Origin of the sequence: Nocardioides kribbensis (assembly GCF_015070375.1) — a bacterium.
GTDB lineage: Bacteria > Actinomycetota > Actinomycetes > Propionibacteriales > Nocardioidaceae > Nocardioides > Nocardioides kribbensis.
Genome location: NZ_JADCLL010000001.1, coordinates 2,501 through 116,370, shown reverse-complemented (window position 1 = coordinate 116,370; position 113,870 = coordinate 2,501). Strand labels below are relative to the sequence as shown.

The window sequence follows — 113,870 nt, the reverse complement described above, 5'->3', positions numbered from 1 at the left end:
GCGGGCCTACGTCGCCGGCGAGCTCGACCTGCTCTACCTCGCCCCCGAGCGGCTCGCCGTGGCCGAGACGCTGCGGCTGCTCGACGCCGGCCGGATCGCGCTCTTCGCCATCGACGAGGCCCACTGTGTCTCGGCCTGGGGCCACGACTTCCGTCCCGACTACCTCAACCTCACCGTGCTGGGCCAGCGCTGGCCCGGGGTGCCCCGGGTGGCGCTCACCGCGACGGCCACGCGGGAGACGGCCGAGGAGATCGTGCACCGCCTCGGACTCGCCGAGGCCCGGCAGTTCGTGGCGAGCTTCGACCGCCCCAACATCGAGTACCGCATCGTGGCCAAGGACAACCCCCGCCAGCAGCTGCTCGACCTGCTGCGCAGCGAGCACGCCGGCGACGCCGGCATCGTCTACTGCCTCTCGCGCAAGTCGGTCGAGGAGACCGCGGCCCACCTGAGCAAGCACGGCATACCCGCCCTGCCCTACCACGCGGGCCTGCCCGCGCAGCAGCGCGCGGAGCACCAGTCGCGCTTCCTGCGCGAGCCCTCGCTGGTGATGGTCGCGACCATCGCCTTCGGCATGGGCATCGACAAGCCCGACGTGCGCTTCGTGGCCCACCTCGACCTGCCGAAGTCGGTGGAGGGCTACTACCAGGAGACCGGCCGCGCCGGGCGCGACGGGCTGCCCGCCACCGCCTGGCTGGCCTACGGCCTGGCCGACGTCGTGCAGCAGCGCCGGATGATCAACACCTCCGACGGCGACGCCGCCCACCGCCGTCGGCTCGGCGCCCACCTCGACGCGATGCTGGCGCTCTGCGAGACCGTGCAGTGCCGCCGCGTGCAGCTGCTGGCCTACTTCGGCCAGCAGGGCGAGCCCTGCGGCAACTGCGACACCTGCACTGCTCCCCCGCAGACGTGGGACGGCACCATCGCCGCCCAGAAGCTGCTCTCCGCGGTGGTGCGGCTGGCGCAGCGTCGACAGCGCTACGGCGCCGGCCACGTCGTCGACATCCTGCTGGGCAACGCCACCGCCCGCGTCGTGGAGCTCGACCACACCAGCCTCACCGTCTTCGGCGTCGGCACGGAGCTCAGCGCCGGCGAGTGGCGCGGTGTCGTGCGCCAGCTGCTGGCCCAGGGCCTGCTCGCCGTCGGCGCCGACGGCTACGGCACCCTCGAGCTCACCGAGGCCTCCACCGACGTCCTGCGCGGCGAGCGCGAGGTGCACCTGCGCACCGAGCCGAAGCGCACCACCCGCAGCCGCAACGAGCGCCGCGCCAAGACCGCCGACGTCGTCGACCTCGACGCCGAGGGCGCTGCGCTCTTCGAGCGGCTGCGCGCCTGGCGGGCCGCAACCGCGAAGGAGGCCGGCGTGCCGGCGTACGTCGTCTTCCACGACGCCACGCTGCGCCACGTCGCCGCCGAGGCACCCACCACCCTCGACGCGCTCGGCTCGATCTCGGGGGTCGGCGCCAGCAAGCTCGAGCGCTGGGGCGAGGGTCTGCTCGCGGTGGTCACCGGGGGTGACGGAGCCTGAGCCGTCCGGTGCCCCACACGGGTCGCACCCACGGCGTGGTGGTCTCGAGCCACGGCCGTCCCTTACCGTGTGCGCCGTGACCGCGCCTCGTGACCCCCGCGCGTCCGGGTCGCGGACCGCCGCCTACCTCATGGCGTGGGCGACGGGGACGATCCCGGCCCTGTTCGTCCTCGCGCCCTTCGTGGGGGTCGGCGGAGCGGTCGCGGCGCTCGTGATCGCCTGGTGCACCGGGATCGTGTGGCTGCTCAAGCGCCGCCAGGAGGACCCGGGTTGGGACCGCCGACCCACCACCGGCCACCGCACCCGCCGCTGACGCCGGTCAGCAGGCGGGGTCGGTCCGGACCCGGCCGAGCGAGGGCCCCGACCGGACCTGCTTCCCGTGGTCGAGGGTCCACGCGCGCTGCCAGTCCGTGGTGAGGACGGTCGGGCTCATCGTCGACCGACGCTTGCCGACGAGGCTGATGCGCGGCGTCAGCGGCGCTCCGAGGTCGGCCACGTCGACCGAGCCGATCACGGTGCCGTCGTAGAACCAGGTCACGTGTCGCCGACCCACCTCGACCGCGACGTTGCGGGGCTGGTCGGTGAGGCTGACCGCCTTGCGTCCCACCCGGGCCGTGCCGCCCTCGCGGGAGCGCACGCCGAAGCGCATCCCCCGCTCGCGCATGGTGAAGTCGGCGACCGTCACCACCGGGCCGGTGCACGCGTCGACCGACGAGCCCTCGGGCACCAGCTCGACGCGCACGTCGTAGTCGGCGGCGCGGCCGCGGTCGGCCGAGGCCCGGAGCCGGAACTCCCACCGCCCCGTGCGCTGGGCGTTGCCGTCGAGGGTGGCGGTGGTGGTGCCGCGGTGGCGGGCCGTGGCGCCGGAGCCGCTCTGCAGGAAGAGCCCGCCGTTGACGTGGGCGGCCCGACCGGTGCCGTTGGAGGTGTCGCGCCACCCGCCCTCGAGCCGGCTGCCGCGGTAGGGACGGGAGGTGAGGGACTCCCCGAACTCCCAGGCGAAGTCGAAGAGTGACGGCCCCCAGCCCCAGCGGGAGCTGGCGTTGGTCGAGCCCGACGCGCGCCCGGCGGTGGGGAGGACGGCGGCGCCCGATCCCGCACGTGCGGGCTGCGCGCCGCTCTCCTGCGCCCGGGTCACGGTGAGCCGGGCGGGCGCCGCTGCCGGTGTCGCCGTGGTCGTGTCAGCGCGCGAGCCGGTGCCGCCGGAGGTGCCGGTGGGAGTGGTGCTGGAGGTGGGTGACGGAGCGGGGCTGGGCGCCGGGGGCGGCTCCGCGACGACCGTGAACGTGGTCGGGAACGACGCGAACCAGCCGATCCGGTCGCCGCCCTGCGTCCAGTCGTCCTGGCGGGCGCGGTAGACGTGGTTGCCGGCCTCGGCCTCGGTGCGGGTGAAGAAGGCCCGCCCGCGCGCGTCGGTGGTGTCGGTGTCGACGGTGCGCCAGCGGTGTCCGTCGACGCGCTCCTGCAGCTCCACGCGACGACCGGGGAAGGCCGGTGGGCGACGTCCGCGGACCACCGGCGTCGTGTCCGCCTTCAGCACGAAGGGGCGGTCGACGTACGCCGCCGGGTGGCGTCGCCCGAGGGTCAGCACGACCTCCTGGGCGCGGGCCCGCAGCAGCCGCCCCGGGGTGACGCCGGAGGAGGAGGCCACGCGGTAGCTGATGTTCTCCATGGCCGGTGCGGGGAAGGTGAACCGGAAGGCCCCGGACCGGTCGGTCGTGCCGCGGGAGCCCTGGACGTCGGTCCAGACGTCGCCCGGACGGTTCATGTGGAACTGCAGACGGATCGCCTGCTTGCGTCGTGGACCCACCCGCCCGCTGAAGAGGAGCGCCTGCCCTCCGACGAACGCGTCGGGGCCCGTGCGCAGGTCGCCGGCCGGGCGAGGCGCCGTGGTGGCCCGCTCCGGCGGCGCCGCCGACCGGCCGGGGGCGCTGAGCACGACCGAGCCGACGCAGAGGGCGAGGAAGCAGGCCACGGCCGCGCCGGTGGCTCGTCGCCGGGATGGTCTGGACGCGAGCGGACCCGAGTCGCGCATGCAGGTCTCCTGAGGGGGGTCGACGGAGAGGGGCAGGTGGGACGGCGCCGGGACGACCCGAGGGCACGGGGCGCGGGGGCACCCCCGCGGGGGTCGGCCGACGACCGGAGCCACGGTACGTCGATCCGCGCCGGGAGGTGACCTTTCCCGGTGCTCACACCAGGCGCGGGTCGCCCTCGACCACGTCGACCACGTCGATGTCGACGTCGACCGCGCCCCGGGGATCGGGCCCGACGAGCGACACCAAGAGCTCCTGGACCTCCCCGCGCACCTCGGCGGCCTCCGAGCGGACGTCGGTGCCGTAGGAGCAGACGAGACCCAGTCGCACCCGGGTCACGTGCTCCTCGTCGACGTCCACCTGCACCGACGCCGGGGCGCTCGCGACGCGCCGCTGCGCCAGACGCCTCACGGCCGAGCGCACCACCCGGCTGGAGACCCAGGTGCGCGAGCCGTCGGGGTCGTGGTCCACGCCGCCGTCGGCGCGTCGCACCAGGACCGGGTCGGCCGGCACGACGGTGCGCCGCACCCGCTCGAGCACGGAGCTGCGCACACCCTCGAAGCCACCCGGGTCGTCCTCGCGCACGGCGCGCAGGGCGCGGTCGAGCAGCTCCCCTCCCGCGACGTCGGGCCGGTCGGCGCCGACGAGGTCGTCACCGTCGTCTCGCTGCGGCTCTACCGCCATCGCGCCATCCTCTCCGCCAGGGTCCGCCGTCCGCGGTGCAGGTGACCACGGACGCTTCCGACCGGGAGGGCCAGCGCCTCGCCGATCTCGTCGTACGACATGCCCTCGACCTCGCGCAGCAGCCACACCGCGCGCTGGTGCCACGGTAGTTCGTCCAGCGCCTGCTGCAAGGCCGCCAGCAGCTCGGCGTCGAGCACGTCCTGGAGAGGGTTGTCACTGGCCTCGGGCACGAAGCGCGACAGCAGGTCGTCGTTGATGGGCGTGGGACGCCGGTGGCGCTGCAGGTCCACCGCGCGGCGGTGGACCAGCCGGAAGAGCCAGGTCTTGAGGCTGGAGCGGCCCTGGAAGGTGCCGAGGTCCTTCCACGCCGAGATCAGCGCCTCCTGGGTGACCTCGGCCGCGTCGGTGTCGTTGCCGCCGACGAGCCGCAGCGCGTAGCGGTACATCCGCGGACCGTAGCGGTCCACGATCTCGCGGAAGGCCTCGGCGTCACCCGCGCCGACGGCGCGCACCAGCGCTGCGTCGGAGGCTTCCTCCTCGGGAGGCTCGGCGGTCACCACGGCTCCATCCTGTCCAGGCAGGCCCACCGACCTCCCCACCCCAGTGGTCCCCACTCCTCGCGGCGACCGCGTGCTCCACATCACACCACCAGATCCGTGACGATCGGGGAGGACGGCACGACTACCTGGTGTCAGACGCACGACGTGCGTGCACCGTCAGCGCGGGGACACCACCCGCGCAGCACGACGACCAGGGAACAGAGAGGTTCACCCATGACCGAGAAGAAGCCCGAGACCACCGCCACCACGACCACCGACGTCGCCACCCGCGGCACCGGCGCGCTCGCCAGCGAGCAGGGCCGCACCTCGATCGCCGACGCCGTCGTCTCCAAGATCGCCGGCATCGCCGCACGCGACATCAGCGGCGTGCACGCCCTCGGCGGCGGCACCGCCCGCGCCGTCGGCGCCCTGCGCGACCGCATCCCCGGCTCGCGCACCAACCTCAGCCAGGGCGTCGCCGTGGAGGTGGGCGAGCGGCAGGCCGCCGTCGACCTCGACCTCGTCGCCGAGTACGGCGTCTCCATCGCCGACCTCGCCCAGGCCGTGCGCCGCAACGTCATCGGCTCGGTCGAGCGCATGACCGGGCTGGAGGTGACGGAGGTCAACATCACCGTGCACGACATCTTCCTCGACGACGGGTCGGACGACGCCGACACCTCGGCCTCCAGCGCCCCGCGGGTCGAGTGAGCGCGTGACCGAGCAGCCCGAGGACCTCGGCGTCACCGACCGGGACCCGGCCGGGTCGTCCGACGACGCCCCGGAGCAGGTCGACCTCGTCGCCGCGGCCGTCTTGGCCGTGCCCGGGGTGGCCGACCTGCACGGCGGCGTGCTCGGCGAGGTCGCGACCTACCTGCCCGGGCGCCGGGTCTCCGGCGTGAAGCTGCTGGAGCCCGGGGCCTCGGTCCACGTCGTGCTGACGTGGGGCGCCGCCGTGGCGACGACCACGGCCGCCGTGCGCGAGGTGGTCCGTCCCCTCGTGCCCGGACCGGTCCACGTCGTCGTCGAGGACGTCGAGCCCCCGGGCGGCGCGCCCCGATGAGCGACCCCGACCTGCGCTCCCTGCGCCGCGAGGCCGCCCGCCGTCACCACCCCGACGTGGGTGGGGACGCGGCGACCTTCGTCGCGGTCATGCGATCGCTCGACGCCCTCGAGGCGGCGCGGGCGGCAGGGACCACAGGGGGCACAGCGGGTCGCACCGCAGGAGGCACCCCGACCGCCGGGGTCGGGCCGTGGGGGGACGGCCCGGCCGCCGGCCCGGCGTCCGCCCCCACCATCACCGTCACCTCGACCGCGGCGTCGCGGGCCAGACGAGCAGTGCGCACCACGAGCCGCCGGCTCGTGGGCGACGTCAGACGCCGCATCCCACGGTCGTTGCCCGGCTCTCGCCGCTACGGCCAACTCTGAAGGAGACACCACCATGACCACCTCCACCATCGGCCTCATCGCCGGACTGCTGCTGGCGATCGCCATCGTCGTCGGTGGCCTGCTCGGCCTGCTGCTCGGCGTCGTGCTGGGCGGAGCCGGCTACCTCATCGGCGGCCACGTCGACGGCGAGCTCGACCTGGGCGCGCTGGTGCGGGGCCGTCGTGGCTGAGCCCGCCCTCGCGCCCCCGGAGGACCGGGGTCGCCTCGACGTGCGCACGCGCGCCCTCCAGCACGTCGTGGAGCGCGCGGCGCTCGAGGCGCCCGGCACCGTGTCGCGCCGCCCGGCGATGGGCTCCGCCCTGGGGTCGTCGGTGGGATCGGCCCTGGGTCGCCTCACCGGATCCGGCTCGCCGCAGGCCACCGTCACCGTCCACGGGGCACGGGCCCGCGTCGAGGTGGACGTCGCTGCCGTGTGGCCCTGCGCCGTCTCGGACATCGCCGAGGGCGTGCGGGCCACGGTGCAGCGCGAGACCGCCCGCATCAGCGGGATCGACATCACGACGGTGGACGTCACCGTGCACCTCGTCGACCCCGAGCCCGCCGACGACCACGGGCACGGGCGAGGGGGGCGGGTCCAGTGAGCCGACGCAACCCGCCCCGGGGCCGCCCGGCCGTCGTGCCCGTGGCCCTGCTGCTCGCGCTGGCGCTCGTCGCGCTGGCTGTCGTCACCGTGCGCGACCTCGCCGTCGCCCAGGGCTGGACCGGCGGCAGCCCCTGGCTGCGCGACGCCGTGGACGGCCTCGACGGACTCGGCGCCACGACCGCGGTCGTGGTGGCCGCCGCGGTGACCGGTCTCGTCGGGCTGGTGCTGCTCGTGCTGGCCCTCAAGCCCGCCCCGGTCACACACCTGCCGGCCACCGCCGACGGCGACCTCTGGGTCTCGGCACACGCCGTGGCCGCCCTGGCACGCCGGCGAGCCGACCGCAGCAGCGGTGTCGTCGGCGCCAGCGCCACGGTCTCCCGCCGTCACCGCGTGCGCGTCGAGGTGGTCGCGCCGCGCGACACCGACCAGACCGTCGCCGGTGTGCGCGAGAGCATCGCCGCCGATCTCGACGGCTTCTCCCCCGCCCGCATCTCCGTCCACGCCCAGGAGGCACCGCGATGACCGCGCCCACGAAGACCGACCGCCTCATGGTCGCCCTCGTCGGGCTGGTGCTCGTCGCCGTGTCGCTGGCCCTCCTCGACTGGCGCTTCGGGTGGGTGCTGTCGTGGGGCGACACCCTCGACACCGCCCCCGTCGACGACGTCCTGGCCACCAGCTGGTGGCCGTGGGCCTCGGCCGTCGTGGGGGTCCTGCTCGGCCTGCTCGGCCTGGCCTGGGTCCTGGCCCACCTCAGGCCGGCGTCGGTCCCGGTTCTCCGGCTCCCGGCGAGCGGCCCCGAGGGTCGCCTCGAGGTCGACCTCCGCTCGCTGGCCCACGCGACCGCCGCGCGCCTGGAGTCCCTCGCGCCGGTCACGGGCCTGTCGGGCACCGCTCGCACCCACCGGGGCTCGACCGTGGTCGAGCTGAGGGGCCGCGTCGAGCAGACCGCCGAGGTGCACGAGCTGCGCGACGCCGTCACCACCGTGACCCGCGAGGTGGAGCAGGCCTTCCCGGCGGGCGACGTGGCGGTGCGGGTCGTGCTCGACAGCCCCAAGGCCACCCGACGTGAGCGCACCGACCGGGTGCGGGTGCAGTAGCGGAACAGGTCCGCGCGACCCGGATCAGCGTGACATCGACCCCCGACCCCTCGACCTGAGGGATCGGGGGTCGTTCGTCGTGCAGGTCACACCGTCGGCCCCCGGGGGTCTGGACCACTGCCCCCCTGCCGGGGTGAGCGGCACCCGGACCGGGGCGAGGGGTGCGATCCTGGTGGGGCGACCCGTCCCCCACGGAACGCGCCCCGCCGGCTCTCCCCCGCACGACACCGGCCCGCACGGCACCGGCTTCCCCGAGCCGGCGTACGGCACCGCCGGCACCCCACCCCACCCGCGCGCGACCACCCATCGCCCGCGACCACGACCGCCCCCGAGGTCTGCCATGTCGCACCTGCACCCCCTCCCGCCCCGCCGCGGGCTGCGTCGCGCCCTCGTGGCGACCGCACTCGCCGCCGTCACCACCCTGGGCGTCGGCGCGCTGCCGGCCGTCGCCGACGCGGCACCGGCCCCGGCCGCCGCGGCGAGCGCAGCCGGTCCGCTGGCGGCGGACACCGTCGACAAGCCCGTGACCACCGCCCTCGACCGTGTGTCGCGCACGACCCGCAAGGCCCGGGCGAAGACCCTGCCGGCCCGTGTCTTCGGCCTCGCCGTCCCCGGCGCCCCCACGGAGCTGTCGGAGGCCGACGCCCTCGCCTCCAGCCTCGGCCGGCGCGCCACCCAGCTCACCTTCTACTCCTCGTGGCACTACGCCGCCGACTTCCCCACCGCCGACGCCCGCCGGGTCGCCTCGACCGGTGCGGTGCCGGAGGTCACCTGGGAGCCCTGGGACCCCGCTGTCGGCACGCCCGACCAGCCCGCCTACTCCCTCGACCGCATCGCCGGCGGCGCCTTCGACGCCTACGTCACGCGCTGGGCTCAGCAGGTCAAGGCGTACGGCGCTCCGGTCGCCTTCCGCTTCGCCCACGAGATGAACGGCAGCTGGTACCCCTGGTCGGAGGGCGTCAACGGCAACACCTCCGGCGACTACGTCGCGGCCTGGCGCCGGGTGGTCGGCATCTTCCGCTCGGTCGGGGCGACCAACGCGATCTGGACCTGGACCCCCAACGTGCCCTTCCCCGGGTCGGTGGCGCTCCCCGGGCTCTACCCCGGCGACCGGTGGGTCGACCGGGTCGGCCTCGACGGCTACAACTGGGCCGGCCTCATCCCCTCCACCTCCTGGCAGTCCTTCGGGGAGGTCTTCGGGCCCGGCCTCGCCCAGCTCACCTCGCTGACGGCCAAGCCCGTCTTCATCGGCGAGGTCGGCTGCCCCGAGGGCGTGGGCGACAAGGCCGGCTGGATCCGTGACATGTGGGCCTACCTCGACCAGCACCGTGAGGTGCGCGGGCTGACCTGGTTCCACTTCCAGAAGGAGGCCGACTGGCGCATCACCAGCAGCCAGGCCTCCCACGACGCCTTCCGGGCCGGCGTGGGCGCCTTCGCCTCCTGAGGAGACCGCCCGGCACCGACCCCCGTAGGGGTGGGGCCGCCGCCGCTGCTCGGCGCCTAGTTTCGACCCATGACCGAGAGCAACGAGAAGACCGAGGCCGTCCAGGCCGTCGTCGACCGCGTGACCTCCTACCAGGAGTCGGCCCCCGAGGGCACCGTCGAGGCCGAGCTGCGCAAGGGCCTCGGCGAGGCGGGCCTCGACCTGCCCGACGCCGACGTCACGGCCCTGGCCGAGGCGATCGAGTCCGCGGAGGAGGGCGACGGGCCGGTGCAGGCCGCGTCGGTGCTGTCCTGACCGGCGCTGCGCCCGAGGTGGGGTCCGGCGACGGCCCCGTCGCCGAGCACCGGCGTCCCGACGGCGTCAGTGACGCCACCGTCGAGGCCCTCGGCAAGATCTCCGAGGCCCTGGAGGCCGTCGAGGTGGCGCGCGGTCACCTCTACACCTTCCACCGGCTCTCCGGCACCGCCGACCTGACCCTCGGCGAGGGTGTCGAGCAGCTGCGCGAGGCCGGGCACGCCGAGCTGGCCGACCGGATCGAGCGTGAGCTCGTGGGCCGCAACGTGATCGAGGGCCGCTGGACCTTCCAGATCATGGAGGAGTACGACGACACCTACTGGTCGGTCTTCCGCGACCTCGAGCGCACCGCCCGCGAGGAGCTCGTCGGTGGGCGTCGACACCTCTTCGAGGCCGAGATGAAGGAGTCGGAGCGCACCCGCGGACGACGCCACCACGAGGCCGCTCCCGACGACCGCGGACCCCAGGCTCCCTGACCCGCCCCGGGGCCGGGCCTCGGCCCAGGGGCCCGGGTGACGGGCGCCACGAGACTAGGTTGGAGCCCATGGCACCTGCGATCCCGACCCACGACCTGCTCGACGGCACGACCCTCCCGGCCGTCGGCTTCGGCACCTACCCGCTGCGCGACGACGCGTGCGTCGAGGCCGTCGGGTCGGCGATCGCGGCGGGCTACCGCCTGCTCGACACCGCGGTCAACTACGGCAACGAGGCCGCGGTCGGCGAGGCGGTCAGGCGGGCCGAGGTCGATCGTGACGACCTGGTGGTGACCAGCAAGCTGCCCGGTCGCGACCACGGCTACGACGAGGCGGTCGCCAGCGTCAGGGGCTCGCTGCGCGCCCTGGGGCTCGAGCGCATCGACCTGCACCTCATCCACTGGCCCAACCCCAGCGTCGGCCGGTACGCCGAGGCCTGGCGCGCTCTGGTCGACCTCCAGCGCGACGGCCTGGTGCGCTCGATCGGGGTCTCGAACTTCACCGAGGCCCACCTGGCGCGGATCATCGACGAGACCGGCGTGACCCCGGTGGTCAACCAGATCGAGATGCACCCGCACTTCCCGCAGGCCGCGATGCGCGCGGTGCACGAGCGTCTCGGCATCCGCACGGAGTCGTGGAGCCCCCTGGGCAAGCGCAACGCCCCCCTCGACGAGCCGGCCGTCACCGGCCCCGCCGCCCGCCTGGGCGTCACCCCGGGTCAGGTGATCCTGCGCTGGCAGGTGCAGCTGGGCTCCGTGCCGGTGCCGAAGTCGGCCACGCCAGAGCGACAGCGGGCCAACCTCGACCTCTTCGGCTTCGAGCTCACCGACGCGGAGGTCGCCGCCATCTCCGCCCTCGCTCGGGTCGACGGCCGGCTCTTCGGCGGGGATCCCGACACCCACGAGGAGATGTGATGGCGTCGGCCCCGCCGACCCCCCACCTCCGCGTCGACCTCGACCGCCTGCGCCGCAACGTCCGCCGCACCGCCGAGCGCGCCCGCAGCCTGCAGGTCTCGCTGCGCCCGCACGTCAAGACCCACAAGAGCGCCGAGATCGCCCGGCTGCAGCTGGTCTCCGGCGCCGCGGGCATCACCGTCGCCACCGTCGGCGAGGCCGAGGTCTTCGCGCGCCACGGCTGCACCGACGTCTTCATCGCCTATCCCCTCTGGCTCGACGACGACCGCGCCTCCCGCCTGCGCGACCTCTCCGAGATCTGCCGGCTGGCCATCGGCGTGGACTCCGTCGCCGGCGCCGCCAACGCCGGGCGCCGCCTCGGCGGGTCGGGGGTCGAGGTGCTCGTGGAGGTCGACTCCGGCCACCACCGCACCGGGGTGCCGGCGGACCGGGCCGGGGACGTCGCCGTCGCGGCCCGACGGGCCGGTCTCGTCGTGCGCGGGGTGTTCACTTTCCCCGGCCACGGCTACGCCCCGGGCGCCACCGCCGCGGCCGTGCGCGACGAGATCGAGGCCCTCCGCACCGCCCGCGACGCCCTGCTCGACGAGGGCATCGACGTGCGCGTCGTCTCGGGCGGCTCGACGCCGACCCTCGCCGCGAGCCTCGTGCCGGGTGCCGCCGACGTGGTCGACGAGCTGCGCCCCGGCGTCTACGTCTTCGGCGACGCCCAGCAGTGGGAGCTCGGCGTCGTCGAGCCCGCCGACATCGCGCTCACCTGCCGGGCCACGGTCGTCAGCCACGCGCACGGTCGCCTGGTGCTCGACGCCGGGAGCAAGGCGCTGGGTGCCGACCGAGCGGCGTACTCCTCCGGCTTCGGCCGGCTGCTCGACCACCCCGGCGCCCGGATCACCGCCCTCTCCGAGCACCACGCGACCGTCGAGCTCGGCGGCGCCGCCCTGCCCGCACTCGGCTCGGTGCTCGACGTGGTGCCCAACCACGTGTGCTCCGCGGTCAACCTGGCCGACGACCTGTGGGTGGAGGAGGCCGGCGGCCTGCGCGCGTGGTCGGTGACGGCCCGCGGGCAGAACGGCTGAGCGCGCCGGGCCGCTCAGGCTGCTCTCACACCCGGCGCCTACGATCGGCGCCATGCGCACCCGACCCGCCCCCCGTGTCCTCGCCCGCCGCGCCGCGACCCGCCCCCTGGCCGCCGTCGCCGTCGTCGCCTGCCTCACCTCGCTCGCCGCCTGCGGGTCCGACGAGGAGCCGACGGCCGAGGACACCTCCGCCGCGAGCCCCGCCACCTCCGAGAGCGCCTCCGGCTCCCCCTCCGACGACGGGTCCGCCGCCGGGTCGGGCTCCTGCGACTACCCGCAGGACGGCCAGCCCGCCAAGGAGGTCGACCCGCCCGAGACGACCCCCACCGTCAGCGGCGAGGTGAGCGCCGACGTCGCGACCAGCGCCGGCGACATCGGTCTGACCCTCGACGCCGACGCCGCGCCCTGCACCGTCAACTCCTTCGTCAGCCTCGCCGAGCAGGGCTACTTCGACGGCACCACCTGCCACCGCCTCACCACCGAGGGCATCTACGTGCTCCAGTGCGGCGACCCGACGGGCACCGGCACCGGCGGGCCCGGCTACACCATCCCCGACGAGCTGACCGGCGAGGAGACCTACCCGGCCGGCACCCTGGCCATGGCCAAGACGATGTACCCCGACTCCGGTGGCTCGCAGTTCTTCATGGTCTACGAGGAGTCGCCGCTGCCGCCGGACTACACCGTCTTCGGCACCATCGACGACGCCGGCCTCGACCTGCTCACCGAGATCGGCGACGAGGGCACCGACAACGGCACCGGCGACGGCGCGCCCGCCACGCCGGTCGACATCGAGAGCGTCACCGTCGGCTGACCGGCCCGCGGCCCCACCCCCGGGCGCCGGGGGCTCAGTGGCCCAGGTCGCCCGCGGCGTAGGTGACCGGCTCGCCCAGGGTGACCGTGCGCCCCACCGTGCACAGGCGCTCCTGCACCATCTGCAGGGTGCGGGGCACGACCTCGCGCGCCCGGTCGCCCTCGGGGCCCTCGGGGAAGGTCACGTCGAAGGTGACCCGCAGGTCCACCAGGTGGTTGCCCTGCTCGTCGCGCACCTTGTGCCCCTCGGCCCGCGCCGCGAAGGACGCGAAGGGCGACCGCTTGCCGGTGACGTGGTCGAGGTCGACCGCCCCGCAGCCGACGAGGGCGGCGAGCAGCAGCTCGACCGGGGTGAAGTCGGGGTCGTCGCCCGACCCGACCGGCAGCACGCCACCGCGGCCGTTGGTGGCCTTGTAGCGGCGCTCCCCTATGCGCTCGAGGTCGACCGCCCGCCGGGTCGCGGGGTCTCGGCCCGGCTCGCGCACGTGGTCGGGGGTCGGGGCCGGGGGCTGCTGCGTGGTCTCGTCCATGCCAGCAGCCTCCCAGACACGCCCGGGAGGTCGTCCGGTTTGACCTCAGCGCCCAGCCGAGAGACGTTCGAGTGGTCCCCCCGCACCCCATCGGAAGGCGAGCACGTGCTCTTCCTGACCGAGAACGCCCAGTCCATCGTCACCGACCTCGCGGCCCAGCCGGGCCAGCCCGGCGCAGCCGGCCTCCGCATCGTCTCCGAGAGCGAGGTGGAGCCGGCGCTGCTGGTGTCGACCGCCGCGGCGCCCGAGCCGGGCGACGTCACCGTCGAGCAGGACGGAGCCACCGTCTACCTCGACCAGACCGCCGCGCTGCTGCTCGACGACAAGATCCTCGACGCCGCCGTGCACCCCGACGGCAAGGTCGAGTTCGCCCTGGCCGTGCAGCCGTAGGACCCGGCCCCGGCCCCAGGCGGGCCGGGCCACGACGTACGACGGGCCCCCGACACCGGAGTGGTGTCGGGGGCCCGTCGACCGTCCGGGGCGCCGGAGTCCCTCCGGCGGCCCGGGCTCAGTCCTCGGCGGGCTCGAGGCCCAGGCGCACGCGTCGGCGGTGCGCCAGCAGGAGACCCAGGTTCCGCCGCTCGGTCGCCTCACGCTCGGGGCGGAACCTCGTCGAGGAGATCCCGTAGGCGACGTACAGCTGCGAGTTCATGGTGTCTCTCATCCCTTTCGCCCCGTCTCGGGGCCGGCGTCCGGCGTACGGGTACCCGCACACCTGTCATTGGTCATCGTCGTTTTCGACTCTTACATCGTAGCGACTGCTACACACCGCACCTCATCCTCGAGGCTGTGATGTCGCGCACCCGTCGACCCCCTGTCAGCACCACCTCCGTGGCCCCTCGGGAGCCGGTGGCACCATCGAGGACATGACCACCGAGACCCGCGAGATCCACCTGGCCCGACGACCCTCCGGCGCGCCCGTGCCCGACGACTTCCGCCTCGTCACCACGACGCTCCCCGACCTCGGCGAGGGCGAGGTGCTCGTGCGCACCGACGTCATGTCGGTCGACCCCTACATGCGCGGACGCATGAACGACGCGAAGTCCTACGTGCCCCCCTTCGCCCTCGACGCCCCCCTCGAGGGGGCCGCGGTCGGTGAGGTCCTGGAGTCGCGCGCCGAGGGCATCGAGGTCGGCGACACCGTGCTGCACGGGCTGGGCTGGCGCGAGCACGCCGTGGTGTCGGGCAAGGCCGTGCGCAGGCTCGACGTCTCCACGCTGCCCGCCTCGACCTACCTCGGCGTGCTCGGCAGCACGGGGCTGACCGCCTACGTCGGCCTCACCCGCATCGCCGAGATGAAGCAGGGCGAGACCGTCTTCGTGTCCGGTGCGGCCGGCGCCGTCGGCTCCTCCGTGGGCCAGATGGCGCGTCTGCTGGGCGCCGGCAAGGTCATCGGCTCCGCCGGCTCGGCCGACAAGGTCTCGTGGCTGACCGACGACCTCGGCTTCGACGCCGCCTTCGACTACCACGACGGCCGGGTGAGCGACCGGCTGGGCGAGCACGGCCCGGTCGACGTCTACTTCGACAACGTCGGCGGGGAGCACCTCGAGGCCGCCATCACGCACCTCAACGACTTCGGCCGGGTGGCCGTCTGCGGCATGATCGCGGGCTACAACGACCCGAGCCAGGCGGCGGGCCCCCGCAACATGATGATGGTGGTGCAGAAGCGGCTGCGGCTGCAGGGCTTCATCGTGACCGACCACTACGACCTGGCCTCGGCGTTCTACGAGAAGGCCGGCGCCTGGGTGGCCGACGGCTCGCTGAAGCACCGGGAGACCTTCGCCGACGGGCTCGACCACGCCGTCGAGGCGTTCCTCGGCGTGCTGAGCGGCGCCAACACCGGCAAGATGCTCGTGCGGCTCTGAGCGAGCCCCCCACACGCCGACGGCGGGCCCGGACCAGGTGGTCCGGGCCCGCCGTCGTCTGTGCGGGTCGCGCTGTGCTGCGAGGGTGGTGCTGTGAGGGTGGTGCTGTGAGGGTGGTGCGGTCGCGTCAGCGACGCACGCGGATGTCGACGTAGCGCTGGCCGCGGACGACCTCGTCGTAGGGACCGCTCTGGGTGACGAAGGAGCGTCGCAGGCCCTTGCCGTTGGCGTAGAGCTCCGCGGAGACCTCGTCGTTGCGGACCGGGTCGGCGTAGGCCTTGACGGCCTGGGCCACCGACTTGATGCGGTAGTTGTTGGTGTAGTCCGAGGCACCGCCCTGGACGACGAGGAAGGCCGAGCGCTTGGCACGCGACGGGATCTTCACCGAGACCGGCGCGTAGGTGACGGTGTCGTCGACCGCGGTGAGCACGGCGCGCAGGTCGAGGGTGCTCCCGGCCTTGGCCACCAGGTTGGTGCGGCGCCCGATCGTCGTCCACTCGCCGCCCTTGCGCTGCTGCAGACCGGTCACCTTGAGGGTGTCGGTGGAGGTGTCGACGTCGCTGTCGACGGTGATGTCGTCGACCTGGACGCCGTCGATGCGGCTCAGGGCGTAGGCGAGGTCCGCCAGCTCGAAGACCGACTCGAAGGAGATGTCGTAGTCCGAGACGTAGGTGTCGGCCGAGGAGATCTCGAAGGGCGCACCCAGTTCGTCGGTGCCGGTGATGGTCCAGCTCTGCGCCTCGGTGCCGGGGATGTAGGAGTCGAGCACGCGGTCGTGGTTGACCAGCAGCTGGCCGAAGACCGTGTCGGCGAGGAAGCGCTTGACGTAGGCGTCGCTGCTGCCGGTGCGCTCGCGGCCGTCGAAGCTGACCGTCGAGGCCACCGTGGTGGTGTCGGGCAGCGTGGCGAAGGTGCCGGTGATCCCGGTGGTGCGGTCGTCGGTGATGGTGCCGACGGCGGGGGCGATGTTGGCGACCTTGAAGGGCGCGCCCAGGCTGTCGGGCTGGACGTAGATCGCGTCGGCCGGGTTGAGACCCAGCGTGGTCTCGCCGAAGAAGGCGAACGGGTGGCCGAAGCCGACCACCTCTCCGCCGCAGACCGAGGTGGCGGTGCCGACGGCGCCCGCGGTCACGTCGCCGTAGGACAGCGTGGTGGCGAGGTTGCCGCCGGCGACGATGGTCTCCTCGGTGGCGTCGGCCGCGGCCGCGCGACCCACGGCGCCGACCGCGTAGGTCTGCTCGGAGAAGTACTTCTTGTCGCTCTCGCGCACCATGTCGATGCGCTTCTGCGTCATCCCGCTGATGCCGACCGGCATGCGGAGCTGGCGGAAGCCCTGCTCGGCCTGGTTCGCGGTGACGTCGGAGCTCGCGGCGATCTGGCGGGCCGTCCGGGCGTCGACGTCGACGCGGCGGGTGCCGGAGGTGAGGTAGTCGTCCATCTCGGCGAAGGGGGTGATGCCCGCGATCGGCGAGGACCCCCACGACAGGCCGTAGGCGACGGCGCCGACCAGCTGGCCGTCGATGTAGACCGGCGAACCGGACATGCCCGACCAGATGCCGCCGGCCGCGTCGATGGCCGGCGAGGTGAGGTCGGCCATGATCATGTCGACGCCGGGGGCGATCCCGTCGTCGAGCACGCCGATGATCGAGCCCTCGAAGGCCTCGGGCGTGGTGCCCTCGGAGACGGTCAGGCCGGTCACCGCGGCGTCCGCGGTGATCTGCTCCTGGGGGTAGGTGGGGATGCAGTCCTCGGCGGGCTCGGCGGACTGTGCCGGCCCAGAGGCGACGGCTGCGGCCCCGAGAAACAGTCCGGCTGCGGCGGTGCTGGCGACCAGGGCCCGGCCCCGGCGCGTGGTGCTGGGTCGCGTCATCGCGTCCTCATTCCTCCTGTGTGGCGAGGGCGCGGTCTGCGTCCCTCGTGAAGGGTGACGTGCTTCTCACCCTTTTGGTTGCACGCCGGGCCGGGCAGGTTGGTGACCGTGGCCCGATCGTGACCGTGGGAGGCACGTCCTAGGGTGAGGGAGTGAGCTCCGCCGACACCCCGACCGCCCCGCCGTCCGACCCCACCGCCTCCGCCGAGGCCGCCGCCCCCGGTGGGCTCAAGCGCGCGGAGGCGGTCGCCCGCGCCGCGCTGCTCGACGTCGAGTCCTACGACCTGCGCCTCGACCTCGCCTCCGACACCGAGACCTTCGGCTCGGTCACCACCGTGAGGTTCACCTCTCGCGGCGGGACGACCTTCGTCGACCTGAAGCCGGCCTCGCTGCGCTCCGTGCACCTCGACGGGCACCCTGTCGACGTCGACCTCCTGCGACGCGGGCGGCTGCCCCTCGAGACCACCGAGGGTCCCCACGAGCTCGTCGTCGACGCGGTGATGGCCTTCCGCAACGACGGCGAGGGGCTGCACCGCTCGGTGGACCCCGCCGACGGGCGCCACTACGTCTACGGCATGTCCTTCATGGACGCCGCCCCGAGCGTCTTCGCCTGCTTCGACCAGCCCGACCTGAAGGCCCCCTACACGCTGCACGTCACCGCGCCCGAGGACTGGGTCGTGATCGGCAACGCCCCGGCCACCAACCCCGAGCCCGGCGTGTGGGAGCTGGAGGCGAGCCAGCCGCTGTCCACCTACTTCGTCACCCTGGTCGCCGGGCCCTACCACCTCGTGCGCGACCAGCACGACGGCATCCCCCTGGGCCTCAGCGCACGGGCCAGCCTGGCCGCCGACCTCGACGCCGACGCCGAGGAGCTGCTGACCATGACCAAGCAGTGCTTCGACGAGTTCCACCGTCTCTTCGGCATCCGCTACCCCTTCGGCGACTACCACCAGGCCTTCGTGCCGGAGTTCAACGCCGGTGCCATGGAGAACCCCGGCTGCGTCACCTTCCGCGACCAGCTCGTCTTCTCCAGCAAGGTGACCCGCGGCCAGCGCATCCAGCGTGCGACGACCGTGGCCCACGAGATGGCCCACCAGTGGTTCGGCAACATCACCACCCCGCTGTGGTGGGACGACCTGTGGCTCAACGAGTCCTTCGCCGAGTACATGGGCAACCGGGTCACCGCCGACGTCACCGAGTACACCGACGCCTGGGTCTACAACTCCTTCTCGCGCCGGCAGTGGGGCCTGCTGGCCGACCAGCGGCCCAGCACCCACCCGGTCGCCGGCAACGGCGAGGAGGACGCCACGGCGGCCCTGCAGAACTTCGACGGGATCTCCTACGCCAAGGGCTCCAGCATCCTCAAGCAGCTCAACGCCACGATGGGCGACGAGGTCTTCCTCGCCGGCGCGGTCGACCACTTCCGCAGCCACTTCTTCGGCAACGCGACCATGCACGACCTCTTCGCGAGCTGGGAGCGCGCCGGCGCCGGCGACCTCTCGGACTTCACCCGCGGCTGGCTGGTCACCGCGGGGCCCGACCGCATCGTGCTCGACCGCGCCGCCGGCGCGCTGGTGCGCACGCCGCCGCCGGGCAGCCCGGCCGACCGGTCGCACACCTTCCGCGTCGCGACCGCCCGCGCGACGGATCCGGCCGGCGGCACCGCCGGCACCGGCCCGTGGGCGCTGACCCGGGTCACCACCCGGGGCGGGCGCACGGCGTACGAGCCGGAGACGGGGGCCGCGGTGGTGCTCGACCCCTACGACGACACGTGGGCCGTCGTCGAGCCCGACGCCGCGACGCTGGCCCAGCTGCCCGCGCTGCTCCCCCGCACCGACGACGCGCTGCTGCGGGCCGGGGTCTGGAACGGCGTGCGCAGCGGCTACCACCACGCCGCGGTGGCGCCGGCCGCGGTGGTCGACCTCGTCGAGGCCTGGCTGCCGACCGAGGACAGCGACGCGGCCATCGCCTTCACCGTGCCGTGGCTGCTGCGCGACGTACTGCCGCTGACCACCGACGGCGACGACGCCGCGGCGCGGGTGCACGAGGCGGGGCTGGCCGGGGCGCTCGCCGCTCCCGCCGGCTCGACCCTCCAGCTCGCCGCCTTCCAGGCCGCCGCCGCCACGGCGCCCGCCGACCGCCTCGAGCACTGGATCGCCGGCGAGGGACTTCCCGACGGCGTCGAGGTCGACGACGAGCTGCGCTGGCGCCTGCTCGTGCGGCTCGCCGCGCTGGGCGCCACCGACCGGTCCGCCCTCGACCGCTGGCTGGCCCAGGAGCCCACCACCCGCACCCGCGTCGAGCACGCGAGGGCCGTCGCGTCGCTGCCCGAGGCCGCCGCCAAGGAGTTCGCCTGGGAGCGCTTCACCGGTGCCGTCCCCGCCACCAACTACGAGCTCGAGGCCGCCGGCCTCGGGCTGTGGCGCCCCGGTCAGGAGCACCTGACCGAGCCCTACGTCGACCGCTACCTCCAGGCGCTCCCCACCATCGCCGAGGTCCACCAGGGCTGGGTGCTCGGCCAGGTCGTCACCGCCTTCTTCCCCCTCACCTCGCTGCGCGACGAGACCGTCGCGGCGCTGCACGCCGCGGCCGACGCCCCGGGCCTCGACGCCACCGTGCGGCGCCGCGTCGTCGACGCCACCGACGACCTCGAGCACCGCCTGGCCGTCGCCCGGGCCTTCGGCGCATGAGCGGCGCAGCGCGCGGCCTTCCCGGTGCCCGCGCCCGGCGTCCCGGGCCCACCGTCCGCACGCGGGTCGAGGAGCACCGAGCCGGCCCTGACGGCGACGCGCCCGACGAGGTCCGCCGCCACGAGGACCGGCTGGTCACCGAGGAGCCGCTCGAGATCCGGCTCGCCTGGCCCGGCGCCGAGGCCCACCGGGCCTGGGTGACGATGCGGACCCCCGGTCACGACTTCGAGCTCGCGGCGGGGTGGGCCGTGCACGAGGGACTGCCCGGGCCCGCCGGCATCGCGGGCATCGCCTACTGCACCGACGTCGACCTCGCGCCGGAGCAGGAGTTCAACGTCGTGACCCTCACCCTGGCCGAGCCCCCGGCCCGGCCGCCGGGCCACCGCCACGACGCCCTCTCGGCCGGGTCCTCGGCCTGCGGCGTCTGCGGCGCCGACAGCGTCTCGGCGGTGCTGGACATCGCGCGCGGCGCACGCTGGGAGGGCGCCACGCCGACCGCCGACGTCGTGCGCCGTCTGCCCGACCTGCTGCGCGAGCGGCAGCCGGTCTTCGCCCGCACCGGCGGCATCCACGCCGCCGGGCTCTTCACCGCCGACGGTGAGGCGGTCCTGGTGCGCGAGGACGTCGGTCGCCACAACGCCGTCGACAAGGTCAGCGGCGCCCGGGCGATGGCCGGGGAGCGACCCGGTGGCGCCTGCCTGGTGGTGAGCGGACGTGCCGGCTTCGAGCTGGTGCAGAAGGCGGTCACCGCCGGCTTCGGCTCCCTGGTCTCGGTCGGTGCCCCGACCAGCCTGTCGGCGCAGCTGGCCGCGCAGAGCGGCCTGGAGCTGTGGGGCTTCACCTCGCCGCGGCGTACCGTGCGCTACGTCTGAGCGCGGTCACCGGCGGCCCTCGGCGCATTGTGACGTTGCCCGCTCCGACGGTGTCTGACCCAAGGGGGTGGGCGGATCTCGGCCCGCGCCTGCCTAGCGTGGAGTCGTCCCTCATCCGCGACACCAGAGGAGCACGACCCCATGAGCACCACCGCCACCCTGTCCGTGCCGACCCCGAGCGCTGCGTTCGAGACCAGCACCGTGGAGCGCCGCGCCGTCGGTGAGCACGACGTGCTGATCGACATCGCCTACAGCGGCATCTGCCACTCCGACATCCACCAGGCCCGCAACGAGTGGGCCGAGGGCATCTTCCCGATGGTCCCGGGCCACGAGATCGCCGGCACCGTGGCCGAGGTCGGCCCGGGCGTCACCAAGTACGCCGTGGGCGACCGCGTCGGCGTCGGCTGCTTCGTCGACTCCTGCCGCGAGTGCGAGAACTGCCGCGCCGGTGAGGAGCAGTACTGCCTCAAGGGCGAGGTGCCGACCTACAACGGCAAGGACTACGACGGCGTCGAGACCTACGGCGGCTACAGCAAGCAGATCGTGGTCCACGAGGACTACACCCTCGGCATCCCCGAGGGCATCGAGCTCGACGTGGCCGCTCCCCTGCTGTGCGCCGGCATCACCACCTACTCCCCCCTGCACCACTGGGGCGCCGGGCCGGGCAAGAAGGTCGCCATCGTCGGCATGGGCGGCCTGGGCCACCTCGGTGTGAAGATCGCCGCGGCCATGGGCGCCGAGGTCACCGTGCTCAGCCAGTCGCTGAAGAAGGAGGAGGACGGCCGCCGTCTCGGCGCCGACCACTACGCCGCGACCTCCGACCCCGAGACCTTCGAGTCCCTCGCCGGCACCTTCGACCTGATCGTCAACACCGTGGCCGCGACGCTGCCGGTCGACAAGTACCTCTCGCTGCTGCGCCTCGACGGCGCGATGGTCAACGTCGGCATCCCCGCCGACGCCGACACCTACCACGCCTTCTCGCTGGCCGGCATGCGCCGCAGCCTGGCCGGCTCCAAGATCGGCGGCATCCGCGAGACCCAGGAGATGCTCGACTTCTGCGCCGAGCACGGCATCGGCGCCGAGGTCGAGGTGCTGGCCCCCGAGCCGGCCGTGATCGACGAGGCCTACGAGCGCGTCGTGGGCAGCGACGTCCGCTACCGCTTCGTCATCGACATGGCGGCCCTCAAGGGCTGACGGGCGACCTCCCCGCGCCGCCTCCGTGGCGGCGACCGCGCGGCCCCGGGACCCCGTCCCGGGGCCGCGCGGCGTGGGTCCCCCGCAGTGTCGGCGGCCCCTCGTAGGTTCTTCCCATGCGCATCCTGCACACCTCCGACTGGCACCTGGGCCGGTCGTTCCACCGCGAGGGGATGCTGACCCACCAGGCGGCCTACGTCGACCACCTGCTGGAGGTCGTCGAGGCCGAGCGGGTCGACCTCGTGGTGCTGGCCGGAGACGTCTACGACCGTGCGCTGCCCCAGGTCGACGCTGTCCGCCTCGCCGACGAGGCGCTCTCCCGGCTGGCCGCGTCGCGGGCCCGGGTGGTCGTCACCAGCGGCAACCACGACTCCGCGCAGCGGCTCGGCTTCAGCGCGCGGCTCATCGACGCCGCCGGCGTGCACCTGCGCACCGACCCCGCCACCGTCGGGCGCCCCGTGGTGCTGGAGGACGAGCACGGCCCGGTGGCCGTCCACGGCCTCCCCTACCTCGACCCCGACGCCGTGCGCGAGCCGTGGGGCCTGACCTCCCGCTCCCACCAGGCGGCCCTCACCGAGGCCGTGCGCCGCGTGCGCGCCGACCTGGCCGGTCGTCCCGGCACCCGCTCGGTCGTGCTCGCCCACGCCTTCGTCGCCGGCGCCGAGCCCAGCGACTCCGAGCGCGACATCAGCGTCGGCGGCGTCTCGCTGGTGCCCACCTCGGTCTTCGACGGGGTCGACTACACCGCGCTCGGGCACCTGCACGGCCGTCACACCCTCACCGACGCGGTCCGCTACAGCGGATCGCCCTTGGCGTACTCCTTCTCCGAGGCCACCCACCGCAAGGGGTCCTGGCTGGTCGACCTCGGCGCACCCGCGGCGCCCGGCGAGGGCACGGCGAGGCTGTCGGCGCAGTTCGTCGACGCCCCGGTCCCCCGCCCGCTCGCCCGACTGCGGGGCGAGCTGGAGACCCTGCTGGGCGACCCGCGACTCGCCGAGCACGAGCAGTCCTGGGTGCAGGTCACCCTCACCGACGCGGGCCGGCCCGCGCAGGCCATGGAGCGGCTGCGGCGCCGCTTCCCCCACACCCTCGTCCTGGGCTTCGACAGCACCCCCGTCACGGTCGGAGCGGTGCCGTCCAGCCGCACCCAGGGGCGCAGCGACCACGACATCGCGCTGGAGTTCATGACCGCGATGAGGGGCGAGGAGGCCTCCCCGGCCGAGCGGGCGCTGCTGCGGCGCGCCGTCGACGCCTGCTGCGACGACCCCGACCTCGATCCGGTGCGGCGCCCCGGCGACCACGGCTCCGACCAGGAGTCCGACCACCGGCCCGACCCGGAGATGCTGCTGGCCGCCTCCGCCGCCGCCGCCGACGGGCGGCTCTTCTGATGCGGCTGCACCACCTCGAGGTCACCGCCTTCGGCCCCTTCGCCGACACCGTCTCCGTCGACTTCGACGAGCTCTCGGCCGCGGGCCTCTTCCTGCTGACCGGCCCGACCGGCGCCGGCAAGACGAGCGTGCTCGACGCCGTGTGCTTCGCGCTCTACGGCGACGTGCCCGGCGACCGCAACGCCGCGCGCCGGCTGCGCTCCGACCACGCCGCCGAGGGCGTGGCGCCCCGCGTCGAGCTGGAGGCCACGCTCTCCGGACGCCGCTTCCGGATCAGCCGCTCCCCGCAGTGGGAGCGGCCCAAGCGGCGCGGCACCGGCATGACCACGCAGCAGGCCAGTGTCGTCATCGCCGAGCGGGTCGGCGGGCAGTGGACGACGCTGTCGACCCGGCTCGACGAGACCGGCCAGCTGGTGACCGGCCTGGTCGGCATGAACGTCGCCCAGTTCACCCAGGTCGCCATGCTCCCGCAGGGCCGCTTCCAGGCCTTCCTCCGCGCCCGCTCCGAGGAGCGCCACCGACTCCTGCAGCAGCTCTTCCGCACCGGACGCTTCGAGGACGTCGAGCGCTGGCTGCGCGAGCACCGCACCGCGCTGCGCCGCGACTCCGAGTCGCGCCGCGAGGGCGTCGCCGACCTGGTCAGTCGGGTCAGCGAGGCCGCCGACGCCGCGCTTCCGGGCCTCGCCCCTGGAGCCGCCGATGCAGACGCCACGCCTGACGCCCCGCCTGACGCCGCGCCCGACGCCCCGCCCGACGCCCCGCCCGGCGCAGCCGCGGGCGCCGTCACCGGGGCCGGCGCCGCCAGGACCGTCGACACGACCGTCGACACGGTGCCGGGCCTCGACCTGCTGGCGGCCGACGGCACCCTGCTGGCGTGGGGTCGCGACCTGCGCGCGCTGGCGACCTCGTCGCTGGCGGCGACCACCGAGGCCGTGGCCGCGGCCGCGCTCGACGAGCGTGAGACCCGCGAGGCGCTCGAGCGTGCCCGGCTCGCGGCCGAGCGGGACCGTCGCCGCCGCGCCGCCGAGTCCGAGCACCGCCGACTGGTCGCCGAGGAGCCGGCGCAGCAGCGACGCAGGGTGCGGCTCGCCGAGGCCCGGCGGGCCGCGGTCGTCGCGCCCCTCCACCGCTGGGCGGAGGAGAGCGCCCTGGCGGCGGACGCCGCCGAGCGGCGGGCAGCGGCGGCCCTCGGTGCCCTGTCCGGCGGCGACCGGCGCGGGCTGTCCGACGGCCCGTCCACCGGTCCGTCCGCCGACGACCTGGCGCAGCGCGAGGCCGCGGCGGTCGCCGCTGCGGCACGGGTCACCGCGCTGGTGCCGCGCGAGGAGCGCCTCGTCGCGGCGCTCCGCCTCGAGCAGCGGACCGGTGCCGCGCTGGAGCGTCTGCGAGCCGACCTCGCCCGTGACGCCGAGGAGGCCGCAGCGCTCCCGGCCCTCCTGGGCGCGGCACGCGAGCGTCTCGACGCGGCACGCACCGCCGCTGCCCTTCTCGGCGTCGTCCGGGCCGACCTCGACCAGACCAGCGCACGGCTCGAGGCCGCCCTCGAGGCCACCCGCCTGGAGACGTCGGTCGCGCAGGCCCACGAGGTGTGGCTGGAGGCCCGCGAGACCACCGGCCAGGCCCACGAGCACCTCCTCTCCGTGCGCGAGGCCCGCATCGAGGCCATGGCCGCCGAGCTCGCCGGCGCCCTGGCCGTCGGCGGCTGCTGCCCCGTCTGCGGCTCCGCCGAGCACCCGGCCAAGGCCGTCGCCGCCCCCGGCTCGGCCGATGCGGCGGCGGAGAAGGAGGCACAGCGCGCGCTCGACGACGCCAAGGCCGACGAGCACGTGCGCGAGTCGCACCTGCGCGACCTGAGGACGCGCCACGCCCTCGCCCTCGAGCGGTCGGGCGGGGAGACCCTCGAGGCGCTCGAGACCCGCGTCGCCGCGTTGCGCGAGCAGGCCACGACTGCCTCGGCGGCCGCAGCGGAAGTCGAGTCCCTCCAGACCGAGGAGCGTCGACTCGAGCAGCGGCGTGGCGACCTCGCCGACCGCCTCCAGACGGCGCACGCCGCGGTGGCCGACCACGAGGCCACGGCCCGCGCAGTGACCGCCGAGATCGCCGAGATCCGCTCCGAGATCGCCGCCGTGCTCGAGCGCGTCGGTCGCCGCGACCAGGGCGACGGCAGCGACGACGACGACGGCGAGCCCCGCGACCTGGGCTCGTTGCTTGCCTCGTTGCGCGGCGAGGCCGAGCGCCTCCGCGAGGCTCGGACGGCGCTGGAGGACCTCGGACGGGCGCGCGTCGCCGCCGCCGACGCCCGGACGCGTCTGGCCGAGACCGCGGCCGAGGCCGGTTTCGCCGACCCGGGCGCCGCCCTGGCGGCGGTGCTGGAGGAGCCCGAGGTGCAGCGGCTGGCCGAGGACGTCGACGCCCACGACCGGGCGCTGACCCGGGTCGAGGACGAGCTGCGCGACGTGGGTCCCCGCGACGGCGCCGACACCAACCCCGCCGCCGCGCAGCGCGCCTGGGAGGCCGCGGAGGCCGGGCTCCAGTCGGCGCGCGCGGTGGCCGCCACCTGGACCACGCGCTGCGGTCGGCTCACCGATCTGGTGCGAGAGCTGGAGCGTGCCCTCGAGCAGTGGGCCCCGGTGCGCGAGCGGCTGGAGCTGGCGACAGGCCTGTCCACGTTCGTCGAGGGCAAGGCCGCCGACAACGCCCTGCAGATGCGGCTCTCCGCCTACGTCCTCGCCTACCGGCTCTCCCAGGTGGTGGCCGCGGCCAACGAGCGGCTGGCCCGGATGTCCGACGCCCGCTACGCCCTGGAGCACTCCGGGCGCCGCGGCGCCGGTGAGACCCGCGGCGGGCTCAGCCTGCTCGTGCGCGACGACTGGTCCGGGGAGTCGCGCGACCCCGCGACACTGTCGGGCGGGGAGACCTTCGTGGTCTCCCTGGCCCTGGCCCTGGGCCTGGCCGACGTGATCACACAGGAGACCGGCGGCGCCGACCTCGACACCCTCTTCGTCGACGAGGGCTTCGGGTCGCTCGACGCCGACACCCTCGACGACGTCATGGACGTGCTCGACTCGCTGCGCGACGGAGGACGCGTCGTGGGCGTCGTGAGCCACGTCGGCGAGATGCGCGACCGCATCACGGCCCGCCTCCAGGTCAGCAAGGGGCGGTCGGGGTCGACGCTGGCCGTCAGCCGCTGACCGATCCGTCGCGGCCGTGGCGACGGTCGCGACCGACCTGACCGGGGCGGCCGCCCCGGTCGCCGGCGGCCCGGCGCGACCCCGGGACGGCGCGTCCCCGGCTCAGAGCATCTGGGTCCACGCGCTGAGGTCGAGGCCCCAGTCGTCACGCAGCCGAGGCAGCTGCGGGCCGTACATCACCCGCAGCGAGTCGCTCAGCCCCTCGGGCCAGTCCCACTCGACCCGGCTCGAGGAGGTCGACTCGCGCTCGACCTGCGCCAGCGGCACGGGCTCCACGCCGAGCGCCCGCCACACCGCGTCGACGGCGGGCTGGGGGTCGCGTCGCACCTGCTCGTAGACCATCACCGTGAGTCGCTCGCGCCCGATCGCGGCGGCCCAGGTGTCGAGCTGGTCGGCGTAGAAGCCGCTGAAGGTCTGCATCGTGATCTGCAGCGGGTAGGGCCACGACTTGCCGCGCGTGCCGGCCCACCGCATGGCGCTGCGGAAGCGCTCGATGGGGTCGCGCAGCAGCACCAGCACCGGCACCTCCGGGGCGAGGTGGGCCGCGGCGTAGGCCGGCAGCGAGGCGTGGCGCAGGTACTGCGGGGTGAACTCACCACGGCGCAGGCCGTCGGCGGGGAAGAGGTCGGCGTACTCCTGGGCCGGCACCAGGCCGTCGGCGACGCGGTGGAAGAGCTGCTGCTCCTTCTTGCCGTTGGTGCCGAGACCCACCTCGGGATGCTGGGTCAGCAGCTCGGTGAACCAGGTGGTGCCCGAGCGCTGGGCACCCAGCCCGAGCCAGGCGGGGCCGGTCGGCGGCGCGGGGCGGCGACGACCGGGCAGCCAGCGGGAGACGGGGCGCGGTTCCATGGCGCTCACCCTACTGACGGGCGGCGCCCACGGGCCGCGTCGGCTAGGTTCGGCGCCATGAGTGCCGCGCGACCCGACCAGGCCAGGCTCGACCCGACGTTCCTGGCGCTGCCCTTCCGGTCGCTGGGCGAGACCGCCCTCGCGCGGGCCGCCGAGCTGGGGGCCACGCACGCCGACTTCCGCTTCGAGCGGGTGCGCTACCAGTCGCTCGCGGTGCGCGACGGGGTGCTCCAGGACGCCAGCGACAGCGAGGACCTCGGCTTCGCCGTGCGGGTGGTGCACCGCGGGTCCTGGGGCTTCGCCTCCGGCGTGGTGCTGACCCCCGAGGAGGCCCGCCGCGTGGCGGAGACCGCGGTCGGGGTGGCCGAGGTCGCCGCGAGCATGACCGCGGAGCCGGTGGTGCTGGCGCCCGAGCCGGTGCACGACGACGTCACCTGGGTCTCCTCCTACGTCGTCAACCCGCTCGACGTGCCGGTGGCCGACAAGGCTGCGCTGCTCGTCGGCTGGACCGACCGGCTGCGCCGCTCCCCCGCCGTCGAGCACGCCTCCGCGCACCTGGCCCAGGTGCAGGAGAACAAGTACTACGCCGACCTCGCCGGCACCCGCACCACCCAGCAGCGGGTCAGGATGATGCCCGGCTTCGAGGCCATGGGCTCCTCGGCCGACGCGTTCGACTCGATGGCCAGCATCGCCCCGCCGGTGGGCCGCGGCTGGGAGTACTGCACCGAGGGCCCGTGGGACGGCGGCTGGGACTGGGACTCCGAGCTCGCCGAGGTGCCCGAGCTGCTGGCCGAGAAGCTCGCCGCGCCGGGCGTCGAGCCCGGCGTGCACGACCTGGTCGTCCACCCCTCCAACCTCTGGCTCACCATCCACGAGTCCATCGGCCACGCCACCGAGCTCGACCGTGCGCTGGGCTACGAGGCCAACTACGCCGGCACCTCCTTCGCCACCCCCGACCTGCTGGGCACGCTGCGCTACGGCTCCCCGGTCATGCACGTCACCGGCGACCGCACCGTCGAGCACGGCCTGGCCACCACCGGGTGGGACGACGAGGGGGTGGAGACCCAGGAGTGGGACATCGTGCGCGACGGGGTGCTCGTCGGCTACCAGCTCGACCGGCCGATGGGGCCGATGCTGCCCGAGCTCAACGGTGGACGCTCCAACGGGTGCGCCTACGCCGACTCCCCCGGGCACATCCCCGTCCAGCGCATGGCCAACGTGTCGCTGCAGCCCGACCCCGAGGGGCCGACGACCGAGGAGCTGATCGGTCGCGTCGAGCGCGGCCTCTACGTCGTCGGCGACAAGTCGTGGTCGATCGACATGCAGCGGTTCAACTTCCAGTTCACCGGCCAGCGCTTCTACCGCATCGTCGACGGCGAGCTCGCAGGTCAGGTCCGCGACGCGGCCTACCAGGCCACGACGACCGACTTCTGGGGGTCGATGGAGGCCGTCGGCGGCCCCGACACCTGGGTGCTCGGCGGCGCCTTCAACTGCGGCAAGGCCCAGCCCGGACAGGTCGCGGCCGTGAGCCACGGCTGCCCCACCGCGCTCTTCCGGGGCGTGCGCATCCTCAACACCACCGACGAGGCGGGTCACTGATGTCGAGCACCTCCCCCACTCCCCAGCAGCTCGTCGAGCACGCCCTGGCCCTGTCGGAGGCCGACGACTGCGTCGTGGTCGTCACCGACGCGACCAGCGCCAACCTGCGCTGGGCCACCAACACGCTGACGACCAACGGCGTCATGCACCGCATCTCGGCCACCGTGGTGTCCTTCGCCCGCACCGCCGACGGCGTGGCCGCCGCCCCCGTCTCGGGCAGCGCCGGATCGCTGGAGCAGGTGGCGGCGCTCGTGACCGCCGCCGACGCCGCCGCCCGGCTGGCCTCGCCCGCCGAGGACGCCGCCGACCTGGTCCCCGAGCGGGTGTCCCCCGACTGGGACGAGGCGCCCGTGCCGACCGACATCGGTGTCTACCGGCTCTTCGCCCCGGCGCTCGGGGAGGCCTTCGGGCGAGCGCGTGCCGAGGACCGCCTGCTCTACGGGTTCGTCAACCACGAGATGACCACCACCTACCTCGGCTCGTCGACCGGGCTCCGGCTGCGCCACGTGCAGCCGACCGGGCACTACGGCTGCACCGGCAAGCCGACCGACCTCTCGCAGAGCGCCTGGGTCGGCGGCGCCACCCGCGACTTCACCGAGGTCGACGCCCTGGAGATGGACGCGACCCTCGCGCGCCGTCTGGCCTGGGGCGCACGGCGCGTCGACCTCCCCGCCGGGCGCTACGACACGATCCTGCCCCCCGGCTCGGTGGCCGACCTCATGATCGACGCCTACTGGTCGGCCGGTGCACGCGTCGCCCACGAGGGCCAGTCGGTCTACAGCCGCCGCGGCGGCGGCACCCGGATCGGCGAGCAGGTGGCCGCGCGGGGCGTGCGGCTGTTCTCCGACCCGGCCCACCCCTCGCTGCCGTGCTCCCCCTTCGAGGTGGCGACCTCCTCGGGCAACGAGTCGTCGGTCTTCGACAACGGCCTGCCGCTGGGACGCACCGACTGGATCCGCGACGGGGAGCTGGTATCGCTGCTCCAGACGCGTCACTCCGCGGCCATGACCGGGCAGCCGGTCACCCCGGGCATCGACAACCTGGTGCTGGAGGTCGACGGCGCGACCGGCAGCGTCGAGGACCTCGTCGCCGGCACCGAGCGCGGCCTGCTGCTGACGTGTCTGTGGTACATCCGCGAGGTCGACGCCCAGTCGCTGCTGCTCACCGGGCTGACCCGCGACGGCGTCTACCTCGTCGAGGGCGGCGAGATCACCGGGGTGGTCAACAACTTCCGCTTCAACGAGAGCCCGGTGGACCTGCTCGGCCGCTTCAGCCACGCCTCCGCGACCGTGCCCAGCTTCAGCCGGGAGTGGGGCGACGACTACTTCAGCCGCACCGCCACCCCGGCCCTGCGCGTGCCCGACTTCAACATGTCCAGCGTCTCCCAGGCCCTGTGACCGCTCGCGCTCAGGCCAGCGCGCGCGCCTGCTTGCGCAGCCGTGAGCGCGTGCGCGGCCAGGCGTCGAGGAAGGCCGTCTCGAGCTCCTCGGCCCGCGCCTGCTCGCGGGCGTGCAGCACGCCGTAGGTGAACGCGCTCTCCCCCGCCGCCGTGGCGGCGCGTGCGAGGTCGAGCAGGTGCCGCCGGGTGATCTCGGTGTCCTGACGCTCGCCGAGCCGCTGCGTGATCGCCTTGGCGGTCCTCGTCAGTCGCCTGGCCCGCTTGCCCCACGCCGGCTCGAGCACCTCGGCGGCGTAGCGCAGTCGCTTCGCGGCCTTGCGGGCGTCGTGCCAGGCCTCCTCCACCTCGCGGCGCACCTCGACGCCCGCGGGGTCGTCGTCGGACCGCGCCAGCCGGTCGAGACCGTCCACGACGCGCTCGACCGCCTTCTCCACCCGGGCGACGTCGCGGTCGACCCGCGGCACCGCGACCTTCCGGGCGGGCAGCTCGGCCCCCTCGGCCAGGGGCGGGCGCGCCGCCAGCTCCTGCAGCACCGGCCACAGCGCCCGGCAGCGCGGCGAGTCGAGCACCGCGACGACGTCGGCGCGGCGGCTGGCCCCGTAGGTGGAGCGCAGCCGGCTGCGCACCGGGCCGACGACCTGCTCGGCCGGCAGGTCGACCACCCGCTGGCGCAGCAGGTCGTGGACCACCTCCGCGTCGCGCGCGCCGCCGAGCTCGCCGGCCAGCCACCGCAGCTCCGCGCGCACCGGCTCGGTGACCTCGCGGTCCAGCAGCGGGCGGTAGGTCGCGAGCGCCGACCGGATCCGGCGGCACGCCACCCGCGCCTGGTGCACGCCCCGGGCGCCGCCACGGCGGATCTCGGTCTCGCGGCGCAGCAGCTCCTCGACCTGCTGCTGCAGGCGGAGCTCGACCAGCCGTCCGGCGGGCTTCCCCCGGCCGGGGCGTCCCGGCGCCGTGGCGGCACGGGCGAGGGCCTCGCCGAGCACCACCTCGATCTTGCGCGACACCGCCGCGACCTCGACGCCCAGCTCGGCGAGGTGCTCGTCGGCCGCCTCGAGGAGGTCGGTGCCGGCCGTGACCAGCTCCAGCTCCCACTCCCGCCACACCGTCACCGCCCCGGGTGACGTCTCGCCGGCCAGGCCCGGGCCGGGCGATCCCGTGACCTCGTCGTCGACCAGCTCGGCCAGCACCGCACCGTCGGCGTCGAGCAGCTCCTGGGTCGTACGCCGGGTCAGCACGGTGGCCACGACCACGAGCGGCTCCTCGCCCACGCGCGCCGCCACGAGCGCCCGCAGCTGCTGCGGCGGCGTCGTGCCCGTCGTGAGGGGGCGCCGCAGCTCGTCGCGGCCCTCGCCCACCGGCAGCTTGAGGTGCCAGCCCGCGTCGGTCCCGCCCGTGCGCCGGCGCAGCGAGATGCCCGCCCGCACCAGGCGCAGGTCGGGGGTGTCGACGTAGGCGGCCTCGAGGTCGGTGACGACGGGCGGCCCCACCTGCGCCACCCCGGGCAGCTCGGTCAGGTCGGGCACCGGGGCCTGCGGCGGAGGGCTGTAGGTGCGCTCGATCTCGTGGTGGGCCATGTGCCAGGTCTACCGCACGCGTGGGTGCTCCAGGGCCTACAGTTCCAGCGGCCGCTCATCGGGAGCGGCCGGGAAAGGAACCATGAGGACCACCCAGGGCCGCCGTCGCGCGGCCGTCGTCTCCACCCTCGCCGGCCTGCTCGGCGCCACCCTCCTCGGCCCGGCGGTCGCGCCCGCCCAGGCCCGCGACGTCGCGGCTCCCCTCGCAGCCGACGACACGGCATCGGTGTACTTCGGTCAGACCGTGTCGGTCCCGGTGCTGCGCAACGACGTCGACCCGCAGGGCGAGAGCTTGGCGGTGTGTCGCGCCAGCGAGGCGGTGGGCGCGCTGAACGGGCTCGACGTCGACACCTCCGTCGTCGACGGCCGCCTGGTCGTCTCCGTCTACGGCGGGTTCGACGGCCGCCCCGTCGACGTCACGCTGACCTACCAGGCCTGCAACAGCGAGAGGCTCAGCGCCCCGGCCACGGTCACCCTCACCGTGCAGGACCCTGAGCGCCTGGTGGTCGAGAAGCTGGACCGTCCGGGACGGGTGCGCTTCACCAACCCCAACGACCTGCGCGTCGTGGTCCTCTACGGCGACCCCCGCCGAGCGCGTCCCGAGGGCCGGCTGCGCCTCGGGGCCGGTGAGTCGGGCGTCGTGCGCACCCGCGCGACGCGACTGCACTACGTCGCGCTCTCGCCGCGCCAGTTCCTCCTCGTCGACCAGGGCCTGGTGCGCGGCATCGAGCAGCGCACGACAGCGAGCGGGCCCACCGGCCCCGACGGCGAGATGGTCCCCCAGCGTGCGCAGCGGCTGTGGAGCGCCACCCGCTGAGCCGAACCACTGGTCCACGGCACGAGGCCCGGACCCCCGCGGGGGTCCGGGCCTCGTGCCGTCCTCGGAGCGTCCTCACGGCCCGCACGCGCGGGCGGGGCTCACTCGGCGAAGGCCTCCAGCGGCGGGCAGGAGCACTGCAGGTTGCGGTCGCCGTAGGCCTGGTCGATCCGGCCCACCGGCGGCCAGTACTTGTCGGCGGCGGTGTGCGCCCCGGCCGGGAAGACCGCCAGCTCGCGGGAGTAGGGACGGTCCCACTCCCCACCCAGCACCCGGGCGGTGTGGGGCGCCCCGCGCAGCGGCGACTCCTCGGGCGTCCACTCCCCCGCGGCGACGCGGTCGATCTCGCCGCGGATGGCGATCATCGCGTCGCAGAAGCGGTCGATCTCGGCGAGGTCCTCGGACTCGGTGGGCTCGACCATGAGGGTGCCGGCGACCGGGAACGACATGGTCGGGGCGTGGAAGCCATAGTCGACCAGCCGCTTGGCCACGTCGTCGACGGTGACGCCGGTGTCCTTGGTGAGCCCGCGCACGTCGAGGATGCACTCGTGGGCGACCAGGTCGCCGTGACCGCGGTAGAGCACCGGGAAGTGCTCGCCGAGCCGCGCGGCGACGTAGTTGGCCGACAGCACCGCCGAGGCGGTGGCCCGGGTCAGGCCCTCGGGACCCATCATCCGCACGTAGGCCCACGAGATCGGCAGGATCCCCGCCGAGCCGTACGGCGCGGCGCTGATGGGTCCGATCCCCTCGCGCTTGGCCGCCTCGGGGTGCATCGCGTGGGAGGGCAGGTACGGCGCGAGGTGCGCGCGCACGCCCACCGGACCGACGCCGGGCCCGCCGCCGCCGTGGGGGATGCAGAAGGTCTTGTGCAGGTTGAGGTGCGAGACGTCGCCGCCGAACTCGCCCGGCTTGGCGTAGCCCAGGAGCGCGTTGAGGTTGGCGCCGTCGACGTAGACCTGTCCGCCGTGGGCGTGCACGATCTCGCAGAGCTCGCCGATGGTGTCCTCGTAGGCGCCGTGGGTCGAGGGGTAGGTGACCATGATCGCCGCGAGGTCCTCGGCGTGCTCCGCGCAGGCCGCGCGCAGGTCGTCGAGGTCGACACCGCCGTCGTCGGCGGCCTTGACCACGACCACCTTCATGCCGGCCATCACCGCGGAGGCGGCGTTGGTGCCGTGGGCCGAGCTCGGGATCAGGCACACGTCGCGCACCGGCGCGCCCTCGGCGGCGCGGGCGCGGTGGTAGCCGCGGATGGCCAGCAGCCCGGCCAGCTCGCCCTGCGAGCCGGCGTTGGGCTGGATGGAGACGCGGTCGTAGCCGGTGACCTCGGCCAGCCAGCCCTCGAGCTGCTCGACCATGCGGCGGTAGCCCTCGGCGTCCTCGGCGGGCGCGAACGGGTGCAGGTCGGCGAAGCCGGGCAGCGAGACCGGCTCCATCTCGGTGGTCGCGTTCAGCTTCATGGTGCACGAGCCGAGCGGGATCATGCCGCGGTCGAGCGCGTAGTCGCGCGCGGAGAGCCGGCGCAGGTAGCGCAGCATCTGGGTCTCGCTGCGGTGGGTGCGGAACACCTCGTGGGTGAGGTAGTCGCTCGTGCGGCGCAGCGCCTCGGGCAGGGCGTCGCCCGTGGTGGCGTCGAGCGCGTCGAGGTCGGCGCTGACGCCGAAGGCGTCGAGCACGCGGTCGATCGTGGCGCGGGTGGTGCACTCGGAGGTCGACACGCCCACGGTGTCCTCGTCGACCAGGCGCAGCTGCAGGCCGAGCTCGCGGGCGGCGTGCACCACCTGGGCGGCGCGGCCGGGCGCCGCCACGGTGAGGGTGTCGAAGAAGTCGGCGGTGAGCACGTCGACGCCGCCCTCGGCCAGCGCGCGGGCGAGGACCGCGGCGTAGCGGTGGGTGCGGGTCGCGATCGCCCGCAGGCCGTCGGGGCCGTGGTAGACGGCGTACATCGAGGCCACCACGGCCAGCAGCACCTGGGCGGTGCAGATGTTGGAGGTGGCCTTGTCGCGACGGATGTGCTGCTCACGGGTCTGCAGCGCCAGGCGGTAGGCCGGGCGGCCCTCCGCGTCGACCGACACCCCGACGAGGCGACCGGGCAGGTGGCGCTCGAGTCCGGGTGCCACCGACATGTAGCCGGCGTGGGGGCCGCCGTAGAACAGCGGCACACCGAAGCGCTGGGAGGACCCGACGACCACGTCGGCGCCCATCGAGCCCGGCGACTCCAGCACGGTGAGCGCCAGCAGGTCGGCGGCGACGACGGCCAGGCCGCCACGGGCGTGCACGGCCTCGACGAGCGGGCGCGGGTCGCGCACGCGCCCCGACGCGCCGGGGTACTGCACCAGGACGCCGGAGACCGGCTCCTCGCCACCGGGCAGGCCGTGGTCGAGGTCGGCGACGACCACCTCGATGCCCATCGCCTCGGCGCGGGTGCGCACCACGTCGACGGTCTGCGGCAGCGCGTCGGCGTCGACCACGAACGGCCCCGAGGCCTTGCGGTTGCCCCGGCGCACCAGGGTCATCGCCTCGGCCGCCGCGGTGCCCTCGTCGAGGAGGCTGGCGTTGGCGGTGGGCAGGCCGGTCAGGTCGCCGATGACGGTCTGGAAGTTGAGCAGCGCCTCGAGGCGGCCCTGGGAGATCTCGGGCTGGTAGGGCGTGTAGGCGGTGTACCAGCTGGGGTCCTCCAGCACGTTGCGCCGGATGACGGCCGGGGTCAGCGTGGCGTGGTAGCCCAGGCCGATCATCGACTCCCCCGGGCGGTTGGCACCGGCCAGCTCGCGCAGCTCGCGCGCGGCGACGTCCTCACTCACCGCGGTCGGCAGGTCGAGCGACTCCGGGGTGCGGATGCCCCCCGGCACGGCGGCGTCCATGAGGGCGCCGAGCGAGTCGAAGCCGAGCCGCTCGAGCATCGTGGTGACGTCGGCGGGGCTCAGGCCGATGTGACGGTCGACGAACGGCAGGGCCGCGTCGAGCTCGGCGAGGGTGGGGTGGTCTGACACGTGGCGGCTCCTCGGGGCGTGGTCGTCCGGGTGCCTCCCCCTCTGTCGGGGCGTCGTCGCGCCTCCAGAGTTGCCTCGACCGCGCGGTCCGGGTGCCTGAGAGGTTCCGGGGAGGAATTGCCCCTTCGGCGCCCCGGGCCGGCCAGCGACCCGGAGACTCTCCCGCGCGGGATAGTCAGCGTCGCCACTCTAGCCCCGGCCCCCGCCCGAGCACGACATCGGCCCGCCGCCCCGGGTGGGGCGACGGGCCGTCGTACGTCGGGTCCGCGTCAGCCGATCTTGCGCGCGGCGCGGCGCGCGGCGAGCTCGTCGGAGGCCGACGGGGCCTCCGCGGCGTCGTCGCCGGTGCGCTCGCTGGGCAGCTCGGCGAGCGTGCCCTCGATCTCGCGCCACACACCGCCGATGGCGATGCCGAAGACGCCCTGGCCGCCCTGGAGCAGGTCGATGACCTCGTCGTTGCTCGTGCACTCGTAGACCGAGGCGCCGTCGCTCATCAGCGTGACGCGCGTCAGGTCGTCGGTGCCGCGCTCGCGCAGGTGCTGCACCGCGGTGCGGATCTGCTGCAGCGAGATGCCGGCGTCGAGCAGCCGCTTGATGACCTTGAGGATCAGGATGTCGCGGAAGGAGTAGAGCCGCTGGGAGCCCGAGCCCTTCGCGCCGCGCACGGTGGGCTCGACCAGGCCGGTGCGGGCCCAGTAGTCGAGCTGGCGGTAGGTGATGCCGGCGGCGTTGCAGGCCGTGGGGCCGCGGTAGCCGGTGTCGCTGGGCAGGGGCGAGACGTCGTCGGTGAAGAGCAGGCCCTGCTCCTCGGCGGCCTCGACGGCCACCTCGGCGGCCATTGCCGCCTGGGCGTCGACGCCCTTGCTCGTGTCGTGCTCGTTCACACGGTCCTCCGTGGGTCTACTCCGTTAGCGCGTAACACCGGGGAAGGTGGTGAGCTGCGGAGCAACGACACCGGTGGAGTTACAACAGAGACAGTTCAAGGTAGGCCCGCCGCGTGGGCCCGTCAAAGACCTCGGGCCCGCGTGTCCTCAACCCTCATCCTCTGCTTGAGGGTGAGGGTCTGGCCGGTCCTACGTCGGCTCCTGGCCCGCCTCGAAGTCCTCGGGGGTGACGTGGTCGAGGAACTCGCGGAACTTCTCCACCTCGTCCTCCTGCTCGGCCGGCACGGCCAGGCCCGCCTCGTCGAGGACCTCCTCGGCGCAGACGATGCGGGTGCCGGTGCGCAGGGCCAGCGCGATGGAGTCGGAGGGCCGGGCACTGACCTCCGCGCCGCTGCCGAGCACCAGGGTGGCGAAGAAGACGCCGTCCTTGACGTCGGTGATGCGCACCTCGGTCAGCTCGTCGCCGGTGGCCTCCAGCACGTCCTTGAGCAGGTCGTGGGTCAGCGGTCGGGGCGGCACGACCCCCTGCTGGGCGAAGGCGATGGCCGTGGCCTCGACCGCCCCGATCCAGATGGGGAGGTACCGCTCCCCCGTGATCTCGCGCAGCAGCACGATCGGCTGGTTCGAGGGCATCTCGACCCGGACTCCCATGACATCGACTTCGCGCACGTCCTCACCCTACTCCGGGGTGGTGGGCGCCGCCGACGGCCCGGTCAGCGCGACAGGCCGGCCTTGACCAGGGTGGCGTGCAGGCGCACCGAGAGCGCGGCGATCTCGCTGGCGGCGTGCTCGGCCCGGGCCGAGGCCGCGGCGTCGCGACCGCGCTGCAGCGGCGCGACGACCTGCTCGACCAGGCCCACCTCGCGGTCCGCGGCGGTCTTGAAGGCGCGCAGGTGCCGCGGCTCGAAGCCGAAGTCGGCCAGCTCGCGCGCCGTGCGGGCGAGCACGAGGGCGTCGGTGTCGTAGAGGCCCGTGCCCGTGCGCGCCACGATCAGCCCGAACTGCTCGAGCTGGCCCAGCAGCTCCTCGGAGATCTCGGCGACCTTCAGCAGCTCGCGCCGCGACAGCCGCAGGTTGTCCTGGCGGCGGAAGGACTCGGGGCTGGGCAGGCCGTCGGGGGCCAGCGCGACCGTGGGCACCGTCGGCACCACGGTGTCGATCGGCGGCGGCTCCAGGCCGCGGTCGATCGCGTCGAGGTGCTCGCCGATCACCTTCAGCGGGAGGTAGTGGTCGCGCTGCATCCGCAGCACGTAGCGCAGTCGCTCGACGTCGTCGTGGGAGAACTTCCGGTAGCCCGCGGGCGTGCGCTCGGGCTTGATGAGCCCCTTGTCCTCGAGGAATCGGATCTTGGGGATCGTGACGCTCGGGAAGTCGGCGCGCAGCCGCTCGAGGACCTCCCCGATGTTCATCCGCGCCCGGTGCCCCCCGCTGGGTGCCGGGCTGCCGGTGGAGGCCACGCGTCAGCTGCCCTCGTGACCGGAGAAGAACACCAGGCGGTACTTGCCGATCTGCACCTCGTCGCCGTCCTTGAGCAGCACGTGGTCGATGCGGTCGCGGTTGACGTAGGTGCCGTTGAGGCTGCCGACGTCGCTCACGGTGAAGGACGCGCCCTCGCGGTTGAACTCCGCGTGCTTGCGCGACACCGTCACGTCGTCGAGGAAGATCTCGCTCTCGGGGTGGCGCCCGGCGTAGACGACGTCGCTGTCGAGCAGGAAGCGGCTGCCCGAGCCCGGGCCGCGCTGGACCACGAGCAGGGCGTGACCGGTCGGCAGGGCGTCGACGGCGGCGGCGTCGACGGGGTTGAGCTGCCGGTCGGAGGTCTCGACCTTGGCGTCGCCCAGACCGATCTGGATCGTCGCGGTGGACTCCCCGAGCGGCTCGGCGGAGGCCGGGGCGGGCACGTCGGCCGGCGTCACCAGACGCGTGCCGCACTGGGAGCAGAACCGTGCGTCGTCGGGGTTCTGCCGACCGCAGGCTGTGCAGAAAGGCATCTCTTCTCCTCCAGCTGCTGGGCTGTGGTCGAGCGGGTGGGGCGCGGGGTCGGACGGACACCCGAACCCTCAAGGCTGGCCTGAGGGTGAGTGTCGGCCCGAACCTACCAGCAGGCCGAGCCCGGCCGCTCCCGCTCCACGTGCCCGGTGGGGGCCGCTCAGCCCTCGAGGGTGCCGGTGTAGGCGGTGGCGTCCATGAGGGCGTCGAGCTGGGCGGGGTCGCTGGGCACGACCTCGAAGAGCCAGCCACCGGAGTAGGGGTCGTTGTTGACCAGCTCGGGGGTCGCGTCGAGCTGCTCGTTGCGCGCGACCACCTCGCCGGTCACCGGCGCGTAGATGTCGCTGACCGACTTCGTCGACTCCAGCTCGCCGCACGTCGTGCCGGCCTCCAGGGTGTCGCCCACCTCGGGCAGCGAGACGTAGACGATGTCGCCGAGGGCGTCCTGGGCGAAGTGGGTGATGCCGATGCGGACGGAGCCGTCGTGCTCACCGGGCTGGCGCAGCCACTCGTGCTCGGCGGTGTACAGCAGGTCGTCGGGGTACACGGTCTCTCCTCCGGTCGGGGTCACGGAAGGCTACTGCCCGTCCGCGGGGGCGGCGTACTCAGGCTGGGTGCTCTCGGCGACGCTCTCGATGTCGAGGGAGGTCAGCTCGGTGACCTCGACCTCGATCCCCGACTCCTCGAGCTGGAGCCGGGGGCCGGAGAAGAAGTCGACGGCGCCCGACAGCGTGGCCGGCGCGCCGATGACGTCGAGCACGTAGGGCGCCTCCAGGAGCTCCCCGTCGACCACGATGCCCCCGGTCGCGTCGGCGAACGAGCTCTGCGCGACCAGCCGGACCCGTCCGTTGAGCTGCATCGCCTCGGCGTCGGCCGTGCGGAGGTCCTGGACCATCGCGACCAGGGCCTGCGCACCGACCGTCCCGGTGACCTCGCTGAGGGTGATCCGCACGCCCGGCCCGGTCACGGGGACGGTGCCGGCCAGGATGCTCAGGGTGTCGGCCTCGCTGCGCGCCTGCGCCAGCGCCGCGGCCTCCGCGGAGGTGTCGGAGGCGAGGTCGTCGCGGGTCCGCTCGAGCCGGGTGATCTCCGACTGCGCCCGTTGCGAGGCGCCCGCGAGGCCGCTGAGCACGTCGATGAGGTCCTGCTCCCGGTAGCCCGCGAACGAGTCGTCGACCTCGTTGCTGCGCACCTGGGTCACGCCGGCGAAGCCCACGAGGGCCAGCAGCACCGCCACGACGGCCTGGCCGCGCGTGGGCTTGAGCAGCGCGCGCACGAGACGGTCGCGGCCCGGCTCGGCCGGCCGCTGTCGCGCGGGCCGCTGCGCGGTCGGGGGCGCCTGCGGCTCCTCCGGCGGTCGCGGGGCCCGCGGCTGCCCCGGGGCCTGCGGCGTGGGCTCAGGCATGGAAGAGGTGGCGGCGGATCGCCGCGACGTTGGAGAAGATCCGGATGCCGAGGACCACGATCACACCCGTGGACAGCTGTCCCCCGACCCCGAGCTTGTCGCCGAGGTAGACGATCGCGGCGGCGATGACGACGTTGGAGACGAAGGAGACCACGAAGACCTTGTCGTCGAAGATCCCGTCGAGGTAGGCCCGCAGGCCCCCGAAGACGGCGTCGAGCGCGGCGACCACCGCGATGGGCAGGTAGGGCTCCAGCGACAGGGGCACGTCGGGCTGGAAGGCGAGGCCGAGCACGATGCCGACCAGCAGTCCGAGCGCTGCGATCACGACACGTTCTCCTCTCCCCTGGGTGGGCCGGGCGGGGTCACGACGAGCTCCTCGACGCTGCGCAGGGGGCGGGGACGCGCGGCCGGGAGGGTCATCGAGGAGACATTCTGCCTCTCGACGCCGAAGCCGTACTGGGCGGCCACCTGCGCGAAGAGCGCGCCCGACGCGGTCTCGGCCAGATCGGCCTGCAGCGTGCGGCTGTCACCGATGGCGGAGACGACGTAAGGCGGGCGCAGGTCACGTCCCTCGATGGCCACCGTCGTGCCCGACAGCAGGATCGACGACAGCACGGTCAGCCGGTTGCCGTTGATCGACACCGCCTCGGCGCCCGCCTGCCACAGGCCGTTGACCAGCAGGCGCAGGTCGCGGTCCTCCACCAGCACCCCGCCGGTCGCGGGGTCGGACACCGTGATGCGGACGCCCTCGCCCTCGACCGCTCCGTAGCCGGTGCGAGCGGCCAGACGGCGCTCGCGCGCCTCCTCCGTGACCCGGTCGGCGCGCAGCGCGGCCGTGGTCGCCTCGGCGGCCGCGATCCGGTCGCCGAGGCGGCTGATGCGCTCCTGCTGGTCGGCGATGCCGGCCCGCGCCGTGAGCACCTGGTCGATGAGCGTGCTGCGGCCGGCCTGGTCGACGTCGGCGTTGCGCGAGGTCTGCAGGGCCGCGGTGGCCACCATGATCCCGAAGACCGCGACCACCACCGCCGCCGTGCGGTGGCCTCCGCCCCGGCGCGTCGGCGGAGTCTCGGGCTCCGCGCCGAGCGAGGCGGCGCGACGCTGCTCGGCGCGACGCTCCGCGACGTGGAGGTAGTCCTCGTCGAGCGACTGCTGGGTGATGAGCGTCAGCAACGGCATCGTGACCCGGGCCGGGAGCTGCTCGGGGCGCCGCGGCTCCTCCGGGGTCGTCGGGGCCGGGGGACGCTCCCGGCTAGCCACCGCTCACCCGGTCCGACTCGGCAGTGGTCCCGGGCGTCGTCCCGGGCGTCGTCCCGGAGGAGGCCCCGGTCGTGGCTGCCCCGGCCGTGCCCGTGCTCCGCGGACCGGGGGCTCGAGCCGGTCGCGGCCGACGACGCGGACGCGGCTCCGTGGTGGCGAGCAGCCGCCGGACCTGCCAGGCGTAGAGGACGCCGGCCCACCAGTAGAGACCGATGCCCCAGACCGCGAAGGCCCAGCCGAAGACCTCGGCCAGCGTCGCCACGGTGCCGTCCCCGTCGCCGAGCAGCAGCAGCGGGAAGGCGTAGAGCAGGTTGAACGTGGCGGCCTTGCCCAGGAAGTGCACGGGCAGCGCGCTGTAGCCCCGGGTGCGCAGCAGCGGCACCAGGCCCCACATGAGCGCGTCGCGCAGCGGCAGCGAGACCGCCATCCACCACGGGATGACGTCGCGCAGGGCCAGCCCGACCACGACGGCGAGGATGTAGAGCCGGTCGGCCACGGGGTCGAGCACCTGCCCCAGCACCGAGGTCTGGCCCAGGCGGCGGGCGAGCCACCCGTCGAGCCAGTCGGTCACGCCGGAGACCATGAGCAGGGCGAGGGCCCAGCCGTCGGCCTCGGGGCCGAGCACCAGCCACAGGAACACCGGCACCCCTGCCAGGCGCACGGCGCTCAGCAGGTTGGGGACCGTCCACACGCCGTGGTCGGGCGTCGGGGCGTCGGACACTGCGGCCTGCTCTTCTCCGTGACGGACGGGCACCCGGGCGGGGCCCGGAGACCGGCTCGGTGCACGTGAGCCGGCGGCCTCACCATAGCCGTCGCGCGCCGCCCCCCGACCGCGACGCCCCGCGACCGACTCCGCCGGGAGGCGGGTCCGGCCGGCCCCGATCGGCGCAGCGGTCTAGCCCGATGTGACCAGGCCGGTCGGCCCACGCGGGGGCGGCCCGGGCCGGGCGGCCCGCACTAGCCTGGGCGAGCGCCGCCCGGCGCCATGGGGCTCGACCGGGCGGCGCTGTCACGTGCGGGGAGAGGGGCGTACCCCAGGTCGGGTATCTGTGCGTCCGACCGCGGCCGACCCCTCAGGCCCCGCGGCCCCCCTGCCGATGAGGCTGGTCCCCCCGCACCACGGCCCGACTCCCCGGTCGGCCGGCTCGGCCCCTCCCCCCTCGGACCTGGAGTACCCCCGTGCCCGACGCGTCCCCCCGCACCGCACCGTCCACCACGACGGCCACCACGACGGCCACCACGACAGCCACCACGACCGCTGCCACCTCGCGACGCAGCGTGCTGCGCGCCGGCGCCACCGCGGCCGGCGCCGCAGGGCTCGGCGCCACCGTGCTCGCCACGCCCGGACGCGCCGAGGCGGCCCCGGCGTACCGCCCGGCGCGCTTCGCCGGCGACACCCCCCTCCTCGGGGCCCGCGACCGACACCTGGTCACGCGCTTCAGTTACGGCCTGACCCCCGCGCTCGCGCGGCAGGTGCGCAGGGCCGGAGGCGGGCGGGCGTGGTTCGAGCAGCAGCTCGACGCCGGCTCGGTCACCGACGGTGCCGGAGCCTTCGCCTCGTGGTGGCCCGGGCTGGGACGCACGCCCTCGGAGCTGTGGCAGCGCCACGTCGGCGAGGTCGAGGGCGGCTGGGAGGTGATGGACGACTACCAGCGCTGGCTGCTGCTGCGCCGCATGCACACCGGCCGTCAGGTGCACGAGGTGATGACGGAGTTCTGGGAGAACCACCTCAACGTGCCGGTCAACGGCGACGCCGTCTTCACCTGGCGCGCCGACTACGGCGACACCGTCCGGCGGCACGCCCTGGGTCGCTTCGACGAGCTGCTGCAGGACGCCGTGGTGCACCCCGCGATGCTGCTCTACCTCGACGGCGCCATCTCGACCGCCGAGCACCCCAACGAGAACCTCGGCCGCGAGCTCCTCGAGCTCCACACCGTCGGGCGCGGCCAGTACGACGAGGACGACGTCAAGGCCTCCGCGCGCATCCTCACCGGCTGGTGGGTGGACATGTGGCGCACCTGGGCCGCCTCCTACGAGCCGCGCCACCACGCCGTCGGGCCCGTCAGCGTCATGGACTTCAGCCACCCCAACGCCGACCGCGACGGCCGGGCCGTCACCCGTGCCTACCTCACCCACCTCGCCCACCACCCGGCGACCGCGGCCAGGATCGCCCGCAAGCTGGCGGTGAAGTTCGTCAGCGACGACCCGCCGCAGGCGCTGGTCGACGAGCTGGCCCGGGTCTACCTCGCCTCCGACACCGCCATCGTGCCCGTGCTGCGCGCCCTCGTCGCCTCCGAGGCCTTCGCCGGCTCCGCCGGGGCCAAGGTGAGGGACCCCGGTGAGGACGTCGTGGCGACCTACCGCGCCCTGCGGGTGAAGGTGAGCGAGCCGCCGCAGGGTCGCGCCGGTGACTCGTGGGGCGCCAACGCCGTGCTCTGGCAGTGCTCCGATCTCGGCAGCACGCCCATGTCCTGGCCCCGACCCGACGGGGCGCCGCTCGACAACGACTCGTGGTCCTCCTCCTCGCGGGTCGTGGCCTCCTTCGGCCTGCACTACGCGATGAGCGGGGGCTGGTGGCCCCGCGACGGCATGCGCTACCGCACGCCTCGGCAGTGGCTGCCGAAGGCCTCGATCCGCTTCGACCTGCTGGTCGACCACCTCGCCCAGGAGCTGCTCGGCGTGCACTCCACCGCCGAGCTGCTGCAGGCCTGCTGCGAGGCCTGCGACGTCCGCCCGGGCGAGCGGATCACCCGCGAGCACCGCCTGGTGAAGTGGGCCTTCCAGCGCCTGCTCACCACCTTCCTCGACTCCCCGCTGCACATGACCAGGTGACGGTGACCCCATGACGACCTCCCCCCTTCCCGCCGGGCCCCGCGCCGTCGCACCGGCCGGCACCCCCTGCTGCGCCGAGTACCTCGGCCTGAGCCGCCGCGGCCTGTTCCGGGGTCTCGCGCTCGCCGGTGCCACCACCGCGATCGGCTCGGCCGTGGTGACCGCCTCGCCCGCACGGGCCGCGAGCGCCTCCTCGGTGCTGGTGGTGGTGTCGCTGCGCGGCGCCGCCGACGGGCTGTCCCTGGTGGTGCCCCACGGCGACCCGGCCTACTACCGGGCCCGCCCGCGCATCGCCGTGCCCTCCGAGAGCCTGCTGGCCAAGGACGCGATGTTCGGGCTGCACCCCCAGCTCTCGCCGCTGCTGCCGCTGTGGACCTCGGGGCGCCTGGCCGCGATCCAGGCGACGGGGCTGCCGGTGGCCAACCGCTCGCACTTCTCGGCCATGGAGGAGCTCGAGGACGCCGCCCCCGGCTCGACCGCCCGCGTGGGCTGGCTCAACCGGCTCATCGGCGGTGACGCCGACGCCTCCCCGCTCGAGGGCCTCCACGTCGGGCTCGGGGTCGTGCCGACCTCCCTCTACGGCGGCGCGCCCGTCTTCGCGGTCAAGGACGTCGACTCGGTCGAGATCCCCGGCGCCGACCAGTACGACACCACCGGCGGGCGTCCTCGTTCGCTGCGCACGCTGTGGGGCGGCGACACCAGCCCGCTGGGGCGCGGGGTGCGCGCGACCTTCGACTCCGTGCAGGGCTTCGCGCCGGTCCAACGCGCCGTCGACCGCCGCGGGCGCTACCCCTCCACCGACCTCGGTCGCGCCCTCGCCGACGTGGCGCGGGTCGTGCGCGGCGACGTCGGGGTCGAGGTCGTCACCGTCGACCAGGGCGACTGGGACATGCACACCAACCTCGGCACCCTGGAGTGGGGCGACATGCGCCGCAACGCCGCCGACCTCGCCGGGTCCGTCGCCGCCTTCTTCGACGACCTCGGCCCCACGGGCGACAAGGTGACGATGGTCGTGCTCAGCGAGTTCGGCCGCCGGGTCGTGGAGAACAGCAACCAGGGCCTCGACCACGGCTACGGCAACGTCATGCTCGTCGCCGGCGCGGGGGTCAGGGGCGGGCGCTACTACGGCCGCTGGCCCGGCCTCGACACGACCCTCGACGCCGACCTGCTGGTCACCACCGACTACCGCCAGGTGCTCGGCGAGGTGGTCGCGAGCCGGTTCGCCGACGCCTCGGTGGCCCGCGTCTTCCCGGGGCTGTCCTACGACCCCGTGGGGTTCATGCGCACCGCCTGACCCGGCCGGGCCGGCCCGGGCGCGTCGGCTCGGGTCGGGTCGGGTCGGGCGCGTCGGGTCAGTCGACGCGGTAGGACGCCGACATGTCGCGGTCGCCGAGCCCGGCCTCCGCGGCCCGGGCGAGGTGCTCGCGCGCGCCCGGCACCAGGGTGAGGTCCAGCCCGGCGCCGCGTGCGGCGGCGAGGATGAGGTCGGCGTCCTTCAGCGCGCCGCTGAGGGCGAAGGACGGCTCGTCGTCGCCGGCGAGCATGGCGCCGCCCTTGAGCTGCACGTAGGGCGCGTCGAGCGCCCCTCCCTCGACGGCCTCCAGGAAGAGTGCCGGGTCGAGGCCGAGCTCGCGGGTCAGGCGCAGCGACTCCGCCACCCCCTCGAGCACGGTGAGCACCCAGGCGTTGGCCGCCATCTTCAGCCGGGAGCCCGCGCCGGCGGCGCCGAGCCACATCGTGCGGCTGCCCACGGCGTCGAGCACCGGGGCGATCCGGTCACGGGCGTCGTCGGGCCCGGAGGCCAGCACCACCAGGGCGCCCGCCTCGGCCGGGCCGCGGGTGCCGAGCACGGGGGCGTCGACGAGGGTGAGGCCGAGCTCCTCGGCGAGGGCGACGAGCCGGTCGGAGCCCTCGACTCCGACCGTGCTCTGCTGGACCCAGACGGCGTCGTCGCCCATCGCCGGCGCGACCTCGCGCACCACCGACTCCACGCTGTCGAGGTCGTAGAGCATGGTCACGACGACGTCGGCCCCGTCGACGGCCTCGGCGGCCGACGACGCCACCGTGGCGACGTCGGCCAGCGGCTCGGCCCGCTCGCGGGTGCGGTTCCAGACCGTGGTCGCCAGCCCCGCGGCCGCGATGTTGCGCGCCATGCCCGCGCCCATGACGCCGGTGCCGAGCACGGCCACGCGGGGCGCGGAGCCCGGCGACGGGGCGGGGACGTCGCTCGCGACGGGGGCGGGGGTGCTGCTCTGCTCGCTCATGGCGCCACGCTAGGTCGCCCGGGCGCCCGGTCCGCTCACCCCTCCGGACGACCGCCGGGCGCCGGCGGCTCGGGCAGGGGCGTGCCTCCCCCGAAGCCGCTGGCCACCCCCACCGCGTCGAGCACGACGTACGGCGTGGCCGCACTCACCGCCCCGCGCGCCAGCGCCCGGTCTCCTCCGGCGAGGTGCTCCGCGGCCCGGCCCGCCACCACCACGAGGTTGCCGGCGCGGCGGCCCTTCAGGGTCGGCGGCTCGGCGCTCAGCGTGAGGTGCGGCAGGTGCACCCGCAGGCCCGCCAGCACGTCGCGGGTGTGGGCGAAGGGCGTGCGGTCGCTGAGGTTGAGCAGGGCCAGGCCGTCCGGCGCCAGGGCGCGGGCGACCAGGGCGAAGGCGGCCGGCGTGACGAGGTCGGCGGGCACCCGGCCGGCGGCGTACGCGTCGAGGACGACGAGGTCGAAGGAGCCCTCGCGGAGCTCCGCCAGGCCGGTGCGGCCGTCGACGGGGCGCACCCTGATGCCGCTGCGCCGCGGCAGCGGGAGCCGCTCGCGCACCAGCGCGGTGAGCGCGGTGTCGGGCTCGAGCACCACCTGGCTCGACCGGGGCCGGGTGTGGGCGACGTAGCGCGGCAGGGTCAGCCCGGCCCCGCCGACGTGCACGACGCGCAGCGGCGCCCCGGGCCCGCCGTGGGCGTCGACGACATCGCCCATGCGGCGCACGTAGCCGAACTCCAGGCGCGTGGGGTCGTCGAGGTCGACGTGGGACTGGTCCCGGCCGCCGACGCGCACGACGAAGCCCCGCGCGCGCTCGGTGGCCACCACTTCGGCCGGCTCGGTCGCCTCGGCCACTCCGGCCGGCTCGCCCGACGGCGCCTGTGATCCCACACCGGCCAACCTAGGCGGTGCCCGCTTCGGCCCCTCGGTACCCTCCCCGGCATGGGCATGATGAAGAAGATGGGCAAGCTCGGCGTCGCGAAGCTGATCTACGACGAGGCGCGCAAGCCCGAGAACCAGGCACGCATCAAGGCGGCCGCCGCCAAGGTGCAGACGACCGTGCAGGAGCGCCGGGCCAAGCGCCCGCGCTGAGCGCACGCGCCGCACCGCGCGGACCCCGACCGGCAGGACGCCGACACCGGGCCTGCACCAGACCCGCACGAGACCAGCACCAGACCAGCACCGAGGAGAGCCGATGATCTTCATCACCGCGAAGTTCCAGATCAAGCCCGAGCACGCCGAGGACTGGCCCGAGATCTCTCGGCCCTTCACCGAGGCCACCCGCGCCGAGGAGGGCTGCCTGTGGTTCGACTGGTCGCGCAGCCTCGACGACGCCCACGAGTACGTGCTGGTGGAGGCCTTCCGCGACGGTGACGCCGGTGGCGCCCACGTCTCCTCCGACCACTTCAAGCAGGCCCAGCAGGACCTGCCGCCCTACCTCGTCTCCACCCCGAAGATCGTGAGCCTCGAGGCCCCCGGGACCGACTGGTCCGAGCTGGGCGAGATGCAGGTCGGCTGACCGCGACTCCCCGCGTCCACCTCAGGTCCTCCTCAGCGCTCCCGTGCCTCGCGGCCGGGGGCGCTGAGGTCGTAGTGGGCCAGCTTGCGGTACATCGTGGCGCGGCTGAGCCCCAGCTCCCGGGCCGCCGCCGTCACCGTGGCCCCCGGCCGGGCCAGGGCGCGTGCGATCTCGTCGCGTTCCACCGCCTCCAGCCGCGTCAGCCGGTGCGCGCTGGCCCTGCGCAGGTCGGCGGGCAGGTGCCGCACGTCGACGACGTCGGTGAGGCGACCGGCGTCGCGCACCACCCGGGCCAGCTGGTCGACGTTGTCGGGCCACGACGCGTCGCGCAGCACGCGCTCGGCGGCGGGGGTGAAGCCGAGGTCGCGGCCACGGTGGCGCCGGCCCAGGTGGGCGGCCAGCGGCACGACGTCGTCGGGGCGCTCCCGCAGCGGGGGTACGCCGACCACCGCACCCACCAGCGGGGCCAGCGACGCGGGCACGTCGTGGAGGTCCTGCGCGGTGAGCACCAACCGGGTCGCGGTGGCAGCACCGCCACGCGTGCCGGTCGCGGCGAGCAGGTCGCGCAGCCGCTCGGCGGCCCACAGCGGGAGGGTGTCGACGTCGGCGACGACGAACCCCGTGCCGGCCTTGCCCAGCTCGGGGGTCCACAGGTCGAGCCAGGCGTCGACGTCGCGCGGGTCGGGCGGGGTCGCACTGAGGATCCGGTCGCGTGGGCTCACCTGCCGCAGCGCCTGGGCACCGAGCGTCGCCCGGCCCGATCCGGGCTCCCCGAGCACGAGCACGACGTGTCCGGCCGCGAGCCCGGCGGCCGCCTCGGCCACGGGTGCGTTCCAGGCCGCCGAGAGCGCGGCGGCCAGGGTCGCCGAGCCGCTGACCGCGCGGGCCGACTCCACGCGGTAGACCTGACCGCGCGGCTGCGGGCGGGGCGAGCGGCCCTGCGAGCGGGCCAGCATGAGGGCGGCGGTCGTGCCGGCCGCCGACTGGGCGAGCGCGAGCAGCAGGTCGCTGGAGGAGCGCGACCAGGTCGTGAGGTTGACGCTGCCCTCGAGGCGCCCGGTCACGGGGTCGTGCACGGGCACCGCGGCGCAGGTGTAGCCGCACAGGCTGGCGCTGTAGTGCTGCTCGGCGTGCACGAGGGTCGGCACCCGGTCGGCCAGCGCCAGCGCCAGCCCGTTGGTGCCGGCGTCGCGCTCGGAGAAGGCGAACCCCGGCGCGAGGTGCACCCGGTCGAGGGCGCGCAGCAGGGTGCTGTCACCGCAGAGCCGGTCGAGCACCAGACCCTCGTGGTCGGTGAGCATCAGCGAGACCGGCTCCGAGGCCAGGGTGGCGTGCAGGCCGCCGAGCACCTCGCGCCCGCACTCGAAGAAGAGCGACTCGGTGTCGACGGCGCCGGCGAAGGCGGGGTCGACCTCGTCGAGGGGCACGCCGTAGTCCTCGCTGCGCTGCCAGCTGGCCAGCACCCGCTCGGGCACCGGACCGCCCGGTGCGACCTGGCGCGCGCGCAGAGGCACCACCTCGTCGTCCACGTCCCACCTCCCCGTCGTGTGACCCACGTTACGTCGGGGACGCCGCCCACGGCATGCCCCGCTGTCTCAGATTGAGACACGGCACCCCTCGGCGACACCCCCGCCGGCTGCCTACGGTCGAGCCAGACCAGGTGTGACACCCGTCACCCGTCCAGAGGGGATCGAGCATGTACAGCAAGAACGGTGAGGACTTCTACATCGTCGACGCGCACATCGCGCTGTGGGACGCGCGGCCGGAGAACCAGCGCAACATCCACGGCAAGCAGTTCATCGACTGCTTCTACGACTACCACCGCAACCTCAGCCCCGAGTCGGAGCAGTGGGGCTACGAGGAGTACCTCTACCAGGGCGGCGAGCGGCTGATGAAGGACGTCTTCACCGACGGCTACGCCGACCACGCGATCTTCCAGCCGGCCTACCTCAAGGAGTTCTACAACACCGGCTTCGGCCAGTCCGAGGAGGCTTTCGCCCTCGCCCAGGCCCACCCCGACAAGCTCACCTACAACCACAACTTCGACCCGCGCAACGGCGAGCAGGGCCTCGAGCAGCTCCACGCCGACGCCGAGAAGTACGGCCTCAAGGGCGTGAAGCTCTACACCGCCGAGTGGCACGGCGACTCACGCGGCTGGAAGCTCGACGACCCGTGGGCGGTGCGCTACTTCGAGGCGTGCCGGGAGCTGGGCATCCGCAACATCCACGTGCACAAGGGCCCCACGATCCGTCCGCTCGACCGCGACGCCTTCGACGTGGCCGACATCGACCACATCGCCAGCGACTTCACCGACCTCAACTTCATCGTCGAGCACGTGGGCCTGCCCCGCCTGGAGGACTTCTGCTGGATCGCCACCCAGGAGCCCAACGTCTACGGCGGGCTCGCGGTCGCGATGCCGTTCATCCACACCCGGCCGAAGTACTTCGCCCAGATCATGGGCGAGCTCCTCTACTGGATCGGGGAGGACCGGATCCTCTTCTCCAGCGACTACGCCATCTGGACCCCGAAGTGGCTGGTGGAGTCGTTCGTGGACTTCCAGATCCCCGAGGAGCTCGGCGAGTACGCCCCGATCACCCTGGAGCAGAAGAAGAAGATCCTCGGCCTCAACGCCGCCAAGCTCTACGACCTCGAGGTGCCCGCGCGACTGCGGCTGCCCGACGCCGACGAGACCGCGACCGGCCCGCGCCAGCCCGAGCGGGCCGACCTGGCGGCCGTGTGATGGCGCCCGCGACCCTGACCACGCGCGTGCGGCTCGACCCCCCTCCGGGGGCCGGGCTCGACGAGGAGCGCGTCCGCCGGGCCATGGACGTCGTCATCGACCCCGAGCTCGACGAGCCGATCACCGACCTGGGCTTCGTGCGCAGCGTCGAGGTCGGCACGGGCGGGCCCACCGACGTCACCGTCCACCTGCGGCTGCCCACGTCCTTCTGCTCGCCCAACTTCGCCTACCTCATGGCCTCCGACGCCAAGGACGCGGTCAGCGCGCTGCCCGGCGTCGGGCGGGTGGTCGTCGAGCTCGACGACCACCACGACTCGGTGATCATCAACGCCGGCCTCGCCACCGACGCGGGCTACCGCGGCACGTTCCGCCACGAGGCCGAGCAGGACCTCGACGAGCTGCGCGAGACCTTCCGGCGCAAGGCCCACACCGCCGCGATGGAGCGGGCCCTGACCGGTCTGCTGCGCTCGCGGAGCGACCTCGAGGAGGCCCGCGTCGGCGACGTCGTGCTCGGCGACCTCCCCGACGACGAGGTCACCCGCTCGCTGCTGCGCCGCAGGAGCGAGATCGGGCTGGACACCGACCCGGCCTCGCCGGTGCTCGTCGACGCGCACGGCACGCCGTACGCCGAGGGCGAGGTGCCGATGGCGCTGCGCCGGGCCCGCTCGACGCGCATCTCCATCGACGGCAACGCCCACTTCTGCCGCGGCCTGCTCGCCACCCGCTACCCCGGCTCCGAGGCCGACCAGAGCGAGCGACCCGACCCCGACCGGACGTTCGTGCCGCTCACCGAGATCACCACCCGTCCCACCACCAGCACGAAGGAGCTCTCCGCATGAGCACGATGCGCGCCGTCCAGGTGGTCGGCTACCACCAGGACCTGCAGATGACCGAGGTCCCCAAGCCCGAGCCCACCGGCCCCTTCGACGTCGTCGTGCGCATCGGGGGCGCCGGGGTGTGCCGCACCGACCTGCACATCCTCGAGGGCCAGTGGGCCGAGAAGTCCCAGGTGCAGCTGCCCTACACGATCGGCCACGAGAACGCCGGCTGGGTGGAGGCGGTCGGCAGCGCGGTCACCCACGTCGCCGAGGGCGACAAGGTGATCATGCACCCGCTCGTCACCTGCGGGCTGTGCCGGGCCTGCCGCTCGGGCGACGACGTGCACTGCGAGACCAGCCAGTTCCCGGGCATCGACACCCACGGCGGCTACGCGGAGTACCTCAGGACCACGGCGCGCAGCGTCGTGCGCATCGACGACTCGCTCGAGCCCTCCGACGTGGCCGCCCTCGCCGACGCCGGCCTCACCGCCTACCACGCGGCGGCCAAGGCCGCCCGCCGGCTCACCCCGCGCGACCGCTGCGTCGTCATCGGCGCCGGCGGGCTGGGCCACATCGGCATCCAGGTGCTCAAGGCGCTGAGCCCGGCCGAGCTGATCGTCGTCGACCGCAACCCCGACGCGCTCAAGCTGGCCCTCACCATCGGCGCCGACCACGGCGTCGTCGCCGAGGGCCGCCAGGTGGAGGAGGTGCTCGACCTCACCGGCGGGCACGGCGCCGAGGTGGTCGTCGACTTCGTCGGCGAGAACGGGTCGACCGCCGAGGGCCTGGCGATGACCCGCCAGGCCGGCGACTACCACGTGGTGGGCTACGGCGAGAACATCGACGTGCCGACCATCGACCTGATCTCCTCGGAGAAGAACATCATCGGCAACCTGGTCGGGTCCTACAACGACCTGTGCGACCTGATGGCCCTCGCCGCCCGCGGCGACGTCACGCTGCACACCCAGAAGTACGCCCTCGACGACTTCCAGAGCGCCATCGACGACCTCGACGCCGGGCGCGTGCGCGGTCGGGCCATCCTCACGCCCGAGGGGATCTGACGTGAAGAGCCTGTTGGGCATCGGTGTCTCCGTGGGCCTGCTGGCCGGGGCGTGGACCTGGGTCAGCGTCGAGGCCGGACTGATCACCTGGATCGCCTTCGTCGCCTGGGCCTGCTTCTTCGCCGCCGGCGGCGGCACCGAGGGGCTGCGCAAGGGCTTGGCCGCCAACCTGGCCGGCCTGGCCTGGGGCTACGTCATCAGCCTCGTGCTGGAGCTGGACTCCGCCACCTGGGTGCTCGCGCTCTCGGTGACCGTGGTCGGCTTCATCCTCTGCGTCGAGTCCGCCTGGTCGGTGCTGTCGTTCATCCCGGGGGCCTTCGCCGGCACGGCCGTCTTCTTCGGCTCCGCCTTCGACCTCACCGGGAGCCTCGTCGCGATCCTCGCCGGAGCCGCCCTCGGTCTGGTCTCGGCCCTGCTCGGCGCCCGCATCCAGGCAGCCGTCGACCACCACGGCAGCGGGGTGCGTCCCGCTGCCGGCCCCACCCCCGGCGCCCCGGCGCCGGCCTGACCCGTCCCCAGGAGGAGACACATGATCCACAACACGGCGCGCTTCACGGTGCGTCCCGAGCACGCCGACGACTGGCCCGAGATCGCGCGGGCCTTCACCGAGGCGACCCGCGCCGAGCCCGGCTGCCTGTGGTTCCACTGGTCGCGCGACGTCGACGACCCGTGCCAGTACCTGCTGCTGGGCGCGTTCCGCGAGGACGCGGCCGCCGACCACGTCGGCTCGGCGCACTTCCAGGAGGCCCAGCGCACGCTCCCGGCGTACCTGCAGCAGACCCCCACGATCCTCGGCGTCGTCGTCGAGGACCGTGAGTGGGTGGAGCTGGGCGAGATGAGGGTGCCCGCCGAGGCCACCTAGACGTCCCGTGCCCCCCGCAGGGGCGACACTCACCCGGCCGCGGCCGCCAGCTCCTCGGCGGCCGCGGCCGCGGTGTCGGCGAGGGCGGCGAGGTCGGGGGCACCTGCGGCGTCCACCGGCACCGGCCGCGCGCCGGCGACCCGCTGCTGCCACAGCTGGACCGCGACGACCCGGGACGCGGCCTCCTCGACCCGCTCGCGCGACAGGCGACCCTCCTCGATGGCCCGGGTCAGGGTGCGGTGGGTGCGGGCGGTGTCGGCGGGCATCAGCAGCAGGTCGGCGCCCGCCGCGAGCGCGCTCACCGCAGGCTCCTCGCGCCCAGCCACCGCGCCCATGCCCAGGGAGTCGGTGATGGCGACGCCCTCGAAGCCGAGCTCCTCGCGCAGCAGGTCGTAGGTCTCCGGTGCCAGGCTCGCCGGCACCCCGGGGGCGACCGCGTCGACGGCGACGTGGCTGACCATGATCGACGGTGCCTCGTGCAGCACCGCCTTGGCGAAGGGGCGCAGGTCACGGTCGGCCAGCTCGGCCATGCTCACGTCGAGCTCCGGCAGCGCGACGTGGCTGTCGACGCCCACGGCGCCGTGGCCGGGGAAGTGCTTGGGGGTCGAGACGACGCCGGCCCGGTCGTAGCCCGCCACCGCGGCCGCCACCGCGAGGGCGGCCGTGGCGGGGTCGGTCGACGGCGAGCGCGAGCCGATGGTCGGGTCGCCGGCGCCGATCGTGACGTCGGCGACCGGGGCGAAGACCCAGGTGAAGCCGAGACCGCGCAGCTCCATGGCCAGCGCGTCGGCGGCGGCGCGCACCACGGCACGACCCGGCTTCTCCCCCGCGGCCACCGCGTCGCCCGCCGCGGCGAAGGCCGGGAAGTCGGTGGCCACCCCGGAGAGGTGGGAGACCAGCCCGCCCTCCTGGTCGACGCCGACGACCGGCGGGAAGTCTCGGCCGTCGGCGCTCACGGCCGCCTCGACGGCCGCGGTGGTGGCCCGCACCTGCGCGGCGTCGACGACGTTCTCGGCCGTCACCGACACCCCCGCCAGATGGTGCTCGGCCACGAGGTCGGCCGCGACCTCCGGGTCGGTGCCGGCGTAGCGGCCCACGACGACCTGGCCGGCGAGCCGCTCGGCGTCCCACCCCGCGACCAGCGCACGGGCCTGCTCGACCTCGCCGACGGTCGGGCCCCATCCGGTGGGCTCCGCCGAGTCCTCCGAGGAGACGTCGCCGGCCGCGTCGGACGCGGTGGACGCGCTGGAGGGCACCGTGGTGCCCGGTGTCCCGGCGCTGCCGGCCGGCCCCGTCGGGGTGCCGGTGGCACCACAGCCCGCCAGCACGAGGGCGCTCAGCGCCAGCGCGCACAGGCCCGCCGGGCGCGCGGGCGGCCGCGGGTGCCGGGCCGTGGAGGGGCGGGAGGCCCTGGGACGGGAGGTGGAGGGAGGACGCAGCACCCGGCCGAGGCTAACCGCGGGGGCCTCAGAGCCCGCAATGGGTGGCGAAGAAGCCCCGCAGCGCCGCGCGGGTGGCGTCGGGCAGCGGCAGGTAGAACGACGCCGCCGCGGGCAGCCCCGGGCCGCCCACCCGCACGCCGACCAGGGTGCCGACCTTGTCCTCGGCCAGCGCGTGGGGGTCGCAGCGGCTCGGCACGAGCCGCAGCCGCACCTGCTCGGGCGGCCCGGGGGCCAGGCGCACCCGCACCCCCGAGCCGACCGAGGCCGACCCCTCGGCCTGGCGGAAGAGCACCGTGTCCTCGAAGCCGCGGAACACCGTCGCGGGGTGCGCTGCGCCGGTGGGGCGCAGCGTCACGTCGAGCTCCAGCACCGAGCCCCGCCCGCGGCCCACCACCCGCGGCTCGCCCACCTCGAGGTCGGCCGCGTCGGCGAGCCGCTGCGCCGCGCAGTCGCGGTCGAGGAAGAGCCCGACCGCGCCGTACCGGTCCTCGGCGGTGGTCGTCGACTCCACCGGTGGGCCGCCGTCGACGCGGTAGGTGAGCCTCACCGTGGCGTCCGATCCCGTGCCGCAGCGTGCGAGCGGCAGGGCGACGGGCAGGTCGGCCTCGTTGAGGAAGGTCTTCTCCCCGGTCCAGGTCGTGGTGGCGAAGCGCTCGGAGCCCACCTCGGCCCGCAGCGCGGTCAGCTCGTGGTCGGTGGAGTCCACCAGGCGCACGAACACCTCGCGGCCCTGCCGCTCGAGGCGGGACTGGTCGACGTAGGCCGCCAGCCCGTCGGGCCAGGGCGCCGACCCGACCGGCCGGGCCGAGGCCGCGTCACCCGGCGAGGGTGCGCCCGGGCCGGGAGCCCCGTCGGCGCAGCCCGTGGCGGCGCCCAGCACGAGCGACACCACCACCGACGCGAGCCACGGGCGCCCGCGCCCGACCGCGTGCCTCACAGGTGGTCGGGCACGATCAGCGCGTCGGGGTCCTGGCGCACCGGCATGGCCTCCAGCGCGGCCCGCGTCAGGTCGACGGCACCGCTCACCAGGCGCCGCCTGCGCCGCTCGGACAGCCGGTCCCACGCGCCCGGTCGTCGGTGCTCCATGAGCTCGCCGGTGGCGCGCTCGGCCGCCTCGGCGAGCTCGGCGTCGCTGAAGACCGGCCGGCTGCCGACCGTGGGGCGCTCGGGCAGCGCGGTGAGCACCGGGAGCACGACGTCGCCCGCGGCGACCTTGGCGCGGTAGCTCCTCTCCCGCGGCAGCCGGGCCCAGGCGGTCGCGAGGTCGCCACGGCCCCAGGGCGGGCGCGTCGCCGACCACAGCCTGCGCGCGACGGCGTCGACCGCGACGGTCATCTCGTGCTCGGTGAACCTCATGCCCCGATTCTGGACCACCGGCGCCGGCGCCGCGCCGGGCGCGGCCGCCCGGTCGGGGCACCGGGACGGGAAACACCCCCCGGGACGGGTCCCGGGGGGTGCTTGTCGCAACCTGCTCCCCCCGAAAGCGGGAACGCTCAGAGGCAGCAGGCAGCCCTAGGTTCACCCGGAGATGCGGGTGATCCATCACCCGCCAGGTGTGAGCCTGTAGGGCCCTTACAGAAGACCACCCCGTCGCCGGCCGCGCCAGGGGCTCGCGCGGATCCGGTCCTTCGGGGTGAGGGGATCAGGCCTCGCGGTCCCGGTCCTCCTGCGGAGCCTGCGCCGGCACCCGGTCCAGCACCCGGTCGAGCACGGCGCTGGCCACCTGGTCGGGGCACTCGTCGGGCGTCCAGTGCGAGGCACCCTCGAGCGCGACGAAGCGGTAGTCGGCGCGCACGTGGGACCCGCACGCGTGCGCCGCGGTGGGTGAGGTGGCCAGGTCGTCGGCTCCCCACAGGAACGTCGTCGGCACCGTGACCGGCGGGGTGGCGGCGAGGTCGCCGTCCATGGCGCGGTACCACCCCAGCGCCGGGGTGAGGGCGCCCGAGCGCATCAGGTCGACGTAGGCCTCCACGTCGGGCGCGGCGACCGCGCCGCCGTAGAGCGCGCGCAGCCCGCGGGCGTCGTCGTCGAGCAGAGAGGCCTCGCCGCGGCCAGGCTCGCGGAAGACCCGGATGTAGGCCGAGCGGCGCTGCTGCTCGGGGTCCTCGCGCAGGGCCGCCCCGAAGGCCGCGAGGTGGGGCACCGAGAGCGCGGTCAGCGTGCGCAGCCGCTCGGGGTGCCGCGCGGCGAGCGCCCACGCGACCGAGGCGCCCCAGTCGTGGCCGACCAGGTGGAAGGGGCCCGTGTCCAGGGCGTCGGCCACCGCCAGCACGTCGGCGACCAGGCGCGGCACGGCGTACGCCGCCACCGCGGCGGGCCGGGCCCCCGGGGAGTAGCCGCGCTGGTCGGGCGCCACGAGGCGCAGGCCGTGCCCGGCGAGACGCTCGACGACCCGGCCCCAGCTGCGCGCCGACTGCGGGAAGCCGTGCAGCAGGAGCACCGGCACGCCGTCGGCGGGCCCGGCGAGGTGGACGTCGAGCTCGATCGGGCCGTGGTCGGGGTCGTCGACGACCACCGTGGTCGACGCGTCGAAGGCGCTCATGGGCCGAGCATGGCATCCCGACGCGGGGGTCACCACCGACGACCGCGGGGCCGTGGCCGCCCGGCCCGCGACGACGCCCCACCCCCGACCGTGACAGCAGCGCTGTCACGGACAGTGCCATGATGACGCCCATGAGCGACATCGACGTCCTGGAGCGCATCCTCGCCGAGCGGTGGAGCTGCCGCGGCTACCTGCCCGACCCCGTCGACGACGCGGTGGTCGAGCGGCTGCTGCTCGCCGCGCAGCGCACGCCGTCGTGGTGCAACACCCAGCCCTGGCAGGTGCACGTGGTCTCCGGCGACGCCGCACGCGCGCTGAGCGCGCGCATGCTCGCCTCCTTCGACGGCGCCGGCAGCGACTTCCCTTTCCCGGAGACCTACACCGAGGAGCGGCAGGCGCGACGACGCGAGAGCGGCTGGCAGCTCTACGACGCCGTCGGGATCGCCAAGGGCGACCGGGAGCGCTCCTTCGCCGAGGGGCTGCGCAACTTCGAGCTCTTCGGCGCGCCCCACGTCGCCGTCGTGACGACCGCCGCCGAGCTCGGCACCTACGGCGCGGTCGACTGCGGGCTCTACGTGCAGACCTTCCTGCTCGCGGCCCACGCCCTCGGCCTCGGCGCCTGCGCCCAGGCCGCCCTGGCGGGGCAGTCGCCGCTGCTGCACGAGGTGCTCGACCTGGCCGAGGACCGCCGCGTGGTCTGCGGCATCTCCTTCGGCCACCCCGACCCCGGGCACCCCACGGCGTCCTACCGCACCACGCGGGCCCCGCTGGAGGAGGTCGTCACGCGCGTCACGCGCCTCGACGGGGCTGCGCACCACTCCTAGGTCGGCAGCCAGGACACCTGCCCGGCGAGCACGGCGTAGCCGACGAAGGCGCCGATGTCGAGCAGGGTGTGGGCCACCACCAGCGGCATGACCCGGCCCCACCGGCGGTAGAGCCAGCCGAAGAGCAGGCCCATGACGAGGTTGCCCACGAAGCCGCCGAGGCCCTGGTAGAGGTGGTAGCTCCCCCGCAGCACGGCGGCCACGACGATCGCCGTCAGGTCGCCCAGGCCCAGCTGACGCAGCCGCACCAGCACGTAGCCGAGGACCAGCACCTCCTCCACGATGGCGTTCTCCAGCGCCGAGAGCACCAGCACGGGGATGTGCCACCACACGTCGGGCAGGTTGTCCGGCACCACGGTGAGGCTCAGGCCCAGGGCGTGCATCACGAGGTAGAAGGCGACCCCGACCGACCCGACGCCGGCGGCGATCGCGGCGCCGCGCGCGAGGTCGAGCCCGGTCAGCCACGCTCCCCCGCGGGCCCACAGCTCGCGCAGGCCAGCGCCGGAGCGCACCAGGAGGTAGCCCGCCAGCAGCACCGGCACGAGCGAGAAGCCGAAGGCCAGCAGCTGGTAGACCAGGTCGAACCACGGTCGCTGCGGGGCGTAGGAGCCGTTCATCGACGCCGTCTGGCCGGCGAGCCCCCCGGGGGCGGTCGCCGCCTCGAGCAGGTTGACCACCGAGTAGACGGCCGAGCGCCCCAGCGAGAGCGCCAGCACCACGACCAGCTCGACGAGCAGCAGCCGGCGGCTCAGCAGCCCTCCCGGGCTCTGCGGCGCCGGCACGGCGGTCGAGCCGGGCACCTCGGCGGCCCGGGCGGCCCGGCCGCGGGGGTCGGGGGCGGGCCCACGGGCGGGGTCGGGGGACGGGCCGGACCCGTCGGTGTGCGTCGCCACGGACGCCAGCCTGCCACCCGCAGGTGAGGGGCGGCTGAGAGCCGGCGTGGCAGGGTGGACGGCACGCACCTCGTCTACTCGGAACGGGAGCACACCCATGCACGACCCCGCACACCCCTCGTCCCAGGCCCCCGGCAGCGACACCACGGCGTCGCCCCACCCGGCCTCGCCTCCCCCCGCCACCACCCGGCGCCGGCTGCTCGGCGGCTCGGGGGCGCTGGCCGCCGGAGCCGTCGGCGCCACGGTCTCCCGCGGGTCCGCCGCCGCGGCCGGCCCCGGTCGGGGGCCCGGCCCGTCGGGCGTCCTCGACACCGCCGAGTGGCCCGACGGGCCCGGGCGCCCGCTGCGCGCCCAGCGCGCCGACCGCGAGCTGCGCGCGATCATGGCCGAGGTCGACCCCGACCGGATCCGTGCCATCGTGGAGAAGCTGGTGTCCTTCGGCACCCGGCACACCCTGTCGAGCCAGGACGACCCCGAGCGCGGCATCGGCGCGGCCCGCGACTGGATCGCCGCCGAGATGCGCCGCTACGCCGCGCGCTCGGGCGGGCGGATGAGCGTCACGGTCCCGTCGTACGTGCAGGAGCCGGCCTCGCGCATCCCCGCGCCGACCCGGATCAGCAACGTCGTGGCGCGTCTGGAGGGCTCCTCGGATCCCGGACGGGTCTACGTCGTCTCCGGTCACTACGACTCGCGTGCCACCGACGTCATGGACGCCACCTCCGACGCCCCCGGCGCCGACGACGACGCCAGCGGCGTGGCCGTGGCCATGGAGCTCGCCCGCATCATGGCCACCCGGCGCCCGGCCGCGACCATCCTCTTCGCGGCCGTGGCCGGCGAGGAGCAGGGCCTCTACGGCTCCACGTTCCTGGCCCGCCAGCTCACCGAGGAGGGCGCCGACGTCCAGGGCATGTTCACCGACGACATCGTCGGCAGCAGCCGCGCCGACGACGGCGAGCGCGACCGGCGCAGCGTGCGGCTCTTCGTGCAGGGCGTGCCGACGAGCGAGGACGAGGCGCGCGCCGCGACCCGGCTCTCGATCGGCGGGGAGAACGACTCCCCCACGCGCCAGCTCGGCCGCTTCGTCGCCGAGGTCGCCGACCCGCGCCTGACCGGCATGGAGGTGCGCCTGGTCTACCGCCTCGACCGCTACCTGCGCGGCGGCGACCACCGACCCTTCCTCGAGGCGGGCTACCCCGCGGCCCGCTTCACCGAGCCGGCCGAGGACTTCGCCCACCAGCACCAGGACGTGCGGGTCGAGGACGGCGTGCAGTACGGCGACCTGGTGCGCTTCTGCGACATGGACTACATCGCCGGCGTCACCCGGGTCAACGCCGCCGCACTGTGGTCGCTGGCCCAGGCCCCGGGCGTGCCGCGCGACGTGGTGGTGGACACCACCGCGCTGACCAACGACAGCACCCTGAGCTGGTCGCCCGGGTCGGGCGAGACAGCGTCGTACGAGGTCGTGTGGCGCCCGACCCCCGAGCCGCTGTGGCAGCACGTCGTCGCGGTGCGGGGCACGAGCGCGACCCTGGACCTGTCGAAGGACAACGTCGTGCTCGGGGTGCGCGCCGTGGGGCCCGACGGCCACCGCAGCCCCGCGGTGTTCCCGTTCCCCGCCCCCGCCTGACCGGTCGCCCGCAGGCGCCCCGGCAAGCCGGTCCGCCCGGGTGAGCGCAGGCCCCTGCGGGCCGTGGTGGTGTGGCACCTCACCCGCGCGGCCGTCCCCGGCCGCCCCACCACGACCCGCAGGAGTCCTCGTGACCGCACCCCACCGCGACGCGCCCACCGGGGCGGACGCCGGTCACGACCCGCGCCACGCGCAGCGCGCCGTCGAGCTCGCGCTGCTCAACGTCGACCAGGGCGGCAAGCCCTTCGCCTGCGTGGTGGTCGACGCCGCGACGGGCGAGGTGGTCGTGGAGGCGGCCAACCAGGTGGCCCAGTCCGGCGACCCGACCGCCCACGCCGAGATCACCGCGATCCGCGACCTCGCCGCCCGGGGGCGCTCCGACCTCGAGGGCTGCGACGTCTACGTCACCGCCTACCCCTGCCCCATGTGCCTCGGCGCGCTCTACTACGCCGCACCCGACCGGGTGCTCTTCGGCGCGACCCGCGAGCAGGAGGGCGAGCACTACGAGGACGGTGGGCGCTGGATGACCCTGGCGACTTTCTACGACGAGTACGCCCGGGAGCCCGCGGACCGCAGCCTGCCCTCCGCCCAGGTGGCGGTCGAGGACCCGACCGCGCCGTTCCGTGCCTGGTCGGAGCGCCACGGCTGAGGCCGTGTGCCTTCACTCCGACGCAGTGAAGCCTCAGGCTTGACAGGCAGGCGGATCAAGCCGGGCGGATCAGGCCAGGTGGATCAGTGCGGCGCCGCCGAGGGCGAGCAACCAGCTGGCGAAGCTGCCGATGAGGAAGTACTCGGTCACGTCGCTCGGCCCGTCGGCGGGCAGTGCCGGGTCGCGCTGGGCGCGCTGCAGCTCGGGGAACCGCAGCAGCCCCTTGGCCGCCACGACGATGGCGGCCGCGGTGAGCTCGCCCAGCGCTCCCAGGCCGGTCAGGAAGACGCGCTCCATCGGGCCCAGCACGCGCCCGCCCTTGAGCTGCTTCTCCCCCGAGGTCGCGGGCACGCCGACGGCGTCGAGCAGGAGGCGGACCAGGATGTTGGCCGTCACCAGCTGCGCGAGCACCACACCGGTGGCGACCAGGAGGTCGGCGGCGGGCCAGCGCGCGAGGAGCGTGGCGTCCAGGCGGGCGGGCCAGACCGGCTCCGAGCCCACCAGCTGCACCCCCAGCACGGCGACGGCGGCGCCGGCCACCGGCGCCGCGAAGGCGACCACCCGCGCGCGCGAGCGCGACCGGGCGGGGAGGTCCACGTCCATCGCCCGCGCCGACGCCAGCAGCCACACCACGAGCGCGACGGCCAGCAGGAGGAAGAGGGCGACGACCTCGCCCGCCCCGAGGTCGAGGAGCACCAGCCCGACCAGCAGCGGCGCGAGACCCGCGACGAGGCAGCCGAGCAGCCGACCGCGGCTGAGGAGGTCGTGGGAGGGGCGACCGAGGTCGCAGGCCCCCAGGCCCACCAGCCACAGCCCCACCAGCACCAGGCTCACCGCTGCTCCTCCCGACCGGCCCTCGCCGGCCCCGTCGCCGATCCCGCCCCTGAGTCCGTCTCGGTCCCTCCCGCTGCGAAGCTGAGGTGAGCATCGCGCAGCGCACCGACACCGCGGGCGAACTGCTGGCTGACCGCCGACCGCGAGATGCCCTGGTCGGCGGCGATCTCCGCCTGGGAGCGGCCCTGGAGCGCCGCGAGCGCCAGGCTGCGGCCGCGGTCGCCGAGGCGGTCGAGCAGCGCGTCGCGGGTGAGCAGGAAGGCGTTGACCGGGCCGGCGTGGGTGCCGCCGGCCCCGGCGTCGTACCAGGTGCGACTGGAGGCGCGGCGCGGGCGTCCCAGCACGTCGAGGGCCTCGCGTGCGGCCCACCAGCCCGGCCCGTCCTGGAGCAGCGGGGTGCGCTGGTCGTCGTAGACCGTGACCTCGCCGTGGCCCAGGCCGCAGCGCACGTCGACGTCGGGCAGCAGGGCCAGGCGCACCAGGGCGGTGGCCAGCACCGCGTCGGCCAGGGTCGTGAAGGCTCCCTGGAGCTCGTCGCCCACGGTCGCCTCGAGGCGCTGCGCCGGGGTCAGGGCACGGGAGACCTCGGCGAGCACCTCGACGATGCGCCGCTGGGCCGCACCGCGGTCGGGCAGGTCGCGGGAGCCGACGACGTCGCCGATGAGGGTGAAGAGCTGCACCATTGGTCAAGCATATCGCTGAACTAGACCGAAGTTAAGCCATGATCTGGATCAGCCGACCGAGGTGGTCTCGTCGCTCCCACGCTCGCCCGCCCGGCTCCGGTCCGTGCCGGGCTCGGCCGTCGCCTCCGGTGCGGACGCTGCGGTCGCAGGCGTGCGCACGAGCAGTGAGAGCAGCACGGCCACCGCCGAGACCACGCCTCCCCAGAGCAGGGAGTCCTGCACGCCTGACGCCGTGGCGGCCGCGGCGGGAGCCCCGCCCTCGGCGGCCCGCGTGGCGCCACGGGTCATCACCGTCACGAAGAGCGCCGTGCCCGCTGCGCCGGCCACCTGCTGCACCGTGCTCACGATGGCGCTGCCGTGGGAGTAGAGGTGCGGGGGCAGCGAGCCCAGCGCGGAGGTCAGCAGCGGCGTGAACATGAGCGCGATGCCGATGCTCAGCAGCACGTGGGCGCCCACGACGGTGGCCGTGGCGGTGCCCTGGTCGAAGGTGCTCATCAGCCACAGCGCCGCACTGGCCACCACCGCGCCCGGCGGCACCAGGGGACGCGGGCCCACCCGGTCGAAGACCCGACCGACGACCGGTGCCATGAGGCCCATGACGACACCGCCGGGCAGCAGGACCAGGCCGGTGCGCAGCGTGGAGAGGCCCAGGACGTCCTGCAGGAAGATGGGCAGCAGGATGAGGGTGCCGAAGAGCGCCATCATCGCCACCACGACGAGGGCGACGGCGACGGCGAAGGCCCGCGACCCGAAGGCCCGCAGGTCGAGCAGCGCCCGCTCCCCCAGGTGCAGCTGCCGGTGCACGAACAGGCCGAGGGCCACGAGGCCGGCTCCGAGGGGCACCCAGGGCGAGACCGGGGCGTCGCCCGAGGCGCTCTCGCCGATGCTGCTGAGGCCGTAGACCAGGCCGCTGAAGCCGAGGGCGGAGAGCACGACGGAGGCGACGTCGACCGGCACCGCGGTGCGCTCGGCCACGTCGCGCACCCACAGCCGCCCGAGCCCGAGCGCGAGCACCGCGATCGGCAGGACGATCCAGAACATCCATCGCCAGCTCAGCTGGTCGAGCACGACCCCGGACACGGTCGGGCCGACCGCCGGAGCCACCGAGATGACGATGGAGATCGTGCCCATCATGCGGCCGCGACGCTCGGCCGGCACGAGGTTGAGGATCGTGGTGATCAGCAACGGCATCATGATGGCGGTGCCGGAGGCCTGCACCACCCGGGCGAGCACCAGCACCGCGAAGGTGGGGGCCAGCGCCGCGAGCAGCGTGCCGGCGGTGAACGCCGACATGGCCACCGTGAAGAGCGTGCGCAGCGAGAAGCGACCGATGAGGTAGCCGGTGACCGGGATGACCACGGCCATGGTCAGCAGGAACGCGGTGGTGATCCACTGCGCGGTCGACGCCGCGATCGAGAACTCCACCATCAGTCGCGGCAGGGCCACGCTCATGATCGTCTCGTTGAGGATCACCACGAAGGCGGAGCCGACCAGCAGTGCGATCAGGCGCGCCGCACCCGGCGGCAGGCCCGCGCCGGGGTCCGCCGGGGCGGGGGCGTGGGGGTCGGTGAGCGTGTCGGGCACGAGGCTTCCCTCTCGGTGGCGGTGCGACGGCGGCTGGGGGCGGACGGCGCGGCGCCGCTCCTCCCCGGGATCTTTCTGCACGGAGTACAACTTTGCACGTCGTCGGTTTTGTTCCACACTTCCCGGATGGGTCTGCGCGAGGACAAGAAGCAGGCGGCGTGGCAGGAGATCCGCGGCGCGGCGTGGCGTCTCTTCGCCGAGCGCGGCTTCGACGCGGTCAGCGTCGAGGAGATCGCCGGCGCCGCCGGCGTCTCGCGCAGCACCTTCTTCAACTACTTCCGCACCAAGGAAGCGGTGGTCGTCGACCCCGCGCCCCGTGTCGTACGTCGCCTCGACGACCTCCTGGCCGAGCAGCCGGTCGAGCGCGAGGCCTGGGAGGCGCTGACCGCGGTGCTGCTGGGGCTGACCCGGGCCGACCGTGAGGACATGGTCGTGCGCCGCCGACTGGTGGCCGACAGTCCGGAGCTGCAGCGCGGGGCCCACGAGCTCGGCGAGCAGCTCGCCGCGCAGCTCGTGGCGTGGATGACGACCCGCCTGCCGCACGATCCGCTCGGGGCCGCCCTGGTGGTGGAGCTGTCGCTCGCCGCCACCCGCACCGCGTGGGCGGCGTGGCCCGAGGACGCCGGGGTGGACGCCTACCTCGCGCTGCTCCAGGACTGCCTCAGCCGCGCGCGGCCCGCCGCGGACGGGCGCGGACGGCCCGCGGCGCACTGAGGCTCACTGAGCCTCACCGGCGCATCGCCCGCCAGGTGCGCTCGGAGCGCAGCCAGGACGCGACGACCCGGGCGCACACGGTCGGGTCGGCCTCGACGGTCTCGCACCGCCGGCCGCGACCGCCGGCGGCCCAGGGCTGCACGCACACCCGCGTGCCGCCGGCCCGGTCGCTGCTGTGGTCGCCGACCCGGTCGCCGGCGCACAGGCCCGGTCGCAGGCAGCCGGTGCGCACCAGCACCGCGCCCGCCTCCCGCCTCACGACGGCGCGCAGCGCCTCGAGGACGGGGGCGTGCGTCGCGCCGCAGGCGCCCGCCGCGCACACTCCCACCGCCACCGTGGGCTCGCCGTCCTGACGCGTCCTGGCCATCACGCACCTCCTCGCGGGCCGCACCCGCGACCACCTCCACCGTACATGAGAATCGTTCTCGCTTGGTGGGTCGCGGTGCTGCGGTCAGGCGACCGTGCCCTCCCAGGTGAAGACCGCCCCGGCCTCGACGGCGTAGGTCTGCGAGGTCGTGCCCCCGACGACCACCCGCACCAGCTGGGTCTGCCCGGTGTCGTTGTAGCCGTAGACCCCGACCGTGCCGTCGGGGCGCAGGAAGGCCGAGGACCACACGCTCCAGCTGGTGGCGGAGCTGGTCACGCTGACCGCCCCCGGACGGGCCGCCCGCGCCAGCTGCGCGAGCACGGCGTGCTCCGGGCCGGTGGTCACCGTGCGGTCGGGCGCCACGGCGAGCACGCCGCGGCAGGTCTTGCAGCCCCACCGTGACCCGGCGTCGAGACCCACGCCGGGGGTCGTGCTGAGCGCGGCGTTCCAGAACATCAGCCCGCCGGAGCCGGCCCGCACGCTGCGCACGACGAGGTTCGCGGAGTCCCAGCGGAAGGTGCCCCACCGGGAGTCGGTGGTGCCGGTGCACTCGGTGAGGATCGACGGCACGGCGAGGCCGGTCATCTGGTCCGGGGTGCCGCCGTAGCAGTGGAAGGCCGCGGCGGCGTGCGCGCCGGGCGCCTGCGCCAGCACCGCGTCGACGCGCGCCCGGTCGCTCCAGTTGTGGTCCACGGCCCACAGGTCGACGCCGAGCGCCCGCAGCCGGGGCGCGACCGCGGCGGCCACCCGTGCCAGCTGCTCGTCGCTCATGCGCATGGTCGTGTAGTCGCTGGCGTGCCCGGGCTCGTTGACGATGCTGAGCGCCGAGACCGGCACACCGCGTTCGCGCAGCCAGGCGGCCTGGGCCACGAGCATCGAGGCGTAGGACGCCTCTGCGCCCACCAGGAGCGACCCGCCGCGCAGCGAGCGGGAGTCCTTCATCGAGGCCGGTGCCGACCAGGGGGCCACGACGACCTCCAGGTCGGGGTTGAGCGGCAGGGCCCGGGTCAGCAGGTAGTCCACCGCCCTCCGGGCCTCGGCGGGCGGCGTCACCCTGCGCCCGTCCCACCCCCACGTCCACAACCGGGTGGAGAAGTCGGTCGACGACAGCGGGAGTCGCACCCAGTCCAGCCGTGCACCGTCGGCGCGGGCGCGGTCGAAGAGCAGGCGGGTGGCGGTCTCGTTGCCGCCGAGCTGGACGACGGCGGCGTCGGTGAGGGCGGCGCCGACCCCGCGCCAGACCTGTCCGCGCCGTGAGGTGTCGACGGTGACCGTCGCGGTGGCCGGGGCGGTCGTCGCGGCCACGGGCACGACCGTGCGGGCGGCGTCGGCGCCCGACGACAGCGTCATCCGGTCCACCGTGACGACGCTAGCGCCCGGGTGCACCGGCACGCGCGGTCGGGCGGAGGCGGTGGCGCCCAGCGGGAGGACGAGGGCCAGCCCGACGAGCAGGGCGAGGCCGCGGCGGGCGCCGTGTCGCGGCGTACGACGGGGGCGTGCGGGCGGGGTGGGCGTGGAGGTCGCGGTGGTCATCGCTGTCGTTCCTGGTGGGTCCGGCGTCAGGGGGGTGCCGGGCAGTCGCACCCATCGGCGGCGGTCGGGCCGACCCGAGGGGTTCGGGGTCGCGGATGGACCTCGGTCGACGACGTCGCCGTCAGTTTGCCTACGAATCGTAGGCAGATGCAGGATGGGCGTAGTCGATCCCCGGACGGAGACACACGACATGGCACGCGCAGGACTCACGACGCAGCGACTCACCCTCGAGGCCGCCGACCTGGCCGACGAGGCCGGCTTCGCCGCGGTCACCCCCGCCGCGCTCGCACGGCGCGTGGGCGTGCGCCCCGCGAGCCTCTACTCCCACCTGCGCGATGCCGACGACCTGCGCACCCGCGTCGCCCTGCTCGCGCTGGAGGAGATGGCCGACCGGGTCGGCGCGGCCGTCGCCGGCCGCGCCGGCAAGGACGCCCTCGTCGCCTTCGGCGGCGCCTACCGCGACTACGCCCGGGAACACCCCGGGCGCTACGACGCCGCGCGGTTGAGGCTCGACCCCGCCACGGCCGCCGCCAGCGCCGGCCCGCGCCACGCAGAGCTGGCCCGCGCCGTGCTCCGGGGCTACGACCTCACCGGGGAGGACCAGACCCACGCCGTGCGCCTGCTCGGCAGCGTCTTCCACGGCTACACCAGCCTCGAGGCGGCGGGCGGCTTCGGCCACAGCAGCCCCGACAGCGACACCACCTGGCGCCGCACGCTCGACGCGCTCGACGTGCTGCTGCGCCGTTGGCCCGACCCCACCCAGGAGACACCGTGACCCACGACCCCATCCCCTCACCCACCACCTCCCCCGCCCCGAGCCCCGCCACCGCGCTCGCGCACCGGGTCTCGTTCACCACCCCGGCCGCGCACGCCCTCGTCCGCGGTGCGCTCGACCTCGAGGACACCGACCGCGGTCTCGTGCCGCACCGGCTGCCCCGCTGGGTGCGCGAGCGCCATGCCGACGCCCAGCTGGCGATGGCGCAGTCGCAGACCTCCGGCGTGCGGCTGCTGGTGCGCACCCGGGCCACGACGCTCGCCCTGCAGACCGTGCCCACCAAGCGGGTCTACCCCGGCCTGCCCGCCCGTCCCGACGGCGTCTACGACCTGCTCGTCGACGACGTGCCGACCGCCGAGGCCACCATCCGCGGCGGCGACACCGTCACCCTCGACATGGCCGCCGGGACCGCACGCCACGACCTCGGCGCCGCCGGCACCGCCACCTTCACCGGCCTGCCCGCCCACGACAAGACCGTCGAGATCTGGCTGCCCCACGACGAGACGACCACCCTGGTCGCGCTGCGCTCCGACTCCCCGGTCGGCCCCGCCGAGCGCGCGGACCGCCCGGTCTGGCTGCACCACGGCAGCTCCCTGAGCCACGGGTCCTTCGCCGCGAGCCCCACGGGCACGTGGCCGGCGGTCGCGGCCCGTGCCGCCGGGGTCGAGCTGGTCAACCTCGGGCTGGGTGGCAGCGCCCTGCTCGACCCGTTCCTGGCCCGCACGCTGCGCGACACCCCGGCCGACCTGATCAGCCTCGAGATCGGCATCAACGTCGTCAACGCCGACCTGATGCGGCTGCGCGCCTTCGTGCCCGCGGTCCACGGCTTCCTCGACACCATCCGCGACGGCCACCCCGACACCCCGGTGCTGGTGGTCTCCCCGCTGCTGTGCCCCCTCCACGAGGACACCCCCGGTCCGACCGCCCCCGACCTCGACGCCCTGCGCGCCGGCGAGCTGCGCTTCCTCGCCACAGGCGACCCGGCCGAGGTCGCGGCGGGCCGGCTCACGCTCTCCGTCGTACGCCGCGAGCTCGCGGGCCTGGTCGCGGCACGCGCCGACGACCCCCACCTGCACCTGCTCGACGGCCTGGAGCTCTACGCCGAGGCCGACCACGCCCGGCACCCGCTCGTGGACGGCCTCCACCCGGGACCCGAGACGCACCGCGAGGTCGGTGAGCGGTTCGCGGGCGTCGTACGGAGTCTGGCGTCAGGACTCCTGCGATGATGGGGTCAGGACGGGTGCTCGGCTGCCGATGGGGTGGGTCGGACCCGTCCCCCCGACCCGTGAGGTGGTGCAGCAGGTGCGTCGCGACTCCCCCCACGTCGCCTTCGCGACCTGGACGGGGGCCTTCGTGCTCGCGGCTGTGGTCGGTCTCTACACCAAGCCGGCCGACTCCGCGATCGCCCTCTTCTGGCCCGCGGCCGGCGTCGCCGTCAGCTGGCTGCTGGCCTCGCGGACCGCACCGGCCCGGGCGGGGGTGCTGCTCGTCGTCGCCTCCGTCCTCGTGGTGCAGGCCACCGTCGTCTACGACGGCGTCGCGGCGGTCCTGCTCGTCGCCGCCGCCCACGTGGTCCTGGCCGGCGGCTGCGCGGTCCTGCTGCACCGGCTGGCGCTGAGCGAGGCCGGTCCCGAGGATCCGTGGGGGCCGCTCCGGTCGGCTCACGGCCTCATGGCCGTGATCGTCTCCGCCGCCGCCGCCTCGCTCGGCACCTCGCCGCTCATCGCGGCCGCCGTGGTGGCCTCCGGGGGCGCGTGGTCGTGGGAGACCCCGTTGGCCTGGACCGGACGCAACGCCGTGGCCGTCGTGCTGGTCACCGTCACCGTGGTCGCGGTCTGCTCCGACGGCCGCTCGACCCTCGCGGTGCGCGACCGGGTGCGCGCGCCGCGGCCCTCCCGGTCGGGCCTGGGCGCCCGGGTGGGCGGCTCCGTGCCCGAGCTGGGTCTGCTGCTGCTCGCGACCGCCACCGCGCTCGTCGTGGTGTTCCAGGTCGCTCCCGGGCTGCCCCTGGTGTTCGTGCTGGTCGCGGTCGTGGCCTGGGCCGGCGCCCGCTTCGCGGTGGAGACCGCCGCCCTGCACGTGCTCGCCACCTCGATGGCGGTGATCGCTGCGACGGCGCTCGGCGTGGGGCCGTTCGCCGAGGTGACCGATCCGCTCATGCGGGCGCTCGTCGCACAGCTGTTCGTGGGCCTGTGCTTCTGCCTCGCCCTCACCCTCGCGCTCGGGGAGGAGCGGCACGAGCGGCTCGCGACCCGACTGCGCGCCTCGGAGGCCGAGGCCCGGGCGCAGGCCGACCTGCTCGCCACCGTCACAGCCTCCATGACCGACGCCCTGGTGGTGCTCGGGGCCGACGGCAGGGTCGTGCTGGCCAACCAGGCCGCCCGCTCCCTGCTCGGCGGCTCGACCGTCGTGGCGCTCGACGACCCGGCGCGCCACGGCTTCTTGCTCCCCGACGGCACGCCCATCCCCACCGAGGACGGTCTCCACACCCGCGCCCTGCGCGGGGAGACCGTCGCCGGGGAGCTGGTGCAGCACGTCGCCGCCGACAGCGGCGAGCAGCGCTTCCTGTCGGTGGGCGCCGCACCCCTGCCCGGTGCGCAGGCCTCCGCGGTCTTCCTGCTGCGCGACGTCACCCGCGAGCAGATGCACCTGCGCCAGGTGCAGGGCTTCGCCGGCATGGTCGCCCACGACCTGAAGTCCCCGCTGGCCGCCCTGACCGGTTGGCACCAGATGCTCGACGAGGAGCTCGACGCCCTCGGAGCGCCGGCGGCCACCGCCGCCGGCATGAACGACCGCATCGGGTCCTCGACCCGCCGCATGGCCCGGCTCATCGACGACCTGCTCGGCTACGCCCGCGCCCAGGCCGCCGAGCACCACCCCGAGCCCGTCGACCTCGACGCCGTGGTCGGCGAGGTCCTGGCCGACCGACCCGACCTCGGGCCCGGGGCCGTCACCTGCGCCACGGGCGCCGTCCTGCACGCCGACCCCGTGCAGCTGCGCCAGGTCATGGCCAACCTCGTGGGCAACGCGCTGAAGTACGTCGCGCCCGGCACCACCCCCCGGGTCCGGATCAGCGCCCGCACCACCCACGGCTGGGACGAGGTCGTCGTCGACGACAACGGCGTCGGCATCCCGGCCGGCCAGCACGAGGCCGTCTTCGACCCCTTCGTGCGCATGCACACCGGCTACGAGGGCACCGGGCTGGGCCTGGCCATCTGCCGCACCGTCGCCGACAAGCACGGCGGCTCCCTCACCGCCCGCACCGGACCCGAGGGCGTCGGCACCCGGATGGTGCTGCGCCTGCCGTCGGGCGGCCCGGCCGCCGGCCGGGGCGTCGGCCCGGGCACGGAGCGACCCTCGGCACGGCCGGCCCCCGACCGGGTCGTCCCAGGCGCCCTGCGACCGGTCGGGTCCGCCGAGCGCGGCTGAGGCCACCGCCGCGGCGTCGCCCGCCTGCCCGGGCGGCCGCGGGCCGTGGGGGCGGGCGCCCGTGCGGGCCGGGTGGGTCGTCGTGCGCAGCGTGGATGCGTATCCACGGTCCGCATGACGACCGCGCGCACGGCACCGCCAGGTGCATGCCGCGCGCCTCGACCCGTCCCACCCCGTCAGGCGGTGACATCACCGGGCCCGACCTGTGGGGCCCCTCGACCGCACGCCCGGGCGGCCACCGACCCACCCCACGGGAGGGAGCCGGACCCCCCGGCCGGTGCGGTTGCGTGAAGGACGTCGAGGGACCACCGCGACGGCCCGAGCGGCCGAGCACCTCTCGTCCTCGACGACAGGAGACGACATGACCTACACCCAGGACACCACCACGGGCCCCCACAACGGGCTCGGCACCACCGAGGCGCCGGGCACCGGGGCCCAGGCGCAGCACGCAGCCTCCACCGCGGCCGACGAGACCCGTCACGTCGCGTCGGTGGCCGGTGAGGAGGCCGGCACCGTGGCCGCCGAGGCCCGCGCCCAGGCCCGCAGCGTGCTCGACGACGCGGTCGCCCAGGCCACGGAGCAGTCACGCACGCAGCGCGACCGTCTGGTCACGACGCTGCACGGCCTCAGCGACGATCTCGACCAGATGGCCTCCAGCGGCACGCAGTCGGGGCTGGCCACCGAGGCCGCCCGTCAGGTCTCGCAGCGCGCCCGCAGCCTCGGCACCCACCTCGACGGGCGCGAGCCCAGCGACCTGCTCGACGACGTCAGGGGCTTCGCCCGCCGCCGACCGGGCGTGTTCCTCGCCGGAGCGCTCGCCGCAGGGGTCGTCACCGGCCGCCTGCTCAGCGGTGCCCGCGCCTCCGGCTCCCCCGCCGGCCCCGGCGCGACGAGCAGCTCCGACGGCACGGCCGACCCGGTCCTGCCGCGCACCACCCCGGGCACGTCGCCCGTCGTGCCGCCGAGCGCCCCCGCGCCCGTCACCCCGGCGACGACCGCAGCGCCCCCGGCGTACGGCACCGTCGACCCGCTCACGGACCCGCTCGCCGACCCGCTGACGCGCGAGGTCGACCCGGGGTCGCTGCGATGACCCAGACCCCGACGCCCGACGGCGGGCAGCGCAGCCTCGGCGAGATCGTGGGCGACATCACCCAGGACCTCACCACCCTGGTCCGCCAGGAGCTGGACCTCGCCAAGACCGAGATGAAGCAGGAGGCCGGCCGGGCCGGCAAGGGCGCCGGCCTGCTCGGCGGCGCCGGTGTGGCCGGGTCCTACCTGCTGCTGTTCCTCTCCGCCGCCGCGATGGTCGGCCTCGACGCCGTGCTGCCGCTGTGGCTGGCCGCGCTCGTCGTGGCCCTGGTGTGGGGCGTCGTCGCCGGCGCCCTCGCCCTGACCGGCAAGAAGGCTCTCCAGCAGAGCAACCCGCAGCTGCCGACCACGCAGCGCACCCTCAAGGAGGACGCATCATGGGCCAGAGCACAGAAGAGCTGAGCAACGACATCGCAGGGACCCGCGAGGCCCTCGCGCAGGACCTCGACGCCCTGCAGGACCGGGTGAGCCCGAGCGCGATCGTCGAGCGCCGCAAGGCCGCCGTGCGCGGGCGCGCCTCGTCGGTGCGCGACCGGGTGATGGGCAGCGCCTCGGGGGTGCGCGACTCGGCCGGCTCGACGGCCGGCTCCGCCCTCGGCAGTGCCTCCGACGGGGTGCGCGGCGCGGCCTCGAGCGCCGCCGACAGCACCGGCAGCGCCGTGCAGGGCAGCCCGCTCGGTGCCGGGCTGGTGGCCTTCGGCGCAGGGCTGCTCGTCGCCGCGCTCGTCCCGGCCAGCGACGCCGAGGCACGTCTCGCGCAGCAGACCGTCGACGCCGCCAAGGAGCACGGCCAGCCCGTGGTCGACGAGGTCAAGCAGGCCGGTCAGGACGTGGCCGGGCACCTCAAGGGCAGCGCCGCCGACGCCGCCGCGCAGGTCAAGGACACCGCTCAGCAGTCCGCCGCCCGGGTCCAGGACGAGGGCTCCTCCTCGGTGCAGAGCGTGCGCGCCGAGACCCCTGGCGCCTGAGCCGCGCGCACGACGTACGACGACCGCCGCAGCCCCTCGTAGGGGAGCGGCGGTCGTCGCACGCCGGGTCGATGGTGACGCAGGCAGGCGCCCCTGCTCACTCCCCCGCTGGCGGTGACTCCACCTCGATGCTCGACGGCAGCTCCGCGCGCAACAGCGCGAGCAGTCCTGCCTTCTCCTCATCGCCACCACCCGTCTCGCTCCACCGGCAGCAGGCGTCGAACGTGGCACGGGTCATCCCGTACGGCTCCCAGTCGGCGTAGTCCTCGCCAAGGCCACCTTCGTCGTCCCAGAACGGCCCGGCGTACTCGTGGTGCCGCAGCTCGACGTAGGTGACGGGATCTGAGTCGGCCACGTCACCGGGCTGCAGCGGTCCGTAGGAGAAGCCGGAGAATCGAGGCACGCTGGTCCCGCCCGTCATCGCAGGCAGCTGCCGCCGGAGACGCCGTACACCGCGCTGTCGTCGGGGGCACGCGACTGCGACCTCTCCAGCGCCTCGATGGTCGTGCGCAGGTCCTCCTGGCACGCAGACACCTCGGCGCGGCCGAGGACGTAGCCGGCCAGTCCGGACGTCGTGGCGATCAGGACGGCAGCGATGCCGAGCAGCAGGACCCTGGACACGCATCCATCCTGGCTGATCTGCCTGTGTCGAAGGAAGTCCCGAGACGCGAGAAGAGGGTGCCGGATCGCTCCGGCACCCTCTCCCACCTGCATCTTCTCCGGTCGGGCTGACAGGATGTGAACCTTTGTCCCCTTGACGTTGATCAGGCTGTGAAGCGACGTCTGGTTCTGCTTGCCCTTTCCGGCTCTGACCTGCAAGGACTCCACCCTGGGACCTGGCGAGACTTTGTTCGAACGAGTTTCCCTTGGCCGGGATCTGACGGGGTTCTCGACCAGTGAACGTCCATCGATGTGCCCGGCCTCGTTGGGACCGTCCCTGCCGCATCCGCCGACTCGGCCTAGCGACGCGAGCTCTGGTGGCGAAGTGCGGGTCAGCCGTCCCGTAAGCCGATCCGCCTACGGCGATGGGCGCTGTTGTCCGCTCGGCAGCGCGACGGGACTCAGCGGGTGCGGTCGAGGATCAGTTGGGTCGCTTCGCGCGGTGCGTCCCATTGCGGAAAGTGACCGCACCGCTCGAACCAGTGCAGCACGGCGTCGGGGAATAGCTCGGTCGCGCGTGCGGCCTGCCTCGGCACGGTCACCAGGTCACGGCGCCCCCACCCGATCGTGACGCGTCCGGGCACTGTGCCAGCCGGGGCGCCCTGTTGCTTGGGCCCCTTGGTCAGAGCGTCGAGGGCGGCGCCAGTCGACGGGGAGTCGGCCAGCCCGCGCACGTCTGGCAGCACGATCTCGCGCGAGAGCGCCCAGGGCCGCGTCGACAACTGTGCGAGCAGCAGAGTCCTTCCCACGGGGTTGCCGAGCAGTGATGGCAGCGTGCCTCGCAGTGCTCGGACCAGTGCGATCGAGGGCCGCAGGGTGGCGCCGAAGACGACGAGCTCGCGGTCGCTCCAGAACCCGCCCGGGTCCAGCGCCACGGTGTCGCCGCCGACTCCGCGTCGTGCGAGCTCGAGCACCATTCGACCGCCCATTGACTGGCCGACGGTGGAGACCCCGTCCAGGCCCTGTTCGCGGATGAAGTCCGCGACGGAGTCGGTCAGGGTGGCGATCGAGACCTCGCCGGTCAAGGGCGGCGTCTCGCCGAACCCAGGTAGATCGACAGCGATGACCTCGCGGTGCTGTGCCAGTTCGTCGATGATGGGGGTCCACGACAGCAACCCGGCGCCCAGACCGTGCACGAGCAACAGCGGGCTCCCGCTTCCGCGTCGAACATGGTTTAACGTCATGCTCGGGACGCTACCTCGCGCATCCTGGGGTCCGGTCGCCGCAAGCGGATCCTTGGTCCAGATCCGCGCCGCCGTACGCCGGTGGCTCAACGCGGACCGCCCCGGACCAAGGCCACCGGCGACATAGCCGACATCATCGACCTGATGCTCGCCACCGGTTGCCGCATCGGCTAGATCCTCGCCGTGCACTGGAACGACCTGGATCTCGACGGGGATCTGCCCACGTTGTCGGTGTCGGGAACGATCAAGACCGAGACCGGCAAAGGCACCTACCGGAAGGCCACACCGAAAACGGACACCAGCCGACGGACCGTCGTACTCCCCCGGTTCGCTGCCGACCTGCTCCGGGTGCGACGGGAGTTCGCGACACCCAACGAGAACGACGCCGTCTTCGCCACCCGCAACGGCACCTGGCACCAGGTCGTCAACATCGAGCGGCGGTGGCGGCAGATCCGCAAGGACACCGGTTACGAATGGGTGACCCCCCATACGTTCCGCAAGACGGTGGCGACGCTCATCTCCGAGGCGACCACCTCCGAGCTCGCCTCGCGCCGATTGGGTCACTCCTCGACCCAGGTCACCCGCGACCACTACATCGCCAAACCGCCGGTGTCGGCCGACCTCTCCGAGCTCCTCGAGCGGCTCGCTGAGAACGACGACACGAACTCGGATTCGTAGGCGCGAAGTCGTTCAGGACTAGTAGACGACCATTCTGCGGTTCCACGTCACAACCAGAACCGGCTCTGACCCAACGTTTCCGCTGGTCAGAGCCGGTTCTTCGGTCGGGCTGACAGGATTTGAACCTGCGACCCCTTGACCCCCAGTCAAGTGCGCTACCAAGCTGCGCTACAGCCCGAACCCCGCCCCGTGCGGCCACGCGAGCGTGACCGGGACAGCGCGTGAACACTACAACACCCCGGCTCCAGGTCCGGAATCGACCCCGCCGCACGCACCCGACCGGGCTCCAGCGCGGGTGGTCAGCGGAAGTCGCGGGAGGTCTGGCGCAGCTGGAGGGCCGAGCCCGCACCGGCGATGACCGAGTCGAGGGTGACCACGCGGTCGGCGACCAGGTTGGTCACGCCCTCCTCCCGCTCGAGGATCCCGCGCACCACCACCGCGACCGCGCCCCGCGCCGCGGAGCGGTGGGCGCGCATCACGCCCACCGAGCAGACGACGTTGAGCATCCCGGTCTCGTCCTCGACGTTGAGGAAGGTGATGCCCTGCGCGGTGCCCGGGCGCTGCCGGTGGGTGACCAGGCCCGCGACGTGCACGCGTCTGCCGGGCTCGGTGCGCGCGAGGTCGGCCACCGAGGAGATGCCGCTGCCGGTGAGCAGCTCGCGCAGGTGCTCGACCGGGTGGGTCTCGGGCGAGACCCGGGTGGCCCAGAGGTCGGCCAGGGTCACCTCCTCCGGGCTCATGCCGGGCAGCGTCGGCGGGGCCGGCGAGGGCGTGGAGCCCGGCAGGTGGTCGGCGCTCTCCGAGGCGCCCGCGGCCCACAGCGCCTGGCGCCGGTCGAGCCCCAGGCACTCCAGCGCCCCGGCGGTGGCGAGCGCCTCCAGCTGCTGGGTCGACAGCCCCGCGCGCCGTGACAGGTCGGTCACCGAGGTGTACGCCGCCTCCGCGCGCGCGGCCACGATCCGCGCCGCGACGTCGGCGCCGATCCCGCGCACCGAGTCCAGCCCCAGGCGCACGACCAGGTGGCCGTCGCGTCGGTGGGTGCGGGTGGGGTCGGGGCGGGCCGGGTCCCACTCCGCGCGCTCGAAGGAGGCCGCGAGGCACTCGTCGAGACCGGTCGCACCCGTCGTCGTCGACCCTTCCCGCGCCGCGCCCGGCTCGCCCGGGTCCACCGGCTCGAGCCCGGCCTGCACCCCGGAGCGGGCCAGGTCGGGGCGGCGTACCTCGACGCCGTGGCGGCGGGCGTCGCCCACCAGCGACTGCGGGGAGTAGAAGCCCATCGGCTGGGTGCGCAGCAGGCCGACCAGGAAGGCCGCGGGGTAGTGCAGCTTGAACCACGACGAGGCGTAGACCAGCAGCGCGAAGCTCAGCGCGTGGGACTCCGCGAAGCCGAAGTTGGCGAACGAGAGGATCTTGACGTAGATCGCGTCGGCGGCGTCGCCGACCAGCCCGCGGCGCTCCATGCCGGCGTAGAGCTTCGCCTTGACGCTCTCGATCCGCTCGACGCCGCGCTTGGAGCCCATGGCCCGGCGCAGCAGGTCGGCGTCGTCGCGCGAGCAGTCGCCCAGGGTCACCGCCATCGCCATCAGCTGCTCCTGGAAGAGCGGCACCCCGCGGGTGCGCTCGAGCACCGGCACCAGCTCGGGGTGGTCGTAGACGACCGGCTCCTTGCCGGTGGCCCGGCGCACGTAGGGGTGGACCGCACCGCCCTGGATCGGCCCGGGGCGGATGAGGGCGATCTCGATGGCCAGGTCGTAGAACTCCCGCGGCTGCAGGCGCGGCAGCGTGCCGATCTGGGCGCGGCTCTCGACCTGGAAGACGCCGATGGAGTCGGCGCGGCAGAGCATGTCGTAGACCGCAGGCTCCTCGCGCGGGATCGTGGCCAGGGTCCAGCGCTCCCCCAGGTGCTCCTCGGTGAGGCGCATCATGTGGTCGAGCGCGCCGAGCATGCCCAGGCCCAGCAGGTCGAACTTCACCAGCCCCATCGACTCGCAGCCGTCCTTGTCCCACTGCAGCACCGTGCGGTCCTCCATGCGGGCCCGCTCGATCGGGCACACCTCCCCCACCGGGCGCTCGGTCAGCACCATGCCGCCGGAGTGGATGCCGAGGTGGCGCGGCGCCCCCAGCAGCTGCTCGGCCAGCGCCACCACCGGGCGCGGGATGTCGAGCGCGGGGCCGCCCTCGGGGTCGCGGGCGTCGGCGGCCACCACCGAGCTCCAGCCGTCGACCTGCTTGGACCAGGCGTCCTGCTGGCCCTGGGAGTGGCCCAGCGCCTTGGCGGCGTCGCGCACCGCCATGCGGGGCCGGTAGGCGACGACGTTGGCGACCTGGGCGGCGTTGCGCCGCCCGTAGGTGCGGTAGACCCACTGGATCACCTCCTCGCGCCGGTCGGAGTCGAAGTCGACGTCGATGTCGGGCTCCTCGTCGCGGTGGGCGGAGATGAAACGCTCGAAGGGCAGGCGGTAGAAGACGGCGTCGACGGCGGTGATGCCGAGCGCGAAGCAGACCGCGGAGCTGGCCGCCGAGCCGCGGCCCTGGCACAGGATGCCGCGCTCGCGCGCGAAGGCGACGATGTCGTGCACGATGACGAAGTAGCCCGCGAAGTCCTTCTCCTCGATCACCCGCAGCTCGTGGTGGACGCGCTCGCGGGCCTCGGCCTCCATCGGCGTGCCGGCGTAGCGCTCCTCGAAGCCCCGCCAGGCCAGCACCCGCAGCCACGAGCTGGGGGTGTGGCCCTCGGGGATGCGGTGCTTGGGCAGGCGCGGGGAGGCCTTGCGCAGGTCGAAGGCCAGCTCCTCGGCCAGCGCGACCGAGCGTCGCACCGCCTCGGGGCGGGTCGCCATCGCCGCGGCCACCTCCGCCCCGCTGCGCAGGTGGGCCGCGCCGGAGAGGTCGAGCCAGCCGTCCATGTCGGCCAGGCTGCGCCGGGCACGCACCGCCGCCATGGCCGCGGCCAGCCGGCGCCCGGAGGGCTGGGCGAAGTGGACGTTGCCGGTGGCCACCACCGGCAGCCCGTGGTCGCGGGCCAGGCCGGCCAGCAGCTCGTTGGCCTCGGCATCCTGCGGGGTCGGTCGCGCCGAGAGCTCGACGACCACCCCGTCGAGGCCGAAGCGGGCGGTGAGCCGGTCGAGCTCGAGGGCCGCGGCCGTCGGCCCGCCCGCCGCGAGCGCCCGGTGCACCGTGCCCTTACGGCAGCCGGTGAGCACCACCCAGTGCCCCCGGCCGCGCTCGGCCAGCTCGTCGAGGTCGTGGTCGGGGCGGCCCTTCTCGTCGCCGCGCAGGTTGGCCTCGGTCATCGCGCCCGCGAGCCGGTGGTAGCCCTCCACCCCCCGCGCCAGCACCAGCAGGTGGGAGCCCTCGGGGTCGGCCACGCCGTTCTGCGGGCGGGTCAGCCCCAGGGACAGCTCGGCGCCGAAGACGGTGCGCAGATCGTGCACGGCCGCGGCCTCGGCCAGCAGCGGCGCGCCGTGGAAGCCGTCGTGGTCGGTGAGCGCCAGCCCGCTCAGCCCCAGGCGCACCGCCTCCTCCACCAGCTCGCCCGGCGAGCTCGCGCCGTCGAGGAAGCTGAAGTGGGAGTGGCAGTGCAGCTCGGCGTACGGCGTGACCGCCGCCGGACGCTCGATGGGCCGCTGCGAGGGGCGGGCGTGCTTGCGCCGCGAGATCGGCGCGTCCTCGGCACCGGGCGCGCCGGGACGACCGGAGAGCCGTCTCTCCAGCTCGCGCCAGGGCACCGCCGGGTTGGACCAGCCCATCAGTCGTAGCCCGCCTCGAGGGTCCACCCGGCGGTGCTCCACCGCAGCAGCCAGGCGCGACCGTCGACGCCGACGACCTGGAAGCGCGCGGCGCGGGAGCCGTCGGCCGGCGCGGTCTCCACCCACCACTCCTCGTCGACCGGCCACGGGCCGGCCCAGGAGGCCACCGGCTGCCAGGGCCGCTCACCCGGGCGGCCCGGTGCCCCCGGTGCCCCGCTGGGCGGGTGTGCGCCGGCGCCGACCTGCGGCCGGCCGGTGGTGCGGGCGACGACCTGCGGGGTGTCCTCGAGGGCCCACAGGCCCTCCTGTGCCCCCGCCCGGCCGCCCGGCTGCGGCACACCGGCGGACCCGGGCGCCGCGACCAGCAGCGCGGCGCCGAAGCGGAAGCGCCGCGGGTCGGCACTCACCGCGCCCCGCTCGCTGACCGCCACCGGGTGGCCGGTCCCGTCGACGACCTCGGCCACCCGCGGCGGGCTGAAGACCCGCACCGGGGGCGGGCCGGGCACCCGGGTCGGCCACGGCCGGTCGAGGGGGCGCAGCCCGGTGGGCCGCTCGCCCCAGGGCACGCTGGCCTGCCGCTCCGCCGGTGAGCGCCCGCCCTGGAGCACGGGGCGCAGCACGGACTCGAAGCCGATCATCGCCTGCACCCGCGCCACCCCCCGCTCGACGAGCTCGTCGCTGCCGCCGCCCCACAGCGCCTCGGCGTGGGCCGCGGCGGGCTCGACGGTCTCGGGCACGAAGCGCACCCGCTCCACCGGCGCGCGCACGACGCCCGCGTCGTGGCGCGAGCGCAGCGACCCGCCCTCGCCCTGCAGCTGCCAGTGCACCCGGTCGACGAGGTCGCGCGCGGTGAAGCAGCGCGGGTGCAGCCAGGCCCGGCTGGAGACGACGACGCCCTCGCTCTCGGCCTCGACCCGCACCTCGGTGGCCACCAGCTGGCGCGAGGCCAGCCCGGAGACCAGGCGCTCGGCGGTGGTGCGCACGCTGAAGCAGACCGCCTCCACCGACTCCAGGGGCGGCTCGAAGACGACCTCGACGTCGAGGTCGGGCGGCGGGGTGCGCTCGCCCAGGACGCTGCGGCCCGCGCCGCGCACCCGGTGCCACAGGTCGGCGCCGTAGCGGCCGAAGCGGTCCTGCACCGAGGCCAGCGGCAGCCCGGCGAGGTCGCCCAGCGTGCCCAGCCCGAGACGACCCACCAGCGAGGCGACCTCGCGCCCGGCCTGCCCGTCGCTCTCCAGCACCCGCACCGGCAGCCCGCGCAGGAAGTCGGCCGAGCCGCCCGGGGGCACGACCACGGCGGCCTGCACCGCGGCGGTGCGGGCGGCCTGCTCGGCGGTGAACACGTCGTCGGCCACCCCGATGCGGCAGTCCCAGACCCCGGCGTCGACCAGGGTCTGGGCGACCAGCGCGGCGGCGTGCTCCTCCCCGCCGAAGTAGCGCCCGGGCGCGCGCACCGCGAGCAGCCCGGGCCGCATCGGGGAGACCCCCGGGCGCAGCTCCTCCACGGCCGCGAGCACCGGCTCGAAGTGGCGCGCGTCGCGCTCCGGACCGGCCTCCAGCAGCAGCAGCTCGGGGCAGCGGGCCTGCGCGTCGCGCTTGCGCTGTCCGCGTCGTACGCCGCTGTCGCGGGCCGGGCCGTTGCACACCTCCACCGCGCCGGCGGCCAGCACCGCCGCGGGCAGCTGGCGCGAGCGTCGCGCCTCGGCCAGGCCGGCCACCACCGACCAGTCGGGGCACCACACCACCATCACCCGCACGCGCCGGCCTCCTCGACGACCAGGCCGCCCGGCCCACGCACGCCGACGGGTCCGGCCGGGCCGCGCGGGCCGCGCGGGCCGACCGGCTCGAGCACCGGGCCCCGGGGGCGGGAGGCCCGGGCCGCACGGTCGGACCGCTCGTCGACGCCGACCAGCGGCGCGTCGATCCCGGGGAACCACACCTCCGCACGCGCCGGCGGGGCCGTGCCGCGGCGCACGGCGAGGCGGGCCCGGCGCGCGCGCAGCCGGCCGGAGCCGTGGTCGGGGCCCGACCAGCGCGACTCCTCCAGGCTCAGCCGGGCGTCGCAGCGGGGCCAGTCGCCGTGGACGACCAGCACCGAGGAGCGGGTGCGCAGCCGGGCGTCGAGCACGCCCGCGGAGCGGGCGTCGACGCTCGCCGGCGGACGCAGCACCACGACGCGCAGCACGTCGACCAGCGCCGCGGTCACCTCGAGCCAGTGCTCGCCGGGCTCGGGCACCAGCACGGTGCGCGTCAGGTCGACCCCCAGCTCGGCGGCGGCCTCCGCGCCGAAGTCGGCCCAGCCGGCGAAGCCGACCCACTCCCCCGCTCGCGAGGCCTCCGCGGCCAGCGCCAGACCCACCGAGGCGGCGTCGACGGAGTAGGTCGCCCCGGCACGCAGCTGGAGCAGGTCGGAGAGCCCGGCGTGCGTCGCCACGGCCTCCCGCGCCGGCCCGCCCTCCATGGCCGCGACCCGCTCCCGGAGCTGGTCGAGCACCGGGCGGCTGGGGTCGAGGGCGGGCATCGCGGTCACACCCCCATGATCGAACACGTGTTCGATCAGGTCAAGCCGGTCGTCCCCCGGGCGGGCGGTCCTGCGGCGGTCCCCCGGCGCGTCCCCGGTCGGGTCAGCCGGGTCGGCCGGCGTCGACGTAGGCGATCGTCTGCGGCCCCTCGGGCAGCACGCAGACCCGCGCCCCCGGCCCGACCCGCTCCAGCTCCTCGCGCACCGCCGCGGCGACGTCCTCGACCAGGAAGAGGTGGGCCGTGCGCAGCTCCTCGTCGCTGAGGTGGGTGGTGTGCACCCCGACCCGGGCCCGGGCCAGCACCCGCGCGAGCACCTGCACCTGCCACTGGTCGGGCACGGTCTCGCTGCGCCGCGAGATGGCCTCCAGCAGCGCCTCCGGGCTGTCCTCGGAGGCGAGGACCTCGCGGAAGGTGCCGTGGTCGGGGAAGCCGTCGCGGCACTCCGCGACGCAGACGATGAGCCCGCCGGGCCGCACCACCGTGGCGGCGGCCGTCATGCCCTTCACCGCCTGGTAGAGGTTCTGGTCCAGCGGGAAGCCGGAGTTGCTGGTCACCACGACGTCGAAGAGGTCGGGCACCGCCTGCATCGACAGCTCGCGCACGACCTCGCGCGCCTCGGCGTGCATGGCCAGCAGCTCGCCCCCGAAGGCGCGGACGACCTGCTGCTCGCGGTTGAGCACCACGTCGAGGGCGAAGTCGACCCCGGTGGCCGCGGCGATGGCGCGCACGTCGTCGTGCACGGGGTTGCCCTCGCAGACCGCCCACGTCGCCCGCTCGCTGCCGATACGGGCGGCGTCGTGGAGGGTCAGCACGGTCTCCAGGCCGGCCAGACCCGGGGCGACCAGCTTGGGTCCACCGCTGAAGCCGGCGAAGAAGTGCGGCTCGACGAAGCCCGTGGTGACCTTGACGTCGGCGTCGACCCAGTGGCGGTTGAGCCAGACCGGCACCCCGTCGCCGTGCACCCCCATCCAGCGCAGCACGTCGGGGTCGCGGCTGTCGTGGTTGACGATGCGCACGGTGTCGACCAGGTCGTCACCGAGCATGGCCCGCAGCTCGGCGTCGGTGTTGGCGCGGTGGGTGCCGGTGGCCACGAGCAGCACGAGGTCCTCACGGGTCACGATCCCCTCGAGCTCGGCGAGGATCGCGCGCACCATGAGCTCGCGCGGCTGCGGGCGGGTGGCGTCGCACAGCGAGATCGCCACGGTCTGCCCGGGACGCACCAGCTCGCGCAGCGGCGGCCCGGCCACGGGGTGCGCCAGGGCCTCGCGCAGGGCGGCCGGCACGTCGGGCGCGGGCTCGCTGTGGGTCGGCGCGACCACCGTCGTGCGGTCGGCGGGGAGCTCCACGTCGAGTCCGGTGGTGCCATAGGCCACCCGGACCGTGGTCGTCCCGGTGCGGCCCGCCGGATCGCTCGTCGCGTCGTACGTCGAGTCGCTCGTCGGATCGGCGGGGTGCGGCACGGGATCTCCTCCGGGGGGGTGACGGCCGCGCCCGTGCGGCCGAGGTCCGATCCTTGGCGGCCGACCGCGTCGAGTCAAACGTCGGGCGTCGGGTCGAGCGTCGCGTCGACCCACAGGTCGCGGACCAGGCTGATGGCGTGCTAGGGGGAGGGTCACGGTCGTGCCCCTCCCCCTGGCACCGAGGCACCTCGCCCCGAGACCGAGGCCCGGGAGCACCCGGGCCCGAGCCCGAACGGCTCAGCGCTTGCGCTTCTCGCGCGGTCGCTGCTCGAGCACGATCGGGGTGCCGACGAAGCCGAACTCCTCGCGCAGACGGCGCTCGATGAAGCGCTCGTAGCCCGCGTCGAGCTTGCCCGAGGTGAAGAGCACGAAGGTCGGCGGCGCGGTGGTGGCCTGGGTCCCGAAGAGGACCTTGGGCTGCTTGCCCGAGCGCACCGGGTGCGGGTGCTCGGCGACCAGCCGCCCGAGGAACGAGTTGAGCGCACCCGTGCCGATGCGGGTCTCCCAGCCCTCGACGGCCTTCTCCAGCGCCGGCACGAGGCGGTCCACGTGCCAGCCGGTGCGGGCGGTGATGTTGATCCGCGGCGCCCACTGCACCTGCACGAGCTCGCGCTCGATCTCGCGCTCGAGGTAGTAGCGGCGCTCCTCGTCGACGAGGTCCCACTTGTTGAAGGCGATGACGAGGGCGCGCCCGGCCTCGCGCACGGTCTGGATGATCCGCACGTCCTGCTCGCTGATCGACTGCCCGCCGTCGACGACCAGCACCGCCACCTCGGCGCGGTCGATCGCGGTGGTCGTGCGCAGCGAGGCGTAGTACTCGTGGCCCGAGGCCTCCTTGACCCGCTTGCGGATGCCCGCGGTGTCGATGAAGCGCCAGGTCTTGCCGCCCAGCTCGATGAGCTCGTCGACGGGGTCGACGGTCGTGCCGGCGACGTTGTCGACGACGACGCGCTCGGAGCCGGCCAGCCGGTTGAGCAGGGAGGACTTGCCGACGTTGGGCTTGCCGACGATCGCGATGCGACGCGGGCCGCCCGGGGCGGCGTCGCGCTCGGGCGGGGGCTCGGGCAGGGCGGCCAGCACCGCGTCGAGCATGTCGCCCGAGCCACGGCCGTGCAGCGCGGAGACCGGCCACGGCTCGCCGAGACCGAGGTTCCAGAGACCGAAGGCCTCCGCCTCGGTGCGCTGGTCGTCCACCTTGTTGGCGGCCAGCACGACGGGCTTCTCCGAGCGGCGCAGGATCTTCACCACCGCCTCGTCGGCGTCGGTGATGCCGACCGTGGCGTCGACGACGAAGAGCACGGCGTCGGCCAGCGACACCGCGATCTCGGCCTGTCCGGCGATCCGCTCGGCCAGGCCGCGGGCGTCGGGGTCCCAGCCGCCGGTGTCGACGACGGTGAAGGCGCGACCGTTCCAGTGCGCGTCGTAGGAGACACGGTCGCGGGTCACGCCGGGCACGTCCTCGACGACGGCCTCGCGCCGGCCGATGATGCGGTTGACGAGGGTCGACTTGCCGACGTTGGGGCGGCCGACGACGGCGAGCACGGGCACCGGTCCGTCACCCGTCAGGCCGGCGTCCTCGAAGGGGTCGCCGGCGTGCTCGCTCGGGCTGTCGCTCATGGTGCTCCTTGATCGGTGACCCCGGTGGCGGGGTCGGGTTCCAGGTCTCCGGGTGGCAGCGGACCGGGGAGGTCCCGCCCGGTCGACGCGCGTGATGCGGCGAGGTGCGCCAGCATGTGCTCTCGCAACAACACCGACGTGGCGGCCACGTGTTCCTTGGTGCGCGGCCACGGCTGCGGCGGCACCGTGAACGGCGCGCCGAACACGATGTCGACCATGGTCCCACGTGGCGGGAGCTCCCCGCTCCACCCACCGGGCTCGCGGGTGCCGAGGAGGGTGACGGGCACCACGGCGGCGCCGGTCACCAGGGCGAGGTAGGCCGCTCCGCGGTGGAAGCGCTCCAGGTCACCGGCGCCGCGGCGCCCCTCGGGGAAGATGCCGACGGCCCCGTCGTCGCGCAGCACCCGCAGGCACGTCTTCACCGCCGCGGGGTCGGCGTGGAAGCGGTCGAGAGGCACCTGACCCGACCACAGCAGGAAGGTGCCCAGCCGCCCGCCGAACATCTCCGCCTTGGTCAGGGCGTGCACCGGGCGGGGCGCGAAGATGGCCAGCAGCGGGCCGTCCATGACCCCGACGTGGTTGGCGGCGAAGAGCACCGGGCCGGTCGAGGGCGTGTGCTCCGCACCCTGCACCCGCACGCGGTAGCGGCGGCGCACCAGCCACGACGAGATCGGCCGCAGCCCGTGGAGCATGGCCCGGTGCGGGAAGGGTGTCGCGTCGGTGCGCGGGAGCTCGCGGTGCGCCGTACGCCGGTCGCCGCGGTCGCGTCGGGCGAGGGACCGCGGGGTGCGCGCTCCCCGCGAGCCGCTCGCGGCGGGGGTGTCCCGCTCGTCCTGGGTGTCGCGGTGGGGCGGCGTCACGCGCGCGTCCCCACCGCCCGGACCAGCCCGACGACCTGGGCGACGACCTCGTCGAGGGTGAAGGGGGTGGTGTCGATGTGCACCGCGCCCTCGGCCATGGTCAGCGGGGCGGTGGCGCGGCTGGAGTCGATCCGGTCCCGGTCGAGCAGCACGGCCTGCGTGGCGGCCAGGTCGCTGCCGCCCTCCTCGGCGGCGCGACGGGCCGCACGCGCGGCGGGGTCGGCGGTGAGGTAGAGCTTCACCGGCGCGTCGGGGGCGACCACGGAGCCGATGTCACGGCCCTCGACGACGATGCCGGTGCCGCGGACGGCGTCGGCGATGACCTCGCGCTGCATGGTCAGCAGCCGCGCGCGCACCGCGGGCACGGTGCTGACCGGCGAGACCGAGCCGGTGACCGCGTCGGTGCGGATGGCGGCGGCGACGTCGGTGCCGTCGACGTGGATGGTGGGGGCCTCCGGGTCGGTGCCGGAGACGATCCGGGGCTCCTCGCAGCGCTCCGCGACGGCCGCGGCGTCGTGGACGTCGACACCCTGCTCGAGCATCCACCAGGTCATCGCGCGGAACATCGCCCCCGTGTCGAGGTAGGCCAGCCCGAGCCGGGCGGCGACGGCCCGGCAGGTGCTGGACTTGCCCGACCCCGAGGTGCCGTCCACCGCCACCACCGTGCCCCGTCGGGAGGCCGGGCCGTCGGCCTGACCGGGAGCCGGGGCGGGGTCGGACGCGGAGCTGGTGGCGGGGGTGGTCACGGCGCCGCAGCCTACCGGTGGGCGTCACCCCCGGCTGAATCCGTCGTCACGGCCCTCCGGCGCTCCGCAGCCCGCCCCCCGTCACCGCCTCAGCGGTGCGTCGTCCAGCCCCGCTCCTCCAGCGACCCGAGCAGGTGCTCGGCCCGGGTCCGGTCGACCACCAGCTCGACGAGGCCGACGGGGCGACCCGGGTCGTGGTCGATGCGGATGTCCTCGATGTTGACCTCGCTGGCCACGGCGTCGGCGAACAGGCGGGCCAGCTCGCCGGGGTGGTCGGGCACGGCCACGAAGACCGAGCGGGTCGGGGTGGCCGGGCCACCGTGCTTGCCGGGGATGCTGCGGGTGCCGGCGACGCCGCGGTCGAGCAGCAGCTCGAGGCCGGCCCGGTCGCCGGCGCTGACCGCGGCGATCATCGTCTCGAGGTCGTCGCGGACCTCGGCGAGGAGCGCGGCGACGGCCTCGGCGTTGCCCGAGACGATCTGGCCGTAGAGCCGTGGGTCGCCGGCGGCCACGCGGGTGACGTCGCGGACGCCCTGGCCCGACAGGGTCAGGTGGTTCTCCGGGGCCTCGGCCAGGCGGGCGGCCACCAGGGCGGAGAGCAGGTGGGGCACGTGCGAGGTGCGGGCCACGGCCCGGTCGTGCTCGGCCGGGGTGAGCCAGACCGGCACTCCCCCGCACAGTCGCACGAGGTCCTCCACGAGCTCGACGGCCTCGACGTCGGCGACGGCGTGCGGGGTGATCGCCCAGGGTCGGCCGTCGAAGAGGGCGGCCGTGGCGGCGAGGGGGCCGGAGCGCTCGCTGCCGGCCATCGGGTGGCTGCCGACGTAGCGGTGGGCCCCGGTGCTGTCGGCGACGTCGGCGAGCGGGCCCGACTTGATGCTGCCCACGTCGGTGACGACGGCGTCGCCGTCGGCCAGGGCGGCGGCGATGACCCGTCCGAGGTGGTCGGGCGGCACTGCGACGACCACCAGCTGCGGGCGGTCCTCGGGGCGTCTCGGTCGGCCGGCGCCGAGCCCGGAGGCGGTGCGGACGTTCTCCGACGAGACGTCGGTGAGGAGCACCTCGATCCCGGCGCGGGCGCAGGCCAGGCCGATCGAGGCCCCCACCAGACCGGCGCCGACGACCTCGACCGGTCCGACCAGGCGCGGGACCCGGTCGGCGACGACCGGGGCCTCCGGGGCCTCAGGCATCGGGGTCGGCGTCGGGCACCGAGCGCACCCGGGTCAGGTCGCTGCGCAGCGCGGCGGCCCCGTGGAGGTAGACGTGGGTGATGTCGGCGCGGGGGAGGTCGGTCTCGACGTGGGCCATCATCCGCACGACGCGGGGCATCGACCGCTCGATCTCGAGCTCGCGGGCGCAGATCAGCGGCACGTCGCCGAAGCCGAGCTGGCGCGCGGCGTAGGCCGGGAACTCCGAGACCAGGTCACTGGTGGCGGTGAAGATGACCGAGATGAACTCGTCGACCTCCAGGCCGTTGGAGGTCATCGCGTCGGTGACCATCTCCGCGACGCGGTCGAGCATGTGGTCGCGGGTGTCCTCGTCGAGCTGGGTGGCCCCCCGGATGGCTCGCACTGCCACGTTTGCTCCTCGTCTCGTCGGTTCTCGTCGGTTCTCGCTGTGTCGCGCCGTGTCTCGCAGGTGCGCCGGTCCTCGTCGCCGGTCCTGGTCGCCGGTCCCGGTCGCCGCGCCTCGCCCCTGCCGCTCGGCCGGCCTCAGGCTAGCGAGCGCCGGGCGCCGGGCCGGTGCCCGGTCTCAGAGCTGGGACGCGTCGAGCAGCACCCCGAGCTCGTCGGTGGTGAGGTCGCGCAGCTCCCCCGGGGCCAGTCGGCCCAGCTCGACCGGCCCGATGGCGGTGCGGGTCAGCCGGGTCACGGGGTGGCCGACGTGGTCGAGCAGGCGCCGCACGATGCGGTTGCGGCCCTCGTGGATGACCAGCTCGACGATGCTGCGACCCGGGGAGTTGCGACCGTGCCCGCCGCTGACCACGCGGGCCCGCGAGACGGTGACCGGACCGTCGTCGAGCTCGACGCCGGCGAGCAGCTGCTTGATGGTGCGCTGGTAGACCTCGCCCTCGACCTCGGCGACGTAAGTCTTGTCCACCTCGTAGGACGGGTGGGCCATCCGCTGGGCGAAGTCGCCGTCGTTGGTGAGCATCAGCAGGCCCGAGGTGTCGGTGTCGAGGCGCCCGACGTGGAAGAGCCGCTCGGGACGGTCGGCCACGACGTCGGAGAGCGTGCGCCGCCCCTCGGGGTCCGACATCGTCGAGACGACGCCGCGCGGCTTGTTCAGCACCAGGTAGACGTGGGGGCTGATCGGTGGCAGCCGCTTGCCGTCGACGCGGATCACCGCGGTGCGCGGGTCGACCTTCGTGCCGAGCCGGGTCACCACCTCGCCGTCGACGACCACGTGGCCCTCGAGCATCAGCTCCTCGCACTTGCGCCGCGAGGCGACGCCCGACTGGGCCAGCAGCTTCTGCAGCCGGATCTGGCCGTCGTCGTCGGTCTGCACCTGCGGGCCGCTGCCCTGCCGGTCGCCGGTCTGCTCGCCGGTCTGCTCGCCGGTCTGCTCGCCGGTCTGGTCGCCGGTCTGGTCGCCGGTCTGGTCGCCGGTCTGGTCGCCGGTCTGGTCGCCGGTCTGGTCGCCGGTCTGGTCGCCGGTCTGGTCGCCGGTCTGGTCGCCGGTCTGGTCGCCGGTTTGGTCGCTGGTCACGTGGGCTCCGTTCCACCGTCGGGCTCGGTGCCCGGTCCGGTCCGTGGCGCGGCCGCGGCGGCCACGCTCTCGAGGTCGTCCTCGAGGTCGTCCATGTCAGGGAGGTAGGGCGCGAGCTCGGGCAGCTCGTCGAGCGAGGTCACCCCGATGCGCTCCAGGAAGTACGTGGTGGTGCGGTAGAGGTGGGCGCCGGTCTCGGCGTCGTTGCCGGCCTCCTCGACCAGACCGCGCGCGAGCAGGGTGCGCATCACCCCGTCGACGTTGACGCCGCGCACCGCCGAGACGCGGGCCCGCGAGACGGGCTGCTTGTAGGCCACGACCGCGAGCGTCTCGAGCGCGGCCTGGGTCAGCCGCGCCGACTGCCCCTCGAGCACGAAGGCCTCCACCACCGCGGCGTGCTCCTCGCGGGTGTAGTAGCGCCAGCCACCGGCCACGTGGCGCAGCTCGAAGCCGCGGCCCTGCTCGGCGTACTCCTCGGCCAGCAGCTGCAACGCCGCCACGACGTCGGCCACGGGGTGTCGCACGGCCGTGGCCAGCGAGACGGCGTCGAGGGGCTGGTCGGCCACCATCAGCACGGCCTCGAGCGAGGGCCGCAGCGCCACGACCGGTACGCCGTCACCCTGCGGTCCCGTCGAGGTCGCCTCCGCGCCTGCGGGGCCGGTGTCCTGCTCGCTCACGGGTGCTCCTGCGTCGTCGCGGGGTCGGGCTGGGGGGCGGGCTGGGGATCGGGCTCTGGATCGGCACCGGGCTCGGGCGGAGCGCCGTCGAACTCGTCGGTGACCAGGTCCTCGACGTCGGTGTCCTCGTCGCCGGTCCAGCGCACGCTCAGCTCCCCGAGCGGATCGACCTGGTCGAAGGACACCACGCCCTCGCGGAAGAGCTCGAGCAGCGACAGGAAGCGTGCCACGGTGGTGAGGGTGTCGGGTGCGTCGCCGCACAGGGCGCGGAAGGTGAGCGTGCCGGCGCGGCGCAGCCGCTCGGCGACCACGGCGGCCTGCTCGCGCACCGACACGGTGGTGGCGTGGATGTGCTGGAGGGAGACCTCGGGCAGCGGCTTGGGCTCCAGGGCGCGCGCCGCCAGCGCCGCGAACTGCTCGAGACCGATGCCGATCAGCACCTCGGGCAGCAGCGTGGCGAAGCGCTCCTCCAGCCCGACCGCGCGGGGGTGGCGCAGCGACTCCCCCGCCAGGCGACGCTCGAGCACCCCGGCGACCTGCTTGAACGCCTTGTACTGCAGCAGCCGGGCGAAGAGCAGGTCGCGGGCCTCGAGCAGCGCCAGGTCCTCCTCGTCCTCGACGTCTCCCTGGGGCAGCAGCCGGGCCGCCTTGAGGTCGAGCAGGGTGGAGGCCACCAGGAGGAACGAGGTGGTCCGCTCGAGGTCGCCCACCGCGTCGCGAGGGCCCCCGCCGGGCACGGGGCGGTCGCGCAGGGCCCTGACGTGGGCGATGAACTCGTCGGTCACCTGCGAGAGGCTGACCTCGGTGACGTCGAGCTTGTGCTTGGAGATCAGGCTCAGCAGCAGGTCGAAGGGTCCCTCGAAGTTGACCAGCCTGACCTCGAAGGCGTCCGAGCCGGCAGGGCCGGCCCCCTCGCCGGCCACGTCACCGGCCACGGTCCCGACCGTGGTCACTCCCGGGTCAGCCGCCGCACGAGCGCGCTGTCCTCGCCGTCGGCCTCGAAGTCGGCCAGCACCATCGCGACGGCCTCCCGCACGAGCCGGCCGCGGTCCACGGCCAGCCCGTGGCCGCTGCGCAGCGCGAGGCGCGCGTGCTCGATGGCCAGCAGCTCCTCGGAGGTGATGTAGACCGTCATCTTCTCGTCGTGGCGCACCCGGCCGCTCGGCCTGGCCGGCCCGCGCCGCGCGCGTGGCGTCGCGGCGGGATCGGCGGGCTCGCCGGCGGATCCGGCGCCCCGGTCGTCGGCTGGGGCGCCGGGCGCCCCGTCGGGCGCACTGTCGGGCGCACGGTCGGCGGCGGCTCCGGGGGCGTCCGGGGAGCCGGGCGACGCATGGTCGCCGGTCTGCGGCGGGGTCGGGTCGGCCGTCGGGCGGAAGAGGTCGTCGGCCGAGGGGAGGCTCACCCGGCGAGCCACCGGGCCAGCACCTCCTTGGCCAGCGTGCGGTAGGAGTCGGCGCCGGCGGAGGCCGAGGCGTAGGACGTGATGGGCTCGCCGGCGACGGTGGCGTCGGAGAACTTCACGGTGCGCCGGATCACGGTGTGGAAGACGGTGTCGCCCCAGGCCTGCACCAGTCGCTCCATGACCTCGCGGCTGTGCAGGGTGCGCCCGTCGAACATGGTGCCGAGCACGCCGTCGATCTCCAGGCGCGGGTTGAGCCGCTCGCGCACCTTGTCGATGGTGGTCTTGAGCAGCGCCACGCCGCGCAGCGCGAAGTACTCGCACTCCAGCGGCACGATGACCCCGTCGGAGGCGGTCAGCGCGTTGACGGTGAGCAGCCCCAGCGAGGGCTGGCAGTCGATGATGATGACGTCGTAGCGCTCCAGCGCGGGCGCGAGCACCCGCTGGAGGGTCTGCTCGCGCGCGACCTCCTGCACCAGCTGCACCTCGGCGGCGGAGAGGTCGATGTTGGAGGGCAGCAGGTCCATGCCGGGCACCCCGGAGGGCACGACGACGTCCTCGAGGGTGACGTCGCGCTCCATCAGCAGGTTGTAGACCGTCATGTCCATCTCGTGGGGGTTGAGCCCCAGCCCGACCGACAGCGAGCCCTGCGGGTCGAAGTCGACGAGCAGCACCTTGCGACCGAACTCCGCGAGCGAGGCACCGAGGTTGATCGTCGTGGTGGTCTTGCCCACGCCGCCCTTCTGGTTGCACATCGACACCACGCGCGCGCGCCCGTGCTCGGCCACGGGGCCGGGCTCGGGGATCAGCGGCATCGGGCGGCCGGTGGGGCCGAGGTCGCCGACGGCCGTCGCCTTCGCGGAGACCGCCGGGGTGGCCGGCCGCGCCGAGGGCGGGCGCTCGAACGGGAGGGGCTCGGTCAACTGCTGCTCTTCTCCGAGGGTGGGGGTCGGCGTGCGGAACCGGGGCGGCATCTCGTGGGCGCTGCTGCCCCCGGGTCCGGGGACCATTCCACCATCGCTCATCGGGCGCTCCTCGCTCGGGATCCCCACGTCGGCGCCACCGGGGCGCCGCACCGGGATCCTGCCTCCGTGTCGACACGACGACATGTCGGTCGACGTCCGCGCGAGCCTAGGTCCGCCCACCCCCGGCGACAACCCGGTGGCCGTCCTCCCCAGGCCGGTGCCCTGATCTGTGCACGGTTTGTGGAGGAGGTCCCGGGGTTCTGCACAGGCACCTCCCCACCTGGGGACGAAGCTGTGGAGGAGCCGGTGCGGTCCGAGCGGCCTCAGACCACCAGGTCGGCGTAGTCGGGGTGCTTGCCGATCCAGCCGGCGATGAAGGGGCACTGCGGCTCCACGCGGCGCTCCCCCGCCGCCCGCACCTCGTCCAGCGCCGCGCGGGCCAGCGCCGAGCCGACGCCGCGGCCCTCGAAGCCGTCGCGCACGACCGTGTGGAGGAAGACCACCCGGGCCGGGTCGTCGGCGAGCTGGTAGACCGCGACACCGGCCAGCTCGGGCCCGTCGTACGCCGCCCAGCGCGACTCGCCCGGCTCGTGCCTGACCGTGACCCCCGACGTCCGCGCCTGCTCGCTCATGGCCCCAGCCTAGGCCGCGACCGGGCTCACGCCCCCGAGGCGCGAGCGGCGTAGACCGACAGCACGACCCCGCCTGCGAGGGTGCTGCTGGAGACGTGCGTGAACCGGCGCAGACCCGCGCCGCGGACCACGGGCACGCCCTCGCCGAGGAGCACCGGGTGCACCTTGAGGTGGATCTCGTCGATCTCCTCGACGAGCTGCCCGGCGAGGTCGCCGCCCCCGCACAGCCAGATGTCGCCCCCCGACGCGGCCTTGAGCTCCCTGACACGGGCCGCGAGGTCGCCCTCCCACCGGTGCTGGGTCGGGTCGTCGGGCAGGTCGGCGTGGGTCGCGACGTACTGCGTGAGGTGCGGGTAGGCACTGGTCAGCCCGGCCGCGAGCGCCGGACGGTGGGTGGCCGCGCCCATGACGACGGTGTCGAAGCGCACCGGCGGGCCGCTGATGCCGAAGGCCTCGCGCAGGTGGGCGGGGCAGGTGTCGGGGTAGGCCGCGAGCGCGGCGGCGGCCGACTCCAGGTCCTCCTCGAGCACGGAGGTGTCGCCGTCGGGTCCGGCGATGAAGCCGTCGAGGGAGGTGGCGACCAGGTAGACCAGCGAGCGCACGGGCGGCTCCTCGGTGTGTGTGTGTGGGGGGCGGGGGCGCCCAGGCTCACAGCCCCCGCTACCCCAGCGCAACCGCATTCACCACCCGGTGGTCGAGCAGCGAGCCCACCCCCGGTGCTCGAGCAGCGAGCCCACCCCCGGTGGTTGAGGAGCGAGCGCCAGCGAGCGTCTCGAGACCACCCACCACCCCGGTGCTCGACCAGCGAGCCCACCCCCGGTGGTTGAGGAGCGAGCGCCAGCGAGCGTCTCGAAACCACCCACCACCCCGGTGCTCGACCAGCGGGCCCACGCGCGGCGGTCGAGGAGCGAGCGCCGGCGAGCGTCTCGAGACCACCACTCGCCCGGCGGCCCGGCCTCAGCCCCCCAGCCGCCGGAACGCGGTGGTGGCCAGCACCAGCTCGCCGATCTCGTCGGAGGCGTCGAGGTCGGCGGTGGCCTCCACGACCCAGTCGTGGTGGCCCTCGGGGTCGTGCACGGTCTGGCGCACCAGCAGCAGCCGCGCGGTGGCGTCCTCCCCGTCGCCGTCGACGCCCGCGGGCTCCCCGAGGGTCTCCTCCACCTGCAGCAGCGCGGGCCCGCGCGCGTCGGGCCCCAGGTCGACCCGGTCGTGCTCGGCGTAGTAGTCCTCGATCGCGGCGTCCCACACCGAGCGGGTGACGACGACCGCGCGGGGCGGGTCGGTGCGGTCGGCCGAGGCCCGCTCGAGGGCCATCAGGCCGTCGAGGTCGTCGCGCGCCACGAGCTCCACCCGGCGCCACATCGCGTTGCGCACCATGACGGCGAAGGCCCGGCCCTGCTTCGAGATCGGGCGCGGCGAGGCGGGCGGGCCGGAGCCGGCGAGCTCCGCCGCGCGTCGGGCGACGGCCTCGGGGTCGGTCATCGCCTCCCACTCGTCGAGCAACGAGGAGTCGGTCTGGCGGATCGTCTCGCCCAGCCACTCGGCGAGGTCGTCGAGCTCGGGGGTGCGGTGGCGCTCGGGCACCGTTACGCGCAGCGTGCGGTAGGCGTCGGTGAGGTAGCGCAGCACCAAGCCCTCGGAGCGGGCGAGCTGGTAGCGGCTCACGAAGTCGGTGAAGCCCATCCCCTGCTCGTACATCTCGCGCACGATGGACTTCGGCGCCAGCGCGTCCTCGGAGAGCCACGGGTGGCTCTGCCGGTAGATCTCGTACGTCGTGCCCAACAGCTCCGCGAGGGGCTGGGGCCACGTGATCTCGTCGAGCAGCGCCATCCGCTCGTCGTACTCCACGCCGTCGGCCTTCAGCTCGGCGACGGCCTCGCCGCGCGCGGCCCACTGCTGGGCGAGCAGGATCTGCCGGGGCGCCTCGAGCACGGCCTCGACGACCGAGACGAGGTCGAGGGTGTGGTCGTCGGCCTCGGGGTCGAGCACCTCGAAGGCGGCCAGCGCGAAGTGCGCCAGCGGCTGGTTGAGGGCGAAGTCGTCGGGCAGGTCGACGGTGAGCACGTAGCGCCGGCCGAGCTCGTCGGGCTCCTCGAGCCGGGTCACGGTGCCCGACTGCACCAGGCTGCGGGTCAGCCGCAGGGCACGGCGCGCCAGGCGCACGCGGTTGCGGCGGTCCTCGTGGTTGTCGGTGAGCAGCCGCCGCAGCACCGCGAAGGCGTCCTCGTCGCGGGCCAGGACGTTGATGATCATCGAGTTGTCGACCCGCATGCGCGAGACCAGCTGCTCGGGGGTGCCCTCGACGAGCTTGTCGAAGGTCTGCTCGGTCCACACCACCGAGCCCTCGGGGGGCTTGCGCAGCTGGGCCTTGCTCTTGCGCTTGGCCTGCTTCTCCGCGCTCATCGCGGCGTTCTTGGCCTCGGCCTTGCGCTTGGCCTTCTCGTTCTCGATGGTGTGCTCGGGGGCCTGCACGACCACGTACCCGCGGGTGTCGTAGCCGGCGCGGCCGGCCCTCCCGGCGATCTGGAGGAACTCGCGGCTGCGCAGCACCCGCTGCCGGTTGCCGTCGAACTTCGCGAGCCCGGTGAAGAGCACCGTGCGGATCGGCACGTTGATGCCGACGCCGAGGGTGTCGGTGCCGCAGATGACCGAGAGCAGACCGGCCTGGGCCAGCTGCTCGACCACGCGTCGGTAGCGGGGCAGCATGCCGGCGTGGTGGACGCCGATGCCGCGGCGCAGCAGCTTGGAGAGGGTCTTGCCGAAGCCGGCGCCGAAGCGGAAGCCCGCGAGCCGCTCGGCCAGCTCGTCGGCCGGCTTGGGCACCCACTTCGCGTTGAGCAGCGCGGTGGCCTGCTCGACCGCGGCGGCCTGGGTGAAGTGCACGACGTAGACGGGGGCCTGGCCGGTGGTGACCAGCTCCTCGAGCTGCTCGAGCAGCGGGGTGAGCGACCAGGTGAAGTCCAGCGGCACGGGCCGCTCGGCGTCGTCGACCACGGCGGTCTCGCGCCCGGTGCGCCGGGTGAGGTCGGCGGCGAGGTCCGTGACGTCGCCGAGGGTCGCCGACATCAGCAGGAACTGCACGTCGGTCAGCTCGATCAGCGGCACCTGCCAGGCCCAGCCGCGGTCGGGCTCGGCGTAGAAGTGGAACTCGTCCATCACGACCAGGCCGACGTCGGCGCCCGCCCCTTCCCGCAGCGCCAGGTTGGCCAGGACCTCGGCGGTGCAGCAGATGATCGGGGCGTCGGCGTTGACCGAGGCGTCGCCGGTGAGCATGCCGACGTTGTCGGCCCCGAAGACCTGGCAGAGCGCGAAGAACTTCTCGCTCACCAGCGCCTTGATGGGCGCGGTGTAGAAGGACACCTCGTCGCGGGCCAGCGCCGCGGCGTGGGCGGCCACCGCCACGAGCGACTTGCCCGACCCGGTGGGGGTGGCCAGCACGACGTTGCTGCCCCCCAGCAGCTCGATGACGGCCTCGTCCTGGTGGGGGTAGAGCGAGACCCCGGTGCCCGCGGCCCAGGCCACGACGGCGTCGTAGACCTCGTCGTCGCCGGCGCCCACGCGCGGCGGCCAGGCGGCGGCCGCGCCCTCGGGGGCGCTCATCCGCGCGCTCGCGGGTGGGAGGTGGCGAAGACCTCGCGCAGGTTGTCCACCGTCACCAGCGTGTAGACCTGGGTGGTGGTCACAGAGGCGTGGCCCAGGAGCTCCTGCACGACGCGGACGTCGGCGCCCCCGTCGAGCAGGTGGGTGGCGAAGGAGTGGCGCAGCGTGTGCGGGGAGACGTCGCGGGTCACGCCGGCCCGGTCGGCGGCCTTGGCCAGCACGGCCCAGGCCGACTGCCGCGAGAGCCGGCCCCCGCGGGCGTTGACGAAGAGCGCTCCGGCCGGGCCCGTGCCCGTCGCGGCTGCGACCAGCTCCGGGCGACCACGCACGAGGTAGGCCTCCACCGCCTCCAGGGCGTAGGAGCCGACCGGCACGATCCGCTCCTTGCCGCCCTTGCCGCGCAGCAGCACCGTGCCCGGCACGGCGGCCAGCCCGGGCTCGGCGGCGCCGCTGCGGTCGAGGTCGTCGACGTCGAGCCCGACGGCCTCCGAGATCCGCGCACCGGTGCCGTAGAGCACCTCCAGCAGCGCCCGGTCGCGCAGCGCGAGCGCGGTGCCGGGGGCGCCTGCGGCCTCCAGGATCGCCTCCACGTCCGACAGGGGCAGCGCCTTGGGCAGCCGCTTGGCCGGGGCCGGCGGCTTCACCCCGGCCGCCGGGTCGGCCTGGGCGAGGCCGTCGGCCACGGCGAAGCGGTGGAAGCCGCGCACGGCCACCACCGTGCGGGCCGCCGACGTCGCGCTCAGCGGCGGGTGCTCGGCGTCGCCCTCGCGCAGCGCGACGAGGAAGTCCGAGACCACCGCCTCGGTCACCTCGTCGAGGCTCGAGACCCCGCGGGCCGCGAGGTGGGCGAGGTAGCGGCGCAGGTCGCGGCGGTAGGACGACAGCGTGTTGGTCGCCAGACCGCGCTCGACCGAGAGGTGGTCGAGGTAGGTGCGCACGGCGACACGGGGGCCCGTCAGGTCCCCGGTGCCTCCCCCGTCACCCACCGTCGCGGGCTCCTGCGCGAGCGTCGGCACCCGGGTCAGGCCAGCACGCGGTCGAGGGAGACCGCGTCGACGCCGACGGCCTCGCCCACGGGGGCGTTGGTGAGCTGCCCGTCGTGGGTGTTGAGCCCCAGCGCCAGGCTGCGGTCGTCGCGGCAGGCCTGCAGCCAGCCCTTGCCGGCCAGCGCCACGGCGTAGGGCATGGTGGCGTTGGTGAGCGCGTAGGTCGAGGTGGTCGGCACGGCGCCGGGCATGTTGGCCACGCAGTAGAAGACCGAGTCGTGCACGGCGTACGTCGGGTCCGCGTGGGTCGTGGGGCGGGTGTCCTCGAAGCAGCCGCCCTGGTCGACGGCGATGTCGACGAGCACCGAGCCGGGCTTCATGGCCGCGACCAGCTCGTTGGAGACCAGCTTCGGGGCCTTGGCGCCGGGGATGAGCACGGCCCCGATGACCATGTCGGCCTGGGTGACGTGCTGCTCGATGGCCAGCTTGGAGGAGGCCAGGCCGTGCACGCGGTTGTCGTAGCGCCAGAAGGACATGCGCAGCTTGTCGAGGTCGGTGTCGAGCAGGGTGACGTCGGCACCCATGCCGAGGGCGATGTTGGCGGCGTTCTGCCCCGAGACACCCGCGCCGATGACGACGACCTTGGCGTTGGCGACGCCGCCGACACCGCCGAGCAGCACCCCGCGGCCGCCCTGGGCCTTGAGCAGCGCATGGGCGCCGACCTGCGGGGCCAGGCAGCCGGCGACCTCCGACATCGGGTAGAGCAGCGGGAGCGCGCCGGAGGGCAGCTGCACGGTCTCGTAGGCGATCGCGGTGACCTTGCGCTTCATCAGCTCGGCGGTCAGCGTCGGGTCGGCGGCCAGGTGGAGATAGGTGAAGAGGAGCTGACCCTCCCGCATGCGGTGGTACTCCTCGGCCACGGGCTCCTTGACCTTGAGCACCATCTCGGCCTCGCCCCACACGGCGTCGGCGTCGGGCAGCAGCGTGGCTCCGGCGGCGGCGTAGTCGTCGTCGCTGATCTGGGAGCCGACGCCGGCGCCGGTCTCCACGACGACCTCGTGGCCGTGGGCCACCAGCTCGTGGACACCCAGCGGCGTCAGGGCCACCCGGTACTCGTGGTTCTTGACTTCCTTCGGGACGCCGACCTTCACCTGACACTCCTGTCATCACGGGGCCCCACGACGCTGTGGGGTGCGGGCGACACTATCGGGACGCGCGCGCCGATCCCGCCAGGCCCCTGGCGTGTGCGGCGAGCACCGCGATCACGACGGGCGCGTCGCGCAGGCGGCCGTCGAGCACCGCCTCGACCATGTCGTCGAAGGCCACCCAGCCCGTCTCCATCTCGGCCTCCTCGTGGGCCGGCACGAAGTCGCCGCGCCCCACCTCGCGCAGTCCCCGCGCGAGGTAGATGTGGGCCAGCTCCTCGGAGATCCCGGGCGAGGAGTACGTCGACACCAGGTGGGTCCACTCCTGCGCCTCGTAGCCGGCCTCCTCGACCAGCTCGCGGCGCGCGACGTCGACCGGCTCCTCCCCGTCGACGTCGAGCAGCCCGGCGGGCAGCTCCACGAACCGGGTCTGCGCCGCGTGGCGGTACTGCCACAGGCACAGCACCCGCTCCTCGTCGTCGACGGCCAGGATGACCGCGGCGCCGGGGTGCTCGAGCACCACGCGGCGGAAGGGCTCCTCCTCGGGGTGGCCGGGGCGCTGGATGCGGTCCTCGCGCAAGGCCACGACCCAGCCGTCGCGGTGCAGGTCACCGCTGGAGCGGACCGGCCAGGAGGCCGGCTCGTCGCGCAGCGCGGGCTGCTCGCCGGCGCCGTCGGCCACCGCGCCCACCTCAGGCCTCCGCGGCGTCGCGGCGCACGAGCTCGGCGTCGATCGGGAACCGCAGCTCCTTCTGCCGCTCGATCGCCGCGCCGACCAGGCCCGCGAAGAGCGGGTGCGGTCGCGTCGGGCGCGAGCGCAGCTCGGGGTGGGCCTGGGTGGAGACGTAGTAGGGGTGCACCTCGCGGGGCAGCTCGACGAACTCCACGAGGCTGTCGTCGGGGGCCGTGCCGGAGAAGACCAGGCCGGCCTCCTCGAGCCGGGCGCGGTAGGCGTTGTTGACCTCGTAGCGGTGGCGGTGCCGCTCGTGCACCAGCGCCTCGCCGTAGGCGGCGCGCACGACGGTGCCGTCCTTGAGCGCCGCGGGGTAGAGCCCCAGGCGCATCGTGCCGCCGAGGTCGCCGGCCCCCTCCACGTACTCCTTCTGCTCGGCCATCGTCGCGATGACCGGCTCGGGGGTCTCGGGATCGAACTCCGTGGACCCGGCCTGCTCCAGGCCCAGGACGGTGCGGGAGTACTCGATCACCATGCACTGCAGGCCCAGGCACAGCCCGAGGGTGGGCAGGCCGTGGGTGCGGGCGTAGGTGAGGGCGCCGAGCTTGCCCTCGAGGCCGCGGATGCCGAAGCCGCCGGGCACGCAGACGGCGTCGAGGTCCTGCAGGTTCCGCGCGGCGCCCGCCGGGGTGGCGCAGTCGTCGGAGGGGATCCAGCGCAGGTTGACCTTGGCCTCGTGGGCGAAGCCACCGGCACGCAGCGCCTCGGCCACCGAGAGGTAGGCGTCGGGAAGGTCGATGTACTTGCCGACCAGGCCGATGGTCACCTCCTCCTTGGGGTGGTGCACCCGGCGCAGCAGGTCGTCCCACAGCGTCCAGTCGACGTCGCGGAAGGGCAGGTCGAGGCGCCGCACGACGTAGGCGTCGAGGCCCTCGCGGTGCAGCACCTTGGGGATGTCGTAGATCGACGGGGCGTCGGCCGCGGTGACCACGGCCTCCTCGTCGACGTCGCACATCAGCGAGATCTTCTTCTTGATCGAGGCCGGCAGCTCGCGGTCGGCGCGGCACACGACGGCGTCGGGCTGGATGCCGACCTGGCGCAGCGCGGCCACGGAGTGCTGGGTGGGCTTGGTCTTCAGCTCCCCCGACGGGCCGATGTAGGGCACCAGCGAGACGTGGAGGAAGAAGCAGTTGCCCCGCCCGATGTCGTGGCGCACCTGGCGCGCGGCCTCGAGGAAGGGCAGCGACTCGATGTCGCCGACCGTGCCACCGACCTCGGTGATGACGACGTCGACGTCCTCGCCGCCCATCGCGAGCACGCGCTCCTTGATCTCGTTGGTGATGTGCGGGATCACCTGCACCGTGTCGCCGAGGTAGTCGCCGCGGCGCTCCTTGGCGATGACGCTGGAGTAGACCTGACCGGTGGTGACGTTGGCGATCTGACCGAGGTCGGTGTCGAGGAAGCGCTCGTAGTGGCCGATGTCGAGGTCGGTCTCGGCGCCGTCGTTGGTCACGAAGACCTCGCCGTGCTGGAAGGGGTTCATCGTCCCCGGGTCCACGTTGAGGTACGGGTCGAGCTTCTGCATCGTCACCCGCAGCCCCCGCGAGCGCAGCAACCGGCCAAGGCTGGACGCCGTGAGCCCCTTGCCGAGCGAGGAGGCGACGCCTCCGGTGACGAATACGTGCTTGGTCGGCCCTGGGTTCCTCACGGAACTCCACCCTACGTCAGGTCGGCCCGCCCCGTGACCACCCGCCGCGACACGCCGCCGCGCGGTGACCGACGAGACACCGACGCCGGCCGGGGAGGCGGCGCCAGCGACCGTCTCGACACCACCCGACCCCACCCACGACAGCGGACGGACACGCCCCAGCACGGCGGTTGAGGAGGGAGCGCCAGCGACCGTCTCGACACCACGCGACCCCGGGCGTCGACAGCGGACGGACACGCCCCAGCACGGTGGTTGAGGAGGGAGCGCCAGCGACCGTCTCGACACCACCCGACCCCGGGCGTCGACAGCGGACGGACACGCCCCAGCACGGTGGTTGAGGAGGGAGCGCCAGCGACCGTCTCGACACCACCCGACCCCGGGCGTCGACAGCGGACGGACACGCCCCAGCACGGTGGTTGAGGAGGGAGCGCCAGCGACCGTCTCGAAACCACCCGACCCAGCCGTCCAGCGTCCAGCACAACGACGTCACGGGGACGATCGCCGCCCCCGGGCATCAGTCGACCGGCACGGCCCCGTCGGCTCCGGCGACCCCGAAGTCGCCCCCGGCCCCCGACGGCGCGCGGAGCAGGGCGAGCAGGGTGGTGACCTGTCCCGGCGCGGTCTCGACCCCGTCCACGCTCGGGACGGCCTCGACGCCGCCGTCCTCGCGCAGCGTCGCCAGCACCCCGTCGGCCCCCGACGACGTCGGCCCGGCGAGCACGACGCCCTGCGTCGTCGCGGAGAGCCCGCTCAGCAGGTCCTGGAGCACGTCGGGGTCGACCTGCTGGTCGTCGCCGAGCACCACGACGAGCAGCGGCGCCAGGGCGGCGTCGGGCTCCGGCGAGGTCACCAGGCCGGCCTCGCTGAGGCTGTCGCGCACGGTGCGGCCGGCGTCGGTCACCTCGCCACCGGCCTCCGACGAGCTGCCCACGGCCAGCCCCGTGAGCTGTCCCAGCCTCACGTACGCCGGCGCGTCGGGGTCGATGCCCCGGGCCGCCGGCGCGTCACCGAGCTGCTCGAGCACCTGCGTGCCGAGGCTGTCCACCAGGGTGCTCGACGTCGGGTCGGTCAGCCGGGCCTGGAGCTCGTAGCGCGCGGCGACCTCGCCGCCGGCGACCTGCACCTGGTCGGAGAGCGCGGTGAGCGTGTCCTCGTCGGCGCCCGGCAGCGCCAGCAGCGCCACGGGACGCTCGGCGAGCGCGTCGTCGTAGAGCCGCGCCGCCGTCGCGGCGGCGAAGGCCTCGCCGTAGCCGGCCTGGGCGATCGGCCCTGTCTCGGCCGAGGCCTGACGGGCGGTGGCGGTGTCCCGGTCTCGGCCGAGCTCGCTGAGCGGACCCCCGCCGAGCACGACCCCGACGGCCAGGGCGAGGAAGACGGCGACGAGCGAGACGACGTGGTGGCGGTACGAGATCACGGGAGAAGTCCTTGCAACAGGTCGGAGAGGGTGCGGCCGAGGTCGCCGAGAGCGTCGGCACCCTGGTCGGCCCAGGTCTGGCCCACGGGGGTGACGGCCACGGCGGCGGCGAGGGCGAGCAGACCGGCCAGCATCACCAGCAGCAGGTGGACCGGACGCACGCGACCCGAGTAGAGCCGGGGCACCGCGTCGGCGTCGACGAGCCGCGCCCCCAGGGCGAGGCGCACCAGGTGGCTCCCGGCCGCACTCGAGCGGGTCCGGTCGAGCAGGTCGGTGAGACCACCGGCCAGCCCGACACCGACGACGAGGGCCGGGTCGTGGGCGTCGACGGTCAGCAGCGCGGCGTCGGCGGCGTCGAGGGAGGTGGCCAGCCGCGAGGGCCGGATGCCGAGGCGGTCGAGGGAGTCGGCGACGTCGCTGCGGCCGAGGTCGCCCACCAGCACCACGTCGCCGGCGGCGCGCAGCGTGCGCGCCGAGGGCAGGGTCGGCCGGTCGTGGCGCAGGTCGACCACCACGACGTCGACGTGCAGACCGGCGGCGACCACCTCGTCGGCGAGGTCGGCGGCGGCCACGACCACCGGCTCCTGCTCGCGCAGGAACGGCCGCAGCTGCGCCAGCTGCTCGCGGTGCCGGGCGCCGGCGGCCACGAGGACCACGGTGCGCCCCCGCACCGCGGTGGCCAGGCGTGGGAGGCCCTCGCGGTGCAGCAGGAGGGGCTCCTCGCGCCGCAGCAGCTCGGTGCCGTGGTGGCTGATGGTCTCGAGCTGGGTCGCCAGCCCGCTGCGGGCGGCGTCGAGGTCCTCGCGCAGCACGCCGAGGTCGACGCTGCGACCGGGCACCTGCTCCCCGCTGTCGAGGTGGAGCACGCCCTCCTCGACCACCACGCGCGCACCGTCGCGCAGTCGCGAGCGACCCGCGGCGCCGAGACCGTCGACGAGCACGATGCCGGCCTCGGCCAGCACCAGCGGCCCCTGGGCGGGGAAGCGCCCCGAGACGAAGGGCGAGACGTTCACGACCGCCGACACCCCCGCTCCCACGAGGCGTCGCGCCGTGGCGCGGTCGAGGTCGCTGTGGTCGAGCACGGCCACGTCTCCCGACCGCAGCCGCGGCAGGAGGTCGCTGGTGCGGGCCTCGAGCCGCAGGGGGCCGACGAGGCCGGTGGTCTCGGGGGCGGGACGCAGTCTTTCGGGGAGCCTCATGACCGCCCCATGCTGACATCCGCCCGGCACCGTCCCGGGCACCTCGACGCGCCGGGCGCGTCGGCCCGCCCGTGCCCGTCCCGACCCGTGCCGCGTCCCCGGCCAGGACCCGGTCACCGGTCCCGGGCAGGACGCGGCGGCGACCCGGCGACGGCCTGACGACGACCTGACGACGGCCTGGGGACCGGGTCGGGTCTCAGCCGACGGGCAGCGCGCGCGCCGGGCCGGCCACCTCGAGGAGCTCGCGGGCGTGCGCCAGCGCGGTGTCCGAGCCGGTGAGTCCGGCCATCATGCGCGACAGCTCGCGCTCGCGCTGGGTGTCGTCGAGCACCGCGAGCCCCGAGCTGGTGACGGTGCCGTCGTTGGACTTGCTGACGACCACATGGCGGTCGGCGTACGCCGCGACCTGCGGCAGGTGGGTCACCACGAGGACCTGGGCGTCACGGGCCAGGCGGGCCAGGCGCCGCCCGACCTCCACGGCGGCCGTGCCGCCGACGCCTGCGTCGACCTCGTCGAAGACGAACGTCGGCACGGGGCTGGTGCCGGCCAGCGCGACCTCGAGGGCGAGCATCACCCGCGAGAGCTCGCCGCCCGAGGCACCCTTGTGCAGCGGGCGCGGCTCCGAGCCGGTGTTCGCCGCGAGCAGCAGGTCGACCTCGTCGAGGCCCGACGGGGCGTAGCGCAGCCAGCGCTTCCCGACCCGCAACGGCGTGCCGACCCGGGCGGGGTCACCGGTCTCGGCCGGGGCCTCCACGGCGTGCTGCCTGACCTCCACGACGACCCGGGCGTGCGGCATGGCCAGCATGCCCAGCTCACCGGTGACCGCCTCGGCCAGCCGCGTGGCGGCCTCGCCGCGCAGCTGCGAGAGCCGCAGTCCGAGGTCGGCCAGCTCCTCGCGCAGCTCCTCGCGCTCCTGGCGCAGCTGCTCGACGCGCTCGTCGGTGCCGTCGAGGTCCAGCAGCCGGCGCGACGACGTCTCGGCCCAGGCGAGGACCTCGTCGATGGTCTCGCCGTACTTGCGGGTCAGCGCGGTCAGCGCGGCACGTCTCTCGGAGACCGCGGCCAGACGCGCGGGGTCGACCTCGACCCGGGTGGCGTAGGAGGCCACGTCGGCGGCCAGGTCGGAGAGCAGGTAGGAGATCTCACCGAGCCGGTCGGCCAGTCCGGCGGCCTCCGGGTCGTGGGCGCGCACCGACTCCAGCGCCGAGCGGGCGGCCGTGGTCGTCGCGAGCGCGTCGGGTGCACCGTCCTCGCTCGAGAGCGCCTCACGGGCCTGCTCGGCGGCGGTCCGCAGGGTGTCGGAGAAGCCCAGCCGGGTCTCCTCGGCGGCCAGCGCGACGTCCTCGCCCACCTCGGGCGAGACGGCCTCGACCTCCCCGAGCCCGAAGCGGAGCAGGTCGGCCTCGCGCGCCCGCTCCCGAGCGCTGGTGACGACCTCGACGAGCTCCGTCTCCACGGCCCGCAGCCGTTCGAAGCACGCCGTGTACGCCGCCGCGGCCCCGGCCACGGCGTCTCCGCCGAAGCGGTCGAGCGCGTCGCGCTGGGCCCTCGGCTGCAGCAGGCGGTGCTGGTCGGACTGGCCGTGCACGGCGACGAGGGGCTCGCTGACCGACGCCAGCGTCGAGACGGGCACCGAGGCGCCGCCCACGAAGGCCCGCGAGCGGCCCTCGGCCGAGACGTTGCGGGCCAGCACGACGTGGCCGTCCTCGACCTCGCCACCGGCGTCCTCCACCGATGTCGCGAAGCCGCCCAGGCCGTCGACCCTCACCAGCCCCTCGACCCGGGCCGAGCGGGCACCCGTGCGCACGGCGCCGCTGTCGCTGCGCCCGCCCAGCAGCAGGCCCAGGGCGGTGACGATCATGGTCTTGCCCGCTCCGGTCTCACCGGTGATGACGGTCAGGCCGGGACCGAGCTCGAGCGTGGAGGAGTCGATGACGCCCAGGGAGCTGATCCGGATCTCCTCAAGCACGGTCGTCTCCCTTGCGTCGCCTCTCCGCGGCGCCGCGCCAGCCCTCGACGGGCAGCCCGAACTTGGCCACGAGACGGTCGGTGAAGGGCGCCTCGTGCAGGCGCACGAGGCGCATCGGCCGCTCGCCGCGCCGCACCTCGACCCGCGCGCCGGGCGGCAGCTCGACGGCTCGTCGCCCGTCGCACCACAGCACGCCCGAGACGCCGGTGCGCGCCAGCACCTCGACGGCCAGCACCGACGTGGGGGCCACGACCATCGGGCGGGCGAAGAGGGCGTGAGCGCTGATGGGCACCATGAGCAGGGCCTCGACGCCCGGCCAGACGATCGGTCCGCCGGCGCTGAAGTTGTAGGCCGTGGACCCGGTCGGGGTCGCGCAGACGACGCCGTCGCACCCCCACCGCGACAGCGGGCGCCCGTCGACCTCCGCGACCACCTCGAGCATCCGCTCGCGCGAGGCCTTCTCGACGCTGGCCTCGTTGACGGCGTAGGTGCGGGTGACGACCTCGCCGTCGACGTAGACCACGACGTCGAGGGTCATCCGGTCCTCGGAGGAGTAGCGCCGGTCCACGATGGCCGCGATCGTCGACTCGACGTCGTCGTGCTCGGCCTCGGCGAGGAAGCCCACGTGGCCCAGGTTGACCCCCAGCACGGGGGTCTGGCTGGCGTGGGTGATCTCGGCGGCCCGCAGGATCGTGCCGTCGCCCCCGATCACGAGGGCCAGCTCGCACCCGGCGCTGGGGTCGCGGTGCAGGTCGGTGATCTCGAGGTGGCCCGGGTGGCCCGGGTGCTCGTCGGCGGTGAGGCCCAGGTCGTCGGCCTCGCCGGCGAGCAGGCGCACGACGATCCCGTTGCTGGTGAGGGCCTTGCAGAACTCCAGGGCGACCTCGCGGGCCTCCTCGCGCCCGGTGTGGGTCAGCATGAGCACACGGCGCACCGCCGGGTCGGCGCTCGGGGAGTCACTCATGGCTCCACCCTCTCACCCGCCACCCCCAGCGGCGCCGCGGTGGTGACGACGGTGTGGATCGCGTCCTCGTCGACCGTGGCCGGGCCGTGGCGCAGCCAGAGGAAGAACTCCACGTTGCCCGAGGGTCCCGGCAGCTGGCTGGTCGTCACGGCCCGGGCCCCCCAGCCGCGCGAGGCCGCCGCGGCGGCGACCGACTGCACCGCCTCGGCGCGCAGCTCCGGGTCGCGCACGACCCCGCCCTTGCCCACCCGCTCCTTGCCCACCTCAAACTGCGGCTTGACCATCAGGGCCAGGTCGCCGTCGGGCCGGGTCACCCGCAGCAGCGCGTCGAGCACCAGCTCGAGGGAGATGAACGACAGGTCGCCCACCACGACGTCCACCGGGTCCCCGACCAGCGGCAGGTCGAGCTCGCGGATGTTGGTGCGGTCGTGCACGACGACCCTCTCGTCCTGGCGCAGGGGCCAGGCGAGCTGGCCGTAGCCGACGTCGACGGCGAGCACCTGGGCCGCGCCGCGGCGCAGCAGCACGTCGGTGAAGCCCCCGGTGGAGGCCCCCGCGTCCAGGCAGCGCCGGCCCGCCACGTCGAGGCCGAGCGGCGCGAGGTCGTCCAGGGCGCCCGCCAGCTTGTGGCCGCCGCGCGAGACGTAGTCCGGTCGGTCGTCGGAGGCCTCCGCGACCACGATGGCCACGTCTGTGGTGACGCCGGTGGCCGGTTTGCGGGCGAGCGCGCCCGAGACCTTCACACGACCGGCGGCGATGAGCTCGCTGGCGTGCTCGCGCGAGCGGGCGTGGCCGCGACGCACGAGCTCCGCGTCGAGGCGCAGTCGACGAGGGGGCACGGCGTCACGCCCCGCCGTCGGAGCGGGACGAGGATCCCGGCCCCGGACGGGGTACGCCGGTCGCGCCGGGCCGCGGACCGGGCGCACCTGTCCGACCCGGCGACGGCACCCCGGGCCCCGGTCGCTCCACCGTGACCGGCACGTCGCGCGGGGCGCCGTCCGCGTCCGCGGCCGGGTCCGGGCCGAGCAGCCCGTCCACGTCGTCCAGTGCTCGGCGCAGGCGGTCGTGGGCGTCCTCGAACACCGCGACGTGCTCGGCGACGGGTCGCCCGTCGAGCCGGGTGACGGCCTCGACGACCTCGTCGACCTCGGCCACCCCGGTCGGGGCGTGCTCCTCGCTCAGGGGGGCGCCGGCCCCGGGGGTGTGGCTCATGGCGCGAGGCTACCGCCGCTCCGTGCCCGGGGCCCGCAGCCGGTCGACGCCCACGGGTCGTCCGCCCGCGTCGAGGTGTTCCCACGCGGCGGTGGCGACCACGCGCCACCAGTCGTCCGCCGATCCGTCGCCCTCCACCACCAGCTCGGCTGCGCCGTCGACCTCCGCCGTCCACCCGCCGCACTCCACCGTCGCGTCGTTCCGGGTGGGCTCCGGATGGGCCTGCAGCAGCCCGGAGAGGTCCGCCGCGAGGTACGTCGGTCGCTCCCGGGGCCGTGCCGCCACGAGCTCGGGGAGGCCGGTCACACCGGTCATCACGAGCAGTGCGGGCATGTCGACGCCGACCGCGCCCTCGATGTCGGTGTCGAGCCGGTCCCCCACCATCAGCGGCGTGGCGCCCCCCACCCGGCGGACGGTCTCGTCGAGCAGCGGGCGGGCGGGCTTGCCCGCGACCACCGGGTCGACCCCGGCGAACCGGCTGAGCGTCTCGACCAGCACCCCGTGCCCGGGCGCCGTGCCGTAGGCCGTCGGGATGCTCATGTCGGTGTTGCTGGCCACCCACCACAAACCGTCGCGCACCCGCACCGCGGCCCGCATGATGTCGCGCCAGAGCACGTCGGGGCCGTAGCCCGTGGCGAGCGCGTCGGCCTCGTCCTCGATGCCGACGGGCTCCAGGCCCTCCTCGCGCAGCGCCTCCAGCAGCCCGTCGGCTCCCAGGGCCGCGACCCGCGCTCCCGCGCCCAGCCGGTCCACGAGCACCCGCGCGGCGGCCTGGGCCGACGTGACCACGTCCTCGCGCGCGGCGTCCACACCGAGCTCGGTCAGGTGCGCGGCTACGGTCTCGGGTGTCCGTGAGGCGTTGTTGGTGATGAAGGCGATGCGCTGGTCCCGCTCGCGGGCGGCCGCGATCGCCTCGGCCGCGCCGGGCACCGCCTCCCCACCGATGTAGACCACGCCGTCGAGATCGAGCATGGCCAGGTCGTGCTGGTCGCAGAGAGCTCGGTCGGTCCCACGCAGCATGGTGCACCCCTCGGTCGTGGCCGGCGCCGGCCGGCGGTCGTCACCGGCCCCACGCGGGCCGGTGGGCCCAGCCTGCCCGGTGGTCCCTGGTTCGGCGGGCCCGCCCCCTACGATGCGCAGATGGAGCGCTCCGGCACGGTCACCCCGCCGTACGTCGCCGGACCGCTCCACCTGGGGCCCTTCCGGGCCCTGCGAATGGCGCCCCTGCGGGTGGGCGATCCCGCGACCGCGCGCACCTTCGGCCGGTCCCAGCGCAAGGTGCTGGACCGGCTGGCGCGCTGGGAGGAGCACGGACAGGTCGCGCGCGACCGGGTGCCTGCGCTCTACGTCCACGAGTACACCGCCGCCGGCCTCACCGTCCGCGGCGTCGTGGGCGTGCTCGACCTCTCGCGTCGCGCCGTCCTCCCCGCCGAGCGCGCCGTGCTGCCCCACGAGGGCGTGCGCCCCGCCCAGGCCGACGACCTCGCCGACAAGCTGGCCGAGATCCGCCTCCACCCGGCCCCCATCCTCCTGGTCCACCGCGCCTCCGAGACCCTGCGATCCTTGACGCGGGGCCAGGTGGCCCGGCGCCCCACCCACGCCTTCCGGGACCGCATCGGGCAGGAGCACCGGCTGTGGGCCGTGACCGACCCCGACGAGATCGCGGCGGTCCAGGGCGAGGTCGCTCCCAGTCGCGTCCTCATCGCCGACGGGCACCACCGCTACGCCGCCTACCTCCGCCTCCAGGCGCGCGACCCCGGCGGCGCCGCCGACCACGGCCTCGTCATGCTCGTCGACCAGACCGACACCCCACTCCACCTCGGTGCCATCCACCGTGTCGTCCAGGGCGTCTCCCTGCCTGAGCTGACCCGCGCGGTCACCAGCATCGGTGGCACCGGCGAGCGCGTACGCCGCTCCGCCGCCCTCGACCACCTCGGCCCCGACCACCTCGTGGCCACCGACGGGGAGCACTGGAGCGCCCTGACCCTCCCGACCGGCTCCGGCCGCTCGGCGGTCGAGCTCCTGCACGAGGCCGTCCTGCCGTCGCTGCCTCGCAGTCCGCGCTCCGTGGACTACCACCACACGGCCGAGAAGGCGGCGGCGGCCGCTCGGCCCGGCAAGGCCGTGGCCGTGCTCCTGCCCGCGCCCGACGTGGACCACGTGGTCGCTGTCGCCGCCGACGACCGGCTGCTCCCCGAGAAGGCCACGTCCTTCCAGCCCAAGCCGAGCCCCGGGGTGCTCATGCACTCGCTGCTCGACGGATGAGTCGGGCCTCGGCGACCTCGATCTCCACCCGCGACGAGGCGGCCGCCCCCTGACGGAAGAACCGGCGGCGCACAGCGCCGCGGACCTCCACGACGTCGCCCGGCGACCAGCGCGACACCGTCCGGCGCGTCCGCGCCGACCAGGCGCTGCAGTCGAACGTGTCGACCCTCTGCCTCGAGCCCGTCACGCTGCCCGCACGGTCCACCACCAGGCGCACCGAGCAGACGGGATCGCCACTCGGGAGCTCGCGGACCACCGCCTCGCCCGACACACGGCCCACGAGACGGACCTCGTTGACCGGCGCCACGTCGTCCCCAGCAGGGACCGCTTCCTTCGTGCGTGCCATCACGCATCACCTCCAGCACCACTGTGGCGCGTTCGAGGCACGCGCACCGCGCCGTGCCACGCAGGTGTGGACGGACGAGCGTCCTGTCGCGCCTGGGGACGCTCAGTGGGCCGTGCCGGCGGTGCGGCGCAACGACTGTGAGGTCTTGAAATGGCTTGTGGGGCCACCCGGTAACAGGTGACCCCACAAGCACTAAGAATTGTCCGGCGGCGTCCTACTCTCCCACAACCTCTCGGTTGCAGTACCATCGGCGCTGAAAGGCTTAACTTCCGGGTTCGGGATGGGACCGGGTGTTTCCCTTTCGCTATGGCCGCCGTAACTCTTGCGAACCCACACCACCACAAAAAGCGGGTGTGGATCCAAGCCATTATTCACATATGCATGTGACGTGTTGTGTGACTGGTTCGTGGACGCGAACATACGCTGCAGATACAGGCAACTAGACCTCTTTGTAGGTCTTGTTGAATGAGTGTAAGACAAGCCCTCGGCCTATTAGTACCGGTCGGCTAGGCATCACTGCTGTACACCTCCGGCCTATCAACCCAGTGTTCTGCTGGGGGCCTTACCCACATACGTGGTGGGAAACCTCATCTTGAAACGTGCTTCCCGCTTAGATGCATTCAGCGGTTATCACTCCCGAACGTAGCTAACCAGCCGTGCCCCTGGCGGGACAACTGGCACACCAGAGGTTCGTCCATCCCGGTCCTCTCGTACTAGGGACAGCCTTTCTCAAGTTTCCTGCGCGCGCGGCGGATAGGGACCGAACTGTCTCACGACGTTCTAAACCCAGCTCGCGTGCCGCTTTAATGGGCGAACAGCCCAACCCTTGGGACCTACTCCAGCCCCAGGATGCGACGAGCCGACATCGAGGTGCCAAACCATCCCGTCGATATGGACTCTTGGGGAAGATCAGCCTGTTATCCCCGGGGTACCTTTTATCCGTTGAGCGACGCCGCTTCCACCTGCTGGCGCCGGATCACTAGTTCCGACTTTCGTCCCTGCTCGACATGTCTGTCTCACAGTCAAGCTCCCTTGTGCACTTACACTCAACACCTGATTGCCAACCAGGCTGAGGGAACCTTTGAGCGCCTCCGTTACATTTTAGGAGGCAACCGCCCCAGTTAAACTACCCATCAGGCACTGTCCCTGAACCAGATAATGGTCCTAGGTTAGACATCTAGTACGACCAGAGTGGTATTTCAACGATGACTCCACCCACACTGGCGTGTGGACTTCACAGTCTCCCACCTATCCTACACAAGCCGAACCAAACACCAATACCAAACTATAGTAAAGGTCCCGGGGTCTTTCCGTCCTGCCGCGCGTAACGAGCATCTTTACTCGTAGTGCAATTTCGCCGAGTCCACGGTTGAGACAGCGCCCAAGTCGTTACTCCATTCGTGCAGGTCGGAACTTACCCGACAAGGAATTTCGCTACCTTAGGATGGTTATAGTTACCACCGCCGTTTACTGGGGCTTAAGTTCTCAGCTTCGAGCTTACGCTCTAACCGGTCCCCTTAACCTTCCAGCACCGGGCAGGAGTCAGTCCGTATACATCGTCTTACAACTTCGCACGGACCTGTGTTTTTAGTAAACAGTCGCTTGGGCCTGGTCTCTGCGGCCATCAACGCTCCCCCAGCACGTGGGTTCACGCATCCGGCCCCCCTTCTCCCGAAGTTACGGGGGCATTTTGCCGAGTTCCTTAACCATGGTTCGCTCGATCGCCTTAGTATTCTCTACCTGATCACCTGAGTCGGTTTGGGGTACGGGCGGCGCATAGCTCGCTAGAGGTTTTTCTCGACAGCATAGGATCATCCACTTCACCATTCGGCTCCCCATCAGATCTCAAGCTCGACATCAAAGTCAGAACGACGGATTTGCCTATCGTTCGCCCTACATCCTTAGCCGTACACAACCATCGGTACGGTTGGACTACCTTCCTGCGTCACCCCATCGCTTGACTACTACCAGTTCGGGTCCCACGCTACGCTCACACGCCTCGCCCCGAAGGGTCCGGTCACGTGAGTTTCAGATGGTTAGCATCACTAGGTTCGTCATGGGCGCTACTTTGCCGGTACGGGAATATCAACCCGTTGTCCATCGACTACGCCTGTCGGCCTCGCCTTAGGTCCCGACTTACCCAGGGCAGATTAGCTTGACCCTGGAACCCTTGATCATTCGGCGCACGTGTTTCTCACACGTGATTCGCTACTCATGCCTGCATTCTCACTCGTGTCGCATCCACCCCTGGATCACTCCGGAGCTTCACTCGCGACACGACGCTCCCCTACCCATCCACACACCTGAACCAACCTCGAAGGCGGCTTAGCTATATATGTGAATGCCATAGCTTCGGCGGATGACTTGAGCCCCGCTACATTGTCGGCGCGGAATCACTTGACCAGTGAGCTATTACGCACTCTTTCAAGGGTGGCTGCTTCCAAGCCAACCTCCTGGTTGTCACTGCGACTCCACATCCTTTTCCACTTAGTCACCGCTTAGGGGCCTTAGCTGATGGTCTGGGCTGTTTCCCTCTCGACTACGGAGCTTATCCCCCGCAGTCTCACTGCTGCGCTCTCACTTACCGGCATTCGGAGTTTGGCTAACGTCAGTAACCTGGTCGGGCCCATCGGCTATCCAGTGCTCTACCTCCGGCAAGAAACACACAACGCTGCACCTAAATGCATTTCGGGGAGAACCAGCTATCACGAAGTTTGATTGGCCTTTCACCCCTATCCACAGGTCATCCCCTCAGTTTTCAACCTAAGTGGGTTCGGTCCTCCACGCGGTCTTACCCGCGCTTCAACCTGCCCATGGATAGATCACTTCGCTTCGGGTCTTGATCGTGCTACTAAGTAGCCCTATTCGGACTCGCTTTCGCTACGGCTTCCCCACACGGGTTAACCTCGCAACACAACGCAAACTCGCAGGCTCATTCTTCAAAAGGCACGCCGTCACCCCGCCACACAAGGTGGACAAAAGCTCCGACGGATTGTAGGCACACGGTTTCAGGTACTATTTCACTCCCCGCCAGGGGTACTTTTCACCTTTCCCTCACGGTACTTGTCCGCTATCGGTCATCAAGGAGTATTTAGGCTTAACGGGTGGTCCCGCCAGATTCACACGGAATTTCAGGGGTTCCGTGTTACTTGGGAAAACGCATCAGAGTCGCACACTTACACTTACGGGGCTATCACCCTCTACGGCGCC

General features: G+C 74.2%; 107 protein-coding genes, 1 tRNA gene, 2 rRNA genes, 1 pseudogene and 1 riboswitch (2 of these 112 running past the window's edge). Of the genes and pseudogenes, 45 read left to right on the top strand and 66 right to left on the bottom strand.

Annotated elements, in window-relative coordinates; translation table 11 throughout:
• Positions 1–1,525: the 3' portion of a DNA helicase RecQ gene (gene recQ / locus IR170_RS00560; RefSeq protein ID WP_193660824.1), read on the top strand. Its footprint begins 317 nt before the window's first position; only the last 1,525 of its 1,842 coding nucleotides appear in the window; its start codon lies off the left edge, out of view; the stop codon is at positions 1,523–1,525.
• A 76-nt stretch (positions 1,526–1,601) separates the two neighbouring features.
• On the top strand, positions 1,602–1,838 hold the full coding sequence (locus IR170_RS00555) for a hypothetical protein (RefSeq protein WP_193660823.1): 237 nt from the start codon (positions 1,602–1,604) through the stop codon (positions 1,836–1,838).
• 6 nt (positions 1,839–1,844) lie between these two features.
• Here the strand turns inward: IR170_RS00555 and IR170_RS00550 are convergent, their stop codons facing one another.
• The 3 genes from IR170_RS00550 to IR170_RS00540 form a co-directional block, all read right to left on the bottom strand.
• Positions 1,845–3,560: a hypothetical protein gene (locus IR170_RS00550; protein ID WP_193660822.1), complete on the bottom strand. Its 1,716-nt coding sequence runs from the start codon at positions 3,558–3,560 to the stop codon at positions 1,845–1,847.
• A gap of 154 nt (positions 3,561–3,714) precedes the next feature.
• Positions 3,715–4,242, bottom strand: a complete 528-nt coding sequence (locus tag IR170_RS00545; protein WP_193660821.1) for a hypothetical protein — start codon at positions 4,240–4,242, stop codon at positions 3,715–3,717.
• The gene (locus IR170_RS00540) at positions 4,233–4,802 is read right to left on the bottom strand and encodes an RNA polymerase sigma factor (RefSeq protein ID WP_235557598.1); all 570 of its coding nucleotides are present in this window, start codon (positions 4,800–4,802) and stop codon (positions 4,233–4,235) included. Before IR170_RS00540 ends, IR170_RS00545 begins: the two co-directional genes overlap by 10 nt.
• Positions 4,803–5,015: 213 nt before the next feature.
• Between IR170_RS00540 and IR170_RS00535 the strand changes: the two genes are divergently transcribed.
• The 12 genes from IR170_RS00535 to IR170_RS00480 all read left to right on the top strand — a co-directional run bounded on the left by IR170_RS00535 (position 5,016) and on the right by IR170_RS00480 (position 12,916).
• Positions 5,016–5,489 (top strand): Asp23/Gls24 family envelope stress response protein, encoded by a 474-nt coding sequence (locus IR170_RS00535; RefSeq protein ID WP_056864457.1) that lies wholly within the window; start codon positions 5,016–5,018, stop codon positions 5,487–5,489.
• Positions 5,490–5,493: 4 nt separating this feature from the next.
• Positions 5,494–5,841, top strand: coding sequence for a hypothetical protein (locus IR170_RS00530; protein WP_227488375.1), 348 nt, complete (start codon positions 5,494–5,496; stop codon positions 5,839–5,841).
• Positions 5,842–6,219: 378 nt separating this feature from the next.
• Entirely contained in the window at positions 6,220–6,396 is a 177-nt protein-coding gene (locus tag IR170_RS00525) for a DUF2273 domain-containing protein (protein WP_082500291.1), read from the top strand.
• On the top strand, positions 6,389–6,808 hold the full coding sequence (locus tag IR170_RS00520) for an Asp23/Gls24 family envelope stress response protein (protein WP_193660820.1): 420 nt from the start codon (positions 6,389–6,391) through the stop codon (positions 6,806–6,808). Before IR170_RS00525 ends, IR170_RS00520 begins: the two co-directional genes overlap by 8 nt.
• Positions 6,805–7,332, top strand: coding sequence for a DUF6286 domain-containing protein (locus tag IR170_RS20135; RefSeq protein ID WP_193660819.1), 528 nt, complete (start codon positions 6,805–6,807; stop codon positions 7,330–7,332). Before IR170_RS00520 ends, IR170_RS20135 begins: the two co-directional genes overlap by 4 nt.
• Entirely contained in the window at positions 7,329–7,907 is a 579-nt protein-coding gene (locus IR170_RS19760; RefSeq protein WP_193660818.1) for an Asp23/Gls24 family envelope stress response protein, read from the top strand. Before IR170_RS20135 ends, IR170_RS19760 begins: the two co-directional genes overlap by 4 nt.
• A 340-nt stretch (positions 7,908–8,247) precedes the next feature.
• A complete protein-coding gene (locus tag IR170_RS00505) occupies positions 8,248–9,351 on the top strand; it encodes a glycoside hydrolase family 26 protein (RefSeq protein ID WP_193660817.1) in 1,104 nt (367 codons plus the stop codon).
• Positions 9,352–9,420: 69 nt separating this feature from the next.
• Complete coding sequence (locus tag IR170_RS00500) at positions 9,421–9,645, top strand: hypothetical protein (protein ID WP_193660816.1); 225 nt, start codon at positions 9,421–9,423, stop codon at positions 9,643–9,645.
• A gap of 17 nt (positions 9,646–9,662) precedes the next feature.
• On the top strand, positions 9,663–10,121 hold the full coding sequence (locus tag IR170_RS00495; protein ID WP_193660815.1) for a hypothetical protein: 459 nt from the start codon (positions 9,663–9,665) through the stop codon (positions 10,119–10,121).
• Positions 10,122–10,189: 68 nt separating this feature from the next.
• Positions 10,190–11,032: an aldo/keto reductase gene (locus tag IR170_RS00490; protein ID WP_193660814.1), complete on the top strand. Its 843-nt coding sequence runs from the start codon at positions 10,190–10,192 to the stop codon at positions 11,030–11,032.
• Positions 11,032–12,105 (top strand): alanine racemase, encoded by a 1,074-nt coding sequence (locus tag IR170_RS00485; RefSeq protein WP_193660813.1) that lies wholly within the window; start codon positions 11,032–11,034, stop codon positions 12,103–12,105. Before IR170_RS00490 ends, IR170_RS00485 begins: the two co-directional genes overlap by 1 nt.
• A gap of 52 nt (positions 12,106–12,157) precedes the next feature.
• A complete protein-coding gene (locus tag IR170_RS00480) occupies positions 12,158–12,916 on the top strand; it encodes a peptidylprolyl isomerase (protein ID WP_056864467.1) in 759 nt (252 codons plus the stop codon).
• A 34-nt stretch (positions 12,917–12,950) separates the two neighbouring features.
• On the opposite strand, the gene IR170_RS00475 is transcribed toward IR170_RS00480, so the two are convergent.
• Complete coding sequence (locus tag IR170_RS00475; RefSeq protein WP_193660812.1) at positions 12,951–13,445, bottom strand: OsmC family protein; 495 nt, start codon at positions 13,443–13,445, stop codon at positions 12,951–12,953.
• A gap of 105 nt (positions 13,446–13,550) precedes the next feature.
• Between IR170_RS00475 and IR170_RS00470 the strand changes: the two genes are divergently transcribed.
• Positions 13,551–13,835: a hypothetical protein gene (locus IR170_RS00470; protein WP_056864468.1), complete on the top strand. Its 285-nt coding sequence runs from the start codon at positions 13,551–13,553 to the stop codon at positions 13,833–13,835.
• A 118-nt stretch (positions 13,836–13,953) separates the two neighbouring features.
• Here the strand turns inward: IR170_RS00470 and IR170_RS00465 are convergent, their stop codons facing one another.
• Complete coding sequence (locus IR170_RS00465; protein ID WP_156697893.1) at positions 13,954–14,097, bottom strand: hypothetical protein; 144 nt, start codon at positions 14,095–14,097, stop codon at positions 13,954–13,956.
• A 214-nt stretch (positions 14,098–14,311) separates the two neighbouring features.
• Here IR170_RS00465 and IR170_RS00460 point away from each other — a divergent pair, with 214 nt between their 5' ends.
• Entirely contained in the window at positions 14,312–15,310 is a 999-nt protein-coding gene (locus IR170_RS00460; protein ID WP_193660811.1) for an NADP-dependent oxidoreductase, read from the top strand.
• A 127-nt stretch (positions 15,311–15,437) separates the two neighbouring features.
• Here the strand turns inward: IR170_RS00460 and IR170_RS00455 are convergent, their stop codons facing one another.
• Entirely contained in the window at positions 15,438–17,180 is a 1,743-nt protein-coding gene (locus IR170_RS00455; protein ID WP_193660810.1) for a SpoIVB peptidase S55 domain-containing protein, read from the bottom strand.
• A gap of 152 nt (positions 17,181–17,332) precedes the next feature.
• Between IR170_RS00455 and pepN the strand changes: the two genes are divergently transcribed.
• The 5 genes from pepN to IR170_RS00430 all read left to right on the top strand — a co-directional run bounded on the left by pepN (position 17,333) and on the right by IR170_RS00430 (position 26,515).
• The gene (gene pepN / locus IR170_RS00450; RefSeq protein ID WP_193660809.1) at positions 17,333–19,870 is read left to right on the top strand and encodes an aminopeptidase N; all 2,538 of its coding nucleotides are present in this window, start codon (positions 17,333–17,335) and stop codon (positions 19,868–19,870) included.
• Positions 19,867–20,742, top strand: a complete 876-nt coding sequence (locus IR170_RS00445; RefSeq protein WP_193660808.1) for a formate dehydrogenase accessory sulfurtransferase FdhD — start codon at positions 19,867–19,869, stop codon at positions 20,740–20,742. Before pepN ends, IR170_RS00445 begins: the two co-directional genes overlap by 4 nt.
• Positions 20,743–20,883: 141 nt before the next feature.
• Positions 20,884–21,936, top strand: a complete 1,053-nt coding sequence (locus tag IR170_RS00440; protein ID WP_193660807.1) for an NAD(P)-dependent alcohol dehydrogenase — start codon at positions 20,884–20,886, stop codon at positions 21,934–21,936.
• Positions 21,937–22,052: 116 nt separating this feature from the next.
• Positions 22,053–23,324 (top strand): exonuclease SbcCD subunit D, encoded by a 1,272-nt coding sequence (locus tag IR170_RS00435; RefSeq protein ID WP_193660806.1) that lies wholly within the window; start codon positions 22,053–22,055, stop codon positions 23,322–23,324.
• Positions 23,324–26,515, top strand: coding sequence for an AAA family ATPase (locus IR170_RS00430; RefSeq protein WP_193660805.1), 3,192 nt, complete (start codon positions 23,324–23,326; stop codon positions 26,513–26,515). The genes IR170_RS00435 and IR170_RS00430 overlap by 1 nt, the downstream gene beginning before the upstream one ends.
• 102 nt (positions 26,516–26,617) lie before the next feature.
• Here the strand turns inward: IR170_RS00430 and IR170_RS00425 are convergent, their stop codons facing one another.
• Complete coding sequence (locus tag IR170_RS00425; RefSeq protein WP_193660804.1) at positions 26,618–27,364, bottom strand: sulfotransferase family protein; 747 nt, start codon at positions 27,362–27,364, stop codon at positions 26,618–26,620.
• Between the two features lie 57 nt (positions 27,365–27,421).
• On the opposite strand from IR170_RS00425, the gene IR170_RS00420 reads away from it, so the two are divergent.
• Positions 27,422–28,963: a TldD/PmbA family protein gene (locus IR170_RS00420; protein WP_193660803.1), complete on the top strand. Its 1,542-nt coding sequence runs from the start codon at positions 27,422–27,424 to the stop codon at positions 28,961–28,963.
• Positions 28,963–30,360: a metallopeptidase TldD-related protein gene (locus tag IR170_RS00415; protein ID WP_193660802.1), complete on the top strand. Its 1,398-nt coding sequence runs from the start codon at positions 28,963–28,965 to the stop codon at positions 30,358–30,360. The genes IR170_RS00420 and IR170_RS00415 overlap by 1 nt, the downstream gene beginning before the upstream one ends.
• A gap of 10 nt (positions 30,361–30,370) precedes the next feature.
• Here IR170_RS00415 and IR170_RS00410 read toward each other — a convergent pair whose 3' ends face one another.
• Entirely contained in the window at positions 30,371–31,939 is a 1,569-nt protein-coding gene (locus IR170_RS00410) for a CYTH and CHAD domain-containing protein (RefSeq protein WP_193660801.1), read from the bottom strand.
• Between the two features lie 82 nt (positions 31,940–32,021).
• Here IR170_RS00410 and IR170_RS00405 point away from each other — a divergent pair, with 82 nt between their 5' ends.
• Positions 32,022–32,756: an Ig-like domain-containing protein gene (locus tag IR170_RS00405; protein ID WP_193660800.1), complete on the top strand. Its 735-nt coding sequence runs from the start codon at positions 32,022–32,024 to the stop codon at positions 32,754–32,756.
• Between the two features lie 101 nt (positions 32,757–32,857).
• On the opposite strand, the gene gcvP is transcribed toward IR170_RS00405, so the two are convergent.
• The 10 genes and pseudogenes from gcvP to IR170_RS00355 all read right to left on the bottom strand — a co-directional run.
• A complete protein-coding gene (gcvP, locus tag IR170_RS00400; RefSeq protein WP_193660799.1) occupies positions 32,858–35,746 on the bottom strand; it encodes an aminomethyl-transferring glycine dehydrogenase in 2,889 nt (962 codons plus the stop codon).
• A gap of 74 nt (positions 35,747–35,820) precedes the next feature.
• Positions 35,821–35,921: riboswitch (glycine riboswitch) on the bottom strand.
• A 94-nt stretch (positions 35,922–36,015) separates the two neighbouring features.
• Positions 36,016–36,585 (bottom strand): MerR family transcriptional regulator, encoded by a 570-nt coding sequence (locus IR170_RS00395; RefSeq protein ID WP_156697923.1) that lies wholly within the window; start codon positions 36,583–36,585, stop codon positions 36,016–36,018.
• Positions 36,586–36,819: 234 nt separating this feature from the next.
• On the bottom strand, positions 36,820–37,299 hold the full coding sequence (locus IR170_RS00390; RefSeq protein ID WP_056864481.1) for a bifunctional nuclease family protein: 480 nt from the start codon (positions 37,297–37,299) through the stop codon (positions 36,820–36,822).
• Positions 37,300–37,343: 44 nt separating this feature from the next.
• Complete coding sequence (gene ftsR, locus IR170_RS00385; protein ID WP_056864701.1) at positions 37,344–38,039, bottom strand: transcriptional regulator FtsR; 696 nt, start codon at positions 38,037–38,039, stop codon at positions 37,344–37,346.
• 51 nt (positions 38,040–38,090) lie between these two features.
• Positions 38,091–38,621 carry an FHA domain-containing protein gene (locus tag IR170_RS00380; RefSeq protein WP_056864482.1) on the bottom strand — a complete coding sequence of 177 codons (531 nt, stop codon included), beginning with the start codon at positions 38,619–38,621 and terminating at the stop codon, positions 38,091–38,093.
• Positions 38,622–38,779: 158 nt separating this feature from the next.
• Positions 38,780–39,166 carry a glycine cleavage system protein GcvH gene (gene gcvH, locus IR170_RS00375; RefSeq protein WP_056864483.1) on the bottom strand — a complete coding sequence of 129 codons (387 nt, stop codon included), beginning with the start codon at positions 39,164–39,166 and terminating at the stop codon, positions 38,780–38,782.
• Positions 39,167–39,196: 30 nt separating this feature from the next.
• The gene (locus IR170_RS00370) at positions 39,197–40,024 is read right to left on the bottom strand and encodes a DUF881 domain-containing protein (RefSeq protein ID WP_193660798.1); all 828 of its coding nucleotides are present in this window, start codon (positions 40,022–40,024) and stop codon (positions 39,197–39,199) included.
• Entirely contained in the window at positions 40,017–40,349 is a 333-nt protein-coding gene (locus IR170_RS00365) for a small basic family protein (RefSeq protein WP_056864484.1), read from the bottom strand. Before IR170_RS00365 ends, IR170_RS00370 begins: the two co-directional genes overlap by 8 nt.
• Positions 40,346–41,281 (bottom strand): DUF881 domain-containing protein, encoded by a 936-nt coding sequence (locus tag IR170_RS00360; protein WP_193660797.1) that lies wholly within the window; start codon positions 41,279–41,281, stop codon positions 40,346–40,348. The genes IR170_RS00365 and IR170_RS00360 overlap by 4 nt, the downstream gene beginning before the upstream one ends.
• A gap of 151 nt (positions 41,282–41,432) precedes the next feature.
• Positions 41,433–42,002 (bottom strand): annotated as a pseudogene (locus IR170_RS00355) (CDP-alcohol phosphatidyltransferase family protein); the annotation flags it as partial.
• Between the two features lie 458 nt (positions 42,003–42,460).
• Here IR170_RS00355 and IR170_RS00350 point away from each other — a divergent pair.
• The gene (locus IR170_RS00350) at positions 42,461–44,113 is read left to right on the top strand and encodes a DUF1800 domain-containing protein (protein ID WP_193660795.1); all 1,653 of its coding nucleotides are present in this window, start codon (positions 42,461–42,463) and stop codon (positions 44,111–44,113) included.
• A 10-nt stretch (positions 44,114–44,123) separates the two neighbouring features.
• Complete coding sequence (locus tag IR170_RS00345) at positions 44,124–45,407, top strand: DUF1501 domain-containing protein (RefSeq protein ID WP_193660794.1); 1,284 nt, start codon at positions 44,124–44,126, stop codon at positions 45,405–45,407.
• A 58-nt stretch (positions 45,408–45,465) separates the two neighbouring features.
• On the opposite strand, the gene IR170_RS00340 is transcribed toward IR170_RS00345, so the two are convergent.
• Positions 45,466–46,377, bottom strand: coding sequence for an NAD(P)-dependent oxidoreductase (locus tag IR170_RS00340; RefSeq protein WP_193660793.1), 912 nt, complete (start codon positions 46,375–46,377; stop codon positions 45,466–45,468).
• 35 nt (positions 46,378–46,412) lie between these two features.
• Positions 46,413–47,258, bottom strand: a complete 846-nt coding sequence (locus IR170_RS00335; protein ID WP_319804831.1) for a spermidine synthase — start codon at positions 47,256–47,258, stop codon at positions 46,413–46,415.
• Between the two features lie 51 nt (positions 47,259–47,309).
• Here IR170_RS00335 and IR170_RS00330 point away from each other — a divergent pair, with 51 nt between their 5' ends.
• Both IR170_RS00330 and IR170_RS00325 read left to right on the top strand, forming a co-directional pair.
• Positions 47,310–47,459: a hypothetical protein gene (locus IR170_RS00330; RefSeq protein ID WP_165699044.1), complete on the top strand. Its 150-nt coding sequence runs from the start codon at positions 47,310–47,312 to the stop codon at positions 47,457–47,459.
• A gap of 103 nt (positions 47,460–47,562) precedes the next feature.
• Entirely contained in the window at positions 47,563–47,886 is a 324-nt protein-coding gene (locus tag IR170_RS00325) for a putative quinol monooxygenase (RefSeq protein ID WP_056864489.1), read from the top strand.
• A 32-nt stretch (positions 47,887–47,918) separates the two neighbouring features.
• Here IR170_RS00325 and IR170_RS20130 read toward each other — a convergent pair whose 3' ends face one another.
• Complete coding sequence (locus tag IR170_RS20130) at positions 47,919–49,415, bottom strand: helix-turn-helix domain-containing protein (RefSeq protein WP_193660792.1); 1,497 nt, start codon at positions 49,413–49,415, stop codon at positions 47,919–47,921.
• Positions 49,416–49,582: 167 nt separating this feature from the next.
• Here IR170_RS20130 and IR170_RS00315 point away from each other — a divergent pair, with 167 nt between their 5' ends.
• From IR170_RS00315 to IR170_RS00295, 5 genes are read left to right on the top strand one after another with little or no spacing between them, the layout of a single operon-like run.
• Positions 49,583–50,626: an amidohydrolase family protein gene (locus IR170_RS00315; RefSeq protein ID WP_193660791.1), complete on the top strand. Its 1,044-nt coding sequence runs from the start codon at positions 49,583–49,585 to the stop codon at positions 50,624–50,626.
• Between the two features lie 26 nt (positions 50,627–50,652).
• A complete protein-coding gene (locus IR170_RS00310) occupies positions 50,653–51,465 on the top strand; it encodes a metal-sulfur cluster assembly factor (RefSeq protein WP_319804830.1) in 813 nt (270 codons plus the stop codon).
• On the top strand, positions 51,462–52,505 hold the full coding sequence (locus tag IR170_RS00305; RefSeq protein ID WP_227488373.1) for an NAD(P)-dependent alcohol dehydrogenase: 1,044 nt from the start codon (positions 51,462–51,464) through the stop codon (positions 52,503–52,505). Before IR170_RS00310 ends, IR170_RS00305 begins: the two co-directional genes overlap by 4 nt.
• 1 nt (position 52,506) lies before the next feature.
• On the top strand, positions 52,507–53,013 hold the full coding sequence (locus IR170_RS00300; RefSeq protein ID WP_193660789.1) for a DUF1097 domain-containing protein: 507 nt from the start codon (positions 52,507–52,509) through the stop codon (positions 53,011–53,013).
• A 21-nt stretch (positions 53,014–53,034) separates the two neighbouring features.
• On the top strand, positions 53,035–53,367 hold the full coding sequence (locus IR170_RS00295) for a putative quinol monooxygenase (RefSeq protein WP_193660788.1): 333 nt from the start codon (positions 53,035–53,037) through the stop codon (positions 53,365–53,367).
• A 29-nt stretch (positions 53,368–53,396) separates the two neighbouring features.
• Here the strand turns inward: IR170_RS00295 and IR170_RS00290 are convergent, their stop codons facing one another.
• From IR170_RS00290 to IR170_RS00275, 4 genes are all read right to left on the bottom strand, one after another.
• Positions 53,397–54,809, bottom strand: coding sequence for a glycoside hydrolase family 3 N-terminal domain-containing protein (locus IR170_RS00290; protein ID WP_319804829.1), 1,413 nt, complete (start codon positions 54,807–54,809; stop codon positions 53,397–53,399).
• Between the two features lie 25 nt (positions 54,810–54,834).
• Positions 54,835–55,698, bottom strand: a complete 864-nt coding sequence (locus tag IR170_RS00285) for a hypothetical protein (protein ID WP_193660787.1) — start codon at positions 55,696–55,698, stop codon at positions 54,835–54,837.
• A gap of 44 nt (positions 55,699–55,742) precedes the next feature.
• The gene (locus IR170_RS00280; protein WP_056864495.1) at positions 55,743–56,165 is read right to left on the bottom strand and encodes a hypothetical protein; all 423 of its coding nucleotides are present in this window, start codon (positions 56,163–56,165) and stop codon (positions 55,743–55,745) included.
• Positions 56,166–56,451: 286 nt separating this feature from the next.
• Positions 56,452–57,351, bottom strand: coding sequence for an alpha/beta fold hydrolase (locus IR170_RS00275; RefSeq protein ID WP_193660786.1), 900 nt, complete (start codon positions 57,349–57,351; stop codon positions 56,452–56,454).
• A 131-nt stretch (positions 57,352–57,482) separates the two neighbouring features.
• On the opposite strand from IR170_RS00275, the gene IR170_RS00270 reads away from it, so the two are divergent.
• A complete protein-coding gene (locus IR170_RS00270; protein ID WP_227488372.1) occupies positions 57,483–58,175 on the top strand; it encodes a nitroreductase in 693 nt (230 codons plus the stop codon).
• On the opposite strand, the gene IR170_RS00265 is transcribed toward IR170_RS00270, so the two are convergent.
• Positions 58,172–59,068 (bottom strand): CPBP family intramembrane glutamic endopeptidase, encoded by an 897-nt coding sequence (locus IR170_RS00265; protein ID WP_251532875.1) that lies wholly within the window; start codon positions 59,066–59,068, stop codon positions 58,172–58,174. The two genes, IR170_RS00270 and IR170_RS00265, sit on opposite strands and share 4 nt — an antisense overlap.
• A 97-nt stretch (positions 59,069–59,165) precedes the next feature.
• On the opposite strand from IR170_RS00265, the gene IR170_RS00260 reads away from it, so the two are divergent.
• Both IR170_RS00260 and IR170_RS00255 read left to right on the top strand, forming a co-directional pair.
• The gene (locus IR170_RS00260) at positions 59,166–60,695 is read left to right on the top strand and encodes a M28 family metallopeptidase (RefSeq protein WP_193660783.1); all 1,530 of its coding nucleotides are present in this window, start codon (positions 59,166–59,168) and stop codon (positions 60,693–60,695) included.
• A gap of 130 nt (positions 60,696–60,825) precedes the next feature.
• Positions 60,826–61,344, top strand: a complete 519-nt coding sequence (locus IR170_RS00255; protein WP_193660782.1) for a nucleoside deaminase — start codon at positions 60,826–60,828, stop codon at positions 61,342–61,344.
• A gap of 69 nt (positions 61,345–61,413) precedes the next feature.
• Here the strand turns inward: IR170_RS00255 and IR170_RS00250 are convergent, their stop codons facing one another.
• The 3 genes from IR170_RS00250 to IR170_RS00240 are packed head-to-tail and all read right to left on the bottom strand — an operon-like array spanning position 61,414 to position 64,445.
• Positions 61,414–62,178, bottom strand: coding sequence for a hypothetical protein (locus tag IR170_RS00250; protein WP_227488371.1), 765 nt, complete (start codon positions 62,176–62,178; stop codon positions 61,414–61,416).
• Positions 62,175–62,861 carry a SatD family protein gene (locus tag IR170_RS00245; protein ID WP_193660781.1) on the bottom strand — a complete coding sequence of 229 codons (687 nt, stop codon included), beginning with the start codon at positions 62,859–62,861 and terminating at the stop codon, positions 62,175–62,177. The genes IR170_RS00250 and IR170_RS00245 overlap by 4 nt, the downstream gene beginning before the upstream one ends.
• Positions 62,862–62,909: 48 nt before the next feature.
• Positions 62,910–64,445: a DHA2 family efflux MFS transporter permease subunit gene (locus IR170_RS00240; RefSeq protein WP_193660780.1), complete on the bottom strand. Its 1,536-nt coding sequence runs from the start codon at positions 64,443–64,445 to the stop codon at positions 62,910–62,912.
• 126 nt (positions 64,446–64,571) lie between these two features.
• Between IR170_RS00240 and IR170_RS00235 the strand changes: the two genes are divergently transcribed.
• Positions 64,572–65,159: a TetR family transcriptional regulator gene (locus tag IR170_RS00235; RefSeq protein ID WP_193660779.1), complete on the top strand. Its 588-nt coding sequence runs from the start codon at positions 64,572–64,574 to the stop codon at positions 65,157–65,159.
• Between the two features lie 13 nt (positions 65,160–65,172).
• Here the strand turns inward: IR170_RS00235 and IR170_RS00230 are convergent, their stop codons facing one another.
• Together IR170_RS00230 and IR170_RS00225 are read right to left on the bottom strand one after the other, a co-directional pair.
• Positions 65,173–65,526: a hypothetical protein gene (locus tag IR170_RS00230; protein ID WP_193660778.1), complete on the bottom strand. Its 354-nt coding sequence runs from the start codon at positions 65,524–65,526 to the stop codon at positions 65,173–65,175.
• 84 nt (positions 65,527–65,610) lie between these two features.
• Positions 65,611–67,059, bottom strand: a complete 1,449-nt coding sequence (locus IR170_RS00225) for a glycoside hydrolase family 30 beta sandwich domain-containing protein (RefSeq protein WP_193660777.1) — start codon at positions 67,057–67,059, stop codon at positions 65,611–65,613.
• 190 nt (positions 67,060–67,249) lie between these two features.
• Here IR170_RS00225 and IR170_RS00220 point away from each other — a divergent pair, with 190 nt between their 5' ends.
• The 6 genes from IR170_RS00220 to IR170_RS00195 all read left to right on the top strand — a co-directional run bounded on the left by IR170_RS00220 (position 67,250) and on the right by IR170_RS00195 (position 73,320).
• The gene (locus IR170_RS00220; protein WP_193660776.1) at positions 67,250–67,834 is read left to right on the top strand and encodes a TetR/AcrR family transcriptional regulator; all 585 of its coding nucleotides are present in this window, start codon (positions 67,250–67,252) and stop codon (positions 67,832–67,834) included.
• The gene (locus IR170_RS00215) at positions 67,831–69,060 is read left to right on the top strand and encodes a GDSL-type esterase/lipase family protein (RefSeq protein ID WP_319804828.1); all 1,230 of its coding nucleotides are present in this window, start codon (positions 67,831–67,833) and stop codon (positions 69,058–69,060) included. Before IR170_RS00220 ends, IR170_RS00215 begins: the two co-directional genes overlap by 4 nt.
• A 76-nt stretch (positions 69,061–69,136) precedes the next feature.
• A complete protein-coding gene (locus IR170_RS20125; RefSeq protein WP_193660775.1) occupies positions 69,137–71,263 on the top strand; it encodes a sensor histidine kinase in 2,127 nt (708 codons plus the stop codon).
• A 361-nt stretch (positions 71,264–71,624) separates the two neighbouring features.
• The gene (locus IR170_RS00205) at positions 71,625–72,353 is read left to right on the top strand and encodes a hypothetical protein (RefSeq protein WP_193660774.1); all 729 of its coding nucleotides are present in this window, start codon (positions 71,625–71,627) and stop codon (positions 72,351–72,353) included.
• On the top strand, positions 72,350–72,754 hold the full coding sequence (locus IR170_RS00200) for a phage holin family protein (RefSeq protein WP_193660773.1): 405 nt from the start codon (positions 72,350–72,352) through the stop codon (positions 72,752–72,754). The genes IR170_RS00205 and IR170_RS00200 overlap by 4 nt, the downstream gene beginning before the upstream one ends.
• Complete coding sequence (locus tag IR170_RS00195; RefSeq protein ID WP_193660772.1) at positions 72,730–73,320, top strand: DUF3618 domain-containing protein; 591 nt, start codon at positions 72,730–72,732, stop codon at positions 73,318–73,320. Before IR170_RS00200 ends, IR170_RS00195 begins: the two co-directional genes overlap by 25 nt.
• A gap of 97 nt (positions 73,321–73,417) precedes the next feature.
• Here the strand turns inward: IR170_RS00195 and IR170_RS00190 are convergent, their stop codons facing one another.
• The 3 genes from IR170_RS00190 to IR170_RS00180 all read right to left on the bottom strand — a co-directional run bounded on the left by IR170_RS00190 (position 73,418) and on the right by IR170_RS00180 (position 75,353).
• The gene (locus tag IR170_RS00190) at positions 73,418–73,723 is read right to left on the bottom strand and encodes a hypothetical protein (RefSeq protein WP_193660771.1); all 306 of its coding nucleotides are present in this window, start codon (positions 73,721–73,723) and stop codon (positions 73,418–73,420) included.
• A gap of 14 nt (positions 73,724–73,737) precedes the next feature.
• Entirely contained in the window at positions 73,738–73,941 is a 204-nt protein-coding gene (locus tag IR170_RS00185; RefSeq protein WP_193660770.1) for a hypothetical protein, read from the bottom strand.
• Between the two features lie 440 nt (positions 73,942–74,381).
• Positions 74,382–75,353: an alpha/beta fold hydrolase gene (locus tag IR170_RS00180; RefSeq protein WP_319804827.1), complete on the bottom strand. Its 972-nt coding sequence runs from the start codon at positions 75,351–75,353 to the stop codon at positions 74,382–74,384.
• Here IR170_RS00180 and IR170_RS00175 point away from each other — a divergent pair.
• Positions 75,348–75,842 carry a tyrosine-type recombinase/integrase gene (locus IR170_RS00175; RefSeq protein WP_193660769.1) on the top strand — a complete coding sequence of 165 codons (495 nt, stop codon included), beginning with the start codon at positions 75,348–75,350 and terminating at the stop codon, positions 75,840–75,842. The two genes, IR170_RS00180 and IR170_RS00175, sit on opposite strands and share 6 nt — an antisense overlap.
• Before the next feature lie 104 nt (positions 75,843–75,946).
• Here IR170_RS00175 and IR170_RS00170 read toward each other — a convergent pair.
• The 29 genes from IR170_RS00170 to IR170_RS00030 form a co-directional block, all read right to left on the bottom strand.
• A tRNA-Pro gene (locus tag IR170_RS00170) sits at positions 75,947–76,020 on the bottom strand.
• A 121-nt stretch (positions 76,021–76,141) separates the two neighbouring features.
• Positions 76,142–79,591 (bottom strand): error-prone DNA polymerase, encoded by a 3,450-nt coding sequence (locus IR170_RS00165; RefSeq protein WP_193660768.1) that lies wholly within the window; start codon positions 79,589–79,591, stop codon positions 76,142–76,144.
• The gene (locus IR170_RS19215; protein WP_227488433.1) at positions 79,591–81,339 is read right to left on the bottom strand and encodes a DNA polymerase Y family protein; all 1,749 of its coding nucleotides are present in this window, start codon (positions 81,337–81,339) and stop codon (positions 79,591–79,593) included. The genes IR170_RS00165 and IR170_RS19215 overlap by 1 nt, the downstream gene beginning before the upstream one ends.
• Positions 81,339–82,112, bottom strand: a complete 774-nt coding sequence (locus tag IR170_RS00155) for a hypothetical protein (protein ID WP_406603371.1) — start codon at positions 82,110–82,112, stop codon at positions 81,339–81,341. The genes IR170_RS19215 and IR170_RS00155 overlap by 1 nt, the downstream gene beginning before the upstream one ends.
• A 103-nt stretch (positions 82,113–82,215) precedes the next feature.
• On the bottom strand, positions 82,216–83,574 hold the full coding sequence (gene larA / locus IR170_RS00150) for a nickel-dependent lactate racemase (RefSeq protein ID WP_193660766.1): 1,359 nt from the start codon (positions 83,572–83,574) through the stop codon (positions 82,216–82,218).
• A 237-nt stretch (positions 83,575–83,811) separates the two neighbouring features.
• The gene (der, locus tag IR170_RS00145) at positions 83,812–85,191 is read right to left on the bottom strand and encodes a ribosome biogenesis GTPase Der (RefSeq protein ID WP_193660765.1); all 1,380 of its coding nucleotides are present in this window, start codon (positions 85,189–85,191) and stop codon (positions 83,812–83,814) included.
• A complete protein-coding gene (locus IR170_RS00140; protein WP_319804826.1) occupies positions 85,188–86,051 on the bottom strand; it encodes a lysophospholipid acyltransferase family protein in 864 nt (287 codons plus the stop codon). The genes der and IR170_RS00140 overlap by 4 nt, the downstream gene beginning before the upstream one ends.
• Positions 86,048–86,797: a (d)CMP kinase gene (cmk, locus tag IR170_RS00135; protein ID WP_319804825.1), complete on the bottom strand. Its 750-nt coding sequence runs from the start codon at positions 86,795–86,797 to the stop codon at positions 86,048–86,050. The genes IR170_RS00140 and cmk overlap by 4 nt, the downstream gene beginning before the upstream one ends.
• An 89-nt stretch (positions 86,798–86,886) precedes the next feature.
• Complete coding sequence (locus tag IR170_RS00130; protein WP_193660764.1) at positions 86,887–87,987, bottom strand: prephenate dehydrogenase; 1,101 nt, start codon at positions 87,985–87,987, stop codon at positions 86,887–86,889.
• On the bottom strand, positions 87,980–88,375 hold the full coding sequence (aroH, locus tag IR170_RS00125) for a chorismate mutase (protein WP_193660763.1): 396 nt from the start codon (positions 88,373–88,375) through the stop codon (positions 87,980–87,982). Before aroH ends, IR170_RS00130 begins: the two co-directional genes overlap by 8 nt.
• Positions 88,376–88,549: 174 nt before the next feature.
• On the bottom strand, positions 88,550–89,305 hold the full coding sequence (locus tag IR170_RS00120) for a pseudouridine synthase (protein ID WP_056864712.1): 756 nt from the start codon (positions 89,303–89,305) through the stop codon (positions 88,550–88,552).
• A gap of 197 nt (positions 89,306–89,502) precedes the next feature.
• Entirely contained in the window at positions 89,503–90,183 is a 681-nt protein-coding gene (gene scpB / locus IR170_RS00115) for an SMC-Scp complex subunit ScpB (protein WP_193660762.1), read from the bottom strand.
• Positions 90,180–91,118, bottom strand: a complete 939-nt coding sequence (locus tag IR170_RS00110) for a segregation and condensation protein A (protein WP_319804824.1) — start codon at positions 91,116–91,118, stop codon at positions 90,180–90,182. Before IR170_RS00110 ends, scpB begins: the two co-directional genes overlap by 4 nt.
• A gap of 14 nt (positions 91,119–91,132) precedes the next feature.
• Positions 91,133–91,597, bottom strand: a complete 465-nt coding sequence (locus IR170_RS00105) for a hypothetical protein (RefSeq protein WP_193660761.1) — start codon at positions 91,595–91,597, stop codon at positions 91,133–91,135.
• Positions 91,582–92,556 carry a ParA family protein gene (locus IR170_RS00100; protein ID WP_156697927.1) on the bottom strand — a complete coding sequence of 325 codons (975 nt, stop codon included), beginning with the start codon at positions 92,554–92,556 and terminating at the stop codon, positions 91,582–91,584. Before IR170_RS00100 ends, IR170_RS00105 begins: the two co-directional genes overlap by 16 nt.
• A 314-nt stretch (positions 92,557–92,870) precedes the next feature.
• On the bottom strand, positions 92,871–93,179 hold the full coding sequence (locus IR170_RS00095) for a GNAT family N-acetyltransferase (RefSeq protein ID WP_193660760.1): 309 nt from the start codon (positions 93,177–93,179) through the stop codon (positions 92,871–92,873).
• Positions 93,180–93,205: 26 nt separating this feature from the next.
• The gene (locus IR170_RS00090) at positions 93,206–93,781 is read right to left on the bottom strand and encodes a dihydrofolate reductase family protein (protein ID WP_319804823.1); all 576 of its coding nucleotides are present in this window, start codon (positions 93,779–93,781) and stop codon (positions 93,206–93,208) included.
• A 355-nt stretch (positions 93,782–94,136) separates the two neighbouring features.
• On the bottom strand, positions 94,137–96,779 hold the full coding sequence (locus IR170_RS00085; protein ID WP_193660758.1) for a DEAD/DEAH box helicase: 2,643 nt from the start codon (positions 96,777–96,779) through the stop codon (positions 94,137–94,139).
• Positions 96,776–97,717: a site-specific tyrosine recombinase XerD gene (locus tag IR170_RS00080; protein WP_193661507.1), complete on the bottom strand. Its 942-nt coding sequence runs from the start codon at positions 97,715–97,717 to the stop codon at positions 96,776–96,778. The genes IR170_RS00085 and IR170_RS00080 overlap by 4 nt, the downstream gene beginning before the upstream one ends.
• Before the next feature lie 83 nt (positions 97,718–97,800).
• Entirely contained in the window at positions 97,801–98,916 is a 1,116-nt protein-coding gene (ald, locus tag IR170_RS00075; protein ID WP_193660757.1) for an alanine dehydrogenase, read from the bottom strand.
• A 52-nt stretch (positions 98,917–98,968) separates the two neighbouring features.
• Entirely contained in the window at positions 98,969–99,592 is a 624-nt protein-coding gene (locus IR170_RS00070) for an NUDIX domain-containing protein (protein WP_193660756.1), read from the bottom strand.
• Positions 99,593–99,602: 10 nt separating this feature from the next.
• The gene (locus IR170_RS00065) at positions 99,603–101,291 is read right to left on the bottom strand and encodes a CTP synthase (protein WP_056864521.1); all 1,689 of its coding nucleotides are present in this window, start codon (positions 101,289–101,291) and stop codon (positions 99,603–99,605) included.
• A 514-nt stretch (positions 101,292–101,805) separates the two neighbouring features.
• Complete coding sequence (locus IR170_RS00060) at positions 101,806–102,705, bottom strand: copper transporter (RefSeq protein ID WP_193660755.1); 900 nt, start codon at positions 102,703–102,705, stop codon at positions 101,806–101,808.
• A complete protein-coding gene (steA, locus tag IR170_RS00055) occupies positions 102,702–103,904 on the bottom strand; it encodes a putative cytokinetic ring protein SteA (protein ID WP_193660754.1) in 1,203 nt (400 codons plus the stop codon). Before steA ends, IR170_RS00060 begins: the two co-directional genes overlap by 4 nt.
• 196 nt (positions 103,905–104,100) lie before the next feature.
• Entirely contained in the window at positions 104,101–105,873 is a 1,773-nt protein-coding gene (gene recN, locus IR170_RS00050; protein ID WP_193660753.1) for a DNA repair protein RecN, read from the bottom strand.
• Positions 105,866–106,837 carry an NAD kinase gene (locus IR170_RS00045; RefSeq protein WP_056864525.1) on the bottom strand — a complete coding sequence of 324 codons (972 nt, stop codon included), beginning with the start codon at positions 106,835–106,837 and terminating at the stop codon, positions 105,866–105,868. The genes recN and IR170_RS00045 overlap by 8 nt, the downstream gene beginning before the upstream one ends.
• Positions 106,834–107,676, bottom strand: coding sequence for a TlyA family RNA methyltransferase (locus tag IR170_RS00040; RefSeq protein ID WP_193660752.1), 843 nt, complete (start codon positions 107,674–107,676; stop codon positions 106,834–106,836). The genes IR170_RS00045 and IR170_RS00040 overlap by 4 nt, the downstream gene beginning before the upstream one ends.
• Positions 107,677–107,680: 4 nt before the next feature.
• Entirely contained in the window at positions 107,681–108,049 is a 369-nt protein-coding gene (locus IR170_RS00035; RefSeq protein ID WP_227488369.1) for a hypothetical protein, read from the bottom strand.
• A gap of 9 nt (positions 108,050–108,058) precedes the next feature.
• Positions 108,059–109,069, bottom strand: coding sequence for an HAD-IIA family hydrolase (locus tag IR170_RS00030; protein WP_227488368.1), 1,011 nt, complete (start codon positions 109,067–109,069; stop codon positions 108,059–108,061).
• Between the two features lie 120 nt (positions 109,070–109,189).
• On the opposite strand from IR170_RS00030, the gene IR170_RS00025 reads away from it, so the two are divergent.
• Positions 109,190–110,314 carry a DUF1015 family protein gene (locus IR170_RS00025; protein ID WP_193660751.1) on the top strand — a complete coding sequence of 375 codons (1,125 nt, stop codon included), beginning with the start codon at positions 109,190–109,192 and terminating at the stop codon, positions 110,312–110,314.
• Here IR170_RS00025 and IR170_RS00020 read toward each other — a convergent pair.
• The 3 genes from IR170_RS00020 to IR170_RS00010 all read right to left on the bottom strand — a co-directional run.
• Entirely contained in the window at positions 110,289–110,660 is a 372-nt protein-coding gene (locus IR170_RS00020) for a single-stranded DNA-binding protein (protein ID WP_193660750.1), read from the bottom strand. The two genes, IR170_RS00025 and IR170_RS00020, sit on opposite strands and share 26 nt — an antisense overlap.
• 201 nt (positions 110,661–110,861) lie before the next feature.
• Positions 110,862–110,978 (bottom strand): 5S ribosomal RNA (gene rrf, locus IR170_RS00015).
• A 154-nt stretch (positions 110,979–111,132) separates the two neighbouring features.
• Positions 111,133–113,870, bottom strand: a 23S ribosomal RNA gene (locus tag IR170_RS00010) (it continues 395 nt past the right edge of the window).

Excerpts from the sequence above, each read along its gene's own strand:
- IR170_RS00550 (WP_193660822.1), bottom strand. The coding sequence starts at position 3,560 with ATGCGCGACTCGGGTCCGCTCGCGTCCAGACCATCCCGGCGACGAGCC.
- IR170_RS00545 (WP_193660821.1), bottom strand. The coding sequence starts at position 4,242 with ATGGCGGTAGAGCCGCAGCGAGACGACGGTGACGACCTCGTCGGCGCC.
- IR170_RS00535 (WP_056864457.1), top strand. The coding sequence starts at position 5,016 with ATGACCGAGAAGAAGCCCGAGACCACCGCCACCACGACCACCGACGTC.
- IR170_RS00525 (WP_082500291.1), top strand. The coding sequence starts at position 6,220 with ATGACCACCTCCACCATCGGCCTCATCGCCGGACTGCTGCTGGCGATC.
- IR170_RS19760 (WP_193660818.1), top strand. The coding sequence starts at position 7,329 with ATGACCGCGCCCACGAAGACCGACCGCCTCATGGTCGCCCTCGTCGGG.
- IR170_RS00505 (WP_193660817.1), top strand. The coding sequence starts at position 8,248 with ATGTCGCACCTGCACCCCCTCCCGCCCCGCCGCGGGCTGCGTCGCGCC.
- IR170_RS00500 (WP_193660816.1), top strand. The coding sequence starts at position 9,421 with ATGACCGAGAGCAACGAGAAGACCGAGGCCGTCCAGGCCGTCGTCGAC.
- IR170_RS00490 (WP_193660814.1), top strand. The coding sequence starts at position 10,190 with ATGGCACCTGCGATCCCGACCCACGACCTGCTCGACGGCACGACCCTC.
- IR170_RS00485 (WP_193660813.1), top strand. The coding sequence starts at position 11,032 with ATGGCGTCGGCCCCGCCGACCCCCCACCTCCGCGTCGACCTCGACCGC.
- IR170_RS00480 (WP_056864467.1), top strand. The coding sequence starts at position 12,158 with ATGCGCACCCGACCCGCCCCCCGTGTCCTCGCCCGCCGCGCCGCGACC.
- IR170_RS00475 (WP_193660812.1), bottom strand. The coding sequence starts at position 13,445 with ATGGACGAGACCACGCAGCAGCCCCCGGCCCCGACCCCCGACCACGTG.
- IR170_RS00465 (WP_156697893.1), bottom strand. The coding sequence starts at position 14,097 with ATGAACTCGCAGCTGTACGTCGCCTACGGGATCTCCTCGACGAGGTTC.
- IR170_RS00460 (WP_193660811.1), top strand. The coding sequence starts at position 14,312 with ATGACCACCGAGACCCGCGAGATCCACCTGGCCCGACGACCCTCCGGC.
- IR170_RS00455 (WP_193660810.1), bottom strand. The coding sequence starts at position 17,180 with ATGACGCGACCCAGCACCACGCGCCGGGGCCGGGCCCTGGTCGCCAGC.
- IR170_RS00445 (WP_193660808.1), top strand. The coding sequence starts at position 19,867 with ATGAGCGGCGCAGCGCGCGGCCTTCCCGGTGCCCGCGCCCGGCGTCCC.
- IR170_RS00440 (WP_193660807.1), top strand. The coding sequence starts at position 20,884 with ATGAGCACCACCGCCACCCTGTCCGTGCCGACCCCGAGCGCTGCGTTC.
- IR170_RS00435 (WP_193660806.1), top strand. The coding sequence starts at position 22,053 with ATGCGCATCCTGCACACCTCCGACTGGCACCTGGGCCGGTCGTTCCAC.
- IR170_RS00430 (WP_193660805.1), top strand. The coding sequence starts at position 23,324 with ATGCGGCTGCACCACCTCGAGGTCACCGCCTTCGGCCCCTTCGCCGAC.
- IR170_RS00425 (WP_193660804.1), bottom strand. The coding sequence starts at position 27,364 with ATGGAACCGCGCCCCGTCTCCCGCTGGCTGCCCGGTCGTCGCCGCCCC.
- IR170_RS00420 (WP_193660803.1), top strand. The coding sequence starts at position 27,422 with ATGAGTGCCGCGCGACCCGACCAGGCCAGGCTCGACCCGACGTTCCTG.
- IR170_RS00415 (WP_193660802.1), top strand. The coding sequence starts at position 28,963 with ATGTCGAGCACCTCCCCCACTCCCCAGCAGCTCGTCGAGCACGCCCTG.
- IR170_RS00410 (WP_193660801.1), bottom strand. The coding sequence starts at position 31,939 with ATGGCCCACCACGAGATCGAGCGCACCTACAGCCCTCCGCCGCAGGCC.
- IR170_RS00405 (WP_193660800.1), top strand. The coding sequence starts at position 32,022 with ATGAGGACCACCCAGGGCCGCCGTCGCGCGGCCGTCGTCTCCACCCTC.
- IR170_RS00395 (WP_156697923.1), bottom strand. The coding sequence starts at position 36,585 with ATGGCCGCCGAGGTGGCCGTCGAGGCCGCCGAGGAGCAGGGCCTGCTC.
- ftsR (WP_056864701.1), bottom strand. The coding sequence starts at position 38,039 with ATGAACATCGGGGAGGTCCTCGAGCGGCTGCGCGCCGACTTCCCGAGC.
- IR170_RS00380 (WP_056864482.1), bottom strand. The coding sequence starts at position 38,621 with ATGCCTTTCTGCACAGCCTGCGGTCGGCAGAACCCCGACGACGCACGG.
- IR170_RS00370 (WP_193660798.1), bottom strand. The coding sequence starts at position 40,024 with ATGCCTGAGCCCACGCCGCAGGCCCCGGGGCAGCCGCGGGCCCCGCGA.
- IR170_RS00345 (WP_193660794.1), top strand. The coding sequence starts at position 44,124 with ATGACGACCTCCCCCCTTCCCGCCGGGCCCCGCGCCGTCGCACCGGCC.
- IR170_RS00340 (WP_193660793.1), bottom strand. The coding sequence starts at position 46,377 with ATGAGCGAGCAGAGCAGCACCCCCGCCCCCGTCGCGAGCGACGTCCCC.
- IR170_RS00330 (WP_165699044.1), top strand. The coding sequence starts at position 47,310 with ATGGGCATGATGAAGAAGATGGGCAAGCTCGGCGTCGCGAAGCTGATC.
- IR170_RS00325 (WP_056864489.1), top strand. The coding sequence starts at position 47,563 with ATGATCTTCATCACCGCGAAGTTCCAGATCAAGCCCGAGCACGCCGAG.
- IR170_RS00315 (WP_193660791.1), top strand. The coding sequence starts at position 49,583 with ATGTACAGCAAGAACGGTGAGGACTTCTACATCGTCGACGCGCACATC.
- IR170_RS00305 (WP_227488373.1), top strand. The coding sequence starts at position 51,462 with ATGAGCACGATGCGCGCCGTCCAGGTGGTCGGCTACCACCAGGACCTG.
- IR170_RS00295 (WP_193660788.1), top strand. The coding sequence starts at position 53,035 with ATGATCCACAACACGGCGCGCTTCACGGTGCGTCCCGAGCACGCCGAC.
- IR170_RS00280 (WP_056864495.1), bottom strand. The coding sequence starts at position 56,165 with ATGAGGTTCACCGAGCACGAGATGACCGTCGCGGTCGACGCCGTCGCG.
- IR170_RS00275 (WP_193660786.1), bottom strand. The coding sequence starts at position 57,351 with ATGAGCGCCTTCGACGCGTCGACCACGGTGGTCGTCGACGACCCCGAC.
- IR170_RS00270 (WP_227488372.1), top strand. The coding sequence starts at position 57,483 with ATGAGCGACATCGACGTCCTGGAGCGCATCCTCGCCGAGCGGTGGAGC.
- IR170_RS00260 (WP_193660783.1), top strand. The coding sequence starts at position 59,166 with ATGCACGACCCCGCACACCCCTCGTCCCAGGCCCCCGGCAGCGACACC.
- IR170_RS00245 (WP_193660781.1), bottom strand. The coding sequence starts at position 62,861 with ATGGTGCAGCTCTTCACCCTCATCGGCGACGTCGTCGGCTCCCGCGAC.
- IR170_RS00235 (WP_193660779.1), top strand. The coding sequence starts at position 64,572 with ATGGGTCTGCGCGAGGACAAGAAGCAGGCGGCGTGGCAGGAGATCCGC.
- IR170_RS00230 (WP_193660778.1), bottom strand. The coding sequence starts at position 65,526 with ATGGCCAGGACGCGTCAGGACGGCGAGCCCACGGTGGCGGTGGGAGTG.
- IR170_RS00225 (WP_193660777.1), bottom strand. The coding sequence starts at position 67,059 with ATGACCACCGCGACCTCCACGCCCACCCCGCCCGCACGCCCCCGTCGT.
- IR170_RS00220 (WP_193660776.1), top strand. The coding sequence starts at position 67,250 with ATGGCACGCGCAGGACTCACGACGCAGCGACTCACCCTCGAGGCCGCC.
- IR170_RS00205 (WP_193660774.1), top strand. The coding sequence starts at position 71,625 with ATGACCTACACCCAGGACACCACCACGGGCCCCCACAACGGGCTCGGC.
- IR170_RS00200 (WP_193660773.1), top strand. The coding sequence starts at position 72,350 with ATGACCCAGACCCCGACGCCCGACGGCGGGCAGCGCAGCCTCGGCGAG.
- IR170_RS00195 (WP_193660772.1), top strand. The coding sequence starts at position 72,730 with ATGGGCCAGAGCACAGAAGAGCTGAGCAACGACATCGCAGGGACCCGC.
- IR170_RS00165 (WP_193660768.1), bottom strand. The coding sequence starts at position 79,591 with ATGGGCTGGTCCAACCCGGCGGTGCCCTGGCGCGAGCTGGAGAGACGG.
- IR170_RS19215 (WP_227488433.1), bottom strand. The coding sequence starts at position 81,339 with ATGGTGGTGTGGTGCCCCGACTGGTCGGTGGTGGCCGGCCTGGCCGAG.
- IR170_RS00155 (WP_406603371.1), bottom strand. The coding sequence starts at position 82,112 with ATGCCCGCCCTCGACCCCAGCCGCCCGGTGCTCGACCAGCTCCGGGAG.
- der (WP_193660765.1), bottom strand. The coding sequence starts at position 85,191 with ATGAGCGACAGCCCGAGCGAGCACGCCGGCGACCCCTTCGAGGACGCC.
- IR170_RS00130 (WP_193660764.1), bottom strand. The coding sequence starts at position 87,987 with ATGCCTGAGGCCCCGGAGGCCCCGGTCGTCGCCGACCGGGTCCCGCGC.
- IR170_RS00100 (WP_156697927.1), bottom strand. The coding sequence starts at position 92,556 with ATGCCGCCCCGGTTCCGCACGCCGACCCCCACCCTCGGAGAAGAGCAG.
- IR170_RS00095 (WP_193660760.1), bottom strand. The coding sequence starts at position 93,179 with ATGAGCGAGCAGGCGCGGACGTCGGGGGTCACGGTCAGGCACGAGCCG.
- IR170_RS00085 (WP_193660758.1), bottom strand. The coding sequence starts at position 96,779 with ATGAGCGCCCCCGAGGGCGCGGCCGCCGCCTGGCCGCCGCGCGTGGGC.
- steA (WP_193660754.1), bottom strand. The coding sequence starts at position 103,904 with ATGAGGCTCCCCGAAAGACTGCGTCCCGCCCCCGAGACCACCGGCCTC.
- IR170_RS00045 (WP_056864525.1), bottom strand. The coding sequence starts at position 106,837 with ATGAGTGACTCCCCGAGCGCCGACCCGGCGGTGCGCCGTGTGCTCATG.
- IR170_RS00035 (WP_227488369.1), bottom strand. The coding sequence starts at position 108,049 with ATGAGCCACACCCCCGGGGCCGGCGCCCCCCTGAGCGAGGAGCACGCC.
- IR170_RS00030 (WP_227488368.1), bottom strand. The coding sequence starts at position 109,069 with ATGCTGCGTGGGACCGACCGAGCTCTCTGCGACCAGCACGACCTGGCC.
- IR170_RS00025 (WP_193660751.1), top strand. The coding sequence starts at position 109,190 with ATGGAGCGCTCCGGCACGGTCACCCCGCCGTACGTCGCCGGACCGCTC.
- IR170_RS00020 (WP_193660750.1), bottom strand. The coding sequence starts at position 110,660 with ATGGCACGCACGAAGGAAGCGGTCCCTGCTGGGGACGACGTGGCGCCG.